73 protein-coding genes, 2 tRNA genes and 2 pseudogenes are annotated in these 90,648 nt (G+C 70.7%); 38 read left to right on the forward strand and 39 right to left on the reverse strand.

The annotated features are described in order from the left end of the window. Window positions 1-46 precede the first annotated feature (46 nt). Window positions 47-898 (forward strand): shikimate 5-dehydrogenase, encoded by an 852-nt coding sequence (locus tag NBM05_RS05535; RefSeq protein WP_254165735.1) that lies wholly within the window; start codon window positions 47-49, stop codon window positions 896-898. Between the two features lie 295 nt (window positions 899-1,193). Here the strand turns inward: NBM05_RS05535 and NBM05_RS05540 are convergent, their stop codons facing one another. Further along, window positions 1,194-2,024 carry a rhomboid family intramembrane serine protease gene (locus NBM05_RS05540; protein ID WP_254165736.1) on the reverse strand — a complete coding sequence of 277 codons (831 nt, stop codon included), beginning with the start codon at window positions 2,022-2,024 and terminating at the stop codon, window positions 1,194-1,196. 114 nt (window positions 2,025-2,138) lie between these two features. Beyond that, window positions 2,139-2,684, reverse strand: coding sequence for a peptidylprolyl isomerase (locus NBM05_RS05545; protein WP_254165737.1), 546 nt, complete (start codon window positions 2,682-2,684; stop codon window positions 2,139-2,141). Window positions 2,685-2,905: 221 nt separating this feature from the next. Between NBM05_RS05545 and NBM05_RS05550 the strand changes: the two genes are divergently transcribed. Beyond that, the gene (locus tag NBM05_RS05550; RefSeq protein WP_254165738.1) at window positions 2,906-3,745 is read left to right on the forward strand and encodes a hypothetical protein; all 840 of its coding nucleotides are present in this window, start codon (window positions 2,906-2,908) and stop codon (window positions 3,743-3,745) included. A 118-nt stretch (window positions 3,746-3,863) separates the two neighbouring features. On the opposite strand, the gene NBM05_RS05555 is transcribed toward NBM05_RS05550, so the two are convergent. From NBM05_RS05555 to NBM05_RS05570, 4 genes are all read right to left on the reverse strand, one after another. Next, window positions 3,864-4,157 (reverse strand): hypothetical protein, encoded by a 294-nt coding sequence (locus tag NBM05_RS05555; RefSeq protein ID WP_254165740.1) that lies wholly within the window; start codon window positions 4,155-4,157, stop codon window positions 3,864-3,866. Between the two features lie 3 nt (window positions 4,158-4,160). Beyond that, window positions 4,161-5,432, reverse strand: coding sequence for an inorganic phosphate transporter (locus NBM05_RS05560; RefSeq protein WP_254165741.1), 1,272 nt, complete (start codon window positions 5,430-5,432; stop codon window positions 4,161-4,163). A 110-nt stretch (window positions 5,433-5,542) separates the two neighbouring features. Beyond that, window positions 5,543-6,538: an adenosine deaminase gene (gene add / locus NBM05_RS05565; RefSeq protein ID WP_254165742.1), complete on the reverse strand. Its 996-nt coding sequence runs from the start codon at window positions 6,536-6,538 to the stop codon at window positions 5,543-5,545. A gap of 133 nt (window positions 6,539-6,671) precedes the next feature. Continuing rightward, window positions 6,672-8,012 carry an NCS2 family permease gene (locus tag NBM05_RS05570; protein WP_254165743.1) on the reverse strand — a complete coding sequence of 447 codons (1,341 nt, stop codon included), beginning with the start codon at window positions 8,010-8,012 and terminating at the stop codon, window positions 6,672-6,674. A 167-nt stretch (window positions 8,013-8,179) separates the two neighbouring features. Here NBM05_RS05570 and NBM05_RS05575 point away from each other — a divergent pair, with 167 nt between their 5' ends. Continuing rightward, the gene (locus tag NBM05_RS05575) at window positions 8,180-9,466 is read left to right on the forward strand and encodes a LacI family DNA-binding transcriptional regulator (RefSeq protein WP_254165744.1); all 1,287 of its coding nucleotides are present in this window, start codon (window positions 8,180-8,182) and stop codon (window positions 9,464-9,466) included. Here NBM05_RS05575 and NBM05_RS05580 read toward each other — a convergent pair. The 7 genes from NBM05_RS05580 to NBM05_RS05610 form a co-directional block, all read right to left on the reverse strand. Next, window positions 9,403-10,158: a phosphoribosyltransferase gene (locus tag NBM05_RS05580; protein WP_309248122.1), complete on the reverse strand. Its 756-nt coding sequence runs from the start codon at window positions 10,156-10,158 to the stop codon at window positions 9,403-9,405. The two genes, NBM05_RS05575 and NBM05_RS05580, sit on opposite strands and share 64 nt — an antisense overlap. Before the next feature lie 82 nt (window positions 10,159-10,240). Then, window positions 10,241-11,134: an alpha/beta fold hydrolase gene (locus tag NBM05_RS05585; RefSeq protein WP_254165745.1), complete on the reverse strand. Its 894-nt coding sequence runs from the start codon at window positions 11,132-11,134 to the stop codon at window positions 10,241-10,243. After that, window positions 11,131-11,694, reverse strand: a complete 564-nt coding sequence (locus tag NBM05_RS05590; protein ID WP_254165746.1) for a DUF6036 family nucleotidyltransferase — start codon at window positions 11,692-11,694, stop codon at window positions 11,131-11,133. The genes NBM05_RS05585 and NBM05_RS05590 overlap by 4 nt, the downstream gene beginning before the upstream one ends. Next, complete coding sequence (locus NBM05_RS05595) at window positions 11,694-12,218, reverse strand: helix-turn-helix domain-containing protein (protein WP_254165747.1); 525 nt, start codon at window positions 12,216-12,218, stop codon at window positions 11,694-11,696. Before NBM05_RS05595 ends, NBM05_RS05590 begins: the two co-directional genes overlap by 1 nt. Before the next feature lie 400 nt (window positions 12,219-12,618). Next, complete coding sequence (locus NBM05_RS05600) at window positions 12,619-13,410, reverse strand: GntR family transcriptional regulator (RefSeq protein WP_254165749.1); 792 nt, start codon at window positions 13,408-13,410, stop codon at window positions 12,619-12,621. Window positions 13,411-13,569: 159 nt separating this feature from the next. After that, window positions 13,570-15,006, reverse strand: coding sequence for a sugar porter family MFS transporter (locus tag NBM05_RS05605; protein ID WP_254165751.1), 1,437 nt, complete (start codon window positions 15,004-15,006; stop codon window positions 13,570-13,572). Window positions 15,007-15,214: 208 nt separating this feature from the next. After that, window positions 15,215-16,411 (reverse strand): Gfo/Idh/MocA family protein, encoded by a 1,197-nt coding sequence (locus tag NBM05_RS05610; RefSeq protein WP_254165753.1) that lies wholly within the window; start codon window positions 16,409-16,411, stop codon window positions 15,215-15,217. A gap of 370 nt (window positions 16,412-16,781) precedes the next feature. Between NBM05_RS05610 and NBM05_RS05615 the strand changes: the two genes are divergently transcribed. The 3 genes from NBM05_RS05615 to NBM05_RS05625 all read left to right on the forward strand — a co-directional run bounded on the left by NBM05_RS05615 (window position 16,782) and on the right by NBM05_RS05625 (window position 19,027). Next, on the forward strand, window positions 16,782-17,768 hold the full coding sequence (locus tag NBM05_RS05615; RefSeq protein ID WP_254165754.1) for a LacI family DNA-binding transcriptional regulator: 987 nt from the start codon (window positions 16,782-16,784) through the stop codon (window positions 17,766-17,768). A gap of 165 nt (window positions 17,769-17,933) precedes the next feature. Continuing rightward, a complete protein-coding gene (locus tag NBM05_RS05620) occupies window positions 17,934-18,323 on the forward strand; it encodes a hypothetical protein (RefSeq protein ID WP_254165755.1) in 390 nt (129 codons plus the stop codon). Then, on the forward strand, window positions 18,320-19,027 hold the full coding sequence (locus NBM05_RS05625; protein ID WP_254165756.1) for an RES domain-containing protein: 708 nt from the start codon (window positions 18,320-18,322) through the stop codon (window positions 19,025-19,027). The genes NBM05_RS05620 and NBM05_RS05625 overlap by 4 nt, the downstream gene beginning before the upstream one ends. A gap of 106 nt (window positions 19,028-19,133) precedes the next feature. On the opposite strand, the gene NBM05_RS05630 is transcribed toward NBM05_RS05625, so the two are convergent. From NBM05_RS05630 to dnaA, 9 genes are all read right to left on the reverse strand, one after another. Next, window positions 19,134-19,209: transfer RNA gene (locus NBM05_RS05630), tRNA-Ala, on the reverse strand. A 148-nt stretch (window positions 19,210-19,357) separates the two neighbouring features. After that, window positions 19,358-19,431: transfer RNA gene (locus NBM05_RS05635), tRNA-Ile, on the reverse strand. 241 nt (window positions 19,432-19,672) lie between these two features. Continuing rightward, window positions 19,673-20,299 (reverse strand): DUF3566 domain-containing protein, encoded by a 627-nt coding sequence (locus NBM05_RS15615; protein ID WP_254165757.1) that lies wholly within the window; start codon window positions 20,297-20,299, stop codon window positions 19,673-19,675. Further along, window positions 20,296-22,965: a DNA gyrase subunit A gene (gyrA, locus tag NBM05_RS05645; RefSeq protein WP_373689298.1), complete on the reverse strand. Its 2,670-nt coding sequence runs from the start codon at window positions 22,963-22,965 to the stop codon at window positions 20,296-20,298. Before gyrA ends, NBM05_RS15615 begins: the two co-directional genes overlap by 4 nt. A 91-nt stretch (window positions 22,966-23,056) precedes the next feature. Further along, window positions 23,057-25,087 (reverse strand): DNA topoisomerase (ATP-hydrolyzing) subunit B, encoded by a 2,031-nt coding sequence (gene gyrB, locus NBM05_RS05650; RefSeq protein WP_254165758.1) that lies wholly within the window; start codon window positions 25,085-25,087, stop codon window positions 23,057-23,059. Between the two features lie 350 nt (window positions 25,088-25,437). Continuing rightward, window positions 25,438-26,148: a DciA family protein gene (locus NBM05_RS05655; RefSeq protein WP_254165759.1), complete on the reverse strand. Its 711-nt coding sequence runs from the start codon at window positions 26,146-26,148 to the stop codon at window positions 25,438-25,440. Then, window positions 26,141-27,334 (reverse strand): DNA replication/repair protein RecF, encoded by a 1,194-nt coding sequence (gene recF / locus NBM05_RS05660; RefSeq protein WP_254165761.1) that lies wholly within the window; start codon window positions 27,332-27,334, stop codon window positions 26,141-26,143. Before recF ends, NBM05_RS05655 begins: the two co-directional genes overlap by 8 nt. A gap of 9 nt (window positions 27,335-27,343) precedes the next feature. Next, a complete protein-coding gene (gene dnaN / locus NBM05_RS05665; protein ID WP_254165762.1) occupies window positions 27,344-28,468 on the reverse strand; it encodes a DNA polymerase III subunit beta in 1,125 nt (374 codons plus the stop codon). A gap of 610 nt (window positions 28,469-29,078) precedes the next feature. Further along, the gene (dnaA, locus tag NBM05_RS05670) at window positions 29,079-30,788 is read right to left on the reverse strand and encodes a chromosomal replication initiator protein DnaA (protein ID WP_254165763.1); all 1,710 of its coding nucleotides are present in this window, start codon (window positions 30,786-30,788) and stop codon (window positions 29,079-29,081) included. A gap of 654 nt (window positions 30,789-31,442) precedes the next feature. Here dnaA and rpmH point away from each other — a divergent pair. From rpmH to NBM05_RS05710, 8 genes are all read left to right on the forward strand, one after another. Next, a complete protein-coding gene (gene rpmH, locus NBM05_RS05675) occupies window positions 31,443-31,580 on the forward strand; it encodes a 50S ribosomal protein L34 (protein ID WP_254165764.1) in 138 nt (45 codons plus the stop codon). Between the two features lie 103 nt (window positions 31,581-31,683). Continuing rightward, window positions 31,684-32,046: a ribonuclease P protein component gene (gene rnpA, locus NBM05_RS05680; RefSeq protein WP_254165765.1), complete on the forward strand. Its 363-nt coding sequence runs from the start codon at window positions 31,684-31,686 to the stop codon at window positions 32,044-32,046. Next, the gene (gene yidD, locus NBM05_RS05685; protein WP_254165766.1) at window positions 32,043-32,468 is read left to right on the forward strand and encodes a membrane protein insertion efficiency factor YidD; all 426 of its coding nucleotides are present in this window, start codon (window positions 32,043-32,045) and stop codon (window positions 32,466-32,468) included. The genes rnpA and yidD overlap by 4 nt, the downstream gene beginning before the upstream one ends. 28 nt (window positions 32,469-32,496) lie before the next feature. Then, window positions 32,497-33,468, forward strand: a complete 972-nt coding sequence (gene yidC, locus NBM05_RS05690; RefSeq protein ID WP_254165767.1) for a membrane protein insertase YidC — start codon at window positions 32,497-32,499, stop codon at window positions 33,466-33,468. Between the two features lie 260 nt (window positions 33,469-33,728). Next, window positions 33,729-34,382: a Jag family protein gene (locus NBM05_RS05695; protein WP_254165821.1), complete on the forward strand. Its 654-nt coding sequence runs from the start codon at window positions 33,729-33,731 to the stop codon at window positions 34,380-34,382. Continuing rightward, window positions 34,379-35,110 (forward strand): 16S rRNA (guanine(527)-N(7))-methyltransferase RsmG, encoded by a 732-nt coding sequence (gene rsmG, locus NBM05_RS05700; RefSeq protein WP_254165769.1) that lies wholly within the window; start codon window positions 34,379-34,381, stop codon window positions 35,108-35,110. The genes NBM05_RS05695 and rsmG overlap by 4 nt, the downstream gene beginning before the upstream one ends. A gap of 461 nt (window positions 35,111-35,571) precedes the next feature. After that, entirely contained in the window at window positions 35,572-36,492 is a 921-nt protein-coding gene (locus NBM05_RS05705) for a ParA family protein (RefSeq protein WP_254165770.1), read from the forward strand. Between the two features lie 461 nt (window positions 36,493-36,953). Further along, window positions 36,954-38,513 carry a ParB/RepB/Spo0J family partition protein gene (locus NBM05_RS05710; RefSeq protein WP_444965569.1) on the forward strand — a complete coding sequence of 520 codons (1,560 nt, stop codon included), beginning with the start codon at window positions 36,954-36,956 and terminating at the stop codon, window positions 38,511-38,513. 82 nt (window positions 38,514-38,595) lie between these two features. On the opposite strand, the gene trxA is transcribed toward NBM05_RS05710, so the two are convergent. From trxA to NBM05_RS05735, 5 genes are all read right to left on the reverse strand, one after another. After that, the gene (trxA, locus tag NBM05_RS05715) at window positions 38,596-38,922 is read right to left on the reverse strand and encodes a thioredoxin (RefSeq protein WP_254165771.1); all 327 of its coding nucleotides are present in this window, start codon (window positions 38,920-38,922) and stop codon (window positions 38,596-38,598) included. A 62-nt stretch (window positions 38,923-38,984) separates the two neighbouring features. Then, entirely contained in the window at window positions 38,985-40,001 is a 1,017-nt protein-coding gene (gene trxB, locus NBM05_RS05720; RefSeq protein ID WP_373689300.1) for a thioredoxin-disulfide reductase, read from the reverse strand. Window positions 40,002-40,348: 347 nt separating this feature from the next. Continuing rightward, window positions 40,349-41,746, reverse strand: a complete 1,398-nt coding sequence (locus tag NBM05_RS05725) for a hypothetical protein (RefSeq protein ID WP_254165772.1) — start codon at window positions 41,744-41,746, stop codon at window positions 40,349-40,351. Window positions 41,747-41,808: 62 nt separating this feature from the next. Continuing rightward, on the reverse strand, window positions 41,809-43,455 hold the full coding sequence (gene murJ / locus NBM05_RS05730; RefSeq protein ID WP_254165773.1) for a murein biosynthesis integral membrane protein MurJ: 1,647 nt from the start codon (window positions 43,453-43,455) through the stop codon (window positions 41,809-41,811). Between the two features lie 62 nt (window positions 43,456-43,517). After that, window positions 43,518-44,018: an NUDIX domain-containing protein gene (locus NBM05_RS05735; RefSeq protein ID WP_254165774.1), complete on the reverse strand. Its 501-nt coding sequence runs from the start codon at window positions 44,016-44,018 to the stop codon at window positions 43,518-43,520. A 136-nt stretch (window positions 44,019-44,154) separates the two neighbouring features. On the opposite strand from NBM05_RS05735, the gene NBM05_RS05740 reads away from it, so the two are divergent. The 12 genes and pseudogenes from NBM05_RS05740 (at window position 44,155) to nrdR (ending at window position 59,399) form a co-directional block, all read left to right on the forward strand. Continuing rightward, window positions 44,155-45,567 (forward strand): CCA tRNA nucleotidyltransferase, encoded by a 1,413-nt coding sequence (locus NBM05_RS05740; RefSeq protein ID WP_254165775.1) that lies wholly within the window; start codon window positions 44,155-44,157, stop codon window positions 45,565-45,567. Between the two features lie 101 nt (window positions 45,568-45,668). Continuing rightward, window positions 45,669-46,583 carry a cell division protein FtsQ/DivIB gene (locus NBM05_RS05745; protein ID WP_254165776.1) on the forward strand — a complete coding sequence of 305 codons (915 nt, stop codon included), beginning with the start codon at window positions 45,669-45,671 and terminating at the stop codon, window positions 46,581-46,583. Between the two features lie 313 nt (window positions 46,584-46,896). After that, window positions 46,897-48,123, forward strand: a complete 1,227-nt coding sequence (ftsZ, locus tag NBM05_RS05750) for a cell division protein FtsZ (RefSeq protein ID WP_254165777.1) — start codon at window positions 46,897-46,899, stop codon at window positions 48,121-48,123. Window positions 48,124-48,329: 206 nt separating this feature from the next. Beyond that, window positions 48,330-49,919 (forward strand): YggS family pyridoxal phosphate-dependent enzyme, encoded by a 1,590-nt coding sequence (locus tag NBM05_RS15620; RefSeq protein ID WP_309248123.1) that lies wholly within the window; start codon window positions 48,330-48,332, stop codon window positions 49,917-49,919. A 132-nt stretch (window positions 49,920-50,051) separates the two neighbouring features. Beyond that, window positions 50,052-50,684, forward strand: a complete 633-nt coding sequence (locus NBM05_RS05765) for a cell division protein SepF (protein ID WP_254165779.1) — start codon at window positions 50,052-50,054, stop codon at window positions 50,682-50,684. A 31-nt stretch (window positions 50,685-50,715) separates the two neighbouring features. Then, window positions 50,716-51,018 carry a YggT family protein gene (locus NBM05_RS05770; RefSeq protein WP_254165780.1) on the forward strand — a complete coding sequence of 101 codons (303 nt, stop codon included), beginning with the start codon at window positions 50,716-50,718 and terminating at the stop codon, window positions 51,016-51,018. Window positions 51,019-51,175: 157 nt separating this feature from the next. Then, window positions 51,176-51,859: a DivIVA domain-containing protein gene (locus NBM05_RS15380; RefSeq protein WP_302183728.1), complete on the forward strand. Its 684-nt coding sequence runs from the start codon at window positions 51,176-51,178 to the stop codon at window positions 51,857-51,859. Between the two features lie 368 nt (window positions 51,860-52,227). After that, window positions 52,228-52,796: pseudogene (locus tag NBM05_RS15860) on the forward strand (signal peptidase II). Continuing rightward, entirely contained in the window at window positions 52,793-53,755 is a 963-nt protein-coding gene (locus NBM05_RS05785) for an RluA family pseudouridine synthase (protein WP_254165781.1), read from the forward strand. Before NBM05_RS15860 ends, NBM05_RS05785 begins: the two are co-directional and overlap by 4 nt. A 120-nt stretch (window positions 53,756-53,875) precedes the next feature. Continuing rightward, complete coding sequence (gene dnaE, locus NBM05_RS05790; protein ID WP_254165829.1) at window positions 53,876-57,367, forward strand: DNA polymerase III subunit alpha; 3,492 nt, start codon at window positions 53,876-53,878, stop codon at window positions 57,365-57,367. A gap of 26 nt (window positions 57,368-57,393) precedes the next feature. Further along, window positions 57,394-58,776 carry a histidinol dehydrogenase gene (gene hisD / locus NBM05_RS05795; RefSeq protein WP_254165782.1) on the forward strand — a complete coding sequence of 461 codons (1,383 nt, stop codon included), beginning with the start codon at window positions 57,394-57,396 and terminating at the stop codon, window positions 58,774-58,776. Next, complete coding sequence (gene nrdR / locus NBM05_RS05800) at window positions 58,776-59,399, forward strand: transcriptional regulator NrdR (RefSeq protein WP_254165783.1); 624 nt, start codon at window positions 58,776-58,778, stop codon at window positions 59,397-59,399. The genes hisD and nrdR overlap by 1 nt, the downstream gene beginning before the upstream one ends. 231 nt (window positions 59,400-59,630) lie before the next feature. Here the strand turns inward: nrdR and ppgK are convergent, their stop codons facing one another. Together ppgK and map are read right to left on the reverse strand one after the other, a co-directional pair. Then, entirely contained in the window at window positions 59,631-60,482 is an 852-nt protein-coding gene (gene ppgK / locus NBM05_RS05805; RefSeq protein ID WP_254165830.1) for a polyphosphate--glucose phosphotransferase, read from the reverse strand. A 71-nt stretch (window positions 60,483-60,553) separates the two neighbouring features. Beyond that, entirely contained in the window at window positions 60,554-61,468 is a 915-nt protein-coding gene (map, locus tag NBM05_RS05810) for a type I methionyl aminopeptidase (RefSeq protein WP_254165784.1), read from the reverse strand. Between the two features lie 45 nt (window positions 61,469-61,513). Between map and NBM05_RS05815 the strand changes: the two genes are divergently transcribed. Then, complete coding sequence (locus NBM05_RS05815; RefSeq protein WP_254165785.1) at window positions 61,514-61,756, forward strand: SPOR domain-containing protein; 243 nt, start codon at window positions 61,514-61,516, stop codon at window positions 61,754-61,756. A gap of 37 nt (window positions 61,757-61,793) precedes the next feature. Here the strand turns inward: NBM05_RS05815 and panB are convergent, their stop codons facing one another. Next, a complete protein-coding gene (panB, locus tag NBM05_RS05820; RefSeq protein WP_254165787.1) occupies window positions 61,794-62,657 on the reverse strand; it encodes a 3-methyl-2-oxobutanoate hydroxymethyltransferase in 864 nt (287 codons plus the stop codon). 119 nt (window positions 62,658-62,776) lie between these two features. On the opposite strand from panB, the gene NBM05_RS05825 reads away from it, so the two are divergent. Together NBM05_RS05825 and NBM05_RS05830 are read left to right on the forward strand one after the other, a co-directional pair. Then, a complete protein-coding gene (locus NBM05_RS05825) occupies window positions 62,777-64,117 on the forward strand; it encodes a glutamine synthetase family protein (RefSeq protein ID WP_254165789.1) in 1,341 nt (446 codons plus the stop codon). Window positions 64,118-64,142: 25 nt separating this feature from the next. After that, window positions 64,143-67,271, forward strand: coding sequence for a bifunctional [glutamine synthetase] adenylyltransferase/[glutamine synthetase]-adenylyl-L-tyrosine phosphorylase (locus tag NBM05_RS05830; protein WP_302183729.1), 3,129 nt, complete (start codon window positions 64,143-64,145; stop codon window positions 67,269-67,271). Here NBM05_RS05830 and NBM05_RS15865 read toward each other — a convergent pair. Together NBM05_RS15865 and glnA are read right to left on the reverse strand one after the other, a co-directional pair. Beyond that, window positions 67,270-67,362: pseudogene (locus tag NBM05_RS15865) on the reverse strand (hypothetical protein); the annotation flags it as partial. The gene NBM05_RS05830 and the pseudogene NBM05_RS15865 sit on opposite strands and share 2 nt — an antisense overlap. A 100-nt stretch (window positions 67,363-67,462) precedes the next feature. After that, window positions 67,463-68,887 (reverse strand): type I glutamate--ammonia ligase, encoded by a 1,425-nt coding sequence (glnA, locus tag NBM05_RS05840; RefSeq protein ID WP_254165793.1) that lies wholly within the window; start codon window positions 68,885-68,887, stop codon window positions 67,463-67,465. A gap of 234 nt (window positions 68,888-69,121) precedes the next feature. Here glnA and NBM05_RS05845 point away from each other — a divergent pair, with 234 nt between their 5' ends. Then, window positions 69,122-69,580, forward strand: a complete 459-nt coding sequence (locus NBM05_RS05845; RefSeq protein WP_254165795.1) for an RDD family protein — start codon at window positions 69,122-69,124, stop codon at window positions 69,578-69,580. Between the two features lie 207 nt (window positions 69,581-69,787). Here the strand turns inward: NBM05_RS05845 and NBM05_RS05850 are convergent, their stop codons facing one another. From NBM05_RS05850 to NBM05_RS05875, 6 genes are all read right to left on the reverse strand, one after another. Then, entirely contained in the window at window positions 69,788-70,534 is a 747-nt protein-coding gene (locus tag NBM05_RS05850) for a DUF4191 domain-containing protein (protein ID WP_254165797.1), read from the reverse strand. Window positions 70,535-70,714: 180 nt separating this feature from the next. Next, window positions 70,715-71,722, reverse strand: a complete 1,008-nt coding sequence (gene lipA / locus NBM05_RS05855) for a lipoyl synthase (RefSeq protein WP_254165799.1) — start codon at window positions 71,720-71,722, stop codon at window positions 70,715-70,717. A gap of 75 nt (window positions 71,723-71,797) precedes the next feature. Continuing rightward, entirely contained in the window at window positions 71,798-72,487 is a 690-nt protein-coding gene (lipB, locus tag NBM05_RS05860) for a lipoyl(octanoyl) transferase LipB (protein WP_302183736.1), read from the reverse strand. Window positions 72,488-72,670: 183 nt separating this feature from the next. After that, window positions 72,671-74,449: a 2-oxoglutarate dehydrogenase, E2 component, dihydrolipoamide succinyltransferase gene (gene sucB, locus NBM05_RS05865; RefSeq protein ID WP_254165802.1), complete on the reverse strand. Its 1,779-nt coding sequence runs from the start codon at window positions 74,447-74,449 to the stop codon at window positions 72,671-72,673. Window positions 74,450-74,513: 64 nt separating this feature from the next. Further along, entirely contained in the window at window positions 74,514-75,887 is a 1,374-nt protein-coding gene (gene lpdA, locus NBM05_RS05870; protein WP_254165803.1) for a dihydrolipoyl dehydrogenase, read from the reverse strand. A 180-nt stretch (window positions 75,888-76,067) separates the two neighbouring features. Continuing rightward, window positions 76,068-77,591 (reverse strand): leucyl aminopeptidase, encoded by a 1,524-nt coding sequence (locus NBM05_RS05875; protein WP_254165804.1) that lies wholly within the window; start codon window positions 77,589-77,591, stop codon window positions 76,068-76,070. A 247-nt stretch (window positions 77,592-77,838) separates the two neighbouring features. On the opposite strand from NBM05_RS05875, the gene NBM05_RS05880 reads away from it, so the two are divergent. The 3 genes from NBM05_RS05880 (at window position 77,839) to NBM05_RS05890 (ending at window position 82,013) form a co-directional block, all read left to right on the forward strand. Then, window positions 77,839-78,750, forward strand: a complete 912-nt coding sequence (locus tag NBM05_RS05880) for a proteasome assembly chaperone family protein (protein WP_254165805.1) — start codon at window positions 77,839-77,841, stop codon at window positions 78,748-78,750. A 169-nt stretch (window positions 78,751-78,919) separates the two neighbouring features. Further along, window positions 78,920-80,323, forward strand: coding sequence for a DUF4192 family protein (locus tag NBM05_RS05885; protein WP_254165806.1), 1,404 nt, complete (start codon window positions 78,920-78,922; stop codon window positions 80,321-80,323). 382 nt (window positions 80,324-80,705) lie between these two features. Next, a complete protein-coding gene (locus tag NBM05_RS05890; protein WP_373689301.1) occupies window positions 80,706-82,013 on the forward strand; it encodes an RNA polymerase sigma factor in 1,308 nt (435 codons plus the stop codon). A 98-nt stretch (window positions 82,014-82,111) separates the two neighbouring features. Here NBM05_RS05890 and NBM05_RS05895 read toward each other — a convergent pair whose 3' ends face one another. After that, complete coding sequence (locus NBM05_RS05895) at window positions 82,112-82,321, reverse strand: DUF7455 domain-containing protein (RefSeq protein ID WP_254165807.1); 210 nt, start codon at window positions 82,319-82,321, stop codon at window positions 82,112-82,114. Window positions 82,322-82,559: 238 nt separating this feature from the next. Here NBM05_RS05895 and NBM05_RS05900 point away from each other — a divergent pair, with 238 nt between their 5' ends. The 5 genes from NBM05_RS05900 (at window position 82,560) to cydB (ending at window position 90,610) form a co-directional block, all read left to right on the forward strand. After that, complete coding sequence (locus NBM05_RS05900; RefSeq protein WP_254165809.1) at window positions 82,560-84,668, forward strand: DNA gyrase/topoisomerase IV subunit B; 2,109 nt, start codon at window positions 82,560-82,562, stop codon at window positions 84,666-84,668. A gap of 243 nt (window positions 84,669-84,911) precedes the next feature. After that, window positions 84,912-86,540, forward strand: a complete 1,629-nt coding sequence (locus NBM05_RS05905; RefSeq protein ID WP_254165811.1) for an L-lactate permease — start codon at window positions 84,912-84,914, stop codon at window positions 86,538-86,540. Between the two features lie 167 nt (window positions 86,541-86,707). Further along, on the forward strand, window positions 86,708-87,787 hold the full coding sequence (locus NBM05_RS05910; protein WP_254165813.1) for a malate dehydrogenase: 1,080 nt from the start codon (window positions 86,708-86,710) through the stop codon (window positions 87,785-87,787). Window positions 87,788-87,962: 175 nt separating this feature from the next. After that, on the forward strand, window positions 87,963-89,534 hold the full coding sequence (locus NBM05_RS05915) for a cytochrome ubiquinol oxidase subunit I (RefSeq protein ID WP_254165815.1): 1,572 nt from the start codon (window positions 87,963-87,965) through the stop codon (window positions 89,532-89,534). An 11-nt stretch (window positions 89,535-89,545) separates the two neighbouring features. Beyond that, on the forward strand, window positions 89,546-90,610 hold the full coding sequence (cydB, locus tag NBM05_RS05920; RefSeq protein WP_254165817.1) for a cytochrome d ubiquinol oxidase subunit II: 1,065 nt from the start codon (window positions 89,546-89,548) through the stop codon (window positions 90,608-90,610). Window positions 90,611-90,648: the final 38 nt, after the last annotated feature.

The raw sequence follows: 90,648 nt of genomic DNA on the forward strand, positions 1-90,648 counted from the left end.
CCCCCCACCCCCCGCCGTCCCACCCCCACCACACCCCAGGAGACCCATGCCCGCCCCCCCCCCGGCCACACCGCAGCGCCCCGCCCTGAACCGCGACACCACCGTGTGCATCTCCCTCGCGGGGCGCCCCAGCAACCACGGGACCTTCTTCCACAACCACCTGTACGAGCGGTACGGCCTGGACTTCCTCTACAAGTCCATGACCACCGACGACGTCGAGGGCGCGATCCGCGGCGTCCGCGCCCTGGGCATCCGCGGCTGCTCGGTCTCGATGCCGTTCAAGCAGGCGGTGATCCCCCTGGTCGACGCCGTGGACCACTCGGCGGAGGTCATCGGCGCGGTCAACACCATCGTCAACGACGCCGGCCGGCTGACCGCCTACAACACCGACGTCGTCGCCGTGGCCTCGCTGCTGCGCACCCACCGGGTCGACCCGGCGTCCTCGTTCGCGCTGCGCGGCTCGGGCGGGATGGCCCGGGCCGTCGCGGGCGCCCTGCACGACGCCGGGTTCGCCCGCGGCACCGTCGTCGCGCGCAACGAGGAGGACGGTCGCGAGCTGGCCCGCCGGTACGGCTACGAGTGGGTCCCCGACGCCGCGGGCCTGCGCGCCGACCTGCTCGTCAACGTGACGCCCGTGGGCATGGAGGGCGGCCCCGAGCGCGAGGAGCTCGCCTTCCCCGAGGAGGCGATCGACGCCGCCCGGACCGTGTTCGACGTCGTCGCCCTGCCGGTCGAGACGCCCCTGATCCTCCGCGCCCGCGCCGCGGGGAAGGAGACGATCACCGGCGCCGAGGTCGCGGCCCTCCAGGCGGCCGAGCAGTTCGCCCTCTACACCGGCGTCCGGCCCTCCCCGGAGGAGGTCGACGACGCCGAGGCGGCCACCCGCCGGGGCGCCTGAATGACAAGAATCCCCCCAGCGCGCCGGGCGCCCGTGATCCCCACCCCGTGCACAGAGTTATCCACAGGTGTGGGCAACTCCGGGGGATAACTCGCCGGGAATACGCCGGCACGGCCGTCATTCCGGGGTTTTCGACTATCCACAGCCTTGTTAACAGGTGTGGAGTTACACTCCTGTAGTTATTAACACCTGTGGGTCCACCCTGTGGATAAAGGGAGAGGGTCCAGGGATTCCTGTAATCACAAGAATCCCCGGACCCTCTCCGTTCCCGTGCCGGGGGCGCTCCGCGCGGTGCTCAGGTCCGCGCGGCGCCCCGGCGTCGTCCTCCGCGGCGGCCCCGGCGCCCCCGCGAGGTGAGCTCGAAGAGCCACGCGACCACGGCGCCCACCACCAGGCCGCCCACGTGGGCCTGCCACGAGATCCCCGGCACCACGAACCCGAAGACGAGGTTCACGGCGATGAGGATGAGCAGCGCCCGGGTGTCGCCCCCGCGGAAGCGGGTCCAGGCGAAGAACGCGCCGAACAGCCCGAAGACGCCGCCGGAGGCGCCCACCACCAGCGTGTAGGGCGGCGTGAGCAGGTAGACCGCCGCCGAGCCGCCCACGATGGACAGCAGGAACACCGCCAGGAACCGCCACCGCCCCATCCGCGGCTCGAGCGCCTGCCCGAAGAGGTACAGCGAGTACATGTTCAGCAGGATGTGGGCGATCCCCGAGTGGACGAATCCGCTGGTCAGCATGCGCCACGGCTCGGTAGCCGTCAGTCCCGGCATGTATGCGAGCTCGCGGATCACCAGCTGGTTCGGCACCAGGTACTGCAGGAGGAAGACGGCGAGGTTGATCGCGATCAGCGTCAGGGTCACCGGGGTCGCCCCGGCCCGCGGGAAGATCGAGCTCCTGCCGCGCACGACGCCGCCCCGCCGCTCGGCCTCCCGCCGCGCCTCCCGGGCGCAGTCGACGCACTGCACCCCGACCGGCGCCTGCACCTGGCACCGGGGGCAGACCGGCCGATGGCAGCGGGTGCAGCTGACGTAGGCCACCGTGTCCGGGTGCCGGGGGCAGACCGGCCGCTGGGCGTCGTCGTGCTCGTCGGCGCGCTGCCCGTACCGCGGAGGTTCCTGGTCCATGTCTCTCCTGTGCTGGGTGTGCGTGGCGCGGGGCGTGAGAGCCCGCGGTATACACGTGAGGCCCGCTCGCGGTGACGAGCGGGCCTCAGGTGCGTGCGGAGTCTGCGGCGGGCGCTAGGCCTGCTCGACGTCGATCGAGGAGATCACGACGTCCTCGACCGGGCGGTCCATCATGCCGGTGGCGACGCCCTCGATGGCGTCGACGACCTTCTTGGACTCGTCGTCGGCGACCTCGCCGAAGATGGTGTGCTTGCCCTGCAGCCAGGTGGTGGGGATCGTGGTGATGAAGAACTGCGAGCCGTTGGTGCCCTTGCCGCCGCGGAGGCCCGCGTTGGCCATGGCCAGCTTGTAGGGCTCGTTGAAGTTCAGGTCGGGGCTGATCTCGTCGTCGAACTGGTAGCCCGGGCCGCCGGTCCCCTGGCCCAGGGGGTCGCCGCCCTGGATCATGAAGTCGCGGATGATGCGGTGGAAGACGACACCGTCATACAGCGGGGTCCCGCTCTTCTTCTCGCCGCTCTTGGGGTCCACCCACTCCTGGGAGCCGTCGGCCAGGCCGATGAAGTTCTGCACCGTCTTGGGAGCGTGGTTGCCGTACAGGTTGACGGCGATGTCTCCGTGGTTGGTGTGGATGGTCGCTGTGGCAGTGGGGATGGCAGTCATGGCGCTATTTTCACACGGGCTCGCGCGAGCCCCCAATACCGTTCCGCCTTCAGTGAAAACAAGGGGGTGGTGCCGGGACATTGACCGTGCGGACCGTGTCACCCGTCATAGGGTGAGTAAGGACGACAAACGACTCGATGTGCGTGCCCCGCCCCCGCCGGGACCGGGGCACCGCCGCGGACAGGCTCCGCGGCGCGTCGGTCAAGGAGGAGGTAACCCCCATGGCATGCAAGACCAAGAAGGCCCAGAAGCAGGCCGCCAAGGCCGCGCAGAAGGTCCAGAAGAACGCCGGAGAGCGCCTGCACGAGGGTGCTGACAAGGCCTCCGAGCTCGCCACCGAGTGGGCGGCGCGGATCCAGGAGCGCGCCGGCCAGGCCAACGAGTGGGCCCAGAAGGAGGTCGCGCCGCGCGTCCAGGAGCAGCTCGAGAAGGCCAGCCCGGCCGTCGAGCAGGCGGTGCACTCGGCTCGCGCGAAGGCCAGCGTGGCCGCCGCGGGGCTCGCCGAGAAACTCGACTCCGCCGATGCCTCGCCGCAGCTGAAGACCGCGGTCGCCAAGCTCACCGGTGACAAGAAGGCGCTCAAGAAGGCCCAGAAGCAGGCCGCGCAGGCCGCCAAGGACTTCGCCAAGGAGCAGAAGAAGGCCAACAAGAAGTCCCACAAGGGCCTTTTGGTCTTCGGCATCCTGGCCGCCGCGACCGTCGCCGGCGTGGCCGCGTGGCGCGCCTCCCGCCCGGTGGAGGACCCCTGGCAGACCCCTGCCGACCCCAAGCCCGCCCCGGCCGCGAAGCCGGCCGCGCACGATGAGGAGTCCGGTGTGGCCGGTCGCGAGAACCTGGACGAGCAGAAGGTCACCAAGCCGGCCAACGCCCACGCGCCCTCCAACCAGGAGGTCACCGAGCACGCCGACCCGAAGAACTCCGGTCACCCCGCGCCGGGTGCCCCGATGAACCGCGCGGCGACCGCCGACCCCTCGAACCGCAAGGGCGAGGACACGGTCAAGCCCGAGGTCCGTCGGAAGCCGAGCGGCGAGGAGCCGGCCAACAAGGACAAGAACACCTGATCCTCACCCGCTCAGAGGACACGACGACGCCGCCGCGCATCCCAGCGCGGCGGCGTCGTCGTGTGTGGGGACAGGGCTGTCCGGCGGACCGGGGCCTCGGCGCGAGGGAGACGCCGGCTCAGCGCGAGCCGAGGAAGGCGAACCCGGTGAGCTCGTGCAGGTACTCGCGGGCGATCCACAGCACCCCGGCCAGGATGACCAGGACGATGATCGCGTAGATGACCCCGGAGGCCGTCCGCGCGGCGACCGGGGCACGGCGCACCTGCACCACGGTCCCGTCGGCCCGCCGCTCGGTGCGGCCGGCCGAGAGGCGCAGGGCGAGCGCGAAGAGCGCCGGCATGCCGGCCCCCAGGACCAGCCCGGCCAGGGTCACGGGGATGATGTTGGATATCAGGGAGAGCAGCTCGTACACGGGTCAGGCTCCGGGGGTGCGGCGGTGGTCGGGGGCGTCGTCGCCGGGGAGGTCGAGGTGGGTGGAGGCCTCGCCGGCGACCACCCCCGCGGGGACCTGGGAGATCACGCCGGTGATGGGGGCGAGGTCCTCCACCTCGGGCTCCCACTCCTCGTTGACGTTGCCGGCGTGGACGGGCTCCCGGCGCGAGCGGACGTACATCAGGGTGGACAGCGCCACCAGGATCGCGAAGACGACCCCGACGCCGGTCAGCTCGGTGGTCGCGGCCCCCACGAAGTGCCCGATCAGCCAGCACGCCGCCCCGACCACGGCGGCCGCGGGGATGGTGATGAGCCAGGCGAGCACCATGCGGCCGGCCACGCTCCAGCGCACCTCGGCTCCCTTGCGGCCCAGCCCGGTCCCCAGGATCGAGCCGGTGGCCACGTGCGTGGTGGACAGGGCCATCCCGAAGTGGGAGGAGGTCAGGATGATGGCCGCGGAGGCGCCCTCGGCGGCCATGCCCTGCGGCGAGTCGATCTCCACCAGGCCCTTGCCGAGCGTGCGGATGATGCGCCAGCCGCCCAGGTAGGTCCCCAGGGCGATCGCGACGGCGCAGGTGAACTTGACCCAGAACGGGATGTCGGCCGTCGGCTCGATCGCGGAGGCCGCGACCAGGGCCAGGAAGATCACGCCCATGGTCTTCTGGGCGTCGTTGGTGCCGTGCGCCAGCGAGACCAGCGAGGCGGTGCCGACCTGACCCCAGCGGAACCCGCGGGTCTTCTGCCGGTCCCCCACGCGCGCCGTCATCCGGTAGATGAGCACCGTGCCCACCGTGGAGACCAGGGCCGCGATCACGGGAGCTACGAGCGCGGGGACGATGACCTTGGCGACGACGCCGGTCCACAGCACCCCGCTGACCCCCAGGCCGGCGATGGTCGCGCCGATGAGCCCGCCGAACAGCGCGTGGGAGGAGCTGGAGGGCAGCCCGAGCAGCCAGGTCAGCAGGTTCCAGACGATGCCGCCCACGAGCCCGGTGAAGACGATGAGCATGAGCCCGTGGCCGTCCGTCATCTCGAGGTTGACCACCTCCCGGCCCACGGTCTTGGCGACCTCGATGGAGAGGAACGCGCCGACCAGATTGAGTACCGCGGAGAGGCCCACGGCGACCTTGGGCTTGAGGGCTCCGGTGGCGATCGACGTCGCCATCGCGTTCCCGGTGTCGTGGAAGCCGTTGGTGAAGTCGAAGACCAGTGCGGTGATGACCACGATGCCGAGGATGATGAGTTCGGGAGTCACATAGGCATTATCCCGACCGCAGGGGGACGCGGACAGTTGAAGGGGTGAACTTTAGGTGAACATCAACGGGTCCGTGGTGGCGAGCACATGGCCATCCGGTGACGCGGCGCTCAGCCCTCCCGCGCCACCGCCTCGCGCAGCGCCGCCTTCTCGGCCTCCGGCAGGAACGAGGCCTCGACGCCGTTGGCCACGAACTCGCGCCTCCGGTCCTCGCCCAGCAGGTCCACGGTGATCTCGAGCTCGCGGGCCAGCGTGGTCGGGAACAGCGCGGGGTCGTCCGAGTTGATGGTCACCTTCAGGCCGGCGTCGAGCATCTCGCGGATGGACTCGCGGCGCCACGGCCGCAGCGCCCGGCGCGAGGTGGTGAACGCGGTGTTGAAGTACACGCCCTCGTCGGCGCAGCGCTTCACGACGTCGGCGTCCTTGAGCACGTGGTACCCGTGGTCGATCCGGTCGCAGCCGAGCAGGTCCAGGCACGTGGGGATGGTCTGCGCGGTGGGCACGTGCTCGCCGGCGTGCGCGGTGCGCTTGAGGCCGTGCCGCCCGGCCAGCTGGAAGGCCTCGGCGAACGTGGCGGGCAGGCCCTTGCGCTCGTCGAAGTCCAGGCCGATCCCGACGACGGCGTCGGACGGGCGCGCCACGACCTCCTCGACCATCGCGAGCGCGACCTCGGGGGTGTCCTCGCGGTTCACTGCGGCGAGCGCCCGGGCGTCGACGCCGAGGTCCTTGCGCGCCGCCTCGATCCCCTCCTCGATCCCGGCCACCATCTCCCGGTACTCGACGCCGGCCGCCAGGTGCACCGAGGGGCTGAACGCGAACTCGGAGTACACGGTCCCGCTCTGGTGGTACCCGTCCTGCATCGCCTCGTAGACGGTCCGGGCGAAGTCGCCGCGGGTGCGCAGGCTCGCCGAGATCAGCTCGTAGACCCGCAGCAGCGGGAACCACGGCCCGCGCGTCAGCTCCTCCTCGGTGGGGTCGGAGTTGATCCGGGGGTACAGCTCGGTGGCCGGCATCGGGAGCTCGACGCCGTTGGCCGCCGCCAGGTCCGCGAGGGTCGCGGCCCGGACGGTCCCGGGCAGGTGGATGTGCAGGTCGATGGTCTTCATGGGGTGATGCGTGTCCGTTCGTGGGGGTTCGTCGAGCAGGGGCACCGGGGGCGCGGATGGCGCGGCCGGCGTCGAGGGGGCGTCGTTGCGAGGAGTCCGACGCCGGGGCGGCGGGTGGGCGCCCGCACCGGCGTCAGTGCGCGGCGGCGTAGAAGAAGTAGACCAGGAAGGGCGTGAGCACCCACATGCCCGGGTGGATGTCCTTGAACTTGCCGGTCACGGCCTTGATCAGCACGTAGCTGAGCAGGCCGGTGGCGATGCCGGTGCCGAAGTTGCCCCACAGCAGGGTGCAGGCGACCAGCAGCGCCGCGGGGATGGCCTCGGTGAGGTCGGAGGTGTCGACCTTGCGGAAGCCCGTCAGCATGGTGAGGCCGATGACGATCAGCACCGGCGCCGTCGCCGCCGAGGGGATCATCCCGGCGACCGGGATGAACGCGAGCACCACGGCGAACAGGCCGGCGGTAGTCCACGAGGTCAGCCCGGTCCGGCCGCCGCTGCCGGTGCCCGCGGTGGACTCGAGGTAGGTCGTCACGCTGGGTGCGCCGATCAGGGAGCCGCCCGTGATGGCCGCCGAGTCGACCAGGAACGGCCGCTTGAGGTCCACGGCCTTCCCGCCGGTGGCCTCGCGGATCTTGTCGGTCACGGTCAGCACGACGCCGGTCGCGGAGAAGAACTCGGCGGCGAAGAACGCGAAGAGGTAGGGGAAGTACTGGGGCGCCAGCGCGCCGACGACGTCGATGTCGAAGACCAGCGGCCCGGGGCTCGCGGGCGCGGCGAGGTAGCTCCCGGGCAGCTCGGTGACGCCCAGCGGGATGCCGACGACCGTGATCGCCAGGATCACGATGACGAAGGCGCCGGGCACCTTGCGAGCCTGCAGCGCGACCAGCAGGACGATCCCGGCGAGGGCCAGCAGTGCTCCGGGCGCGGCGAGGTCGCCGAGGACCAGCGAGTCGCCGTCGCCCACCACGAGCCCCGTGGAGCGGAAGCCGATGAAGGCGATGTAGAGCCCGATCCCGGATCCGATCGCGAGCCGCACGTTGGTCGGCATGATCCGGGTGACGAGGTTGCGGATGCCCAGGACCGTCAGGATCAGGAAGACGACGCCGGACCAGAAGACGATGCCCATCGCCACCCCGAAGGGGACCCCCTCGCCCTGCACGAGCGTGTAGGCGACCAGGGCGACGCCGCCCAGGCCCGGCGCGAGGACCAGCGGGAGGTTGGCGAACAGCCCCATCGCGAAGGTCGCGACGATGGCCACGATGATCAGCGCGGTGGTCGCGGCGCCGCGGGGGACGCCGGCGTCGGCGAGCATGCTCGGGACGACGACGATCGTGTAGGCCGAGGCGAGGAACATGCTGAGCCCGGCGAGGAGCTCGGTCCGGATGCTGGAGCCGCGTTCCGAGATGCGGAACAGGCGCTCCGCCAGGGCGGGCGGACGACGAGTCCTCCCCGCGGTGGGCTGGGGTGTCTTCACGGCGGTACGACCTTCCTCGCGGCGCGATGTAAGCGCTTGTACGGTCATATGCTCGACCCCTCACCGCTCCCCTGTCAACCCGCGGCTGGGCAAATGTGTAAACGTTTACACGACACGGTCTTCTCGCGGCACCCCCGCCACGGTACGGTGGTCGCGAGGGAGGTCACATGGTCAAGACAGCAGGGCCCGGCGCGAGCCCGGCGACGATCAACGACGTGGCTCGCGTCGCCGGGGTGTCCATCGCGACCGTCTCGCGGGCCATCCGGCAGCCGGAGATCGTCTCGGAGGGCACCCGGCGCCGCGTGCTCGCGGCCGTCTCGGAGGTCGGCTACACGCACAACCCAGCCGCCCGCGCGCTCGCGACCGGCACCAACGAGCTGCTGGGCCTGACCGTCCCCTCCCTGACCAACCCCTTCCTGACCCCGATCGTCTCCGGCGCCCAGCAGGCCGCCGAGGAGCACGGCTACGACCTCGTCATCACGGTCGACGCCGCCGAGAGGGACCACCAGGCCACCCTCATGGCGCGGCTGCGGGGCAGGGTCGCGGGCCTGGTCGCCGTCTCGCCGCGCGGCGCCTCGCGGGTCTTCGCCGACCAGGCGCGCGCCCAGCCCCTCGCGACCGTGAACCGGCGGATCTCCGGGGTGAGCTCGGTCGTGCTCGACACGAGCGAGGGCCTCCGGGCGCTGGGACGGCACCTGACGGCGCTGGGCCACCGCCGCATCGCCTACGTCGGGGGGCCGCGGGGCTCCCGCACGGACCGGGAGCGGCTCCGCGCGCTGGAGGGTGTGGTGCACGACGCCGCCGGGGAGGTCGAGGCGCTGCCCATCGCGGACCCGTCCTTCGCGGCCGGGACCGTGATCGCCAAGGACGTCGCGCGCAGCGGCTGCTCCGCGGTCATCGTCTACAACAGCGTCGTCACGGTGGGGCTGGTCCACCAGCTGCGGCTGATCGGCGTGGGCGTGCCCGAGGACCTCAGCGTGGCCTGCGCGGACGACCTGACCGACGCCGGCCTCTCGATCCCGCACCTCACCGCCCTGCACGTCCCCGCCCACGAGGCCGGGTACCGCGCGGCCGCGATGGTGCTGGGGAGGCTGGGACGCCGTCGCGACTCCACCGCGCCGCAGCGCGCCGAGCACCTGCTGCTCCCGGTGCAGCTGGTCCCCGGCACGACGGCGCGGCGGGTGGACGACGCGACGGCCGGGCGCACGAACGGCACTGCGGAGGCGAGCCCGGGGGGCGGCGGGGCGGGGACGGGCTCGAGGAGGGACGCCGCCGCGGAGACGCGGCGAGCGGACGACGGCGCGATGCCCCCTCGGAGGAGCGGCGACGGCGCGAGCCCGGGTGGACCGCCAGACGGCGGCGAGGCGGCCCGCTCGACCCCCGCCGCGGCTCAGCCCGCGGCACCGAGGATCCGGACGACCTCCTCGTCGGGGGTCTGGTCGAAGACGTCGTAGAAGGCGCCCACTGCCCCGAACCACCGCGGGGCGTGGAGGCAGACGACGTCGTCGGCCTCGCCCGAGGCGGCGAGCGAGCGCACGACGTCGGGCGGGGCGACCGGCGTCGCGAGGACGACGCGCTCGGCCCCGAGGGCGCGGGCGATCTGGCAGGCGGCCCGTGCGGTGGCCCCGGTGGCGACGCCGTCGTCCACGATCACCGCGGTCCGCCCGGACAGCTCCGGCGCGGGACCCTCAGCTGGCGCGGATTCCCGAGCATACGCGGGGCCGCCGGACGGTGCGGGTCCCTCGGCCGGCGTGAGACCCTCGGCCGGTGCGGAGCCCTCGGCCTGCACCGACCCGGCCCGCCCCCGGCGGAACCGCGCCGCGCGCTCCCGGACCTCGGCGCGCTCACGCCGAGCCGCCTCCTCCAGCTGCGCCTCGCTCACGCGGGAGGAGCGCACGACGTCGGGGTTCAGCACCGTGACGCCGCCCTCCCCCACGGCGCCCATCGCCAGCTCCGGGTAGCTCGGCACCCCGAGCTTGCGCACCACCAGGACGTCCAGCGGGGCGCCGAGCAGCGCGGCGACCTCGGCGGCCACGGGGACGCCGCCGCGGGGCAGGCCGAGGACCACCGGGGCGCGCAGGGCCCGCCCGGCCAGCTCGCGGCCCAGCTGCCGGCCGGCATCGCCTCGGTCCCGGAACCGGGCCATGCCGCACCTTCCCTTCCGCTCCGCGCCGCGAGGCCGCCCCTCGCGGGTCTCACTTACGGTGTACCTCCGCCGGGAGGCGGGGTCAAGGGCCGCCGGTGTGCGCGAGGACCTCGCCGATCACGAGGTCCCACAGGGGCTCGGGCGGGTACTGGTGCCCCGCGCCCGGCAGCGGGACCAGTCGGGCTCCGGGGATCTCCGCGGCCAGGGCCTCGCCGTGGGCGAGGGGGAACAGCGGGTCGGCCGTCCCGTGGAGGACCAGCGTCGGCGCGGCGATCTCGCCCAGGCGCCTGCTCGACGGCTCGCCGTCGCCCGCCGCGAGCCAGTGGTTGGTCTGCAGGGCGGCCATGTCGGCGGTGCGGTCGTAGGCGCGGGCGGCGATGCGGCGCATCTGCCCGGCGTCGAAGGGCAGGGTCCCGGCGAAGGCGCGCTCGGTCTCGACCATCGCCCCGACGGCCGCCTCCCGGTCCGTCCAGTCCGTCCCGGCGGCGGCGGCGTCGGTAGCGTCGGCGTCGGCGGCGAAGGCCTCCGCGAGCCGCGGCTCGGGCGGGGGCAGCGGGGGACGGTCCGGGCCACCGGGGACGGCCGGGCTCGTGGACTCGAGGACGAGGCTGGCCACCCGCTCGGGGTGCTCCAGGGCGATCTCCTGCGCGATCCCGCCACCCATCGAGAGCCCGTAGAGGTGCGCGGCCGCGACGCCGACGCCGTCGAGCACCGCGAGCGCGTCCGCCGTCAGGTCCGCGCCCGTGTAGGCGGGGGCGCTGGGCGGGGAGGAGGTGGAGCGGCCGGCGTCGCGCTGGTCGTAGCGGATCACGTGCCGGCCGGCGTCGGCCAGGCGGGCGCAGAACTCGTCCTCCCAGAAGTCGAGGGTCGAGGCCGCGCCGCCGAGGAGCAGGATCGCGGGATCGCCCGGGCTGCCGAAGGTCTCGACGCAGAGGCGAGCGGCGCGGGAGAGGACGAATCGCTCGCGCGGCGTCATGGGCGGGCCTCGAGCCATTCCGTCGCGCGCGTCGCCGCATCTCGGTGACGTTCGGAGATCGTCGACAGGCGATGGGTGATGGTCGGCTTCTGTACGAGGCCGGCGACCAACAGAGCGTCTACGAAACGCCGGTCCTTCTCCCGGAAGGCGCAGAGCTTCGCAACGCAGAGGTCGTGCCTCTCAAGACACCACCCCGTGAAACGAGGCGTTCCGGAAGGCGCACTGGTATTGGCGTTCTGAACCCTGACAAGGCGATCACGCCAACCAAACGGAAGCACGGCGGTCTCCAGATCGACGCCGTCGATGCTGAATCCGTGCGTCTGCTCGAAAGAGGAGAACTCACCGGCGACCCCTTCAATCAGGTCAGCCAGCCGGGAGGTCTCCTGCTGGTCAGCGGCCATAGGCAGAATGTCGATCTCGACCGACATGGTCGCATCCGCCGGAAGTTGCTCCTCACGGTATGAGCCGAGAATCGCTTGGGAACCGACCACGATGACCTCCGCATGACCGATGATCTGACATGCTGCGCGGATCGCATGCTCTAACTGGTCCCGTCGCATCAGGCCACCCTCGCCAACACCGCGAGTCGATCCTCTTCGGACAGAATTCCTCCGAAGGGAGACACCTCCCGCATCTCCATCGAGTCTCGACCGAGGCCCGTCATCACCCGCTTCAGACCGGCCAGGTCACGCGCCCGGATCAACGCCTCCCACCGGTCGAGGTTGTGACTATGCGGTTGACCCCTCACACCCTCGCGCAGGCGCCTCACATTGCGTTCGACCGTAGAAAGCCAGTCGGTCAGGCTCACCCGATCGAGCCGGGCCGAAAGCTCACAATGCAAGGACCACGATCGGCGTTCACTGCGGGTCATCTCCGGCTCCACCACTCGCCATTCCACCTCGAGCCGGTACCCCATGCAGGCCAGGAGGCGGTCCGCCTGTTCATCGCTGACGTCGATCTTGCCGGAGAGGAACTGGCTGATGCTGGGCTGGTGGACGCCGCTGATCCGCGCCAGCTCGCTTTGAGTGGTTCCCGTCGATCTCATCGCCTGGCGCACCAGGTTCCCTCGTCCATCCACCATCATCTTATTATAGTACGAACTGCTATATTATCGACCCCTCGAGATCGCTGCGCATCGACAACGATCTTCTGCCATCGACCAATGCATCACCGGAACAACGACCGCGCTATCGTCGTCCCTCGTGACGCGCACGACGACGGGGCCACCCCTCCCATAGTTCCCACGGAGGACTCCTGGGGACGGTGAGCCCTACCGGAGGCTGGACCCCATCCGATGAGGAGTACGACCAGCGACCCGCTGTGGACTCCACCCGATATCATCCACTCGTGCTATCAAGGGTGTGATGTGCTGGTGGCCTGAGGCGCCATCGACGAACAAGGTCCAAAGCCGCTCGGTACCGGTGGGGCCCTCCTCACCCCACCGGTGCATCGCGAGGACGATGCCGCGGTGATCGCTCTGGGGATCACCTCCCCACCAGCATCGCCTGGACTGCATACAGATCCGGGAGATAGCACTCGCTCCCGTACCCGAGCACCCCGCCGGGGGCCCCGAGGATGCAACGATCCACCGTGAGCAGCGGATCCCCCACGGTGATGCCGAGGAGCTCGACGTCGTCCGCGAGCGCGAGCCTGGCCCCGACGGAGAGTTCGGTGCTGCGGATCGCCACACCGAGCTCGCGCAGCAACGCGGACAGACTCCGGGTGTCAGGTTCGCCGACGCCGCCGTCCGCGAGCGCGGTGGGCAGGTAGCCGTCGACGATTGCGGCCGGGCGGCCGTTGGAGTGCCTCAGCCGCCGCATGTACAGCACGTCCGCTCCCTCGCGAATCCGCAGCCTCGCCGCAATGCCGGCCGAGGCGGGAATCACCTCGTGGACGAGGATCCGGTCGCCCGATTCGCGGTCCGCGTCCCCGGGGTCGTCGAGGGCCGTCAGCTCCAGCGGTCGCGGGGCGCGGCTCTGCAGCACCTGCGTTCCGATGCCCCGGCGTCGGACCAGCAGGCCCCTGTCGACGAGGGACCGGATGGACCTCTGAGCGGTGGCTCGGGAGATCCCCAGGCGCTGCGCGAGGGCGGTCTCGCTCTCCAGGCGCTCGCCAACGGCGATCGCCCCGTCGCGGATCGCCTGCTCGAGCCGCTCGGAGACCTGAGCATGGAGGGGGACCGGGCCGTGGGGGTCGAGGTCGGCGAAGTATTCTCCGAAAGACCCCCGCCCCGCCGGGCGGTGACCGTTCGCGGGGTGCTCACTCGTCGTCGTCATGGTGTCCTCACATCGTTCGCATCCGAGGCATGTCCCCAAGCCGTCCGCGGAGGGAGCGTGACCGCCGGTCGTCCGCGGGGAGAGCACGCTCCCCCGCGGCGGAAGGGCCCCGCCCGGTGCCGGGACGGCGGATCCGGGGCCCTCACGAGCGCCGACCGCTCACCTCCTCTTGACCGCGTAGATCTGCCCGGTCGTGACTCCCACCTCGATGGACTCGAGCGTGCGCCCGCGCGTCTCCGGCAGCAGCCGGAGCATGAAGATCAGCGCGACGAGATTGAAGGCCGCCAGGAGGTAGAAGACCGAGAGCCCCATCGCGGCCTCGAGCGTCGGGAAGAACAGGCCGAGGGTCGCGTTCGCGATCCACATGCAGAACACGGCGATCCCGATGCCGAGCCCGCGCATGTGCAGGGGGAAGATCTCCGAGAGGATCACCCAGGTCGCGACGTTCAGGAAGGTCTGCATCGACCCGACGAACAGGACGACCAGGGTCAGGATCACGTACGGCTTGGCGGTGCCCTCCGGAAGCGCCATCGCGGCGGTGCCGATGAGCACGTGGCACAGGGTCACGAGCCCGTAGCCGGTGAGGAACATGGTCCGCCGGTTGACCCGGTCCATGAGGTAGAGCGAGACGATGCTGCCGATCACCCCGATGAGCCCGGGCACCACGTTGGCGATGAGCGCGGCGTCGGCGTCGAACCCGGCCTGGATGAGCACGGTCTGGCCGTAGTAGACGATCGTGTTGATGCCGGTCAGCTGCTGGAACACGGCGATGCCGATCCCGATCACGAGGATGCGGACCAGCCACTTGTTCGCCAGCACCGCCCGGATGCCCACCGCGTGCTGCCGCTCCTCCTCCTCGGCGACGTGCTCGACGTCCCCGAGCTCGGCGACCGCCCGCTCCTCGGGGCGGACCGTCCTCATCACGGCGAGCGCCTCCTCGTGACGACCCTTCTCCACGAGCCACCGCGGCGACTCGGGCATCCGGAGCATCCCGACGAACAGGCCGATCGCGGGGATCGCGCAGATCGCGAGCATGATGCGCCACACGCCGTCGAGGTGGCCCCAGACGTTGCCGATGAGGGCGTTCACCGCGAACGCCGCGAAGGCGCCGACGGCGATCATCACCTCGTTGCGCCCGGCCAGGGACCCGCGGATCTCGTAGGGCGCCAGCTCGGCGAGGTAGACCGGCACCACGGTGGAGGCGCCGCCCACGGCGAGGCCGAGGACGACGCGCCCCACGACCATGACGCCGAAGTTCGGGGCGACGACGACCAGGACCGTCCCCGCCAGGAACGCCAGCGAGAGCAGCAGGATGGTGCTGCGGCGCCCCCGGGCGTCGGAGAGCCGCCCGCCGAGGATCGCACCCACCGCGGCGCCGAAGAGGAGCGAGCTGGTCACGACCCCGGCGGTGAGCGGCGTCAGCCCGAGCTCCTCGGACATGGGGCGCAGGGCGCCGTTGATCACGCCGGTGTCGTAGCCGAAGAGCAGGCCGCCGATGGTCGCGACGAAGGCGACGATGGTCAGCCGCTTGCGGTGCGGGCCGTCGGTGAGCGGCGGCAGCTTCTTCTCCGCCGAGGTCGGCGATTCGGAACTCATGGTGACTCCCTTGTCTAAGTGGTGCATCCGGCGGGGTCGGCGTCGCCGCCGCCGCCGGGGTGCGCGTCGTCGCGCACGCTGGGGGTGCGCTCTCGAGCGCGCGGCCGGTGTGCGCTCGGGAGCGCACGGATGGCCTGCGGGTCCTCGCGCACGCCGTGGACCGTCCCCGGGGCGCTCGCCGGACGTGCCGGCGGGCGCCCCGCGCGGGTCACGGCACGTGGACCGGCGCGGGCCGGGCCGAGGGCACCTCGACGCGGGTGCCGGCGCGGTGGGACTCGAGCGCCGCCCCGACGACGTTCATCATCTCGGTCGCCGTGGCGAAGTCGGTGTCCATGCGCTCCCCCGCCGAGACGGCCCGGAGGAACTGCTGGATCTCGGCGGTGAAGGCCTCGGCGTACCCGGTCCCGACGCCGGCGCCCGGCATGGCCGCGACGTCGGCGAAGTACGGGTGGGCCGGGCCCGTGAAGATCCGGCGGGGACCGTTGAAGGCGACGTCGTCGGCGTCGTTCTCGAAGAGGTGGAACTCGCCCGAGGAGATCGAGTCGAAGGAGCCGCTGCCGCGGGTGCCGATGACCTCGATGGTGAGCGCGTTGGGCGTGCCCGTGGCGATCCGGCTGAGCGCGATCTGCCCGACCGCCCCGTTGGCGAACCCCACGTTGAGCAGGGCGGTGTCGTCGTTGGTGACCGGGCCGGTGCGGTCCGAGGCCGAGGCGCCGTGGCCGATCGCGCCCCGGACCGGGAGCGGCCGCTCGGCGATCACGGTGCGCAGGACGGCGCTGTGCACCTCGCTGATGCCGCCGGCCACGAACTGCAGGGCGTCGATCGCGTGGGCCCCGATGTCCAGCAGCGCGCCCCCGCCGGACTGCTCCTGCGAGTAGCGCCAGGAGAGCGCCCCGGCGGGGTCGGCGGCGTAGTCGGCGTAGTAGGACCCGCGGACGGTGTGGACCTCGCCCAGCCGCCCCTCGGCGACCGCCTGCGCGAGCGCCGCCAGGCCGGGCAGGCGCCGGAAGGAGAAGCCGACGCCGGTGACGGCCGACGACGACTCGGCGAGCGCCTGCAGCGCGGCGGACTCCTCGGGGGTGCAGCCGATGGGCTTCTCCGCGAAGACGTGCTTGCCCGAGGCGATGACCTTCGGCAGGACCTCGGCGTGCAGGAAGTTGGGGAGCGCCACGCTGATGACGTCGACGTCGCTCGCGATCAGCGCCTCGACGTCGGCGGTCGCCTCCCGGAACCCGTAGCGGCGGGCGACCGACTCGGCGAGCTCGAGGTTCGGGTCCGCGATGGTCGCCAGCTCGACGTCGATCCGGGAGCCCACGGCCATCATGGCGTTGCGGTACCCGAAGGCGTGGGCCTGTCCGGCCATGCCGGCGCCGATCACGCCGATGCGGAGAGGGGTGGTGGTCATGGGAACTCCTGTTCTGGAAGTGGAAATGGGGGAGCTGTGGGAGATGTCAACTAGAGCGCTTCAGCTTGTTTCAGAGGCCGCCCCCTGTTCTCTCGACGAGTCCATCATCACGGACATTCCGCGTCGACGGACGCAGCGAGAGGCGCCCCTGCTGGCGCGATGCCGGGAACGCGCGGGTCAGTCGGCGAGCAAGCGCCTTCGAAGAGGCGACCGGGCGTCCGATCCCCGCCATGGCGGCCTCGCGACAGATTCGCGATGCATCGAAGCGGTCATCGGTGACCTCCCTCACGTGGGTGTTAGCTAGAATGTAGACTAGAACGCTCTAGTTTGTACAGTCAATAAGCGTAGGCAGTCAGAACGGGCGGTAACGATGAGAATCACCATGGAGGACGTGGCGAGCCGCGCGGGCGTCTCGCGCGCGCTCGTCTCCCTCGCCTACCGCGACCGCCCGGGGGTGAGCACCGAGACCCGGGACCGCATCCTCAGCGCCGGGCGCGAGCTGGGCTACGTCCCCAACCGCGTCGCGGCGCGCCTGGCCAGCCGCGGCGGCAACACCCTCGGCGTCTTCCTGCAGGACCTGCACAACGACCTCTTCGCCGACCTCTTCGAAGGGTCCCGCACCGTCGCGGACGGGGCCGGCAAGCAGCTGATGCTGGGCGTCGGGGCGCTGGACGGCGGCCGGGACGCCGAGGTGCTGGAGACCCTCGCCCAGAGCTGGGTCGACGTCGTCATCGCCTTCGGCCTCCAGATGCCCGACGCCGAGGTGCGGGAGATGGCCGAGCGGGTGCCCCTGGTGTGCGTCCTGCGGGGCGTCGCGGACATCGACAGCGTCGTCTCGGACAATCGCCACGGGGCCAGGGCGGCCACCCGGCACCTGATCGAGCTGGGGCATCGCGAGATCGCGTTCCTGGCGAACCCGCCGTCGGACGGCTACATGGACCGCCGCCACGGGTACGCCGAGACGATGACGGCGGCCGGACTGCGCCCCCGGGTGGTCGAGACCACCTACTCCCGCGAGACCGCCGCCGCGGACGCGGGCGCCCTGCTCGACGCCGGGGATCCCCCGACGGCGATCTTCGCCCACAACGACCAGGCGGCGATGGGCGTCCTGGACGCCCTCTTCCGCCGCGGGCTGACGCCCGGCCGCGAGGTCTCCGTCGTCGGGTACGACAACAGCTCCCCCAGCAAGGTGCCTGGCGTCGCGCTCACGAGCGTGGACGTCGACGGCGTCGCCCTGGGGCGCAGCGCGGCCGAGCTCGCCCTCCGCCGCATCGCCTCCCCCATGGCCCCCGCGGAGTGGCGGACCTCCTTCCCCACCCTGATGGTGCGCACGACGACGGGGCCGCCCCTCCCGTAGTTTCTGCAGAGGGCTCTTGGGGACGGCGAGCTCCGCTAGAAGCTGGACCCCATCCGATGAGAAGCACGACTAGCGACCCGCTGGAAGTTCACCCGATGTCATTTACTCCGATTTTTAGGATGTGATTTGCTGGTGATTGACGATGTCATCGACGATACTGGAGGCATGAGCACTTCAGCATCGCCCATCATGTCGTCCTATCTCGATTCCGTGCGGTTGAACGAAGCTGACCTCATCACGCGCCTCCTCGACTGCCTGGGAGGAAAGCTGACCGCCTACCTCGGCGGCGTGCGCGAGACCCGAGCCGTGCGCCAATGGGCGGAGGGAGTGCGGAAGCCATCTTCCGAGTCGATGGAGCGCCTGCGCCTGGCCTTCCAAGCAGCCGGCATGATCGTCGAGGCCGGAAATGCTCCTCAGGTGGTCCAGGCATGGTTCCAGGGGATGAATCCTCAGCTGGAGGACCGATCCCCCGCTCGCGTGATCCGCGAGGGCGACCCTCACGCCGTCGGACCCGAGGTGCTTGCGGCGGCACGCGCCTTCGCTCGGGTCGGATGAGGTTCCGCGAGCTCGCCCGGCACCCGGTCTGGCGCGTCGGCTACCGGCCGGATCCGTGGAGCTGGCCCGATTGGCGCTGGGCGGGTCCTTCCGGTCGGTTCAACGGACGGTGGGACGCCCTGGACCCGGGGCTCTACAGGACCCTTTATGCAGGTGATTCGCTGTTCTCGTGCTTGGTGGAGGTTCTCGCGCCCTTCCGACCCGACCCGGAGCTGGCAGGCGAAATGGGCCTGATCGTCGATGACGAGCCGACGATGAGCCGATCCTCGCCGAGCGGCACCCTGGATCTGGCGGCATGGCTCTCACCGCGGCAGGCGTCGACCGCCCGCCTGTCGGGAACCTACTGCAGGGTGACCGACTCGACGAGCGTCGCGGCTCTCTACGGCCGCTTCAGCCCCCGGGCCAGGCTCTACGGGCTCCCGGACTTCGATGCGTCGGCCCTCAAGATCGCGGAGCCTCGCCTGCTCACCCAGGAGATCTCCCAACACCTGTGGGAGGCGAAGAACGAGGATGAGGGCCATCTCTGCGATGGAGTGGAGTTCTCGTCGCGGCACGGGGACGACCTGCTTCTCTGGGCTGTCTACGAGCGCCCTGGAGATCCAGAGGTCTCTCCGTACGTCGTGAGCCCCCAGCAGGTGGCACTGGGCAGAGATCATCCGGAGTTGAGGCGAGCCCTGGCCCTCCTGGGCATCACGGCTGCATGAGGTAGGTGCACCTTCCACCCATCGGCCCTCATCGGGCGTCATCCATGGATCCTCTGAAACCACGAAAAAGCGACCCGGCAGATGCCGAGTCGCTTCTTCGTCACAATGGTGGAGGCGAGGGGACTCGAACCCCTAACCCTCTGCTTGCAAAGCAGATGCGCTACCAATTGCGCCACGCCCCCGTGGGTCAGTCGACCCGGTCCGTGGAGGCCTCCCACGTGGACCGGTTCTCCCGGACGTCCCTCAGCCGCCTGGCCGCCGAGAAGGCGAGGGCTCCCGCGATGATGATGGCGAGTGCTTTCTTCATCGGGTCCTCCTTGAGGGAATCGGTGGGCGTACCAGGAATTGAACCTGGGACCTCTTCGTTATCAGCGAAGCGCTCTAACCGTCTGAGCTATACGCCCTCGTGGCCTTGGACCGAGACTAGACTCTACACGATGCTCTCGGGAGAGCCAAACCGGGGATTCCGTGAGGTGCGGCACAGGACGTGCGGCGCCGCGCCCGGACGGCGCGCCCGGACGACGTCGCACACCCGCACGGTGGCGGGCCGCGGATCGCACGCCCCACGGCGTCGTCCCGCGACCCGCTGCCCCCGGCCGGATCCGATCCGTTCCGACCGAATCCGACCGGAGGCCGGCCGGCCGCTCAGTCGTCGGTCAGTGTGACCCCGATGCCGCCGACCAGCTTGGCCGCGACGTTGTAGAGGAACGCGGAGATGATCCCCAGCAGGGTCATGAGCACCACGTTCAGCACCGAGAGGATGGTCGCGTACACGGCTACCTGACCCAGCGAGAGGTAGTCAGTGATCTCGATGCCGCTGCCCTGGCTCGAGAGCATCGACAGCACCTCGTTGATGCCGTTGAACACCCCCGTGACCTCGAAGACCAGCCACAGGATCACGGTGGCCACCACGGTCACGATGCCCACGGCCACCGAGAGCAGGAAGACCAGCTTGGCGATCGACCAGAGGTCGACCCGAGCGATCGTCAGGTGCGCGCGGCGCACCTTGGAACGGGGCGCCGGGCGCACGAGGGGCCGGCCCCCGGTCGCCTTGCGCGGCGCGGACCCCTTGCCCGACCCGCCGGTGGACTTCCCCGCCCCCGCAGGAGCCTTGCCGGACCCAGAAGGTCCCCGGCCGGACCCGCCGGCGGACGTTCCCGCCGCACCGGCGCCCTGGGACCCCGAGGCGGACGCCCTGCCCGCCGACGCGGATCCCTCGACGCCGGCCGCGGAGGCCTGACCCGCCGAGGAATTCGGTGTGTTGCTGCTCACGCGTTACCTCCGTGTGCTGGCGTGCCGGACTCCTCCGGTGCATCGATTCGTTCAGTCTCGTGACCCAACGGTACTTCATCGTCCGGATTGATGACCTCCACCGCGCCGCCCTCCGCGACCGGCTGCCCCTCGTCGACGCCCTTGTCCTGGTTCCGGGCGATCGAGAGGATGCGGTCGTTCTTGGCGGGCTTCACGAAGATGACGCCCATCGTGTCACGCCCCTTGGCCGGGACCTCCGCGACGTTGGAGCGGGCCACCTTGCCGGACTGCATGACGACGAGGACCTCGTCGTCGGCGCCCACGATCAGGCCACCCACCAGCTCGCCGCGGTCCTCGACCAGCTTGGCGACCTTGATGCCCAGCCCGCCGCGGCCCTGCACGCGGTACTCGTCGACCTTGGTCCGCTTGGCGTAACCGCCCTCGGTGACCACGAAGACGTACGAGTCGTCGTGGACCACGCTCGCGGCCAGCAGCTCGTCGCCGTCGCGGAACTTCATGCCCGTGACGCCCGACGTCGCGCGGCCCATCGGGCGCAGCGCGTCGTCGCTCGCCGTGAAGCGCAGGGACATGCCCTTGCGGGAGATGAGCAGCAGGTCGTCGTCGGAGGAGGCCAGCTGCGCCGAGATCAGCTCGTCGTCGTCGCGCAGGTTCACGGCGATGACGCCGGCGGTGCGGTTGGTGTCGTAGTCGCTCAGGCGCGACTTCTTGACCAGGCCGTGCTTGGTGGCCAGCACCAGGTACGGGGCGTCCTCGTAGGTCCGCAGCGCCATGACCCGGGCGATGGTCTCGTCGGGCTGGAAGGCCAGCAGGTTGGCCACGTGCTGCCCCTTGGCGTCGCGGCCGGCCTCGATCAGCTCGTAGGCCTTGGTCCGGTACACCCGCCCGAAGTTGGTGAAGAACAGGATCCAGTTGTGGGTCGTGGTCACCACCAGGTGCTCGACGACGTCGTCCCCGCGCAGCTGCGCCCCACGGATCCCCTTGCCGCCGCGGTGCTGCGAGCGGTACTGGTCGATCCGGGTGCGCTTGACGTAGCCGCCGCGCGTGATCGTGACGACCATGTCCTCCTCGGGGATCAGGTCCTCGATCGACATGTCGCCGTCGTAGCCCATGAGGATCTGGGTGCGGCGGTCGTCGCCGAAGCGGTGCACCAGCTCCCGCAGCTCCTCCGAGATGATCTGGCGCTGGCGCTCCTCGGAGGCGATGATCGCCTTGTACTCCTCGATCTGGCGCATGAGCTCGTCGTGCCGGTCCTGGATCTTCTGGCGCTCCAGGGCGGCCAGGCGGCGCAGCTGCATGTTGAGGATCGCCTGGGCCTGGGCCTCGTCGATCTCGAGGAACCCCATGAGCCCGGTGCGGGCCTCGTCGGCGGTCGGGGAGGCGCGGATCAGCTGGATGACCTCGTCCAGGGCGTCCAGGGCCTTGAGCAGGCCGCGCAGGATGTGGGCCTCCTCCTCCGCCTGGCGCAGCCGGAAGCGCGTGCGCCGGACGATGACCTCCATCTGGTGCGTCACCCAGTGGCGCACGAAGGCGTCGAGCGAGAGCGTGCGCGGCACGCCGTCCACGATCGCCAGCATGTTGGCGGAGAAGTTGTCCTGCAGCTGGGTGTGCTTGTACAGGTTGTTGAGCACGACCTTGGCCACGGCGTCGCGCTTGAGCACGATCACCAGGCGCTGGCCGGTGCGGCCCGAGGTCTCATCGCGGATGTCCGCGATGCCGGTGATCCGGCCGTCCTTGATCAGGTCCGCGATCTTGATGGCCAGGTTGTCCGGGTTGGCCTGGTAGGGCAGCTCGGTGACCACCAGGCAGGTGCGGCCCTGGATCTCCTCGACGTCGACGACGGCCCGCATCGTGATCGAGCCGCGGCCGGTCCGGTACGCCTCCTCGATGCCCTTGTGGCCGAGGATCTGCGCGCCCGTGGGGAAGTCGGGGCCCTTGATCCGCGCGATCAGCGCGTTGAGCAGCTCCTCGTTGCTGGCCTCGTGGTTCTCCAGGTACCACTGGACGCCCTCGGCGACCTCGCGCAGGTTGTGCGGCGGGATGTTGGTGGCCATGCCCACCGCGATGCCCGAGGAGCCGTTGACCAGCAGGTTGGGGAACCGCGCGGGGAGCACGGTGGGCTCCTGGTTCTTGCCGTCGTAGTTGTCCTGGAAGTCCACGGTGTCCTCGTGGATGTCCCGGACCATCTCCATGGCCAGCGGCGCCATCTTGCACTCGGTGTACCGCGGGGCCGCGGCGCCGTCGTTGCCCGGGGAGCCGAAGTTGCCCTGGCCCAGCGCGAGCGGGTAGCGCATGATCCAGTTCTGGATGAGGCGTACGAGGGTGTCGTAGATCGCGGAGTCGCCGTGCGGGTGGTACTGGCCCATGACCTCGCCGACGACGCGGGCGCACTTGTTGAACGAGCGGTCCGGGCGGTAGCCGCCGTCGTGCATCGCGTAGATGACGCGGCGGTGGACCGGCTTCAGGCCGTCGCGCACGTCGGGGAGCGCGCGGCCGACGATCACGGCCATCGCGTAGTCGAGGTAGGAGCGCTGCATCTCCGTCTGGAGGTCCACGTGCTCCACGCGGTCGGTCATCACGGGGGTGCCCTCGAGGTCGCCGCCGAGGACCTCGCCCTCGAGGGGCTGTCCGTCCCGGGGTTCGTTGGTCGAGCCGTTGTCGTCACTCATGCTGTCTGCCTGTCCCGTCCTGCTGATAATCGTGCGGCGCCCGAGGGTGCCTCATCGGGAATATTCACATCCCGGAATATGAACTGGTCCCTCAGATGTCGAGGAAGCGGATGTCCTTCGCGTTGCGCTGGATGAACTCGCGGCGGGACTCGACGTCCTCGCCCATGAGCACCGAGAAGACCTGGTCGGCCGCGGCGGCGTCGTCCATGGTCACCTGCAGCAGCGTGCGGTGGTCGGGGTCCATGGTGGTGTCCCACAGCTCGGTGTAGTCCATCTCGCCGAGGCCCTTGTAGCGCTGGATGCCGTTGTCCTTGGGCAGGCGCTGGTTGTTGGCCAGCCCGCGGGCCACGACCTGGTCGCGCTCGGCGTCGGAGTAGACGTAGTCGTGCGAGGCGTTGGACCACTTGATCCGGTACAGCGGGGGCTGGGCGAGGTAGACGTAGCCGGCCTCGATCAGCGGCCGCATGAAGCGGAACAGCAGCGTCAGCAGCAGCGTGGTGATGTGCTGGCCGTCGACGTCGGCGTCGGCCATGAGCACGATCTTGTGGTACCGCGCCTTCTCGATCCGGAACTCGTCGCCGATCCCGGCGCCGAAGGCCGTGATCATCGACTGGACCTCGGCGTTGGACAGCGCCCGGTCCAGGCGGGCGCGCTCGACGTTGAGGATCTTGCCGCGCAGGGGCAGGATCGCCTGGCGTTCCGGATCCCGGCCCTGGACCGCCGAGCCGCCCGCGGAGTCGCCCTCCACGAGGTAGATCTCGGAGATCTCGGGGTTCTTGGACGAGCAGTCCTTGAGCTTGCCCGGCATGCCGCCGGACTCCAGGAGGCCCTTGCGGCGGGTGGTCTCGCGGGCCTTGCGGGCCGCCATGCGCGCCTGGGCCGCGGTGATCGAGCGGCGCACGATCGCCTTGGCCTCGTTGGGGTTGCGCTCCAGCCAGTCCCCCAGCTGGTCCCAGACCTCGCGCTGGACGAAGGTCTTGACCTCCGAGTTGCCGAGCTTGGTCTTGGTCTGGCCCTCGAACTGCGGCTCGGAGATCTTCACCGAGATGACGGCGGTCAGGCCCTCGCGGACGTCGTCGCCGGTGAGGTTCTCGTCCTTCTCGCGCAGGAGCTTGTTGTCCCGGGCGTAGCGGTTGACCAGCGAGGTCAGGGCCGTGCGGAAACCCTCCTCGTGGGTGCCGCCCTCGTGGGTGTTGATGGTGTTGGCGTAGGTGTGCACCGACTCGCGGTAGGACTCGGTCCACTGCATCGCGAGCTCGAGCGAGAGCATGCGCTCGGTGTCCTCGGTCTCGAAGGCGATGACGTCCTCGTGGATGACCGTGGTCTTGAGGCTGGAGTTGAGGAACTTCACGTAGTCCAGCAGGCCGTGGTCGTACTGGTAGACGACCGAGCGGAAGCCCTCCGCGGTGGTCGACTCGTGGTTGAGGCTGAACTCCTTGGGCTTCTTCCGCTCCTCGGTCACCTCGTCCTCGAAGTCCACCGAGGTGCGCTCGTCGGTCAGCGTGATCCGCAGGCCCTTGTTGAGGAAGGCCATCTGCTGGAACCGGGCGCGCAGGGTCTCGTAGTCGAAGTCGGTCGTCTCGAAGATCGAGGGGTCCGGATAGAAGACCTGGGTCGTGCCGGTCACCGAGGTCTCGCGGCCCTGGGACAGCTCACGGTCGGTGACGCCGCCGTCGCGGAAGGAGATGCTCCACTCGTGGCCCTGGCGGCGCACGGTGGTGTCCACGCGGGTGGACAGCGCGTTGACCACGGAGATGCCGACGCCGTGCAGGCCGCCGGAGACCGCGTACCCGCCGCCGCCGAACTTGCCGCCGGCGTGCAGCACGGTCATGACCACCTCGACGGTGGGCTTGTTCTCGGTGGGGTGCAGGTCCACGGGGATGCCGCGGCCGTTGTCCACCACCTTGAGGCCGCCGTCGGCCTGGATGGTGATCTCGATGTGGTCGCAGTATCCGGCCAGGGCCTCGTCGACCGAGTTGTCGACAACTTCGTAGACGAGGTGGTGCAGGCCGCGCTCACCGGTGGACCCGATGTACATGCCGGGGCGCTTGCGGACCGCCTCGAGCCCCTCGAGGACGGTGATGTCGCTCGCGCCGTATTCGTGCTTCTCTTCCGCTGCCACTTTGAGGTTTCAGCTCCTTGCTTCCGGACGTCCGTGGACCCCGGTCCGAGTGGGCGCACTCCCCTGACGCGCTCGGCGGACGGGCCGCGAGCCGCAGGGAGAGGAGAACGCGATGTTTGACCTCCCCTCATTCTACCGGACGCGGGGCGTTAAAAGGGTCACAGCGGGCTCTCTGTGAGCGTTCGAACGAGGTCGATGTGGCGCTCACAGGTCTGTCGAGGCCCTTCAGGGCCTCCCGACCCCCCGCCGTGTGGGTGCACCCCAAACGAGGGCCGAGCACCAGAGAGCGGATTCTGGACGCTCCGGCCGAAGCCCGACGCCGCCCCGCCGGACGGGCCGCGCCGCGCCCCTCAGCCGTAGGTGTCCCGCGGACCCCGGCCCCCGGGCGCGACCCGGCGGCCCTTCTTCCACGAGGGCACCGACGGTCCCAGGACGCTGATCTTGGTGACGATCCCGTGCCCCAGCTCGCGCTCGAAGGTCTGCATCAGCTGCGGGATCATGGTGCGCAGCACGGTCGCGTAGTTGGTCGAGTCGCAGCGGATCGTGACCTCGGAGTTCTCGAAGTGCTCCGGGGAGGTGTGCGCCGCGAGCGCGGGGCCGACGAGGTCGCCCCACCGGGCGAGCACGCTGCCCACCGCGACCGGTTCCTTCCACCCGCGCGAGGCGATCATGTGGCCCATGACCGACCCCAGGCCCTGGGGATCCCTCGAGGACTTGCCCGGGCCGCTGTAACCGCCCAGGATCCGAGGGTCCCAGCCCTCCTCGCGCCACCGGTTCTTCTTGGCCTGGCCCGGCTCGGCGGAGACGACCTCGCCGAACTCGCGGATGACCTTCTTGGCCGCGTTGCCGGTCAGCCGCCCCTCACCGCGCGCCACCGCCGCGCTGCGCAGGCGCTGGAGCAGCGAGGCCGGCGCATCCACCTCGTCGTGCTCCAGCTCCCGGCGCCGCTGCCGCTCGGCGGGCGTCTCGGCAGCCGGCCCGACGCCGCCGTGCCCGCCCGGACCGGACCGGCCGCCCTCCGCGTCGGGGAGCCGGCGCGGGTCCTCGGGCCCCTCACCCATCCCGGGCGCCGGTCCTCTCCTCGACCGCCACGGCCTCCCCCGGCCTGACGCGCACGACCCGGCGGACGACGTCGAGCTCGTCCGGCAGGTCCTCCTCGACGGCGCAGGTCACCAGCACCTGCTCGGCGTCGGTCACGATCCGCGCGAGGCGGGCGCGGCGGACGGCGTCGAGCTCGGCGAAGACGTCGTCGAGGATCAGGATCGGGGAGGCCCCGGGCACGTCCCCGGCGTCGGCCCGGTGGACGTACCAGGAGCCCAGCCGCAGGGCGAGCGCGTAGGACCAGGTCTCCCCTTGGGAGGCGTAGCCGCGCGCCGGGATCCCGCCGAGCATCAGGGCCAGCTCGTCGCGGTGGGGGCCGACGAGGCTCATGCCCCGGTCCAGCTCGTCCTCGGCGCGCTCCTCGATCGCGCTGGTCAGCATGTCCGAGAGCTCCGGAAGGGTGAGGGCCGCGAGCGCCGACATGTCCGAGGCCTCGCGCCGGCCCAGCGTGCTCGACTCGTAGACGAAGCCGAGCTCCTTGCCGCCGTCGGTCAGCTGGCCGTAGGCGCGGTCCGCCTCCGGCAGCAGCTCGGCCAGCACCTGGAACCGGGCCTGCAGGAGGCGGGCGCCGAGGTTCACGAGCTGGCCGTTCCAGACCTCGAGGGTCGCGCGCTCGTCCTCGCCGGCGCGCCGGGTGCGGCGCATGGACTTCAGCAGGGCGTTGCGCTGGCGCAGCACGCGCTCGTAGTCGGCGCGGTACCCGGCCACCACGGGACGCAGGGAGACCGCGAGGTCGTCCAGGAAGCGGCGCCGCGCGGCCGGCTCGCCCTTGACGAGCGCGAGGTCCTCCGGCGAGAACAGCACCGTCTGGCAGATCCCGAGGGCCTCCCGGACCCGCACCGGTGCGGCCCGGTTGATCCGGACGCGGTTGGCCTTGCCGGGGGTGACCTCGAGCTCCATCGTGGTCTGCTGGTGCGCCCGCACCACCCGGGTCCGGATGTAGGCGCGGTCGTTGCCGACCTTGACCAGCGGCGCGTCGTTGCTGACCCGGTGCGAGGACAGGTTGGCGCAGTAGTCGATGGCCTCGACGATGTTGGTCTTGCCCACGCCGTTGGGACCCACCAGGACCGTCAGCCCCGGGGCGAGCCCGAGGTCCAGGAACCCGTAGGTCCTGAACCCCATGAGCGAGAGGTGATCGACGTACAACCGCGGCCCCTACTGCTGCGGGAGGCGCACGGGCATCAGCAGGTAGCGGTACTCCCGGTTCTCGTCGCCGTCGGGCTCCTGCTGGGCGGAGAGCACCGCGGGCTTGGGCGGCGTCGTGAAGGAGAACCGCACGTAGTCGCTGCCGAAGGCGTGCAGCCCCTCGCTGAGGTAGACCGGGTTGAAGGCGACCGTGATGTCGTCGCCGGTGAGCTGGGCGCCGAGGACCTCGTTGGCCTGGGCGTCCTCGCCCGTGCCGGCGTCGAGCGCCAGCTGGCCCTGCGAGAAGGCGAGGCGGACCGGGGTGTTCCGCTCGGCCACGAGCGAGACGCGGCGCACGGCCTCGACCAGCTCGGAGGTGCGCACGACGGCGTGGATCGGCGTCTGCTCGGGGAAGAGCGAGCGGATCTTCGGGTAGTCGCCGTCGACCAGCAGGCTCGTGGTCCGGCGGCCGCCGGACTCGAAGCCGACGAGCTCGTGGGCGTCCGAGAGGGCGATCTTCAGCTGCCCCGCGTTGCCGAGGGTCTTGGCGACCTCGTTCAGGGTCTTGGCCTTGATGAGGGCCGCGGTGGAGATCTGCGGGTCGGCCGGGTCCCAGCTCAGCTCGCGCATCGCGAGCCGGTAGCGGTCCGTGGCCAGCAGGGTCATGGTGGGGCCCTCGATCTCGACGCGGACGCCGGTCAGGATCGGCAGGGTGTCGTCCTTGCTGGCGGCGATGATGACCTGCGAGACGGCCTGGGCGAAGGCCGCGCCGTCGGCCGTGCCCGAGACCTCGGGCAGACCGGGCAGCTCCGGGTAGTCGGAGACCGGCATCGCCGCGAGGTTGAACTTGGCGGGGCCGCAGCTGAGGTAGACCTTCGAGTCGTGGGTCTGGAAGTCCACCGGCGCCGAGGGCAGCGAGCGGCAGATGTCCGCGAGGAGGCGGCCGGAGACCAGGGTCTCCCCGTCCTCGAAGACCTCGGCGGCGATCTTCAGCTTGGCCGAGGTCTCGTAGTCGAAGCTCGCGATGGAGACCTCGTTGTTCTCCGCCTTGATGAGCAGCCCGGAGAGGACCGGTACGGGCGGGCGGGGCGAGAGGGAGCGGGCGGTCCAGGTGACGGCCTCGGCGAGCACGTCTCGGTCAACTGAGAATTTCACGTCTGCGAAGTCCCTCTCTGCGGGTCTGGGGGCGAGTGCTTCGGATCTGGTGTCAGCTTACCGGAGCGCTCCTCGTCATCGATCTTCTGTAATTACAGGTGTCCCGTCCTCCCGGGGCCGCGCAGCGGGCCTCAGGGACCCTGCCGGCAGGCTCGGCGGACGAGATGAATAGTTATTCGGAATGATCTCTTTAAAGGACAGGAGTGTTAATAACCCGTGTGGATACTGTGGATAACCCACGTTTGCCCTGCCGGCGCGCACTTTGGCCTGTAGACAGATTGTGATTTAACGACGCCGCTTCGGTGGGCGGCGTGTGGAGCCGCGATCCGCTGATTTCCTGTAATTCACAGATGACGTCGATTCGTCCACCGCGGACCCCTGGTTATCCCCGGCGGCTCCACAGGTGGGTCCACACCCCCGTGAATCGGCGTTACGGCGGCCGCTGAAGCCTGGGGAGAGGGGCTCCCCGAGCCTCGATCCGGCCTGCATCTTGCCTTGTAGGACGCCGTCTCCTCCGGTCTGCGTCGTCCCGGGTGGGGGGGTGTCGTCTCCCCCGGCCGTACGACGCTGTGCCCTCCCCCGGAACGCGGCGCCGTGCGACGTCGTCGGCTCAGCCGTCCCGGTGCTGCTGCTTGATCCGGTTGGTGAGCTCGGTGACCTGGTTGAAGATGTTGCGCCGCTCGGCCATGAGCTTCCGGATCTTCCGGTCCGCGTGCATCACGGTGGTGTGGTCGCGCCCGCCGAGCTCCTGCCCGATCTTCGGCAGCGACATGTCGGTCAGCTCCCGCAGCAGGTACATGGCGATCTGGCGCGCGGTGACCAGCGTCCGGTTGCGCGACTTGCTCCGCAGCTCCTCGAGGGTCACCTCGAAGTAGCCGGCGGTCTGCCCCAGGATCGTCGAGGCGGTGATCTCGGAGATCCCCTCCTCCGTGATGAGGTCCTTGAGCACCAGCTCCGCGAGCGGCAGGTCCATGCGCTGCTTGTTCAGGGAGGCGTAGGCCGTGACGCGGGTCAGGGCCCCCTCGAGCTCGCGGATGTTGGTGGTGATGTGCGTGGCGATGTACTCCATGACGTCGCTCGGCGCATCCAGGTTCTCGCTCTGGGCCTTCTTCCGCAGGATCGCGATGCGCGTCTCCAGCTCGGGCGGCTGCACATCGGTGATCAGGCCCCACTCGAAGCGGGAGCGCATCCGCTCGGCGAAGCCCGTCAGCTGCTTGGGCGGCAGGTCGGAGGTGATGACCACCTGCTTCTCGTGGTTGTGCAGCGCGTTGAAGGTGTGGAAGAACTCCTCCTGCGTGTGCTCCTTGCCCGCCAGGAACTGGATGTCGTCGATCAGCAGCAGGTCCACGTTGCGGTAGATCTGCTTGAAGCTCGAACCCTCGTCGTCGCGGATGGAGTTGATGAAATCGTTGGTGAACTCCTCCGAGTTCACGTACCGCACGCGCATCTCCGGGTACATCCGCTTGGTGTAGTGGCCGATCGCGTGCAGCAGGTGCGTCTTCCCCAGGCCGGAGTCGCCGTAGATGAACAGCGGGTTATATGCCTTCGCCGGGGACTCCGAGACGGCGAACGCCGCGGCGTGGGCGAAGCGGTTGGACTGGCCGATGACGAAGGTGTCGAAGACGTAGCTGTTGTTGAGGCGGGCGGTGCTCTCCCACTCGGCCTCGCCGCCGGTCCGGGAGGATGCCGTTTCCGGAATATCTCGGGCGGCCGGGGGCGGCGTCGTGCGGGGGGCGGGCAGGCGCACCTCGGGCGCGGTGCGGTCGGCGACGACCGAGAACTCCTGGTCGGACGGCACGTGCAGGGCCGACGGCGCGGAGGTCGCGTAGCCCCTCTCGGCCTCGAGCTCGTCGATCGGGGGGAGGCCGGAGTCGTGGGCCTCGGGCTCCGCGGCGCGCTGAGGGGCGGCGGGTGCCGGGCTCGGGTACGAGTGCGGCTCGGAGCGGGCGCCGGTGGGAACCCGCGGGGCCGTCGCGGGTGCCGGGGCCGCCGCCTCGGGCGACGACGTCGCACCGGCCGGCTGCGTCCGGGGAGGCGCGCTGGGGGCGGTCATGTCCGGGTCGATCACGAACGCCTCGATCGTGTCCGAGGAGAAGAACCGCGAGAGGGCGTCCTTGAACGCCCCCGTGATGTCCCGCTGGAAGACGTCGCGGGTCAGGTCGTTGGGGACGGCGATGATCAGGGTGTTGCCGAACAGGCCCTGGGGCTGGGCCATGCGGAGGAAGGCCTTGTTGCGGCGCGAGACGTTCTCGTTGGCGTGCAGGTCCGTGATGCACGCGTCCCATCGGGACTGGATCTCTTCGTTCCCCTGAACGCTCACGGTTCTCCTCGCTGTCGGATGCGGTGTCGGCGATGGCGGCCCACCACGGCCGACGACGGCGCCGCGGCGGTGGTTTCCACGGGCTGTACCCATCCTGTCCACATGGTTGTGCACAGGATCGCCCCTTGTGGATAACTACGGGGGCACCCGTTCAGCTTAGGCCATGAACGGGGCGCTCTGCCCCTAGATCTCGCGGGTTCCTGTAATCACAGGACTGTAGTTCCCCGGCATCCCGGGGGTGCGGTCGGCATAAATGTCGTTAAAATTATCCACAGATGGGGGTTGCGTCATCCCCACAGGTTGTTGACGAGCCGATCGGGGTGTGCGGTGGGTCTCGGCGCCCCTCGATCTCTTCCGCTGGCACCCGGGGGCGGTGGACCTGGCCGGGGTGCGGGAGTGTGGCGCCCGTCCGATTTCCGTCCCGGGGCGGATTGCGACTTGACCCGGCGATCCGGACTCTCTTAGAGTTGATGAGTCGTTTATTCGGCGAAGTGCGCCCTGCGCCAGGAGATGTTCCTGAGCCGAGCAGGATGCGGAACCGGCTCAGGCCGGGCCTCGCCGGATGGATGTCGTAAGGCAACGCGTCAACCTGCAAGATTCCTCTGAGGTCTTAGGCCAAGGGTTGCGCCCGAACCAATCGTCTTGGAGTAACCAGTGAGCAAGCGGACTTTTCAGCCGAATAACCGCCGTCGTGCCAAGAAGCACGGCTTCCGTCTTCGTATGCGCACCCGCGCCGGCCGCGCCATCCTGGCGCACCGCCGGTCCAAGGGCCGCGCCACGGTCTCGGCCTGACGCAGCATCCCTGCCTGGGACTGATCGACTCCTCGCACGGCGCCTGACACAGCGCTCGCACCGGGGATCGGCGATCCCGGTCGACGCCTGAAGGAGCCGTCACGTGCTGGCACAGCAGCACCGGATGCGGACCTCGGTCCAATTCTCTGAAACTACACGTTCCGGCGCCCGCAGCGGGCGCCGGAACTTAGTTCTATATGCGCACCTGACGGACGAATCCTCCCCCAGCCTCGGCGGCTTCATCGTCTCCAAGGCGGTGGGCAACGCCGTCGTGCGCAACAGGGTCAAGCGGCGCCTGCGGGAGCTGGCCGCCGTGACCCTGGCCGAGTCCCCCACGGGACTCGACCTCGTGGTCCGCGCCCTTCCCCCGGCCTCCGACGCCGGCTGGCAGGACCTCCGCGAGGAGTACCGCGGAGCCCTCAGGACCGCGCTGCGCAAGGCGCGAGCCAGGGCGGAGGGCCGATGACCCACGACGCCGGCCCCCTCCACGGCCCCGCAGCGGCCGCGGCCCCCTCGCACGGCGACCCCCTCGACGGGGCGCCGACCGAGTACGTGCATCCCCTCACTCCGGGCCTGGCCGTGTGGACGCTGCCGCAGAACCTGGCCATCGCCTTCCTGCGGCTCTACCGCCGCCTGGTCTCCCCGCTCTACGGGGACGTGTGCCGCCACTTCCCCACCTGCTCCGCCTACGCGCTGGAGGCCTTCACCACCCACGGGGCCGTGAGGGGCCTGGCCCTGACCGTGAGACGATTGTTGAAGTGCCACCCGTGGGCCACGGGCGGGGTCGATCCGGTGCCGCCCGGCTCGCGCCGTTTCGAGCCGCACTCCGAACCCAGAATTTTGCTGTTGAACCATCCGCCGCTCGCGGATTCAGAACACGCCCCGTGAGCCTCAGGGGCTAGGAGCCGATTTTCGCATGAACTTCCTCGACATCATCTTGTGGCCCTTCAAATGGATCGTCTCCGCGGTCCTCTGGGTCTTCCACAACCTCTTCGAGGCGGTGGGCATGGATCCCACCTCCGGGTGGACCTGGGTGCTGGCCATCATCGGCCTGACCCTGGTCATGAGGACGCTGACCATCCCGCTGTTCGTCAAGCAGATCAAGTCCATGCGCGGCATGCAGGAGCTGCAGCCGGAGATGGCCAAGATCCAGGCCAAGTACAAGGGCAAGAAGGACCAGCTCTCCCGCCAGGCCCAGGCGCAGGAGCAGATGGCCCTGTACAAGAGGACCGGCGCCAACCCATTCTCCTCGTGCCTGCCGATCATCGTCCAGATGCCGATCTTCTTCGGCCTCTTCCACGTGCTCAACGGCGTCCCCAGCGCGGCCGCGAACGACGAGGGCATCCTGCTGCTGACGCCGCAGATGATCCACCAGTTCAACGACGCCTACGTGCTCGGCGCCCCGCTGTTCTCGACCCTGCTGCGCCCGGGCGACGGCAACCACGCCGCGACCATCGCGATGGCGATCATCATGATCGTCCTGATGTCCGGCACGCAGTTCTTCACCCAGAAGCAGCTCATGGCCAAGAACATGAGCGAGCAGGCCAAGCAGTCGCCGATGTACCGCCAGCAGCAGATGCTGGTCTACATCTTCCCCGTGATCTTCGCGGTCGGCGGCATCAACTTCCCCCTCGGCGTCCTCGTCTACTGGACCATCTCCAACTTCTGGACGATGGGCCAGCAGTGGTGGGTCATCCGCAACAACCCGACCCCGGGATCCGACGCGGAGAGGGAGCTCAACGAGCGTCGGGCGGCCAAGGGCCTGCCCCCTCGCGGCAAGAGCAAGGAGGAGCACGAGGCCGAGCTGGAGGTCCAGCGGGAGAAGGCCCGCGGCGGCCAGCGCCAGCAGCCCGTGAGCAGGCAGCGCAACAAGAAGAAGAAGCGCTAGTCGGAGGCGGCCGGTCATCGAGGGAGATGACCGGCCGGTTCGCTACGATCCCCGGTCGGACCCACCGCGCAGCCGGCGCGGGCACGAGGAGAGCACCCATGCCAGAAGAACACGAGACGATGAGCGGCGAGGCCTTCGAGCGCGAGGACGCGGCGTCGGGCGCCCCCGCCTCGCGCGCCGCGGACGAGCGGCCGGTGGCGGACGAGTCGGCCGCGAATGGGCGGCCGGCCGCGGACGAGCCGGCCGCGAGCGAGCAGCCCGTGGCGAGCGAGCAGCCGGCGGCGGACGGGCAGTCCGCTGACGGGCAGTCGTCGGACGAGCGGGCCGCGGACGGAGCCGCTTCCGGGTCCGAGGCCGCCGCGGCGTCGTCCTCGGAGCCGACGCCGGCCGGGTCCGCCGGGGAATCCGCCCCTGCCGAGGAGGACGAGAGCGAGATCGCGGCCGACTACCTCGAGGAGCTGCTCGACATCGCCGACCTGGACGGCGACATCGACATCGAGATCCGCCAGAACCGCACCTACCTCTCGGTCGTGGCCGAGGGCGACGCCGAGGAGGAGCTGTCCCTGCTGGTCGGCCGCCACGGCGAGGTCCTCGACGCGCTGCAGGAGCTCGTGCGGCTCGCCGTCCTGGCGGCGACGGGCCACCGCTCGCGCCTGATCCTGGACGTCGCGGGGCACCGCGAGCAGCGGGAGGGTGAGCTGAAGGTGCTCGCCGAGAAGGCGCTGGAGTCGGTCCGAACCACCGGGGAGCCCTACCACCTGAAGCCCCTCGGGTCCTACGAGCGGAAGATGGTGCACGACATCGTCGCCGAGCACGGGATGCACTCGGCCTCCGAGGGGGAGGGCTCGCGTCGGCACATCGTCGTCTCGCCGTACCAGGCCCCCGTCGAGGACCGTTCCGGAGCCGACGCATGAGCGCCCGGGAGCACCGCGCGGGTGCGGATGCACGGCAGGCCGCAGACGCCGACGTCGCCGCCTCCCCCGGCGTGGACGGGCACGATGCCGCCCCGGCGGCCCCCGAGCTCTCAGACGGCGAGCTGCGGGCCGCCGAGGAGGTCTTCGGCGACCGCCTGGACCTCGCTCGACGCTACGTGGAGCACCTGGCCACCAGCGGCATCGAGCGCGGTCTCATCGGGCCCCGCGAGGTGCCTCGTCTGTGGACCCGGCACGTGCTGAACTGCGCCGTCGTGCAGGAGCTCATCCCGCAGGGGGCACGGCTCGCGGACGTGGGCTCAGGCGCGGGGCTTCCGGGCCTGTGCCTGGCGATCGCCCGGCCCGACCTGGACATCACCCTGATCGAGCCCCTCGAGCGGCGCGTCATCTGGCTGGACGAGGTCATCGAGGACCTCGGCTTGGACAACGTGGGGATCCTGCGCTCGCGCGGGGAGCAGGCCGTGGGGCAGATCGACGTCGACGTCGTGACCGCCCGGGCCGTCTCCGCCCTGGTGGGTCTGGTGGACATCACCCTCCCGCTACTCCGTGGCACGGGCCAGCTGCTCGCCCTCAAGGGGCGGACGGCCGAGGAGGAGATCCAGAAGGCCCAGAAGAAGCTCGACCGGTACGGGGTCCGCGAGGCCGCGATCCTCCAGGCCGGGCAGGAGCTGCTGGAGGAGCCGACGACGGTGGTCCGCGTCGTCCTCTGACGCTGGCGTGGTTCTCCCTGGTGCCGCCCGATCTGCCTCGTCCGGCCCGGGCGGTGCGGGCGCGGGGGGCTCTGTGCTCGGGGACCGGTGCCCGCAGGGGGATCGCGTGCGGCGTTCCGCGCGCGACGGCGGGTGGGCCGCGCGGCGCGATGCGCGGCCTGTGGGGGGAGGGCGATGGGCGACCATCACCCCGCGGGGTCCGGGCGCGGTGGCCTTCCCGTCCGGGACGCCTCTTCGGGGTTGGAAGATCGCCCTGTTCTCCGGTCCAAGACGTCCGAGTTCGGCCGACCCCACCGGGTAGTCTGGGGGAGAAGAATGCACTTCACTCACCGGAGAGCGATGGATCGGAAAATGCCATGAGACGTGTTCTGGACGTCGGCCTGCCCCCAAATCCCATTGATCAACCCGGGAAAGTTGTCCCGGATGCATGCACCCGTGTTTCACGTGAAACATTGGAACTGATGACCCCCGTGCTGGAGACGTCCTCCGGCATGGTCGAAACACCTGTGATGAGAGAGCTGATGAACGAGAAGAAGCGGTGGAAGAGGCTGGCCCAACAGAATGTGGCTGCTCCCGAGGAGACGCGCATCTTCACGATCAGCAATCAGAAGGGCGGCGTCGGCAAGACGAGCACGGCCGTGAACCTCGCGGCCGCGATGGCCGAGCGGGGGTTGGAGACGCTGGTCATCGACATCGATCCCCAGGGGAACGCATCGACGGCCCTCAACATCGATCACGGCCTGGACGTACCGTCGACCTACGACATCCTCATCGAGGGGACGTCGATGGCGGAGATCGTCAAGGCGTGCCCCGATATCTCCCGTCTCTCATGCGTACCGGCGAACATCGACCTGGCCGGAGCGGAGATCGAGCTCGTGTCCCAGGTGGCTCGTGAGCAGCGCCTGAATCGGGCGCTCCAGGAGTACACGGAGTACCGAGAGCGCGAGGGGCTTCCCCGGCTCGACTACGTCTTCATCGACTGCCCTCCGTCCCTGGGCCTGCTGACCATCAACGCCTTCGTGGCGGCCAGGGAAGTGCTCATCCCCATCCAGAGCGAGTACTACGCTCTCGAGGGGCTGAGCCAGCTTCTGAACAACATCGAGATGGTCAAGAAGCACCTCAACTCAACTCTCCACGTGAGCACCATTCTGCTCACGATGTACGACGGACGGACCAATCTCGCCTCTCAGGTGGCGGACGAGGTACGTCAGCACTTCCCGGAGGAGGTGCTGGAAGCGCTCATTCCACGTTCGGTCCGCATCTCCGAGGCGCCCAGCTACCAGCAGACCGTGCTGAGCTACGACCCCCACTCAAGCGGTGCCCTGGCCTACCTGGAGGCGGCCGTGGAGATCGCACAGCGGAGCCGCACGCTCGCCTCCTGACTGAGGCCCCCGTAGGAGCCCGTGGGGGCGCTCCAGCGAGGACTCGAGACGTGCGAGGGGTCTTCATCAGCCGCGGCCGCAGACGTTCGTCTCCGAGGGGTGCGACGAGATCTGAGCCCCTCTCGCTACTGTGCGCGGAAGCGTGAAGTCGTCGATTTCTCGTCATGTTTCACGTGAAACGCGATGGAGGTCGGGTGGAGGCGGAGCGGTGGACGAGTGCTCGGGAAGTGTTCCGAGCACCGCATCGCATTCATCGTCACCAGTAGCAATGGGTCGACAATTGAGCCGTTTCACGTGAAACGGCCACTTGACTCTCCCTCCCAGGTGGGGGCGGGCATGCTTTCGGTCGCCTTGCACTTCGATGGCATTCTCCGGAGAAGCGTCACAACGTGCATGAGGCAGGTTCTTCTCGCCGCACCCACTAGACTGAAGACACGGATCGACTGTCTAGCGTAGGAGCAATTGTGGCGGAACGTCGTAGAGGACTGGGGCGTGGACTTGGTGCGCTCATTCCATCATCACCCGAGCTCGAGGAATCTCAGACTGCAGTGGCGGGTGGGACCGACAGCCTCTTCGACGCGGATGCTGGCACTGACGTTTCACGTGAAACAGAGGAGACCCCAGCGGCCACCCCCTCGAAGCGTGGAAAGACGACATCGGCTAAGAGTTCGGGCTCACGGCGCACGCCTCAGACCTCGACCAAAGACGCCTCCGGTTCGCCCGCAGAGGGGAAGCGCGAACTCAACGACTCCTCCATTGACGCCACCGCGGCCAATGACCCAGCTGCCTCATCAAAGCAGAAAGCTATCAAAGCAACCCCTAGAAACCGTCCTTCGTCGTCCAAGTCATCGAAATCGCGTGACGAAGTGACCAGCTCCACCTCAGCGTCCAAGAGCTCAGCAGCTGCGACGAAGCGAGCGGATATGGGGGCCGCCCTGCGCAAGAGCGGGACAGGACGACGCCCCGTGGACTTCTTCTTCCAGCCGAGCGAACCGGCGAGCCCTGCGGATGTCGAGGCCGTCGAAGCCGATTCCTCTTCAGCTTCCTCGATGCAGAGCGAACTTCCCGTATCCAGAGGAACGACTGCCTCAGCCGCGGATCCGGCGTCGACCACGTCGGCGTCCGTCGGCGGCGATGTTTCACGTGAAACGAGCGCAGATCAGTCGGTGTCTGACAACGGTTCCGAGAACCTCGTCTCGGTTCCCGGCGCGCACTTCGGCGAGATCGGGGTGCATGACATCCACCCTAACCGCAAGCAGCCGCGGCAGGACTTCGACGAGGACGAGATGGAGGAGCTGGTTCACTCCATCCGCGAGATCGGGGTGCTTCAGCCGATCGTCGTTCGACGCAGCCGCGAAGAGGGGGATGCGCCCTACGAGCTCGTCATGGGCGAGCGACGCTGGCGGGCATCCCAGCGGGCGGAGATCGCAACCATCCCCGCCATCGTCCGGGACACTCAGGACGTCGATCTGCTGCGCGATGCGCTGCTGGAGAACCTGCACCGCAGTCAGCTGAATCCGCTGGAGGAGGCCGCCGCATATCAGCAGCTACTCCACGAGTTCGGCACCACCCAGGAGGAACTCGCGCGGCGCATCGGTCGTTCGCGCCCGCAGATCAGCAACACCATCCGACTCCTGCGACTGCCCGCGCTGGTGCAGCGCCGGGTGGCTGCGGGCATTCTCTCCGCGGGACACGCTCGTGCGCTCCTGGTGCTCGAGGACCCGGCCGCCATCGAGCGCTTGGCGCAGCGCATCGTGGCGGAAGGCCTATCGGTGCGAGCGGTCGAAGAGATCGCGCAGGCTGGCGAGGGGGAGAAAAAGCCCAAGGAGCGTAAGGCAACCCCCTCCAATCGTCATCATGAGCGCCTCGACTACATTGCGGACGCGTTCGCCGACAAGCTGGACACCAGCGTCAAGATCAATCTCGGGGCCCGGAAGGGTAGGATGACGATCGAGTTCGCCTCGGTGGACGATCTGAACCGCATCATCTCCGTCCTCGACCCGAAGATCGAGCGGGACTGATCTCCCGGGACCACGAAAAGGCCCGCCCCGTTTCACGTGAAACGGGGCGGGCCTTTCTCGTGGGACTCGACGAGAGGAGGTGTCAGCCGAGGAAGTCGGCGAACTCCTTCTCGAGTGCCGCCTTGGGCTTCGCTCCCACAGAGGTCTTGGCGACCTCCCCGTCCTTGAAGACGTAGATGGCCGGGATCGAGGTGATTCCGTACTTGGCGGCGGTCTCACCGTTCTCGTCGACGTTCAGCTTCACGACGTCGACCGACTCGGCGTGCTCCTCGGCGATCTGGTCGAGGATCGGGCCGACCATGCGGCACGGACCGCACCACTCGGCCCAGAAGTCGACGATGACCGGGCGGTCGCTCTTCAGGACGTCCTCTTCGAAGGACGCGTCGGTGACGGCTTTGGCGTTGCTCATGGTGTTTTCCTTTCCTGAGCGTCTGGGGATGAGAGGGTCTGAGGGCCCGGACGGCCGGAGGGTCAGAGGGACTCGAGGTAGTGCTGCGCGTCGATGGCGGCGACGCAGCCGGAACCGGCGGCCGTGATGGCCTGTCGGTAGGTGGGGTCCACGACGTCGCCCGCTGCGAAGACTCCGGGCAGCGCCGTCTTGGAGGACCGCCCGTGGACGGCGATCGTACCGTCGGGGGTCAGCTCCAGCTGCTCCCGGACGAGGTCGGTCCGGGGGTCGGAGCCGATGGCCACGAACAGCCCCTCGACCTCCAGGCGCTGGGTCACCCCCGAGCGCAGGTTCTCGATCTGGAGGGCCTCCGTCTTCTGCTCGCCCTCGATGCCCACGACCGCGGAATCCCAGACGAAGGTGATCTTGGGGTGGTTGAGGGCCCGCTCCTGCATGATCTCCGAGGCGCGGAGGGTGTCCCGCCGGTGGATCACGGTGACGGAGGAGGCGAAGTTGGTCAGGAAGAGGGCCTCCTCGAGGGCCGAGTCGCCGCCGCCCACGACGGCGATGGGCTTCTCCTTAAAGAAGAAACCGTCGCAGGTTGCGCACCAGCTGACACCGTGCCCGGACAGCCTCTTCTCGTCCTCGAGTCCGAGCTTGCGGTACTCGGAGCCGGTGGAGAGGATGACGGACTTGGCCAGGGTGACCGAACCGTCGTCGAGCACGATCTTCTTGACCTCGCCGGAGAGGTCGACCTGGGCCACGTCCTCGTAGCGGACGTCGGCGCCGAAGCGCTCGGCCTGCTGCTGCATGTTGGCCATGAGCTCGGGGCCCTGGATGCCCTCGATGAAGCCCGGGTAGTTCTCCACCTCGGTCGTGGTCATCAGGTCGCCACCCGCCGCCACGGAACTGGCGAAGACCACGGGCTTGAGGTTGGCGCGGGCCGTGTACACGGCGGCCGTGTACCCGGCGGGGCCCGAGCCGACGATCACGACGTCGTGGACGGTCGCGTCGCCCTCCTGCTCGGCTCGCGGCGCGGGCTCGCTCTGCTGCAGATTGATGAGCGGGGCGGAGGCCGCGGAGAACACGCTGTCGGTCAAGGGTCACCTTTCGGTCGTGGCCGTCGCCGGCCGAGGAGGCACGCCGACCCTGGGGGCGGCGCGGAGGTTTCTATGGGTGAGAACCGGTTCGCGGGGCATTATATTCCGGTACGCCCCGGGCGCGCCCGGAGCGCGCCCGCACGACTCCCTGCGGTGGAGAACCCTCCCAGAGGATCACCGGACGGTCGAGGGATCGCCTCACGGTCAGAGGCCGTGGACGACGCGTCCGAGAGGGACGCAACTGGAAGCGGATGCGGGCCGGGAGGGCCACAACCGGAACCGGAGGGCGGGCCCGCCGAGGCGAGCCGGGATCGGAACGGCCCCGGAACCCCGGGCCGCCCCCGGCGTCACTCCACGGAGATGTCGTTGATGCGCAGCCCGTAGGAGTAGCCGGCGATCGGCTCGCTGAGCTGGGCCGCCTGGGTGAAGTAGACGATGACGTAGGAGGCGTCCTCGGAGCTGGCCTGATCGGACAGGTCCACGGTGGTTGAGGGTCCGTCGAGGGTCCCGGTGCCCGCCTCCGTCGCGCCCTCGATGCTGGGGGAGTCGCTCGTGTACACGGTGAACTGGCCGCCCGTCCCGCCGTCCTGGCCCACCGTGACGCTCGAGACCTCGCTGGGCTGCTGCAGCTCGACCGCCAGGCCGACGCCGGGCACCAGGTTGCCGAAGGAGGCCGAGGAGAATCCGTAGCTGCTCCAGGAGGTCGAGGGGTCGCCGTCGGTCGCCAGTCCCAGCGTGCCGTCCTGGTCCCCCATGAAGCCGACGTTGCCGGGCACCACGCGGCTGATCCCGGAGATCTCCGGGGAGCCCGCGCCGCCGGTGGGCGAGGGCGAGGCGCTGGCGGAGGGCGACGACGTCGGCCCCTCCGGCGCGGAGCTGACCGTGCCGCTGGGGGAGGGATCCGCGAACCCGGCCACGAGGGAGCCGAGGCGCGTGAAGCCGAAGATCGCGAGGCCGACCAGCAGGACCACCACCACGACCGCGGTGATCCACAGGCCGCCGCCCGCGCGTCGCCGCCGGGGCCGCTCCTCCTCGTCCTCGTACTGGACGCCCGGGATGAAGTCCTCCTCCTCGGGCTCGTAGCGGTTGTCGCCGTCGTAGCCCGCGTCCAGCCCCTGGAAGGCTGACGCCGCGCCGGCCGCGCCCGCCACGCCCGCGGTCCCGCCGGAGGCGTCCGACGCCGCTCGGTCGAAGAGGGTCCCGTCGCTCGAGCCCGCACGGGGCTGGCGCTGCGCGGGCGGCTCCTCGCCGAAGGCCTCGTAGTCCGCCTCGGACCACTCCTGGACCGCCGGCATGGGCCCGGTGTCCCCCGAGCGCCCCGAGACCGCGCTCTGGGGCGAGGTGTCGGTGCCGAGCTGCTCGTAGTCGGCGTCGGTGGCCGCCGTGCTGGAGCCGAAGATCTCGGTGCCGAGACCCTCGGGGTCCTCGGGCTCGAAGTCCTCGGTGAGCAGGAGGTCCAGGAGCTCGTTGGCGGGGGCGTGGGAGGTGATCAGGTAGGTGACGTCCTCGGACTGCCCCAGGTCCAGGATCTGGAGGTTGCCGGCCCGCGGGCCCGCGGCGACCTCGCGCGCGTGCTCGATGAGCAGGTCGCTGTGCGCCGCGCTCGCCACGAGGATCGAGACCCGGCGCCCCAGCACCTGATCCCGCCCCTCCAGGACCTGGTCCTGGGCGGCGGTGGCCACCACCTGGGTGGTCACCTTGTAGCGCCCGCCGAGGACGGCGCCTAGCTGAATGGCCTGCGTCACGAGCCCTCCCACGCTGATTACGGTCGATGTCTGCTGTCGATGATACCGGCGCGTACCTCCGGTTAGCGTCCCACACGCGCTCTGATCGGGGCCATCAGGCCGTCCAGCTCGCGGACCCTCAGGAGCTTCAGGGCGCCCAGGTAGACGATCCCCATGACGGCGAGGCCCAGGAGGGAGAACAGCATCCCGCTGAGCGGGCTCCGCCACGGGAAGCCATCGATCGAGTAGCCCCCAGTCAGCTGGAGGAGCACGTATCCGGCCAAGCCGGCGACGACCGCCGCGAGGGAGACCCGGAGGTGGGTCTTGACGATGTGCGCGACGTCGTAGTCCCCGAGCCACCGCTTCAGGGCCCGGTGGTAGAGCGCGGCGGAGAATATGTTCATGAACACATATAGGCCGGCCACGTAGAAGGTGGTGTACTGCGGCGGGACCACGGCCAGGACCAGGGCGCCGAGCGCGATGGTGATGATCGCGGAGATGACCTGCACCACCAGCGGCGTCCGGGCGTCCTCCGAGGCGTAGAACATCCGCCCCATCATGAACGCGATGGTCAGGAACGGCCCGCCCAGCGCGATCACGGTGACGAGCTGGCCCATGACCGCGCCGGCCCCCTGCTCGCCGCCGCTGAACATCATGCCCACCGGCCCGGCGTAGACGATGAGGGCGACGGCGCAGAAGATCGTGGCCACCGAGGCCACCCGCAGTCCCTGCGACAGCGAGGCGACCATCCCGCCGTGGTCCCGCTCCCCGGCCGAGTGCGCCATGCGGTTGAACAGCACGGTCGCGATGGACAGCCCGATCACCCCGTGGGGCAGCTGGTACAGCATGGTCGAGTACTCGAGCAGCGCGGGGCCGGCCACCGCCTGGCCCGTGGCCTCCACGACCGCCTCGCGCGCGCCGGTCGCCGAGGAGGCGACCTTGGTCAGGAACAGGAAGGAGAGGTTGGCGATGATGCCGGTGGCGAGCGTCCAGCTGGCGATCCGCGCCGCCGTCGAGAGCCCGATCCCGCGCCAGCCCACCTTGACGCCCAGCCCCAGCCGGAGCCGCTTGAGGGGGATGAACAGGATGAGCGCCTGCGCCGCGACGCCGACCGTAGCCATCCCCGCGAGCCAGAAGGTCTGCGCGCCGGTCCAGTTGCCGAGCGAGTGGTCGGCGGTGGCGTTGCTGCCGAACATCCAGATGAAGACCAGCAGCGCCGCGATGGCGACGACGTTGTTCAATGCCGGCGCCCACATATACGCCCCGAAGGCCCCGCGCGCGTTGAGGATCTGCCCCACGACCGTGTACAGCCCGTAGAAGAACAGCTGCGGGAAGCACCAGAGGGCGAAGGTGACGCCGAAGTCGATCTGGTCCTGCGTCCACCCGGTCGAGACGAGCGTGATGATCGGCCGGGCGAGGAGCACGACGACGGTGGTGAGCACGGCCAGGCCGATCACGGCGAGCGAGAGGAGCCGCGAGATGTAGTCGGCCCCGCCGTCGGGGTTCTTGGCGGCCTTGATGATCTGCGGCACCAGCACCGCGTTGAAGACGCCGCCGGCCACGAGCACGTAGATGAGGTTGGGCAGCTGGTTGGCCAGCTGGAAGATGTCACCGGTGGTCTGCGCGCCGATCGCGGTGGCGATCAGGAGCGCCTTGACGAACCCCAGGACCCGGGAGACCAGGGTCCCCGCGGCCATGATGGCGCTCGAGCGCGCACCGGTTGCTGCCATGTCGTATATGCCCTATCCGTGATGAACCGTGGTCTTACCCGCTGGGCACGGGTCATCCCATCCTAGATCTGATGGATGATGTACTCCCGGGCGATGTCCGCGATCCGGCGCTCGTTGGGGAAGGAGAGCTTGCGCCCCAGGTCGTCGATGTTGACCCACGCGACGTCGATGGCCTCGTGGTCCGGGTCCTTCTCGGTGGTGAGGTAGCCGCCGGTGGCCTCGAGCAGGAAGTGGTGCACCGTCTTGTGCACGCGGTGGCCGGAGACCGTGAACCAGTAGTCGATCGACCCCAGCGGGGCGAGCATCCGGCCCTCGATGCCGGTCTCCTCCTCGATCTCCCGGCACGCGGCCTCGTCGTGCCCCTCCTCGCCCTCGGGGTGGCCCTTGGGCAGGCACCACTCGAGCCGCCCGCCGCGATTGATGCGGGCGATGATGGCCACGGGGTGCCCGGGGGTCTCCAGGTCGACGACGATGCCCCCGGCAGAGACTTCTTCCACCGTGGGCAGAGGGGAAGCGGGAGTGAACGCCCGCTTCTTCGGTGCCCTGGGTACTGGAAAAGTCATACCGTCCATTTTACAGAGTTCGCCTGCCGGACGCGTTCGCCGGGCCGCCGGGGCGTCGTCGGCCGCGCGCGCCGTCGCCCGGCAGCCCGGGCCCGGCCCCTCGCCCCGGGGCGTTTTCTGGCACGATTGGACGATCATGGTTAACCTCTTCGACAGCTCTGCGATCCACCCCGCCGCCCTCGAGCTCGGCCGTCTCTTCGAGTCCGCCGGCTTCGAGCTCTCCCTCGTGGGCGGGCCGGTGCGGGACCTCTTCCTCGGCTCGCAGGCGCTGGACCTGGACTTCACCACCAACGCGACGCCGGACGAGACGCTGCGCGTGGCCCGCGGCTGGGCGGACGCGCACTGGGAGATCGGCCGCGACTTCGGCACGATCGGCCTGCGCAAGGGCGACGCCATGATCGAGGTGACCACCTACCGCGCCGAGGCCTACGATCCGGACTCGCGCAAGCCCACGGTCGCCTTCGGCCGCCGGCTCGAGGACGACCTCTACCGGCGCGACTTCACCATCAACTCGATGGCGCTGCGCCTGCCCTCCCTCGAGCTGGTGGACCCCTACGGCGGCATCAGCGACCTCTCCTCCGGCGTCCTCAAGACCCCCGGCCTGCCCCAGGACTCCTTCTCCGACGACCCGCTGCGGATGATGCGCGCGGCCCGCTTCGCCGCCCGCCTGGACATCGACCCCGCCCACGAGGTGGTCCTGGCGATGAAGGAGATGGCCGGGCGCATCGAGATCATCTCGGCCGAGCGGGTGCGGGACGAGCTGGTGAAGCTGATCAACGGGAAGAACCCGCGGCGCGGCGTCGACCTCATGGTGGACACCGGGCTCGCGGACCGGGTGCTGCCCGAGATCCCCGCCCTGAAGATGGAGATCGATGAGCACCACCGCCACAAGGACGTCTACCAGCACTCGCTCACGGTGCTCATGCAGGCCGCGGACCTGGAGACCGACGCCGAGGGCCCCGTCCCCGGCCCCGACTTCACCCTGCGCTTCGCGGCCCTGATGCACGACGTCGGCAAGCCCGCCACCCGCCGCGTGGAGAAGGGGGGAGCGGTCAGCTTCCGCCACCACGACGTCGTCGGCGCCAAGCAGGTCAAGAAGCGGATGCGGGAGCTGCGCTTTGACAACGAGACGATCAGGAACGTCGCGCGGCTGGTCGAGCTGCACATGCGCTTCTACGGCTACGGCGAGGCGGGGTGGACCGACTCCGCGGTGCGCCGCTACGTCCGCGACGCCGGGGACCAGCTGGAGCGCCTGCACCGCCTGACCCGCTCCGACGTGACCACGCGCAACAAGCGCAAGGCCCAGCGCCTCGAGTTCGCCTACGACGACCTGGAGCACCGCATCGAGGAGCTCTCCGCGCAGGAGGAGCTGGACGCCATCCGCCCCGAGCTGGACGGCCGGGAGATCATGGAGATCCTGGGGATCCCCCCGGGCCCCGAGGTGGGGGAGGCGTACTCCCACCTGCTCAACCTCCGCCTGGACGAGGGCGCCCTGGGGCACGACGCCGCCGTGGAGCGCCTGCGGGCGTGGTGGGCCGAGCGGGGCTGACGGGGGAGTTCCCGCAGGATCCAGGAACGGTTTCCCGGGGGTCCAGGAACGGTTGGTAGCGTCGTGGGGAGAACCCTTCCCCTCCCACGATCGAGGTATTCGTGTCCGAGACCGGAGACAGCAGAGACGCCCGCACCCCGGCAGAGACGCCGGGCGGCCCGCCGCCGGATGGCCCGCCCGCAGAGCCCGGGCCCGCGGAGTCTCAGCCCGCGGCGTCCCCCGCCGCCGGGCGCGTAACCCCGTGGTCGACGTCGTCCGCCCCCTCCGACGACTCCGCGGACGTCCTGGACTTCCCGCGGCGCGGCGCCGAGGAGCGGCGCGTCCGGCGACCCCTGCGCTGGCTGGTCGGCGTGCTCGTCGCGCTGGCCGCGGTGGGGGCCTTCGCCGCGGTGGTCTTCTACTCCCCGCTCCTGGCCGTCCGCGAGATCACCGTGGAGGGCACCGACCGGCTCGACGCGGGTGAGATCAGCGAGGCGCTCCAGCCCCTGGAGGGCGTGCCCCTGACGCGCGTGGACGACGCCACCGTGCGGGACCTGGTCGGCGAGAACATCCTGGTGCGGGACGTGCGGGCCGAGGCGCATCCGCCGCACGAGCTCGTCGTCGAGGTGACGGAGCGCGTCCCGGTCGCCACCGTGCAGGAGGGCGACCAGTACGTCCTGGTGGACGCGGACGGCGTGGCCGTCGGCGCGGTGGGCTCCGCGGAGGAGGCGGGCGTGCCGCTGGTCGACGGCGGCCTCGACGCGGTCGGCGGCGAGGGGTTCGGCGAGCTGGTGCGGGTGCTCCAGGCCCTGCCGCAGTCGCTGCTGGAGCAGATGCAGAAGGCCGAGGCCGTCTCCGACTCCGAGCTGCGCCTGCAGATGCGCAACGGCTCGACCGTCGTGTGGGGCACCGCCGAGGACAGCGAGTTCAAGGCGGAGGTGCTGCTGAGCCTGACCCGAGCGCTGGGCCAGCAGGGCGCGGGGCTGACCTACGACGTCTCCAGTCCCGAGTACCCCGTGACGCGGGGCGCCGGCTGAGCGACGCGTGCCCTCGGCCCGGCGAGGCATGTCCTCGGCTGTACGACGCGTGCCCCCGCAGGCGCCTCACCCCCGACCGGGTTCAATCTCGACTTGAAGTTCAGGTGTGACGTGGGTGAATGCGACCCGGCGCGTAATTGACAGGAAAATCTTAGGTGCGACACCCACTTTTGATGCCCCAGCATTTTCGGACTTGATAGTCTGTATCAGGTATTGAAAGACGCCGTCCCCCCAGCATCTGACGCGGAACTTTGACCTTGAAGTCGAAGTTGAAGGATGTGGTCGGCGGCTCCACGCGCTAATCGAGGAACTCATGGACGTTACTACTCCCCAGAACTACCTGGCCGTCATCAAGGTCGTCGGCATCGGCGGCGGCGGCGTCAACGCTGTCAACCGGATGATCGAGGTCGGGCTCCGCGGCGTTGAATTCATCGCCATCAACACCGACGCCCAGGCGCTGCTGATGTCGGATGCCGACGTCAAGCTCGACGTCGGCCGCGAGATGACCCGGGGCCTCGGCGCCGGCGCCAACCCCGAGGTCGGCCGCCAGGCGGCCGAGGACCACGAGGAGGAGATCCAGGAGGTCCTCAAGGGCGCCGACATGGTCTTCGTGACCGCCGGCGAGGGCGGCGGCACCGGCACCGGCGGCGCGCCCGTCGTGGCCCGCATCGCCCGCTCGCTCGGCGCGCTGACCATCGGCGTCGTGACCCGTCCCTTCACCTTCGAGGGCCGCCGCCGCTCCAACCAGGCCGAGACCGGCATCGAGGCGCTGCGCGACGAGGTCGACACCCTCATCGTCATCCCCAACGACCGCCTGCTCTCGATCTCGGACCGCAACGTCTCGATGCTCGACGCGTTCAAGTCGGCGGACCAGGTCCTGCTCTCGGGCGTCCAGGGCATCACCGACCTGATCACCACCCCGGGCCTGATCAACCTCGACTTCGCCGATGTCAAGTCGGTCATGCAGGGCGCCGGCTCGGCGCTCATGGGCATCGGCTCGGCGCAGGGCGAGGACCGGGCCGTCAAGGCCGCGGAGCTCGCGATCGCCTCGCCGCTGCTCGAGGCCTCGATCGACGGCGCTCACGGCGTGCTGCTGTCCATCCAGGGCGGCTCCGACCTCGGCCTCTTCGAGATCAACGAGGCGGCCCGCCTGGTCCAGGAGGTCGCGCACCCCGACGCCAACATCATCTTCGGCGCCGTGATCGACGACGCCCTGGGCGACGAGGCGCGGGTCACCGTGATCGCGGCCGGCTTCGACTCCCTGAACCCGGAGACCAACAGCAGCAACGGCCACCAGGCCGCGCAGCAGGCGGCTCGTCAGCAGCAGTCCTTCGGTGGCGGGTCCAAGCAGCCGGCGCAGGCGGCGAGCGCCCCGCAGCGCGGCGGTTCCTACGCCGGTGCGAGCCAGTGGCAGGACCACTCCGACGTCCCGGCCAACGCCGGCTTCGACGTCGACCTGCCCCCGGCCGTCGAGCCCCAGGAGGAGTCGGTCGGCTCCTCCCGCAAGGACTCGCTGGACGTGCCCGACTTCCTGAAGTAGGCGACAGGCGCCCCGGCCGCCGGCCGGGGCGCCACGAGGCCCGTCTCGTCCCCGGTCGACCCGGTCGCCGCCAGCGCGGTGGGCGGGGTCGATCCCGGGGGACGGGGCATCCGAGGGCGGGGCGGTCGAGGACCGCCCCGCCCTCGTCGTACCGAGATGCCCCGCGACGACGGCGGGGCTCCACTCACGCGAGAGGAGCAGGCGAGATGGCCGAGTCATCGACCGGGGCGCCCGAGGGGGCCCCGCCGCGGACCGTCATCGCGCGCGCCGACCTCCCCGAGGGGGTGAGCCTCGCCTTCACGGGGACCGGGGCCGGCAACCTCGGCCTGCACGTCGGCGACGACCCGGCCGGCGTCCAGCGCAACCGCACCTCCCTCGAGGCGCACCTGGGGATCCCGGAGCGGGAGACGCTGTTCCTGGAGCAGGTGCACGGCGTCGCGGTCGTCCGCGCCGAGGGGCAGCCGCGGCGCCCGCTCGGGGCGGCGGCGGAGCGTGCCGCGGCGCCCCTCGCGGACGCGGCCGTGACCGCCGCGGGCCGGCCGCTGGCCGTCCTGACCGCCGACTGCCTGCCCGTCGTCCTCACCACCGGCTCGCCCGAGGTCTACGGCGTCGCCCACGCCGGCCGGCGGGGGCTGCTGGACGGGGTGCTCGAGGAGGCCGTGGAGGCCCTGCGCGCGCTCGGCGCGGCGGAGGTGACCGCGTGGATCGGGCCGGCCGTGTGCGGCGCCTGCTACGAGGTGCCGGAGGAGATGGCGGCGGAGGCCGGCCGCCTCTCGCCCGGCATCGCGTCCCGGACCTCGTGGGGGACCCCCTCGCTGGACCTGCGCGCCGCCGCCGAGGCGCGGCTGCGGGCGGTGGGAGTCGCGGTCGCGCCCGGCGCGGCACCGTGCACGGCCGAGGACCCCGGACTGTACTCCCACCGGCGGGACCCCGGCTCCGGCCGCATCGCCGGCGTCGTCTGGCACCGCGCCCCGCCCCGAACCACGAGAGGACCGACGCCCATGGATGAGCTGCGCTGCGAGCCGTTCCGCGCCCGCGAGCTGACGCAGGCCTATCGACGGATCGAGGGCGAGGTGGCCGCCGAGGCGGCTCGCGTGGACCCTCAGATCAGGCCGGCCGACCTCGGCGTCGAGCTCCTGCCGGTGACCAAGTTCTTCCCCGCCTCGGACGTCGCCGCCCTGTACGACGCCGGCGTCCGCGTCGCGGGGGAGAACCGCGACCAGGAGGCCTCCGCGAAGGCGGCCCGCCTGGCGGCGTCGGGCCGCCCGGACCTGCGCTGGCACTACATCGGGCAGCTGCAGACGAACAAGGCGAAGTCGGTGGTCTCCTACGCGACCAGCATCCACTCCGTGGACCGCCGCTCCCTCGTGGACGCGCTGGCCAAGGCGTACCGGCGCCGCATCGAGGCCTTCGAGGCGGGCGAGGCGCCGGCCCCTCCGGCGCACGCGCACGGCGGCCTCGAGTGCCTCCTCCAGGTGAACCTCGAGGAGGGGGCCGAGGGCCGCGGGGGCGCCGCACCGGGCGAGCTCGCGCAGCTGGCCGACGCCGTCGAGGCGGCGGAGGGGCTGCGGCTGGGCGGGCTCATGGCGGTCGCGCCCCTGGGGGCCGAGCCCGGGCCGAGCTTCGAGCGCCTCTGGGAGCTCAGCCAGCGGCTGCGCGAGGACCACCCGCGGGCCCGCCACATCTCGGCGGGGATGAGCGGAGACTGGGCCGAGGCGATAGGATGGGGGTCCACGAGGGTCAGGCTCGGCAGCTCCATCATGGGCCCCCGCCCCGCGGGTCCCGGCGGCGCCTGAGCGTTGCCTGGGAGGGGCGTGTTGCCCCGCGGAAACCGGCGCCCGCCCGGCGATAATTGATCGAAACGCGACGGCGCCCGGTGGCGACCCCACCGGCTCCCGTCGCCACGAACGTCTTCGAGGAGTCTGAACATGGCCGGAACTCTGCGGCAGGCGATGGTCTTCCTGGGCCTCGCCGACGACGGGTACGAGCAGCAGCCCGCACCCCAGAAGCGCCGGGCCGAGCCGGAGCCCGCGGCCGAGGAGGACTACGAGCCCGCCGACCTGCCGGTCGACGAGGAGCCCGCCTACGAGCCGGCCCCGGCCCGGACCTCCCGCCGCGCGAGCCGCCAGCAGGAGAGCCCGGCGCCCGTGCTCGAGACCGTCGTGGAGCCGGAGGAGGACGACGCCCCGCCCCCGGCCGAGCGGACCGAGCACCGGGCCCCCGTGACACCCATCAAACGTGCCGAGGCACAGAGCGAAAGCGACAACGAATTGCGACGCATCACCACCATCCACCCGCGCTCCTACAAGGACGCCAAGGTGATCGGCGAGTCCTTCCGGGACAACATCCCCGTGATCATGAACGTGACGGACATGGACGTCTCCGAGGCCAAGCGGCTGATCGACTTCTCCTCGGGCCTCACCTTCGCCCTCAACGGCAGCATCGAGCGGGTCACCGAGCAGGTCTTCCTCCTCACCCCGGCCAACCTCGAGGTCCTGGAGAACGAGGTCGCGGACGCCGGCTACGAGCACGAGGACGTCCCCGTCTTCAACCAGCGATAGCCCGTTCCCCGCCCACCCGAGTAGGTATCCCGTGGTCTCCATCCTCGCCCTGGTCAACTTCGTCCTGTACCTGATGCTGCTGGTCCTCATGTTCCGGCTGGTGCTGGACTGGGTGCAGAGCTTCGCCCGCTCCTGGCGCCCGCGGGGCCTGGTGCTGGTCTTCGCCTCCACCGTCTACTCGGTGACCGACCCGCCGATGCGGGCGCTGCGGCGGATCATCCCCCCGCTGAACCTGGGCGGGATCCGGCTGGACATGGGATTCCTGATCCTGGTCCTTGCCATCGGCCTCCTGCGGGCCATCGTGGGCGGCGCGATGTACTCCGCCGCGATGTGAGTCCGACCCGGGGCGTGACGCGCGCCGGGTCGACCCGCGTGAAGAACCCGGACCGTCCCGGCGGCGCGCGTTAGGATGAGGGACGGGCCGGTTACTGACCGGTTCCCGGCGCACACCGGGACTCCGGGCCCCATTCCTAGACACTGAGGTGACATCCATGGCATTGACTCCCGAGCAGGTCATCAACAAGACCTTCCAGCCGACCAAGTTCCGCGAGGGCTACGACCAGGAAGAGGTGGACCTCTTCCTCGACGAGGTCGTCGCGGAGCTGCGACGCCTCCACGCGGAGAACGACGACCTGCGCCAGCAGCTGGGCGAGGCCGGCGTCTCCAGTCCGGCGATCGGCGCCGAGGACGACGTCGTCGTCACGGACCCCATGCCCTCGACCGGCGAGACGGTCGAGGCCGACGAGGTCGAGTCGGATGCGGTCGCCGGGGAGGCCCCCGTCGAGCGCGAGTCCGACGAGCTGCCCCCGCTCGGGGAGCCGGCCGAGGAGCGGCACGCGCCGGAGTCGGCCGCCGCGCCGACCTCCTCCTCCGAGTCCGCCGCGGCCGTGATCGCCATGGCCCAGCGCCTGCACGACGAGTACGTGGCCCAGGGCGAGGCCGAGCGCCAGCGCCTCATCGACGAGGGCCAGGCCGCGGCCGACACCCTCGTCACGGACGCGGAGACCCGCCGCGACGACGTCCTCTCCAGCCTCGAGGAGTCGAAGGCGGGCCTCGAGTCCGACGTCGAGTCCCTCCGCGGCTTCGAGGCCGCCTACCGCTCGGGGCTGCGCAGCTACCTCCAGGATCGCCTCGAGGACCTCGAGAGCGGCCCGTCGCTCGAGCCGGTGTCCTGACCCTCGGGTTGGATCCCTCCGGGGCCTGCGGCGCAGCGTCCCCGGGCACCCGCGGCCCGGGGCGCCGGACGCCCCGGGCCGCATCAGCCCCGGACGCCGTCCGGGTCCCGGGGCGGGCCGCCTCGGGCCCGGACGGCGTCGTCGCCGCGGCCCCGCGGCGTCGTCACCGTTCAGACCAGGAGCACTGAAGACCCGTGAGCACCCAGCCCGCCGAGCGCCCCGAGGGCGCCGGGACCCCGTCCCGCCGGGACCGCCGACGCCGCCCGCTCACGGGAGCGCGGCTGCTCAGGGCGCGCCTGCTGGCGCTTTCGCTGCTGGCCGTGGGCTACGGCGCCGACCAGCTGACCAAGTGGTGGGTCGAGACCGGGATGCGCGAGGGCCAGTCGATCACGGTTATCGATGGCCTGCTGTGGTGGCGGTTCATCCGCAACCCCGGGGCGGCGTTCTCGATGGGGAGTCGCACACCTGGATCTTCACCATCGTCATGGCGGTGGTCGCGGTCGTCGTGGTGGCGGTGCTGCCGCGGGCGCGGAACCTCTGGTGGCTGCTCGCGCTGGGCGGGCTGCTGGCCGGCGTCCTGGGCAACCTGACCGATCGGCTGTTCCGGCTGCCGGGCTTCGGCGTCGGGCACGTGGTCGACTTCATCTCCGTGCCCCGCTTCGCCATCTTCAACATCGCCGACTCGTTCATCTGCGTCTGCATCGCGGGCATCGCGCTGCTGACGCTGAGGGACGTACCGCTCGGCGAGCCGCGCCGCGGCGCCGAGGAGGCGCGGGAGACCAGCGGATCCGGTTCCGAGGAGGCGCGGGAGACCAGCGGAACCGGCTCCGACGACGGGCGGAACACCAGCGGACCCGGCGCCGAGGGCGCGCGGGACGCCGGCGCCCGGCACGCCGGAACCGCACGAGACATCGAGGAAGAGGGTGACCGCGCGTGAGCGAGACGATTGACCGGGAAGAGGCCTGGACCGTGGGCCCCGAGGAGGAGGGCGTCCGGCTCGACGCCGCGATCGCCGAGCGCACCGGGGCCTCGCGCTCCGCGGCCGCCGCGTGGTGCGGCGAGGGGCGGGTGGGCGTCGAGCAGGCCGGCAGGCCGGTGCGCCCGGCTAAGTCCCTGCGCCTGCCGGAGGGCGCCCGCGTGACGGTCTCGGTGCCCCCGCCCGGTGCCTCCGTGCGCGTGATCGCGGAGACGGTGGACGGGTTCTCCATCCTGCACGAGGACGCGGACATCGTGGTCGTGGACAAGCCCGCCGGCGTCGCCGCGCACCCGAGCCCGGGCTGGCACGGGCCCACCGTCGTCGGGGCGCTGGCGGCCGCGGGCGTGGCGATCAGCACCTCGGGCGCGGCCGAGCGCCGCGGCGTCGTCCACCGGCTCGACGTCGGGACCTCCGGGCTCATGGTCGTGGCCAAGCGGGAGTCCTCGTACTCGGCGCTCAAGCGCGCGTTCAAGGAGCGGACGGTCGAGAAGGTCTACCACACGATGGTCCAGGGCATCCCGGACCCGCTCCGGGGCACCATCGACGCCCCGATCGGCCGCCACCCCGGCCACGAGTGGCGCTTCGCCGTGGTCGAGGACGGCCGGGACTCGGTGACCCACTACGAGGTCCTCGAGGCGTTCGGCCCCGCGGCCCTGGCCGAGGTGCACCTCGAGACCGGGCGCACCCACCAGATCCGCGTCCACTTCTCGGCGCTGCACCACCCGTGCTGCGGCGACCTCACCTACGGCGCCGACCCGCGGCTGTCCGCGCGGCTGGGCCTCACCCGCCAGTGGCTGCACGCGCGGCGGCTCGGATTCCAGCATCCCGGCACGGGCTCGGACGTCGAGTTCGTCAGCGAGTACCCCGCCGACCTGCGCTTCGCCCTCGAGTCCATGCGCTCAGGGGACGCCCTCGGCTGAGGCTCCGGCCCGGTCCCGCCGGCCTCGGCCGGTCCGGCGCCGATGGCCTAGAATGGTCGGGTGACTTCCACGGCATCCTCCCAAGGCTTCGCACACCTGCACGTCCACACCGAGTACTCGATGCTCGACGGCGCGGCCCGCCTGGACGACCTCTTCGAGCACGCCCACGAGCTCGGCATGGACTCGGTCGCGACCACCGACCACGGCTACCTCTTCGGCGCCTTCGACTTCTGGAACAAGGCCCGCAACGCCGGCATCAAGCCGATCATCGGCGTCGAGGCCTACGTGACCCCCGGCACCGCCCGGCAGGACCGCACCCGCGTGAAGTACGCCGAGGGCGGGCGCGGGGACGTCTCGGGCGGCGGTGCGTACACGCACATGACCCTGCTCGCGGAGACCACCCAGGGCATGCACAACCTGTTCCGGGCGTCGTCGCTGGCGTCCCTGGAGGGCCACTTCTATAAGCCGCGCATGGACCGCGAGCTGCTCGAGACCTACTCCAACGGCCTGATCGCGACGACGGGCTGCCCCTCCGGCGAGGTCCAGACCCGCCTGCGCCTGGGCCAGTACAACGAGGCCCGCCAGGCCGCCGCCGAGCTGCGCGACATCTTCGGCAAGGAGAACTACTACTGCGAGCTGATGGACCACGGGCTCGCGATCGAGAAGAACGTCACGAGCGACCTGCTGCGCCTGGCCAAGGACCTGCAGCTGCCGCTGGTCGCGACCAATGACCTCCACTACACCCGGGCCGAGGACGCCAAGGCCCACTCCGCGCTGCTGTGCGTCCAGTCCGGCTCCACGATCCAGGACCCCAAGCGGTTCAAGTTCGACGCCGACGAGTTCTACCTGAAGTCCCCGGCCGAGATGCGCGAGATCTTCCGCGACTTCCCCGACGCCTGCGACAACACCCTGGCGATCGCCGAGCGGTGCGAGGTCGAGTTCGACACCAGCGCCAACTACATGCCCAACTTCCCCTGCCCGGAGGGGGAGAACGAGGAGTCCTGGTTCGTCAAGGAGGTCGAGAAGGGCCTCCACTACCGCTTCCCCCAGGGCATCCCCGACGACGTCCGCCGCCAGGCCGAGTACGAGACCGGGATCATCATCCAGATGGGCTTCCCCGGCTACTTCCTCGTGGTCGCCGACTTCATCAACTGGGCCAAGAGCCAGGGGATCCGCGTGGGACCGGGCCGCGGCTCCGGCGCGGGCTCCATGGTCGCCTACGCGATGCGCATCACCGACCTGAACCCGCTCGAGCACGGCCTGATCTTCGAGCGCTTCCTCAACCCGGACCGCGTGTCCATGCCCGACTTCGACGTCGACTTCGACGACCGCCGCCGCTCCGAGGTCATCCACTACGTGACGGAGAAGTACGGCGAGGACAAGGTGGCGATGATCGTCACCTACGGGACGATCAAGGCCAAGCAGGCGCTGAAGGACTCCTCGCGCGTGCAGGGCTACCCCTTCTCGATGGGCGAGCGCCTGACCAAGGCGATGCCGCCGGACGTCATGGGCAAGGGCATCAACCTGACCGACGTCTACGACAAGGACGCCAAGCGCTACGGCGAGGCCGAGGAGCTGCGCGAGCTGCTGGCCGGGGACGAGGACGCCCGCAAGGTCTTCGAGACCGCCGAGGGACTCGAGGGGCTCAAGCGCCAGTGGGGCGTGCACGCGGCCGGCGTCATCATGTCCAGCCGGAACCTGATCGACGTCATCCCCATCATGCGGCGCGAGCAGGACAACCAGGTCATCACGCAGTTCGACTACCCGACCTGCGAGGGCCTGGGCCTGATCAAGATGGACTTCCTGGGCCTGCGCAACCTGACCATCATCTCCGACGCGCTGGCCAACATCGAGGCCAATCGGGACGAGACCCTGGACCTGGAGACGCTGGGGCTCGAGGACCGCGCGGCCTACGAGCTGCTGGCCCGGGGCGACACGCTCGGGGTGTTCCAGCTCGACGGCGGGCCCATGCGGCAGCTGCTGAAGCTCATGCGCCCCGACAACTTCGAGGACATCTCCGCGGTCATCGCGCTGTACCGGCCCGGCCCGATGGGCGCGAACTCGCACACCAACTACGCGCTGCGCAAGACCGGGGCGCAGGAGATCACCCCGATCCACCCGGAGCTGGAGAAGCCGCTCGCGGAGATCCTGGACACGACCTACGGCCTGATCGTCTACCAGGAGCAGGTCATGGCGATCGCGCAGAAGGTGGCCGGGTACTCGCTCGGCCAGGCGGACATCCTCCGCCGCGCGATGGGCAAGAAGAAGAAGGCCGAGCTGGACAAGCAGTACGCCGGCTTCCACCAGGGCATGATCGACAACGGCTACTCCGAGGACGCGATCAAGACCCTCTGGGCCATCCTCCTGCCCTTCTCGGACTACGCGTTCAACAAGGCGCATTCGGCCGCCTACGGGCTCGTGGCGTACTGGACGGCCCACCTCAAGGCGCACTACCCGCAGGAGTACATGGCCGCGCTGCTCACCTCGGTGGGCGACGACAAGGACAAGCTCGCGCTCTACCTCAACGAGTGCCGGCGGATGGGGATCACGGTCTTCCCACCGGACGTCAACGAGTCCGCGCTGAACTTCACCCCGGTGGGCCAGGACATCCGCTTCGGCATGGGCGCGGTGCGCAACGTGGGGGCCAACGTGGTGGACGCGATGGTCGGCGCCCGGCAGGAGCAGGGCAAGTTCACCTCGTTCCACGACTTCCTCAAGAAGGTCCCGGCGATCGTCTGCAACAAGCGGACCATCGACTCGATGATCAAGGCGGGGGCCTTCGACGACCTGGGCCACCGGCGTCGGGCGCTGTCCCAGATCCACGAGGAGGCGATCGACGCGACCGTCTCGGTCAAGCGCCAGGAGGCGGCGGGGCAGTTCGACCTGTTCGGCGGGATGGGCGTCGAGGAGGCCGACCCCAGCACGGACCTGACGGTCGCGATCCCGGACGTGCCCGAGTGGGAGCGCCGGGACAAGCTCAACTTCGAGCGCGAGATGCTGGGCCTGTACGTCTCGGACCATCCGTTGCGGGGGCTCGACGACGTCCTGGGCCAGCTCGCCGACTCCTCGGTCCAGTCGCTGCTGGACGAGGACGGCAAGCCCGACGGCACCACCGTGACGCTCGCCGGGATGATCACCTCGGTGCAGCGCAAGGTCGCCAAGTCCAGCGGCAACGCCTACGCGCGGATCGAGCTCGAGGACCGCAGCGGCTCGATGGAGATCATGTTCTTCGGCAAGGTCTACGCCCCGATCTCCGGGGTGCTGGCCGAGGACCTGATCTGCACCATCAAGGGCCGGCTGCAGCGGCGCGACGACGGGACGGTCACCGTCTCCGCGCAGGAGCTGAAGGTCCCGGACATCGACCCGGACGGGCAGAAGGGCCCCGTGGTGATCTCGCTGCAGGAGCACCGCGCGACCGAGCAGAACCTCCGCGATCTCGAGGGCATCCTGCAGAACCACCGGGGCGACACCGAGGTGCGGATGAACCTGCAGTGCCGTACCAAGGACGTGCTGATGCGGCTCTCGCCCCGGCTGAGGGTCAATCCCAACCCCGCCCTGTACGGCGACCTCAAGGTGCTGTTCGGCTCGGCGTGCCTGGAGAAGGCGTCCTGACGGCCGGCGGGCGTTAAGCTGGTGGCATGACATCCACTTCCAGCACCGTCCCCACCGCCGGAGCGCCCGCGGCCGAGCTGCGCGTCATCGACCTCAGGGGAGGCGGCCTGAGCGACGCCCAGCTGCGCGCCGTCGTGCCCCGGCAGAGCGGCGACTTCGTCCACTCCGCCGAGGAGGCGGTGGCCGGCATCCTGGAGGACGTCAGGCTGCGGGGGCCCGAGGCGCTGCGCGAGCTCGCCGCGCGCTTCGACGGCGTCGAGCAGGAGCGCCTGCGCGTCCCGCCCGAGGCCATCGCCGAGGCCGTGGCCGGCCTGGACCCGGAGGTGCGCCGCGGCCTGGAGACCGCGATCGCCCGCACCCGCGCGTTCGCCGAGGCCCAGCGGCCCCAGGACTCCTCGATCGAGGTCGCTCCCGGGGCGCGGCTGAGCAACCGGTGGACCCCGATGCGCCGGTCGGGCCTCTACGTCCCGGGCGGCCTCGCGGTCTACCCCTCCTCGGTCGTCATGAACGTGGTGCCGGCGCAGGCGGCCGGCGTCGAGTCGGTGGTCCTGTGCACCCCGCCGCAGCGGGAATTCGGCGGCCTCCCGCACTCGACGACGCTCGCCGCGGCCGGCCTGCTCGGCGTGGACGAGGTCTGGGCCATCGGCGGGGCGCAGGCGCTGGGCGCGATGACCTACGGCGTCGAGGACGGCGGGGACGTCCTGGAGCCGGTGGACATCCTGACCGGGCCGGGCAACATCTACGTCGCGATGGCCAAGCGGCAGCTGCGCGCGCGGGTCGGCGTGGACGGCGAGGCCGGCACCACCGAGATCGCGGTGGTCGCCGACGACTCGGCGCGCCCCGACTTCGTCGCGGCGGACCTGATCTCGCAGGCCGAGCACGACCCCCACGCCGGCTCGCTGCTGATCACCCACTCGCAGGAGACGGCCGACGCCGTCGCGGCGGCCGTCGCGGAGCAGGCGGCGGCCACGCCCCACCGGGAGCGCGTGGCCACCGCGCTGTCCGGCGAGCAGTCGGGGATCATCCTCACCGACGACCTCGCCGAGAGCATCCGCGTGGCCGACGCCTACGCCGCCGAGCACCTCGAGATCCACACGCACGACGCCGCGGGGGTCGCCGCGCGCATCCGCAACGCCGGCGCGATCTTCCTGGGCCCCTACAGCCCCGTGCCGCTGGGCGACTACGCCGCCGGGTCCAACCACGTGCTGCCCACGGGCGGCTCCGCGGCCTACACCGGCGGGCTCTCGACCGCGACCTTCCTCAAGGCCGTGCAGATCGTCGACTACACGGCCGAGGCGCTGGCCGAGGTGGGCGACGCCGTCGTCGCGCTCGCGCACGCCGAGGACCTGCCCGCCCACGGCGCGGCGATCACCGTGCGCGGGGGCTCCGGCCCGAAGGAGCGTTCCTGATGCACTGCCCCTACTGCCGCCACTCGGACTCCCGCGTGGTCGACTCCCGGGTCGCCGACGACGGCTCGGCCATCCGCCGGCGCCGCCAGTGCGCGGCGTGCGGCCGCCGGTTCTCGACGCTCGAGACGACCACCGTCAACGTCATCAAGCGCTCGGGCGCCACGGAGCCGTTCATTCGCTCCAAGATCGTCTCGGGCGTCCGCAAGGCCTGCCAGGGCCGGCCGGTCAGCGAGGACGACCTCGCCCTGCTGGCCCAGGAGGTCGAGGAGAGCATCCGCGCCCGGGGCCTGGCCGAGATCGACGCGAACGACGTCGGGCTGGCCATCCTCGCGCCGCTGCAGCGCCTGGACGAGATCGCCTACCTCCGCTTCGCGAGCGTGTACCAGGCCTTCGAGGGCCTCGAGGACTTCGAGCGGGCGATCGCGGACCTGCGCGGCCGGGCCGGGGGCGGGGGCGCGGAGGCCGCCGAACCGGTTGCGGAGGACGCGGCCGAGGAGGAGGCGGGGGAGTCGCAGAAGCCCCGCCGCGCCCGGTCCTCCCGGGGCGCCGCACGGCAGACGACGCCGCGGCGGAAGCGCCCCGCCGAGCACGCCGAGGAGCCGGACCAGCCGCGCCTGCTGTGACGCGGCGACGGCCCCGGATCCGGGGGTGAACACCCTTGGACTGGACCCGGGCATGTGGTTAGATGGATGTGGACGCCGATACTTGCGGAGGGGAAGCCGCCAAGTGTCGGCGTCTTCGCGCGCCGTGGGTTCCGCGGGGCCCGAGGACCCGACGGCGGGCCACGGCTCGCCCGCCAACGACGAGGGCCCGGGCCCACCGGCTGTCCGATGCGCCCGGGCCCTCGCACCCGGCTAGGCGTCGGCCGCCCGGTCGCGGCGCTCCCGCTCGCCGGGCTGCCCCGCGGCGAACAGCACCGCCCCGACGATGCCCGCATTGTTCTGCAGGGCCGCCGGGACGATCGGGGTCTTCAAGTCCAGGTAGGGCATGAACTTCTCCGGCTTGCGGGAGACGCCGCCGCCCACCACGAAGAGGTCGGGGGTGAACAGGCGCTGCACCTTGCTGAAGAAGCGCTGCAGCCGGACCCCGTACTCCTCCCAGGACAGGCCCTCGCGCTCGCGCGCCCGGACCGAGGCGCGCGCCTCGGCGTCGGTCCCGTCGAGCTCCATCGCCCCCAGCTCCAGGTTCGGCACCAGGACGCCGTTGTGGACGATGGCGGACCCGATCCCGGTGCCGAGCGTGATGGTCATGACCAGGCCGTTCTGGTGGCGGCCCTCGCCGTAGATCGCCTCCGCGAGGCCGACGGCGTCGGCGTCGTTGACCACGTGCACCGGGCGGCCCAGGGCCTGCTGGATGGGACCGGCGAGGTCGGCGCCGATCCACGCGTCGTCGATGTTGGTCGCGGACCAGCTCCTGCCGTCCTTGATGATGGCGGGGAAGCCCAGGCCCACGGCCGCCTCCGGCTCCGGCGCCGGCTCGCGCTGCTGCAGGGTGTCGACGATCTGCGCGATCACCGGGATCACGGCCTCCGGGGTGGCCGGCTGGGGCGTGTCGATGCGGTACCGCTCGCCCACGAGCTGGCCGGTCCGCAGGTCCACGATGCCGCCCTTGATGCCGGTGCCGCCGAAGTCGACGCCGATGGCCAGGTGATGCGCGGAAGGCGGGGGCAGCTCCCCCGCGCGGTCAAGGTCCGTGGCGACGGCCATCTCGGGGCGGATGAAGGCGTTCTGGCTCATTGCTGCTCCTCGGTGCTCAACGTGGAAGGGGTGAGGGGACGCTAGGGGAGGGTCAGGACGTCCGCGCCGTCGGCCGTCACCACGAGGGTGTGCTCGAACTGCGCGGAGCGGCGGCGGTCCCGCGTGACCACGGTCCAGTCGTCCTCCCACAGGTCCCACGCGATCGCGCCGAGGTTCAGCATCGGCTCGATCGTGAAGACCATGCCCTCCTCCATCACCGTGCTGTACTGCGGCGCGGCGTCGTAGTGGGGGACGATCAGGCCGGAGTGGAACTCGCGACCCACGCCGTGCCCCGTGAAATCTCTCACAACACCGTACCCGAAGCGGGAGGCGTACTTCTCGATGACCCGGCCGATGACGTTGATCTCCCGGCCCGGGCGCACCGCCTTGATCGCGCGGCGCAGCGACTCCTCGGTGCGCTCGACCAGCTGGCGCGACTCCTCGTCCACCTCGCCCACCAGCAGCGTCCGGTTGGTGTCCCCGTGCATCCCGTTCTTGAACGCGGTCACGTCCAGGTTGATGATGTCCCCGTCCTCCAGGACGGTGGAGTCGGGGATGCCGTGGCAGACGACCTCGTTGAGCGAGGTGCACACGGACTTCCAGAAGTTCCGGTACCCCAGGGTCGAGGGATAGGCGCCGTGGTCGCAGATGTACTCGTGCACGACGGCGTCGATCCGGTCGGTCGTGACGCCCGGCACGCAGTGCTCCTCGGCGGCCACGATGGCCCCGGCCGCGATCCGCCCGGACTCGCGGATCAGCTCGACCTCCTCGGGGGAGTAGAGGTTGGAGCCGTGGCCCTCGTCGGCGGTGGTCCGGCCCACGTACTCGGGCCGCTCGATGCCCTCGGGGACCCTGCGCACCGGGCTCGTCCGGCCCGGGACGAGGGTCCCGAGCGGGGCGCGTCCGGGATCCGCCGGCGCGTTGTGGGTTGTCGATTCTGTGTTGGTTTCAGGCATATCATCAACTGTAAGTGAAGTCGTCGCCGACCGAGGAGCGTAGTCATGAGCTACAAGGACGCCAGTCATCTGCCCCCGGAGCAGCAGTTCTGGTACAACACGTACAGCAAGTCCGTCGAGCAGGGAGCCCAGTCGGACTATCGGCAGCTCATTGGCCCCTACTCCAGCCGCGAGGAGGCCCAGCACGCCCTGGAGCGCGCGGCCCAGCGCAACGAGGAGTGGGAGGACAACAACGCCCGCTGGGCGGCTGGGCACGCGCCCGGCCACCACCACGGGCAGCACCACTAGCCCGGACGGCGTCGTCCGCGGGCGGGCGCCCGGCGGGCTACTGGTCGAAGACGTGCTCGGCGGCGGGGAACGCCCCGTCGAGCACGTCTTTTCTGTACGCGCCGGCCGCCTGCGAGACGACGCCGCGCAGGTCCGCGTACTTCTTGACGAACCGGGGCGTCCGCCCCTCGCCCAGGCCGAGCATGTCCTGCCACACCAGGACCTGGCCGGTGGTCGAGCCGCCCGCGCCGATGCCCACGGTGGGCACGCGCAGCGCCTCCTCGGCGGCCCGCACGGCCGGCTCGGCGGTCATCTCGATCAGGACCGAGAAGGCGCCGGCCTCCTCGAGGGCGAGGGCGTCGTCGAGGAGCCGCTGGGCGGCGTCGTCCCGCCCCTGGACGCGGTGCCCGCCGAGGGTGTTCTCGCTCTGCGGGGTGTAGCCGATGTGGGCCATCACGGCGACGCCGGCCTGCGTCATCGCGCGCACGTGCTCGGCGTAGTACGCGCCGCCCTCCATCTTGACCGCGTGCGCCCCGCCCTCCTTCATGAGCCGCACCGCGCTGCGGACCGCCTGCGCGGGCGACTCCTCGTAGGTGCCGAAGGGCAGGTCGGTGACGACCATGGCCCGGCGCGCCGAACCCGCGACGGCGCGGGTCAGGGGGATCAGCTCCTCGAGCGTGACGGGCACGGTCGAGGGGTAGCCGAAGACGGTGTTGCCGGCCGAGTCGCCGATGAGCAGGACCTCGATGCCCGCCTCGTCGAAGATGCGGGCGGTCATCGCGTCGTAGCTGGTGAGCATCGAGAACCGGTGCCCACGGTCCTTGCAGCGCTGCAGGTGGGCGGTGCGGATCCGGCTCACGCGGTCGAGCCAGTCGCCGTCGGACGCGGCGTTCTCCGGGGTGTCGTGCAGATATGAGGCCATGGGCTCCAGTTTACGACCCATCCCGCGCGTCGCGCCCGCGGGTGCCGCCGGGAGCGGCCGCGCGAGCGGATAGAGTGGTGGGCGTACGGCCGGGAACGGATGAACTGACGAGGAGAGCCATGGATCGCCAGCAGGAGTACGTGCTCCGCACCATCGAGGAGCGGGACGTCAGGTTCGTCCGGATGTGGTTCACCGACGTCGTCGGCACGCTGAAGTCGGTGGCGCTCGCCCCGGCCGAGGTCGAGAGCGCGTTCGAGGAGGGCCTCGGCTTCGACGGCTCCTCGATCGAGGGGCTCTCCCGGGTCCACGAGTCGGACATGCTGCTGCAGCCGGACCCCTCGACCTTCCAGATCCTGCCGTGGCGCGGCGAGGTGGAGCCCACCTCGCGCATGTTCTGCGACATCCTGACCCCCGACGGCGAGCCCTCCTCCGCCGACTCCCGGGGCGTGCTCAAGCGCGTCCTGGCCAAGGCCGCGGACATGGGCTTCACCTGCTATACCGCCCCCGAGGTCGAGTTCTACCTGCTGAAGTCGCCCGAGCTCAACGCCGACGGCGAGCCCGAGCCCGTGGACCGCGACGGCTACTTCGACCACGTCTACGGCGGCGTCGTCCAGGACTTCCGCCGGCGCGCGGTGACGATGCTCGAGGAGGTCGGCATCTCGGTGGAGTTCAGCCACCACGAGGACGGCCCCGGCCAGAACGAGATCGACCTGCGCCACGCCGACGCCCTCCAGACGGCCGACAACATCATGACCTTCCGCTCGGTCATCAAGGAGGTCGCCTACTCGCAGGGCATCTACGCGACCTTCATGCCCAAGCCCTTCACCCAGTACCCGGGCTCGGGCATGCACACCCACTTCTCCCTGTTCGAGGGCGACTCCAACGCGTTCTTCGAGGCCGGCGCCGAGTACCAGCTCTCGCGCACCGCGCGGCACTTCATCGCCGGCGTCCTGCGCCACGCCCCCGAGTTCACCTCGGTCACCAACCAGTTCGTGAACTCCTACAAGCGGCTCTGGGGCGGCGGCGAGGCTCCGAGCTACCTCTCCTGGGGCCACAACAACCGCTCCGCGCTGGTCCGCGTGCCGCTGTACAAGCCCTCCAAGATGCAGTCGGCGCGGATCGAGTACCGCGGCATCGACTCGGCGGTGAACCCCTACCTCGGGTACGCCGTGATCCTCGCGGCGGGCCTGAAGGGCATCGAGAACGAGTACGAGCTGCCCCTGTCCGAGGCCGAGGACGTCGCCTCGATGTCCGCGGCCGAGCGCCGCAGCCTGGGCCACAGCCCCCTGCCGTCCTCGCTCCACGACGCGATCCGCCAGACCGAGGAGTCGGAGTTCATGGCCGAGGTGCTGGGCGAGCAGGTCTTCAACCAGTTCCTGCTGAACAAGCAGGACGACTGGACCGCCTACCGCCAGGTGGTCACGCCCTACGAGCTCAAGCACAACCTCGGCCTCCTTTAGGGCCGCGACCGAGGAAGGACGCGAGATGGCCGAGACGCCGGCGATGGCCACGTCCCCCGACGCCGTGCCCGGCAAGCAGCGGCTCGCGGGCATCGGCTTCACCGACCTGGGCGGGGCGCAGCGCTGGCTGTCCTCCCGGGAGCTGGAGGGGCTCGACGGCGCGCGGCTGCTGGAGGGGCTGAAGTTCAGCCCCTCGCCCGACGTCGCGCTCAAGAACATCGTGCGGATCCTGGCGGACCGCCCGGAGTTCTCGCGCCGGGTCGAGCAGGGGCCCGGGGCCCTCTCGCTCTACCGGCTGCTCGGCGCCTCCGAGGCGCTGGGGGAGTTCCTGCTGCGCCGCCCGGAGCACCTCCCGGTCTTCGACGAGGATCCGGCCGAGCTGCGTCGCGCCGTCCGGGGCAGCGGCCCGGAGGCGTACCGCGAGGCGCTGCACCGCGCGGTGGGCTCGGATCCGGGGGCCGCGCAGCCGGTCGCCGAGCTCACCGGCGACGACGCCGCCGTCGCGCTGCGCGTGGCCTACCGGGCGCAGCTGACCCGCATCGCGATCGCCGACGTGTGCACCGACGAGCCCGTGGACTTCATGCCGGCGGTCGGGGCCGCCCTGGCGGACCTGGCGGGCGCCGCCGTCGACGCCGCGCTCGCGGTCGCCCGCGCCGAGCTCGCCGAGGAGGAGCCCGGGGCGGCCGACGTCGCCCTCGCCGTCATCGGCATGGGCAAGTGCGGGGCCCGGGAGCTGAACTACGTCTCGGACGTGGACGTCATCTACGTCGTGGGGCCGGCCGGCGCGGGGCCGGACGGGACCGCCCCCGACGCCTCCGGGTCGACGGCCGACGCCGACACCACCGCCCCCGACGAGCAGACCCAGAACCGGATCGGCACCCGCCTGGTCAAGCGGATCAGCGCCCTGATCAACGGGCTCGCCCCCGAGCCGGGCCTGTGGGAGGTCGACGCCAACCTCCGCCCCGAGGGCAAGGACGGCCCCCTCGTGCGCACCGTCGAGTCGCACCGCGTCTACTACTCCCGGTGGGCGGCGAACTGGGAGTTCCAGGCGCTCATGAAGGCCCGCCCCATCGCCGGCGACCCCGCGCTGGGGCGCGAGTACCTCGAGGCCATCGTCCCGTTCGTCTGGGAGGCATCGGGCCGGGAGGGGTTCGTCGACTCGGTGCAGGCGATGCGCCACCGGGTGACCGACAACATCCCCGCCGAGGAGCGGGAGCGCCAGATCAAGCTCGGGCCCGGCGGGCTGCGCGACGTCGAGTTCACCGTCCAGCTGCTGCAGCTGGTCCACGGCCGCACCGACGAGCAGGTGCGCACCCGCTCGACCACCGACTCGCTCGAGGCGCTCTCGGAGCGCTCCTTCATCGGCCGGGGCGACGCTGCCCGCTTCAGCCGCGAGTACCGCTGGCTGCGGCTGCTCGAGCACCGCATCCAGCTGCTGCACCTGCGCCGCACCCACCTGATGCCCGCCAAGGAGGCCGAGCAGCTCGTCGTCGCGCGCGGCATGAAGGGCCCGGGGGAGCGCGAGAAGATCACCCCGGCGGCGTTCCTCGACTCCTGGCGCGCGGTCAAGCGCTCGGTGCGCGGGCTGCACGAGCGGCTGTTCTTCCGGCCGCTGCTGGCCGCCGTCGCGCACCTCTCGGCCGCCGAGGTGGCGCTGACCTCCGAGGCCGCCCGCGACCGCCTCGCGGCCCTGGGCTACCTGGACCCCAAGGGGGCCATGCGCCACATCGAGGCGCTCACCCGGGGCCTGTCCCGGCGCTCGGAGATCCAGCGCGCCATCCTGCCGGTCCTGCTGGGCTGGTTCGCCGACGGCGTCGACCCCGACGCCGGCCTGCTCGGCTTCCGCCGGGTCTCCGAGGCGCTGGGCCAGACGCACTGGTACCTGAAGATGCTGCGGGACTCCTCCGTGGCCGCCGAGCGGCTGTGCTCGATCCTCTCGAGCTCCCGGTTCGTCACCGACCTGCTGGAGGACGAGCCGGAGTCCATCGCGTGGCTCGACCGCGACGACCAGCTGCGGCCCATCGGCTTCGAGGCGCTGTGGACCGAGATCCGGGCGAAGATCTCCCGGCACACCGAGGCGGACTCCGCCGTGCGCATGGTGCGGCTCATCCGGCGTCGGGAGATCCTGCGCATCGCGATGGGGGAGACCTCCGGCCTGCTGACCTCCGAGGAGATCATGCGGGGCCTGTCCCACGTGGACCAGGTGACCGTGCTGGGCGCGCAGCGCGCCGCCGAGCGCGAGATGTACTCCCAGCAGGGCCAGCGCCCCCTGACCGACCTCGTCATCGTCGGGATGGGGCGGCAGGGCGGCAGCGAGATCGGCTACGGCTCCGACGCCGACGTCATGTTCGTCCACCGCCCCTGGAAGGGCGCCGACGAGCGGGAGGCCGCCGCCCAGGCCGGCGCGCTGATCTCCCGCATCATGCAGCTGCTGAAGATGCCGACGACGCCGGCCATCCGCGCCGAGAAGACCCTCCTGATCGACGCGGACCTCCGCCCGGAGGGCAAGGCGGGACCGCTGGTCCGCTCCCTCGACTCCTACGCCGAGTACTACGAGCGCTGGGCCGACACGTGGGAGTTCCAGGCGCTGTTGCGGGCCCGCCCGCTGAGCGGGTCGGCGGACCTGGCCGAGAGCTTCGTCCGGCTGATCGACCCATACCGGTACCCGGCCGAGTTCCCCGAGCACCGGGTGCGGGAGGTCCGCCGCGTGAAGGCGCGGGTGGAGGCCGAGCGCATGCCCCGCGGGGCCGACCCCCACCGGCAGCTCAAGCTGGGGCGGGGCGGGCTGAGCGACGTCGAGTGGCTCGTCCAGCTCTTCCAGCTGCGCTACGCCCACGAGCATCCCTCGCTGAAGACGACGAGCACCCTGGTCGCGCTGGCCGAGATGGTCTCGTGCGGCCTCGTCGCGGCCGAGGACGCCGAGACCCTGGAGACGGCCTGGCGCCTGGCCACCCGCATCCGCGGCGCCAATGTGCTGCGCAGCGGCCGGGCCTCGGACTCGCTGCCCTCGAGCCGGCGCGACCTGGACGCGACCGCGCGCTGGGTCGGCTACGGACCCGACTGCGCCGGGCAGCTCGAGGAGGACTACCTGCGGATCACCCGGCGGGCGCGGGCCGTCTACGAGAAGCTGTTCTACGGGCACCTGGAGGACTGAGGTCCTTGTCGATGGGCTCCGGCGGTTCGATGCGGTGGTTGCGGATGCCATCCAGGCCCGCCATCAGCTGCGCCGTGGAGGTCAGGTAGGGAAGGCGGACCCGGGGCGGCCCCGGCGTCGAGCCGCCGGTCCGGACATGCGAAGGGGCCGCGGACGGTGATCACCGTCCGCGGCCCCTTCGGCTTTGCTCGTTACACGCCGTAGTAGAGCTGGAACTCCAGCGGGTGCGGGACCAGCGAGAGCGGGAGCAGCTCGTTCTCGCGCTTGTAGGAGATCCAGGTCTCGATCAGGTCCTCGGTGAAGACGTCGCCCTGGAGCAGGAACTCGTGGTCGGCCTCGAGGGCGTCGAGCGCCTCGCCGAGCGAGCCCGGGGCGGTCTTGATGCCCTTGGCCTCCTCGGCCGGCAGCTCGTAGAGGTCCTTGTCGATGGGCTCCGGCGGCTCGATGCGGTTGCGGATGCCGTCCAGGCCCGCCATCAGCTGCGCCGCGAAGGCCAGGTAGGGGTTGCAGGAGGGGTCCGGCGCGCGGAACTCCAGGCGCTTGGCCTTGGGGTTGGAGCCGGTGATCGGGATGCGGATGCCGGCCGAGCGGTTGCCCTGCGAGTACACCATGTTGACCGGGGCCTCGAAGCCCTTGACCAGGCGCTTGTAGGAGTTCACGGTCGGGTTGGTGAAGGCCAGGACCGAGGAGGAGTGCTCCAGCAGGCCGCCGATGTACCAGCGGGCGAGGTCCGAGAGGTTGGCGTAGCCGCGCTCGTCGTAGAACAGGGGCTCGCCGCCCTTCCACAGCGACTGGTGGCAGTGCATGCCGGAGCCGTTGTCGCCGAAGACCGGCTTGGGCATGAAGGTCGCGGTCTTGCCGAAGGCGTCGGCGGTGTTCTTCACGACGTACTTGAACTTCAGCAGGTCGTCGGCGCCGAGGGTCAGCGTCGAGAAGGTGTAGTTGATCTCGGCCTGGCCGGACGCGCCCACCTCGTGGTGCGAGCGCTCGACCGCGAGGCCGACCTCGTCCAGCGCCACGCAGATCGCGTCGCGCAGGTCCGCCTGCTTGTCGACGGGGGAGACCGGGAAGTAGCCGCCCTTGGTCGCGGTCTTGTTGGCGAGGTTGCCGCCCTCCTCCTTGCGCCCGGAGTTCCAGGGCGCCTCGTCGGAGTCGACCGAGTAGAACGTGGACTCGGGGGAGACCTGGTAGCGGACGTCCTCGAAGATGAAGAACTCGGCCTCGGAGGCGAAGTTGGCGGTGTCCGCGATGCCGGTGGACTGCATGTAGGCCTCGGCGCGCTCGGCCACGCCGCGCGGGTCGCGGTGGTAGGGGTCGCCGGTGCGGGGGTTCACGATGGAGCAGGTGACCACGAGGGTCTTCTCCACGCGGAACGGGTCCACGAAGGCCGACTTGGGGTCGGGGATGAGCTGCATGTCCGACTCGGCGATGCCCTGGAAGCCGCGGATCGAGGACCCGTCGAAGAGCTGGCCGTTGACGAAGAAGTCGTCGTCCACGGTCTTGGCCGGCAGGTTGAAGTGCTGCTGGACACCCGGCAGGTCGGTGAAGCGGAGGTCGACGAAGACGACGTCCTCCTCCTGGATGTACGTCAGAACTTCCTGGGCGGTTTGGAACATGGTCCGTGCTCTCCTTAGTTTGCTGGACACGACCTCGCCGGCGCCCGCGTACCTCTGGACGGTCGCCCGCGTGTGCTTCACAACGGTCACACTAGCCGCGTCCGGTTGCCCCCCTGTATCCCGAATGTTTCCGGGGCATTAACGGCCCCGGCGGGAGCGAGGCGCCGCCGGCGCGCGGCAGTCGATCCCCTCACTCTATCGTGAGGCGGTCCTCGAGTTGGATATTGTGGGAGCATGCCCGCATCCCAAGATCCTCCGCAGGCCGCAGAGGGCCCCTCGCGGAACGAGCGCCCGTACCCCGACTATCCCGGCCAGCTGCTGGGGCGGCCCGAGCGGGGCCCGGGGTCCATCGCCCGGTTCCCGCGCCGCATCCTCGCCTTCGCCATCGACTGGTACCTCTGCTACGCGCTATGCCTGTGGGTCCTCGGCGCGCTCGACGGCTGGCTCGCCCTCGCGGCGCCCCTGGCCTTCTGGGCCTACCAGACGCTGCTCGTCGGCTTCGGGGGCCACGCCCTGGGGCACTTCGTCTGCGGGATGCAGGTGCAGACCATGGCCGGCGGTCCCGCCGGATTCCGCCGGGCGGCCGTGCGCAGCCTGCTCATCCTCCCCGTCTTCCCGGTCGCCGTCGTGGACGAGAACTCGCGCGGTCTGCACGACCGCAGCGTCGGCACCGTCCTCGTGCTGTTCCGCTGAGGCCGGGCGTCGGCGGCGCGCCCGACCTCACGCCGTCACCGGCACCCCCGCTGTGACCGGCACCCCCGCCGTGACGGACCGAGGCGGCGCGGGGGACCGCAGCGATACGTCGGACCGAAGCGGCGCCGAGGAGACGACAGAGCCCCGCCCCGGGGGCGACCCAAGCGGTCGCTCCCGGGGCGGGGCTCTGTGACGGGGCGGGTCGGCTCAGCGTCCCCGCATGCCGCGGCGGTCCGGCCGGGCCTTCAGGGGATCGACGCCCTTGGGCACCGGGAGGCTCTTGCCGAGGGAGGCCAGGCGGTTGTTGACGGCGTGGACCTCCTGCATCGTCAGCGTCTTGTCCAGCTTCTTCATGCTCTTGGTGATCTTCTTCAGCGGGACCTGACCCTCCTCGTTGCCCGCCTTGATGACGTGCACCGGGACGTTGGGCGCCACGCGGTTGAGCTTCTTGCGCTCCTGGTTCACCAGCGAGTTCACGCGCTGGGCCGGGCCCTCGGTGATGAGCACGACGCCGGGCTTGCCCAGCGCGCGGAACACGAGGTCCTGGGTCCGGGGGTTCATGTTCACGGGCTGCTCCTCCACGATCCACCCGCGGCGCAGGGTGGACAGGGCCGCGCCGGCCGCGCCGGTCTGCCCCTCGATCTGCCCGAAGGCGGCCCTCTCGGCCCGCCTGGACAGCACGATCATCGCCACGAGGACGCCCACGGGGATGCCGATGATGGTGAAGGTGATCCAGTTGCCGACCAGGAGGCCGATCAGCAGGAAGACGAGCACGACCGCCAGCGCGACGAGGAGGAGGATCCACGGGATGTTGGGATCCGACTTCCTGGTCATCTGGTAGACCTGTTTCATCTGGCCGAAGGGGCCGGGACCCTTGGCCGCCTTCTTCTTCCGCTTCTCCTCGCGCTTCTCCTCGCGCGTGAGCTTGCCCTTCCGGGCCGAACTAGACGCCACGTCGATTCCTCTGGGTGGTTGGGACTGGTCGGCACCGATCGGTGCCTGGGACATTCTGGCACCATTCTACGGGAGACCGGGGTGCGGCCCGGCATCGTGCCCGGTCGCACGTGCGAAGGGCCGCGGCTCCCGGGAGGGGTCCCGGGAGCCGCGGCCCGTGCGGCGTCGGCGGCGCCTCGGCTAGGAGGTGGCGGCCAGCAGCGAGCTCGCCTCCTGGCGCGCCGAGCCGGAGTCCTCGATGTGGGAGAGGTGCTCCGGGATCGGGCGCCCCATCTTCTCCATCGCGCGGGCCCAGAGGCGCCCGGCGCGGTAGGAGGAGCGGACCATCGGCCCCGCCATGACGCCCAGGAAGCCGATCTCCTCGGCCGCCTGGGACAGCGCGACGAACTCCTCGGGCTTGACCCACCGGTCGATCGGGTGGAACAGCGGCGAGGGGCGCAGGTACTGCGTCAGGGTGATGATGTCGGTCCCGGCGTCGTGGAGGTCGCAGAGGGCCTCGTAGACCTCCTCGTTGGTCTCGCCCATGCCGAGGATCAGGTTCGACTTGGTGATCATGCCGCGGTCCTTGCCGTGGGCGATCGTGTCCAGCGAGCGCTCGTAGGTGAAGGCCGGGCGGATCTTCTTGAAGATGCGGGGCACGGTCTCCACGTTGTGCGCGTAGACCTCGGGTCCGGCGTCGACGATCATGTCCAGCCGGTCCGGCTTGCCCTGGAAGTCGGGGATGAGGATCTCGACGCCGGTGTTCGGGTTCTGCTCGTGGATGGCCCGGATGGTCTGCGCGTAGTGGTCCGCGGAACCGTCCGCGAGGTCGTCGCGGGCGACGCCGGTGACGGTCGCGTAGCGCAGGTTCATCTGCTGGATCGAGCGGGCGACCTTGATGGGCTCCAGGGGGTCCAGCGCGACCGGCCGGCCCGTGGCGATGTCGCAGAAGTCGCAGCGGCGCGTGCAGGTGTCGCCGGCGATGAGGAAGGTCGCCTCGCGGTCCTCCCAGCACTCGTAGATGTTGGGGCAGCCAGCCTCCTCGCACACGGTGTGCAGGCCCTGGCTGCGGGCCATGGTCTTGAGCTCCTGGTACTCCGGGCCCATCCTGGCGGTGTTCTTCATCCAGGACGGCTTCTTCTCGATCGGCACCTCGGCGTTGCGCGCCTCGACGCGGAGAAGCCTGCGGCCCTCGGGGGCGATGGTCATGGTCACTCCTTGGGTGTCTCCGTGCGGGGGTGTGCGCACGCGTGAGTCGGTTCGCTTCGTGGCGGCCGTGCCCGGTCAGGCGGTGGCCGTCTCCTGTTCGACGGTGAACTGGGCGGCGAGCCGGTCCGCCTGGGCGGCCAGTTCCCTCTCAACACGCTCAACGACGTCGGAGGGCGTGATATTCCGCCCCGCCTGGGCGCTCATGGTGGTCACGGAGGCGTCGGTGATGCCGCACGGGATGAAGCTCGAGAAGGCCGCGAGGTCGTTCGAGCAGTTCAGGGCGAAGCCGTGCATGGTGGTCCGGCGGGAGACGCGAATGCCGATCGCGGCGATCTTCCGGTCCGGCTCGATGCCCTCGCCGAGGATCCAGACGCCGGAGCGTCCCTCGACCCGGTGCCCCTCGATGCCGAAGTCCGCGATGACGTCGATGAGGATCTCCTCGAGCAGCCGCACGTAGGCGACGACGTCGATGGGCTCGGGCAGCCTGACGATCGGATACCCGACCAGCATCCCGGGGCCGTGCCAGGTGAGTTTGCCGCCCCGGTCGATCGGCACGACGTCGGTGCCGTCCTGCGGGTACTCGTGGGGCTCGGTGCGCTTGCCGGCGGTGAAGACCGGCTCGTGCTCGAGCAGCAGCACCGTGTTCTGCTGCTCCTTGCGGCTCACCCGCCCGTGGATCTCCTCCTGCAGGGCGAGGGCCTCCCGATAGTCAACGTAGTCCGGGGCGAACCCGACGCGTTCGATGTCCAAAGCCATGGTGTCCAGCCTACTCCTGTGCCCGCGCCGCGCATCCCGGCGTCTCACGGTGCGTCGCCCGCGGAGCCGGGGTCCGCCCGGGCGCGCCGGCGTCGCACGATCGCGCCGGCGTCGGGCGGCCGACGCGGCGAGGGCCGCCACGACGCAGGTCGTGCGGGCCCTCGGCTCGCGGCGAGGGCGCGGAAGGCGACCCTACAGGCCGACCTCCGACTCGAACGCGCCGTCCTCGAGGCGCTTCTTGAGCGAGGAGAGGAAGCGGCCGGCGTCGGCGCCGTCCACCAGTCGGTGATCGTAGGTCAGCGACAGGTAGCACATGTGCCGGATCGCGATGGTGTCGTTGCCCTCGGAGTCGGTGATGACCACGGGGCGCTTCACGATCGAGCCCGTGCCGAGGATCGCGACCTGCGGCTGGTTGATGATCGGGGTGTCGAACAATGCGCCGAACGACCCGATGTTGGTGATCGTGAACGTGCCGCCGGACAGCTCGTCCGGGCCGATCTTGCCCGACTTGGTGCGCTCGCCGACGTCGGCGATCTTCTTGGCCAGGCCGGCCAGGTTGAGGTCGCCGGCGTCGGAGATCACGGGGACCAGCAGGCCGCGCTCGGTGTCCACCGCGATCGCGATGTCCTCCGAGGCGTGGTAGGTGATCTCCTTGCTGTCCGCGTCGTAGGAGGCGTTGAGCTTCGGGTGCTGCTGCAGCGCCTCGGCCACGGCCTTGGCGAAGAACGGCAGGAAGGTCAGCTTGGCGCCCTCGCGCGAGGCGAAGGCGTCCTTGGCCTTGCCGCGCAGCTTGGCCACGCGGGTCATGTCGACCTCCGCGACCTGCGTCAGCTGCGCGGAGACCTCGAGGGACTCCTTCATGCGGTTGGCGATGGTCTGGCGGATGCGGGGGGCCTTCTCGGTCTTCCCGCGCTTCTCCGTGTCGGCCTTGACCGCGGGAGCCTGCTTCTTCTCCGCCGGGGCGGGAGCGGCCTGCTCGGCGGCCGGGGCGGAGGCCTCGGACTTCTTGGCCTCGACGGCGGCCTGGACGTCCTGCTTGCGGATGCGACCGCCGACGCCGGTGCCCTTGATGGTCGAGAGGTCGATGTTCTCCTGCTTCGCGAGCTTCCGGACCAGCGGGGTCACGTAGGACTCGGCGGAGCCGGCGGACCCGGCGTTCTCGGTCGAGGTCGGCTGGGCCGCCTGCGGGGAGGCGTCCTCGGCGTCCTTCTTCTGCTCCGGCTCGGGCTCGGGAGCGGACTCCTGGGCCTGGGGCTGCTCAGCGGGCTTCTCCTCGGACTTCTGCTCCGGCTCGGCCTGCTTCTGCTCGGGCTCGGGGGAGCTGGGGGCCGACGACGCGCCCTCGGCGCCGACGATCGCCAGCACCTGGCCGACCTCGGCCTCCTCGTCCTCGTCCACCTTGATCTCCAGCAGGGTGCCGGCGACGGGGGAGGGGATCTCGGTGTCGACCTTGTCGGTCGAGACCTCGACCAGCGGCTCGTCGACCTCGACGGAGTCGCCCACGGCCTTGAGCCAGCGGGTCACGGTGCCCTCGGTGACCGACTCGCCCAGGGCGGGAAGGGTCACCTCGGAGCCCTCGGAGCCCTCGGCGCTGCCGGAGCCCTGCTGCGCGGAGTCGACCTGCGCGGGGGCCTCGGCGGGCTCCTCCGCGGACTCCTCGGCCGCGGGGGCCTCCTCCTCGGCGGGGGCCTCCTCCTGCTCGTCCGAGCCCGAGGAGTCGCCCGAGGCGCCGGAGCCGTCGCCGATGCGCACCAGCGGGGCGCCGACCTCGACCTCCTCGTCCTCCTCGACGAGGATCTCCTCGATCACGCCCGCCACGGGGGAGGGGATCTCGGTGTCGACCTTGTCGGTCGAGACCTCGACCAGCGGCTCGTCGACCTCGACGGTGTCGCCCACGGACTTGAGCCAGCGGGTGACGGTTCCTTCGGTGACGGATTCGCCCAGCGCGGGCAGTTCTACGGTTTCAGACATCGTCTTCCCGTTCTCCTTGTGAATAGTGCCAGTGTGATTCGGTCTGGTGGCGGGGTGTCCGCGCTCAGCCGTGGAGGGGCTGGCCGGCGAGGGCCATGGCGGCCTCGCCGAGGGCCTCGTTCTGGGTCGGGTGGGCGTGGATGAGCTTCGCGACGTCCTCCGGGTAGGCCTCCCAGTTGACGATCAGCTGCGCTTCGCCGATCTGCTCGCCGATGCGGCGTCCGATCGCGTGGACGCCCACGATGGGACCGTCCTTCTCGCGGACGAACTTGATGATGCCGCCGGTGCCCAGGATCGAGCTCTTGCCGTTGCCGGCCAGGTTGTACTCGGAGGTCTCGACGTTCTCCTCGCCGAACTTCTCCTTGGCCTTCGGCTCGGTGTATCCCACCGAGGCGATCTCCGGGTCGCAGAAGGTGACCTTGGGGATGTTGATGTCCTCGACGACGACCGGGTTCATCCCCGCGATCTCCTCGGCGAGGAAGATGCCCTGCTGGAAGCCGCGGTGGGCCAGCTGCAGGCCGGGGACGATGTCGCCCGCGGCGTAGACGTTGCCGACGCCGGTGTGCAGGCGCTCGTCGGTGATGACGAAGCCGCGGTCCATCGTGATCCCGGCCTCCTCGTAGCCCATGTCTTGGGTGTTGGGGCCGCGGCCCACGGCGACGAGGACGATGTCGGCCTCGAACTCCTTGCCGTCGGTCAGCGTGACCTTGGCGGAGTCCTCGTCCTGCTCGACCTTCTCGAAGAAGGTGCCGAGGCTGTACTTGATGCCGCGCTTCTTGAAGGTGCGCTCGAGCACCTTGATGATCGCCGGGTCCTCGTTGGGGACCAGGTGGGGCAGGCCCTCGATGATGGTGACTTCGACGCCCATCGAGCGCCACATCGAGGCGAACTCCGAGCCGATGACGCCGCCGCCCAGGACGATCGCGGACTTCGGCAGGTGGTCCAGCTCGAGCGCCTCCTTGGAGGTCATGATGCGCCCGCCGATCTCCAGCCCGAAGGTCTTGGAGACCGAGCCGGAGGCCAGGATGATGTGCTCGCCGGTGTACTCGGTGCCGTCGACGTCGATGGTCTTCTCGCCGGTGAGCTTGCCGTAGCCGTCGATGACGGTCACGCCGCGCATCTTCAGCAGGCCCTGCAGGCCCTTGAACTTGCCCGCGATGATCTTGTCCTTGTAGTCGCGGACCTTGGGCATGTCGATGCCCTCGTAGCTCAGCTTGACGCCGTACTGCTCGGACTCGCGGGCCTCCTCGGCCACCTCGGCCGAGTGCAGGTACGCCTTGGTGGGGATGCAGCCCCAGTGCAGGCAGGTGCCGCCCACCTTGCTGCCTTCGATGAGTCCGACGTTGAATCCCAGCTGCACGGCGCGCAGCGCCGCGGCGTAGCCCGCGCTGCCCCCGCCCAGGATCAGAATGTCGAAAGCTTTTGCCGAATCGGCCACGTGGTCGCTCCCTCGCGTTGTGTGGGGCCCGCAGGTCCTTCACTGTTGGTTCAATCGCTGTCTAGCTTATAGGTCAGGGGGACACCCCTCCACTTGGAGCCCCCATGACACCGGTCCAGCGGTGCGTGATCTCACACTGTGGGAGGCGGTGGGAAAATCCCCCCGCCTCCCACGAGCGGATCACGCGCCCGCGACGTCCTCGAGCAGGCTGACCAGGGTCCGCACCGACGCACCCGTGCCCTCCTTGGGCGTGAAGCCGAACGGCGCCCCCTCGTTGAAGGCGGGGCCTGCGATGTCCAGGTGCGCCCACGGGATCCGCTTCCCGTCCGCCTCCCCGACGAACTCGCGCAGGAACAGCCCCGCGATGAGCATCCCGCCGTTGCGGCCCGCACCGATGTTCTTCAGGTCGGCCACCGGGGACTTCAGCTCCTGCGCCATGTACCCGGGCAGGGGCATGGGCCAGAACTCCTCGCCGGCGCGCTGCGCGGCGCGGGTCACGCTCTCGCGCGCCTCCTCGTCGCCCATGACCGCGGAGCAGCGCGAGCCCAGGGCGACCATCTGCGCCCCGGTGAGGGTCGCGACGTCGAGCAGCAGGTCCGGCGCGGACTCGGAGGCGTAGGCGAGGCCGTCGGCCATGACCAGCCGCCCCTCGGCGTCGGTGTTCAGGACCTCCACGGTGGTGCCGCCGCGCATGGACAGCACGTCCTCGGGCTTGGTGGCGGTGCCGGAGGGGAGGTTCTCGGCGAGGCAGAGGTACGCGGTCACGCGCACGGGCAGCTGCAGCTCGGCGGCCGCGGCGACGGCGTTGAGCGCGGCGGCGGCGCCGGCCATGTCGCACTTCATGGTCATCATGGAGCCGCCGGGCTTCAGGGACAGCCCGCCCGAGTCGAAGGTGATCCCCTTGCCCACCAGCGCGACGTGGCGCGCGGCGTCCTCCGGGACGTAGTCGACGACGACGAGGCGCGGCGCCCTGGCCGAGCCCTTGCCGACGCCGAGGATGCCGCCGAAGCCGCCCTCCTGGAGGGCCGACTCGTCGAGCACCTCGGCCGTCACCGCGTCGATCCCCGCGATGCGCTCCAGGGCGCGGCCGGCGAAGGAGTCGGGGTAGAGGCTGTTGGGGGCCTCGTTGACCAGCCGGCGGGTGTGGTCCACCGCCTCGCCGAGCACCAGGGCGCGGGCCAGGACCTCGTGCGCCTCCTCCGAGCGCAGCGGGGAGAAGATCACGGCCTCGGTCACCGGCTCCCGCTCCAGGGCTTCCACGGAGGTGCGCTGGCCGGCGTCGTAGAAGGCGCCGAAGGCAATGCCCTCGGCGATCGCGGAGATCTCCTCCAGCCCCGGGGCCGGGAGGTCCACGGTCACCGAGCCCAGGCCCGCGAGCTGGCGGACGGCCGAGCCGGCGCCGTAGCGCAGGGCGTCCCACCGCGCGGCGGTGTCCTCGGTGCGCTTGCCGAGGCCGATCAGGGCCAGGACGTCGGCGCCGGCGTCGCCGAAGCCGGGCAGCCGGTGCAGCTGGTCGGTCGCGCCGGAGATGCCGAGGTCCTCCAGGACTCCCTCGAGGCCCTCCCGGACGGACCCCGAGAGGGAGGAGGGCGCCAGCTCCGGCCCGTCCTCGCCGGCGTAGACGCCGACCACGAGGGCCTTGGTCGAGACGCCCTCGGCGTCGGGGGAGGCCAGGGAGAGGGACAGTTCGTGGGAATCGGTCATGGGGGAGCGCTCCTCGTCGGTTCGGGTTCGGCGACCGGCGCCGCCCGGGAGGCGCCCCGCTCGTCGTCGGCATGCGGGCGGGGAGCTCGAGGAAATACACGAGGCCCGTCCGTCGTTATTCTCTACAAGAGGTTTCGGTTACCACTGTAGGCGCTCGTCAGTCCGCGGACGTGAGGAGCGGCCACGATGTCGGCCGGAGGCTCGAACGCCCCGCCGACCGTCAACGTCTTCCCGAGGAGGGTTCACGATGCAGGATCCACGCACGCTGTACCTGGGTCACCCGGGGCTGCTGAACGACCCGCGCCTCAAGGGGCTGAACCTGGTCGTCTCGCTCACGGGGTTCGCCGAGGCCGGATACACGGCCCAGCAGGTCTCTGACGAGATCCTGTCCGAGCTGGGAGCCGAGGAGATCGTCGAGTTCGACGTCGACCAGCTCTACGACTACCGATCCCGCCGCCCCCGCGTCCGGTTCATCGAGGACCACTTCGAGGAGCTGGAGATGCCGGAGCTGAAGCTCTACGCGGTGACCGACGGGCTGGGGCATCCCTTCCTGCTGCTCTCGGGCCCCGAGCCCGACCTGCAGTGGAATCGGTTCAGCGAGGCCGTCGCCCAGATCGCCGAGAAGCTCGAGGTGAGCCTGTTCGCCTCGATCGCCTCCATGCCCATGCCCGTGCCGCACACGCGGCCGCTGCCCGTGACCGCGCACGGCAGCCGGGAGGACCTGGTCCAGGGGATCTCGGCCTGGAAGCCGATCGCGGAGATCGGGGCCTCGGCCTCGCACGTGCTCGAGATGACCCTGACCGAACGCGGCATCGGCACCGTCGGCTACACCGTCAACGTCCCCCAGTACCTCTCCGAGGCGGAGCTGCCCCAGGCGGCGGTCACGGCGATGGAGCACCTCGGGGCCGCGACGAAGCTCAACCTGCCCACCGACCGGCTGCGCGAGGCATCGCGCGACGTTGAGCGGCAGATCGACGAGCAGGTCGCGGCGTCGCAGGAGGTCCAGGCCATCGTGCACCACCTCGAGCAGCGCTACGACGAGAACGTGGGAGCCGAGACCCAGCGGTCCCTGCTGGCCCGCGACGAGTCCGAGATCCCCGACGCGGACGAGCTCGGCGCGGCCATCGAGGCGTTCCTCGCCGAGCAGGACGAGAAGTAGGGCCCGCGCGGCCGAGGTCGCGGCGCGGAAGGGAGGGGTCGAGCGACCCCTCCCTGGTGCCGTCCACAGGGCCACGGTCTTCCCCGTTCGGTGAGGCCCCGTCCACCGTCCGGGGCGGATCGCGCGCCCGGCGCGGGGTCCCTCGCGTCCCGCGTCGCATCCTGGACGCATGCGATTCACCTCTGCTCCCCGCGCTCCGCGACCCGTCCTGACCACCCCGGCCCGTTCCCCCGAGGACATCATGGCCTATATGGTCCACGCCCTCGGCTACTGGCCGGACGCCTCCCTGGTGGCGGTCGCGACCGCCGGAGGGGAGCTCGGCCCGTGCCTGAGGGTGGATCTCCCTCACCCTGTGCAGGGGGCGGGCGGCTGGGCGGCAGGTCTGCGCGAGGCCCTGGGCAGTCTCGCCGGATGGGCGCCCGGCCGGCCCGTCACGACGTTCTTCGCCGCCTTCACCGAGTGCGGGTCCGACGCCGCTCCCGCCCGGCTCTCCTGCGGAACGCACCCCGGAGGCCGACCTCCGGCACCGGAGCCCAGCGCCTGCGCGGAGGGCGCGTGGCGGTGCGGGGACCGGGTCGTCCTCGGGCTGCTCGGCGCGGCCGCCGCGGCCACCGCGTCGGGGATCGCGGTGGCCGACCTGTGGGTCGTCGACCGGGCGGGGAACCGGTGGGGCCGGTTGCCCGCTCCGGGGCCCGGTGAGCGCCTGAGCGATGCCGCGCGGGCCGAGGGCACGGTCGACGCGATCCTGGCGAGCCCGGTCGGGGCCGCCCTCACCGCCGAGGGGCACGTGCTGAGGGGGCGGCTCGACGCCGTGCGCGAGCACCCCTTCCTCCCCGGACCGTACCGAACGCTCGAGATGACGGGCGAGGCGAGCGCTGAGCGCGTGGCGGAGCGGGTCCGCGCGGCCGCACGGCTCCTCTACGCCGTCGACCGCTCGGAACGCCGCGCCGGGCGGGACCTCCTGCCAGCCGTGCGCCGGCTCGAGGCAGCGCTCGCCTCCTGGGAGCGGCATCCGTGCGCGGGGCGGGGCGTCGCCGGAATCGCGCCGGCTCTGGCGAGCCCGCCCGGCGGCGCGGCCCGCCGGGCGGGTGCGGGGTGGAGGGTGCGGTGCGGCTGGTGCTGGACCACGCGGGACTCTCGGCCGCCCTCGTCTGCGCGGCCCTCGGGCTTCCTCGGCCGGGCGTTCGTCGGCGCGTCCGGGCATGCCGGGACCCGGGGCCGGTGCGCAGGGCGCGGCGGGGCCGGCCAGGCGTCGTCTCGGGGCGCGGACGGAGCTGCCGGAGTGCGGGTTCTGCGCGGGCGCGGCGGAGCCAGACCGAGCGTTGTGCGACTCGCCGGCCTCCGGGTCGTGCTGACCGCGCTCGGGGAAGCGCTGGGGGAGCCCGCGGCGTCTCGGGCCGCGCTGGGCAACGCGTACATCAGCTGGTTCGCCGGCCTCAACAGCCAGGCGGACCTGTACCTGGAACAGGCGGGGGCGCCGGCCGTGGGTGCGGGGCGCGCGGGCCTCCGGCGTCGTATGGCGGAGCGGCCGCTGCCCGAATGGCTCGCTCATCCCCGCCGCCATCTGCCGTGAGCGGCACCCGAGCACGGTGCACGGCTCACCCGCGCAGGGCTCATTGTGTGCGGCTCGTGGTTCACCATCTGCCCCGTATGCCCCGTATGCCCCGCACACCCCGCACGCGCCCCCGCGCCGCGTCACGGAAGCCCGGCGATCCGTGGCAGAATGTGCGGTGGCCCACAGCAAGGGCGGTGCCGGGGTGGCGCCTCTACTCCGATTCAGCCAGCTCGTCAAACATTTTCTCGGCGGCGGGAATAAGGGTCTCCGGGCCGCTGTTGAGACTTCCGAACGGCCTTGCAAGCTCGGGGTGGATCGTGCGCGATCGCCTTCCGGTCTTGACAGGGTCATAGGTGTTTTACCCACCTTGCGCAGTCTCATCCGAATGAAAGGTTTTTGAGTGTCACCAGTTGCACGCAAGAAGGCGGATGCCGAGGAGACCGTGACCGCCGAGGGCACGGCCCCCGCCGCATCGCGCGCCCGTCAGGGCTCCGCCTCGTCCAAGCCCGCCTCTGCACGCGCCGCGGGCAAGGCCAAGAAGTCCACCGCGACCCGCAAGCCCAAGGCCGGCGACGCCGCCAAGGGCCCGTCCCAGGGCGAGGGCAAGGACGGCGTCGACGAGATCGTCGACGTGGAGGCCGCGCCCGAGGAGGAGCTGGAGGCCGAGCCCGAGGAAGACGCCCGGGAGGACCAGGACAAGCAGGAGAAGAAGACCGTCGCCGCCCGCGGCAACGGCTTCGTCATCTCCACCACCGACGACGACGACGAGCCGGCCCAACGGGTCAGCACCTCCGGCGCCACGGCCGACCCCGTCAAGGACTACCTCAAGCAGATCGGCAAGGTCTCGCTCCTCAACGCGGAGCAGGAGGTCGACCTGGCCATGCGCATCGAGGCTGGCCTGTACGCCGAGCACAAGCTCAAGGAGCAGCGCGAGGAGCTCGACGCCGAGGGTCGCAAGGAGCTGCGCTGGGTCATCCACGACGGCAAGCGCGCCAAGAACCACCTGCTGGAGGCCAACCTCCGCCTCGTGGTCTCGCTGGCCAAGCGGTACACCGGGCGCGGCATGCTCTTCCTGGACCTGATCCAGGAGGGCAACCTCGGCCTGATCCGCGCCGTGGAGAAGTTCGACTACTCCAAGGGCTTCAAGTTCTCGACCTACGCCACCTGGTGGATCCGTCAGGCGATCACCCGCGCCATGGCCGACCAGGCCCGCACCATCCGCATCCCGGTGCACATGGTCGAGGTCATCAACAAGCTCGCGCGCGTCCAGCGCCAGATGCTCCAGGACCTGGGCCGCGAGCCCACCCCGGAGGAGCTGGCCAAGGAGCTCGACATGACCCCGGAGAAGGTCGTCGAGGTCCAGAAGTATGGCCGCGAGCCGATCTCGCTGCACACCCCCCTCGGCGAGGACGGCGACTCCGAGTTCGGCGACCTCATCGAGGACTCCGAGGCGGTGGTCCCGGCCGACGCCGTGTCGTTCACGCTCCTCCAGGAGCAGCTGCACTCGGTGCTGGACACGCTGTCCGAGCGCGAGGCCGGCGTCGTCGCCATGCGCTTCGGCATGACCGACGGCCAGCCCAAGACGCTGGACGAGATCGGCAAGGTCTACGGGGTCACCCGCGAGCGCATCCGCCAGATCGAGTCCAAGACCATGTCCAAGCTGCGTCACCCCTCGCGGTCGCAGGTGCTGCGCGACTACCTCGACTGACGATCAAGCCCGCGCCGCCCCCGCGGCGGCGGACAGGCAGAAGGCCCCGGCCCCCTCGAGGGGGCCGGGGCCTTCTCACGCTCGTTCTGGGGTCGGCCCTACGCCGACGCCGGGGACAGCTTGTCCCGCTCATCCTGCCACGTGCTGGCGAGGGGGCGGAGCTTGTCCTCGTTGGCGCTCGCGTGGTGCGCGCAGAAGAGCAGCTCTCCGCCGGTCGCCTCGAGGATGACGCGGACGTAGGCCTGAGCTCCGCAGGAGTCGCAACGGTCGGTCGCGTCCAGCCCTCGGGTTTCCAGAGTTGCCGTCATGATCTTCCTCCTGACGTGGTGCTTTCTCATCCAGCGCCTTCCCCGCCGCGGTGGCGGGGCGACCGCTGGACTCGGTCAGCTTTCGTACACCTATGCAAACATGGGGGACGCCCGATTTCATCCCTTCGTCGGAGCAGTTCGCTGTGGGCGTGCGAACCGCCCCCACGACCCAGGCCGTAGACTGTAGGTCGCGCCCTCGGCGCCGACGAACCACCTCAAGACGTAGAGAAGGACGCGCGTGACCCCCACCACCGATGAGTACACTGCCCGGCAGCTGTCGGTCCTCGAGGGCCTGGAGGCGGTGCGCAAGCGTCCCGGCATGTACATCGGGTCCACCGACTCCCGCGGCCTCATGCACTGCCTCTGGGAGATCATCGACAACTCGGTGGACGAGGCGCTGGCCGGCCACGGCCAGTCCATCGACATCGTCCTCAACCGGGACGGCTCGGTCGAGGTGCGCGACGACGGCCGCGGCGTCCCCACGGACATCGAGCCCCGCACCGGGCTGACCGGCCTCGAGGTCGTCTTCACCAAGCTGCACGCGGGCGGCAAGTTCGGCGGCGGCACCTACAGCGCGGTGGGCGGGCTGCACGGCGTCGGCGCCTCGGTGGTCAACGCCCTCTCGGCCCGCCTGGACGTCCAGGTGGACCGCGGGTCCAAGACCTACCAGATGACGTTCCAGCGCGGCATCCCCGGCCATTTCGACGACGCCGGGTCCCCGGCCGCGGACGCGCCGTTCGCCCCCGCCGGCGAGAGGGACGCGCTCGAAGTGGTGGGCAAGGCCCGCCGCGGCGTCACCGGCACCCGCGTGCGCTACTGGGCGGATCGCCAGATCTTCACCCCCGACGCCGCCTTCGACTACGCCGCGCTGGTCGAGCGCGCCCGCCAGACCAGCTTCCTGGTCCCCGGCCTGCGCCTGCGCATCCGCGACGACCGCCGGATGCCCGGCACGCCCGGCGAGGAGGGCACCCACGAGGAGGTCTTCCAGCACGACGGCGGCCTGACCGAGTACGTGGACTTCCTCGCCCCGGACGCCGCGGTGACCGACGTCTGGCGCTTCCAGGGCTCGGACCACTTCAAGGAGACCGTGCCGGTCCTGGACGCCAAGGGCCATTCGGAGCTGAAGGAGGTCCGCCGCGACTGCGAGGTGGACATCGCCCTGCGCTGGGGCACCGGGTACGAGACCACGGTCCGCTCGTTCGTCAACATCATCTCCACGCCCAAGGGCGGGACGCACCTCAGCGGCTTCGAGCAGGGCCTGCTGAAGACCATGCGCAAGGAGATCGCGGCCAACGCCCGCAAGCTCAAGGTGGGCTCCGACAAGATCGAGAAGGACGACGTCATGGCGGGCCTGACCGCCGTCGTCAACGTCCGGCTCAACGAGCCGCAGTTCGAGGGGCAGACCAAGGAGATCCTCGGGACCCCGGCCGCGCGCGCGATCGTGGGCAAGGTCGTCTCGCACGAGCTCGGCCGCCAGCTCGCCGCCAAGGGGCGCTCGGAGAAGCAGCAGGCCGCCCAGCTCCTCGAGAAGGTCGTCGCGGAGATGAAGTCGCGGATCTCCGCGCGCGTGCACAAGGAGACCCAGCGGCGCAAGAACGCGCTGGAGACCTCGCAGATGCCCTCCAAGCTCGTGGACTGCCGCTCCAACGACGTCGAGCGCTCCGAGCTGTTCATCGTGGAGGGCGACTCGGCGCTCGGCACGGCCCGGCTCGCCCGCGCCTCCCACTACCAGGCGCTGCTGCCGATCCGCGGCAAGATCCTCAACGTCCAGAAGGCCTCGCTGACGGACATGCTGGCCAACGCCGAGTGCGCGGCCCTGATCCAGGTCATCGGGGCCGGCTCGGGGCGCAGCTTCGACGTCGACGCCGCGCGCTACGGCAAGGTCGTCATGATGACCGACGCCGACGTCGACGGCGCCCACATCCGCACCCTCCTGCTGACCCTCTTCTACCGGTACATGCGTCCCCTGGTCGAGGCGGGGCGGGTCTACGCGGCGGTGCCGCCGCTGCACCGCGTCGAGGTCGTGACCGGCGGGGGCAAGGCCAATCAGATGGTCTACACGTACTCGGAGCGCGAGCTGCACGAGACCCTGCGCCGGCTGGAGACCGAGGGAAAGCGCTACAAGGAGCCGATCCAGCGGTACAAGGGCCTGGGCGAGATGGACGCCGACCAGCTCGCGGAGACCACCATGGATCCCCGACAGCGCATGCTGCGCCGGGTGCGGATCGAGGACGCGGAGGCCGCCGAGCGCTCGTTCTCGCTGCTGATGGGGTCCGAGGTGGCGCCCCGGAAGGAGTTCATCATCAGCCACGCCGACGAGCTGGACCTCGACCAGATCGACGCCTGAGGCTCGGGAGGGGCCGCGCGCTCCCGGGTGCGGCATCCGCGTGCATCCGGTCTTCGCGCGCCTCCGGCCTCCGCGCGCGTTCGGCGCCGGGTGGGCCGGAGGCCTCGCACGTCACAGCGCCAAATGTGGTTTCGCCTGTGTTTGAGTGGGTACAATTGGGTCATAGCGAACGACCCGGTCACCAGGCCTTCCCGCGGGGATGGCACCCAGGGGCCGGGCGCGCGACCCAGGAAGGCTCGCATCATGTGGCAGCAGGTCTACGACCCCCTCGGCTCCCTCTGGCTCTCCGCCCTCGTGGCGGCCGTCCCCATCCTGGTGTTCCTGCTGGGGCTGACGGTCCTCAAGCTCACCGGCCTGGTCTCGGCCGTGTCCTCCCTGGTCGCGACCGCTGTCATCGCCCTCCTCGTCTACGGCATGCCCGCCTCCACCGCCGCGTCGGCCGGGCTGTACGGCGTGCTCGGCGGGCTGTGGCCCATCGGCTGGATCGTCCTCATGGCCGTCTGGCTCTACCGCATCTCGGTGCGCGCCGGGAACTTCGACGTCATCCGCGGCTCGATCTCCGGGATCACGACGGATCAGCGCATCCAGGTCCTGCTCATCGCCTACTGCTTCGGCGGCTTCCTCGAGGGGGCGGCGGGGTTCGGCATCCCCATCGCGATCTGCGCGGCGCTGCTGGTCAACCTCGGCTTCAAGCCGCTGCGGGCCGCGATGCTCGCGCTCGTGGCCAACGCCGCCGCCGGGGCGTACGGCGCCATCGGGATCCCGGTCATCGTGGGCGCGCAGCAGGGCGGCGTCGGCGTCGCGGACCTCTCCGCGACCATGGTGGCCGTGACCGTGCTGATCACCGCGGCCGTCCCCTTCATGCTCATGGCCATCATGGACGGGCTGCGGGGTCTGCGGGAGACCGCCCCGGCGGCCCTGGTGACCGGCATCGTGTTCGCCGGGCTGCAGGCGGCGGTCCTGCTGCTCCTGGGTCCCGAGCTCGCGGACATCGTGCCGCCGCTGGCCGCGATGGTCGCGCTGGCGCTGCTCATGCGGCGCTGGAGCCCCCGCGGCATCTACCGGGAGCCGGGGGCGCCCGCGCCCGACGACGCCGGTGCGGTGCGCCCGGGCCTGCGGCGCGTGGTGGCCGCCTGGAGCCCGTTCTACGTCCTGTCGCTGCTCATCCTCCTGTGGAGCCTGCCCTTCATGGACTCGCTGACCGGCGAGGGCGGCGCGCTGTCCTGGACCACGCTGGGCTGGACCATGCCCGCCCTGCACGAGCAGGTGCTGCGCGTGGCGCCGGTCGCCGCGGACCCGACCCCGGTCGGCGCGGTCTGGAGCGTCCCCCTCCTCGCCGCGAGCGGCACGGCGATCCTGCTGGCGGCGGTGCTGACGACGGCGTTCACCCGGGGGATCAGCTGGCGGGCCTCGTGGCAGGAGCTCGGCGGCGCGGCGCGTCAGCTGGCCGTCCCGGTGGTCATGATCTGCCTGGTCATGGCCGTGGCCAACGTGATGAGCTTCTCCGGCATGTCCTCGACCCTCGGCCTGGCCATCGCGGAGGTCGGCCGGGCGTTCCCGCTGATCTCCCCGGTGATCGGCTGGATCGGCGTCTTCGTGACGGGCTCGGTGGTCAACAACAACACCCTGTTCGCGGGCCTGCAGTCCGTCACGGCGGGGCAGATCGGCGCCTCGCAGACCCTGCTGGTGGCCTCCAACACCGCGGGCGGGCTCGCCGCGAAGGTCGTCTCGCCCCAGTCCATCGCGATCGCCACGGCGGCGGTGGACCGGGCCGGAAGCGAGTCGCAGCTCATGAGGATGGCCCTGCCGTACAGCGCGGCGCTCCTGGCGTACCTGTGCGTGTGGGTCTTCGCCCTGTCCTTCTGGCTCTGATCGGGTGCGCGCCCGGGTTGGATGGCTCGGACCGGATGACCCGGACCGGGGAACTCGGACCGGATGACCCGGGCCGGATGGCCCGGACCGGACGGCTCGGGCCGGTCGACCTGGGTCGAGTGGCCCGGGTCGGGTGACCCGGGCCACTCGCGCGCTACGCTGGGGTCATGACGACGACCCCTCAGGACCCGCACCAGACCCCCGCCTCCGGAAGCGCGCTCCCGGCGGCGACCGACCCCGTGACCGTGACCGTGACCGGCGCGGCCGGGAACATCGGCTACGCGACGCTCTTCCGGGTGGCCGCGGGGGAGATGCTCGGCGCGGACCGGCCGGTGCGCCTCCGGCTGCTCGAGATCCCCTCCTCGCTGGAGGCGGCCGAAGGGACGGCGCTCGAGCTCCAGGACGGCGCATTCCCCCTCCTGGAGTCCGTGGACGTCTTCGACGACCCGGTGCGGGCCTTCGACGGCGTCCAGGCGGGTCTGCTCATCGGCTCCCGCCCGCGCGGCCCGGGCATGGAGCGCTCCGAGCTGCTGGAGGCCAACGGCGCCATCTTCTCGGCGCAGGGCGCGGCGATCAACGCCGGGGCGGCCGAGGACGTGCGCGTCGTCGTGGTCGGCAACCCCGCCAACACCAACGCGCTCATCGCGGCCTCGCACGCCCCGGACGTGCCCCTCGAGCGGTTCACGGCCCTGACCCGCCTGGACCACCACCGGGCCGTCGCGCAGCTGGCGCTGGCGACCGGCTCCCCGGTGGGATCGGTGCGGCGGGTGAGCATCTGGGGCAACCACTCCGCCTCGCAGGTGCCTGACGTCGACCACGCGGAGATCGGCGGCCGCCCCGCGCTCGAGGTGCTCGCCGAGCACGGCAGGGGCCGGGCGTGGATCGACGAGGAGTTCATCCCGCGGGTGGCCCGGCGCGGCGCCGAGATCATCGAGGTCCGGGGCGGCTCCTCGGTGGCCTCGGCGGCGCACGCGGCGATCTGCCACATGCGCGACTGGGTGCGGGGCACCCCCGAGGGGGACTGGACCTCGATGGCCGTCCCCTCCGACGGCTCCCACGGCGTCCAGGAGGGCCTGATCAGCTCGTTTCCCGTGACCTGCGCGGCGGGCCGCTATGACATTAATCACGAGGTGAAGTTGGGCGACGACGTCGAAAACCGCCTCCGCGCGTCGGTTCGGGAGCTCGCGGAGGAGCGGGAAGCCGTGAGATCACGGGGTCTGCTGGGTCCCCGGGGGCGTTCCTCCTGAGAATCCGGGGTTCCGCCGCGCGGCGCGGACGCAAAGGGTGAAATTCACCCTTACGTTGCTGTCAACCACGCCCTTCTGGTAGTGCGCTGACCCTCCCAGAAGCGCTTGCTACCTTGTGGGCAAGTCCGGTTCCGGACATCGTCGGAGCCGGTGGACAGCGTCTGCGAGGAGAACCGTGGATATCGTAGAGATCGCGCGGTGGCAATTCGGCATCACCACCGTCTACCACTTCATGATGGTGCCCCTGACCCTGGGGCTGGGCCTGGTCGTGGCCCTGTTCAACGTCCTGTGGGTCAGGACGGGACGGCACGAGTACCTGCGCCTGACCAAGTTCTGGGGCAAGCTCTTTCTCATCAACTTCATCATGGGCGTGGCCACCGGGCTGGTCCAGGAGTTCCAGTTCGGGATGGCGTGGAGCGAGTACTCCCGCTTCGTGGGGGACGTCTTCGGCGCCCCGCTGGCCATGGAGGGCCTGCTGGCCTTCTTCGTCGAGTCCACGTTCCTCGGCCTGTGGATCTTCGGCTGGGGCCGCCTGAAGCCCAGGATCCACGCCGCGTGCCTCATGGCCGCCGTGGTGGCCTCCTGGTTCTCGGCGTACTTCATCATCGTCGCCAACTCGTGGATGCAGCACCCCGTGGGGTACGAGATCGTCGACGGGCGCCCGGTGCTGAACGACATCTGGGCGGTGCTGACCAACAACACCGCGATGGTCGCCTTCCCGCACGCCATCCTCGGCTCGGTCTCCGTGGCCGGCTCCTTCCTGCTCGGCATCGCCTGGTACAAGCTGTGGAAGCGGCGCGTCCGGGGGATCGACACCGTGGACGCGGACGGCAACGTCGTCGTCGGCTCGCTCGAGACCGGCGCGGAGGACCGCACGGACCACCGGCTGTGGCTGCGCTCGCTGCGGCTCGGCTGCCTGCTCGGCGTGATCGGCTTCGCCGGGACGGCGCTGACCGGGCACGCGCAGGCCCAGCTCATGTTCGAGCAGCAGCCGCTGAAGATGGCCGCCGCGGAGGCCGCCTGCCACGACGGCACGGCCTTCTCGGTCCTGACGGTCTCCTCGCCGGGCTCCCGCGACTGCGACGACGTCGACGCCATCATCGAGCTCCCGGGCCTGCTCTCCTTCCTGGCCAACGACAACTTCCACACCGACATCCCGGGCATCACGACGCTGGAGCCGCAGTACGAGGAGATGTACGGCACCAACCTCGCCGACGACGACCTCTACGGGGACCGCGCCGGCGACCCGATCAGCTACGTCCCGCTCATGGAGGTCACCTACTGGGGCTTCCGGGTCATGATCGGCTTCGGCGGGCTCGCCGCGGTGGCGTGCGTGTTCGCCTGGTGGGTGGCCCGGCGCGGTACGGTGCCAGAGGCCAAGTGGCTCATGCGGCTCGCGGTGTTCGGCATCCTCGCGCCGTTCGGGGCGAACATCGCCGGCTGGGTCTTCACCGAGATGGGCCGCCAGCCCTTCGTGGTGGCGCCCAACCCGGACCTGCCGCTGGACCAACGCGTGTACATGTTCACCGAGGCGGCCGTCTCGCCCAACGCCTCGCCCTGGGAGCTGCTGTTCTCCCTCGCCGCCCTGTGCCTGATCTACCTCGTGCTCATGGTGGTCGAGGTGTACCTCATCGCCAAGTACGTCAGATCGGGGGTGGTCGCGGCCATGCCCGAGCTCGTGGAGGACGAGCACGACGACGATGACGACGACGCCTCCCGCCGCGACGTCCTCTCCTTCGCCTACTAGGAGCCAGCGCCATGTTCGAACAGTTCATCGACCAGCCCGTCCTGCCCACCGTGTGGTTCTGCGTGGTCGGCTTCTTCTGGATCGGATACGTCGTCCTCGACGGCTTCGACCTCGGCGTCGGCATGCTCATGGGCCGCGTATTCTCCCGCGACGAGAAGGAGCGCCGGCTGCTGCTCAACACGATCGGCCCCGTCTGGGACGGCAACGAGGTGTGGCTGGTGACCGCGGGCGCCGCGACCTTCGCCGCCTTCCCGATGTGGTACGCCGCGCTGTTCTCGGCCCTCTACCTGCCGCTGACCCTGCTGCTGCTGGCCCTGATCCTGCGCGCGGTGTCCATCGAGTACCGCGGCAAGGGCAGCGGCCAGCGGTGGAGCAGCCGGTGGAACACGCTGATGGTCGTCTCCTCGACCGCGATCGCCTTCCTCGTGGGTGCGGCCCTCGCCCTGACCACCACGGGCCTGCCGCTCAACGACAACGGCGACCGGGTCGGCGGCCCCTTCGCCTGGGTGACCTGGCCGGCCGTGCTCGGCGGGGTCGCGATGGTCGGCTTCTGCCTCGCCCACTCCCTGGCCTTCGTGGCGCTGAAGACCGACGGACAGGTGCGCCACCGCGCCCGCGCCCTGCTGGTCCGCGTGCTGCCGGTGGCCCTGCTGCCCGCCGCGGCGTGGGTGCTGATCCTGCAGCTGCGGGGCGGCACCCCGCTGTCCTGGACCTTCACGGTCCTCGCGGTGCTGGGCGCCGTGCTGGCCTGGGCCGCGGCGCTCGCGGGCCGGGAGGGCCGCTCCTTCGCGGGGCTCGCGGTCTTCATCGGCGCGGGGATGCTCGCGATCTTCCTGGCGCTGTACCCGGCCGTGCTGCCCTCGACGCTGCCGGGCGGCGTCGACCTGGAGATCGCCACTGCCTCCTCCTCGCCGTACACGCTGGGCGTGATGTCGGTGGTCGGGGCCTTCGGGATCCCCATCCTGCTGATCTACCAGTCCTGGACGTACTGGGTGTTCCGCAAGCGCCTGTCCACCGAGCACATCCCGGACGCGCACAGCGTCACCGAGCTCGCGACCCGGCCCTCGGCGCGCTAGCCGCATGCCGACGCCGCGAACCTCCCGCCGCCCGCCGC

The organism is Rothia santali, from assembly GCF_024199905.1.
GTDB lineage: Bacteria > Actinomycetota > Actinomycetes > Actinomycetales > Micrococcaceae > Rothia > Rothia santali.

Coding starts and splice junctions, on each gene's coding strand:
- NBM05_RS05535 (WP_254165735.1), top strand. CDS start 47: ATGCCCGCCCCCCCCCCGGCCACACCGCAGCGCCCCGCCCTGAACCGC.
- NBM05_RS05540 (WP_254165736.1), bottom strand. CDS start 2,024: ATGGACCAGGAACCTCCGCGGTACGGGCAGCGCGCCGACGAGCACGAC.
- NBM05_RS05545 (WP_254165737.1), bottom strand. CDS start 2,684: ATGACTGCCATCCCCACTGCCACAGCGACCATCCACACCAACCACGGA.
- NBM05_RS05550 (WP_254165738.1), top strand. CDS start 2,906: ATGGCATGCAAGACCAAGAAGGCCCAGAAGCAGGCCGCCAAGGCCGCG.
- add (WP_254165742.1), bottom strand. CDS start 6,538: ATGAAGACCATCGACCTGCACATCCACCTGCCCGGGACCGTCCGGGCC.
- NBM05_RS05575 (WP_254165744.1), top strand. CDS start 8,180: ATGGTCAAGACAGCAGGGCCCGGCGCGAGCCCGGCGACGATCAACGAC.
- NBM05_RS05580 (WP_309248122.1), bottom strand. CDS start 10,158: ATGGCCCGGTTCCGGGACCGAGGCGATGCCGGCCGGCAGCTGGGCCGC.
- NBM05_RS05585 (WP_254165745.1), bottom strand. CDS start 11,134: ATGACGCCGCGCGAGCGATTCGTCCTCTCCCGCGCCGCTCGCCTCTGC.
- NBM05_RS05590 (WP_254165746.1), bottom strand. CDS start 11,694: ATGCGACGGGACCAGTTAGAGCATGCGATCCGCGCAGCATGTCAGATC.
- NBM05_RS05595 (WP_254165747.1), bottom strand. CDS start 12,218: ATGATGGTGGATGGACGAGGGAACCTGGTGCGCCAGGCGATGAGATCG.
- NBM05_RS05600 (WP_254165749.1), bottom strand. CDS start 13,410: ATGACGACGACGAGTGAGCACCCCGCGAACGGTCACCGCCCGGCGGGG.
- NBM05_RS05605 (WP_254165751.1), bottom strand. CDS start 15,006: ATGAGTTCCGAATCGCCGACCTCGGCGGAGAAGAAGCTGCCGCCGCTC.
- NBM05_RS05610 (WP_254165753.1), bottom strand. CDS start 16,411: ATGACCACCACCCCTCTCCGCATCGGCGTGATCGGCGCCGGCATGGCC.
- NBM05_RS05615 (WP_254165754.1), top strand. CDS start 16,782: ATGAGAATCACCATGGAGGACGTGGCGAGCCGCGCGGGCGTCTCGCGC.
- NBM05_RS05620 (WP_254165755.1), top strand. CDS start 17,934: ATGAGCACTTCAGCATCGCCCATCATGTCGTCCTATCTCGATTCCGTG.
- NBM05_RS05625 (WP_254165756.1), top strand. CDS start 18,320: ATGAGGTTCCGCGAGCTCGCCCGGCACCCGGTCTGGCGCGTCGGCTAC.
- gyrA (WP_373689298.1), bottom strand. CDS start 22,965: ATGAGTGACGACAACGGCTCGACCAACGAACCCCGGGACGGACAGCCC.
- NBM05_RS05655 (WP_254165759.1), bottom strand. CDS start 26,148: ATGGGTGAGGGGCCCGAGGACCCGCGCCGGCTCCCCGACGCGGAGGGC.
- yidD (WP_254165766.1), top strand. CDS start 32,043: ATGACCCACGACGCCGGCCCCCTCCACGGCCCCGCAGCGGCCGCGGCC.
- yidC (WP_254165767.1), top strand. CDS start 32,497: ATGAACTTCCTCGACATCATCTTGTGGCCCTTCAAATGGATCGTCTCC.
- rsmG (WP_254165769.1), top strand. CDS start 34,379: ATGAGCGCCCGGGAGCACCGCGCGGGTGCGGATGCACGGCAGGCCGCA.
- NBM05_RS05705 (WP_254165770.1), top strand. CDS start 35,572: ATGACCCCCGTGCTGGAGACGTCCTCCGGCATGGTCGAAACACCTGTG.
- trxA (WP_254165771.1), bottom strand. CDS start 38,922: ATGAGCAACGCCAAAGCCGTCACCGACGCGTCCTTCGAAGAGGACGTC.
- murJ (WP_254165773.1), bottom strand. CDS start 43,455: ATGGCAGCAACCGGTGCGCGCTCGAGCGCCATCATGGCCGCGGGGACC.
- NBM05_RS05735 (WP_254165774.1), bottom strand. CDS start 44,018: ATGACTTTTCCAGTACCCAGGGCACCGAAGAAGCGGGCGTTCACTCCC.
- NBM05_RS05740 (WP_254165775.1), top strand. CDS start 44,155: ATGGTTAACCTCTTCGACAGCTCTGCGATCCACCCCGCCGCCCTCGAG.
- ftsZ (WP_254165777.1), top strand. CDS start 46,897: ATGGACGTTACTACTCCCCAGAACTACCTGGCCGTCATCAAGGTCGTC.
- NBM05_RS15620 (WP_309248123.1), top strand. CDS start 48,330: ATGGCCGAGTCATCGACCGGGGCGCCCGAGGGGGCCCCGCCGCGGACC.
- NBM05_RS05765 (WP_254165779.1), top strand. CDS start 50,052: ATGGCCGGAACTCTGCGGCAGGCGATGGTCTTCCTGGGCCTCGCCGAC.
- NBM05_RS15380 (WP_302183728.1), top strand. CDS start 51,176: ATGGCATTGACTCCCGAGCAGGTCATCAACAAGACCTTCCAGCCGACC.
- dnaE (WP_254165829.1), top strand. CDS start 53,876: ATGCTCGACGGCGCGGCCCGCCTGGACGACCTCTTCGAGCACGCCCAC.
- hisD (WP_254165782.1), top strand. CDS start 57,394: ATGACATCCACTTCCAGCACCGTCCCCACCGCCGGAGCGCCCGCGGCC.
- nrdR (WP_254165783.1), top strand. CDS start 58,776: ATGCACTGCCCCTACTGCCGCCACTCGGACTCCCGCGTGGTCGACTCC.
- ppgK (WP_254165830.1), bottom strand. CDS start 60,482: ATGGCCGTCGCCACGGACCTTGACCGCGCGGGGGAGCTGCCCCCGCCT.
- map (WP_254165784.1), bottom strand. CDS start 61,468: ATGCCTGAAACCAACACAGAATCGACAACCCACAACGCGCCGGCGGAT.
- NBM05_RS05815 (WP_254165785.1), top strand. CDS start 61,514: ATGAGCTACAAGGACGCCAGTCATCTGCCCCCGGAGCAGCAGTTCTGG.
- panB (WP_254165787.1), bottom strand. CDS start 62,657: ATGGCCTCATATCTGCACGACACCCCGGAGAACGCCGCGTCCGACGGC.
- NBM05_RS05825 (WP_254165789.1), top strand. CDS start 62,777: ATGGATCGCCAGCAGGAGTACGTGCTCCGCACCATCGAGGAGCGGGAC.
- NBM05_RS05830 (WP_302183729.1), top strand. CDS start 64,143: ATGGCCGAGACGCCGGCGATGGCCACGTCCCCCGACGCCGTGCCCGGC.
- glnA (WP_254165793.1), bottom strand. CDS start 68,887: ATGTTCCAAACCGCCCAGGAAGTTCTGACGTACATCCAGGAGGAGGAC.
- NBM05_RS05845 (WP_254165795.1), top strand. CDS start 69,122: ATGCCCGCATCCCAAGATCCTCCGCAGGCCGCAGAGGGCCCCTCGCGG.
- lipA (WP_254165799.1), bottom strand. CDS start 71,722: ATGACCATCGCCCCCGAGGGCCGCAGGCTTCTCCGCGTCGAGGCGCGC.
- sucB (WP_254165802.1), bottom strand. CDS start 74,449: ATGTCTGAAACCGTAGAACTGCCCGCGCTGGGCGAATCCGTCACCGAA.
- NBM05_RS05875 (WP_254165804.1), bottom strand. CDS start 77,591: ATGACCGATTCCCACGAACTGTCCCTCTCCCTGGCCTCCCCCGACGCC.
- NBM05_RS05880 (WP_254165805.1), top strand. CDS start 77,839: ATGCAGGATCCACGCACGCTGTACCTGGGTCACCCGGGGCTGCTGAAC.
- NBM05_RS05885 (WP_254165806.1), top strand. CDS start 78,920: ATGCGATTCACCTCTGCTCCCCGCGCTCCGCGACCCGTCCTGACCACC.
- NBM05_RS05895 (WP_254165807.1), bottom strand. CDS start 82,321: ATGACGGCAACTCTGGAAACCCGAGGGCTGGACGCGACCGACCGTTGC.
- NBM05_RS05905 (WP_254165811.1), top strand. CDS start 84,912: ATGTGGCAGCAGGTCTACGACCCCCTCGGCTCCCTCTGGCTCTCCGCC.
- NBM05_RS05910 (WP_254165813.1), top strand. CDS start 86,708: ATGACGACGACCCCTCAGGACCCGCACCAGACCCCCGCCTCCGGAAGC.
- cydB (WP_254165817.1), top strand. CDS start 89,546: ATGTTCGAACAGTTCATCGACCAGCCCGTCCTGCCCACCGTGTGGTTC.